We start from the raw sequence: 102,785 nt of genomic DNA on the forward strand, positions 1-102,785 counted from the left end.
GTTAAGATCCGTCCTTAGTCGCTACCGACTCGGTAGTTGTTTTGCTGTACCCCATAATCCCAATTGCATTTCGTCACCTTGACGCATAAGTACCTCATTGGCTATGCGCTGACATTTGAGTCAAGTGTTGATATTAGCTATTGGAAGATATGATTAAATTTCAATCAGAGTGAGTGACATGATACAAACCATGAAAAAAGAGTGGTTCTCCAACATACGCGGAGATCTGTTAGCCGGTATTGTGGTTGCACTGGCGTTAGTCCCTGAGGCGATTGCATTTTCTATTATTGCAGGCGTCGATCCTAAAGTCGGCCTGTATGCTTCATTCTGTATCGCAGTGGTCATCGCGTTTACAGGTGGCCGTCCTGGTATGATCTCTGCCGCAACGGGTGCTATGGCGTTGTTGATGGTGACCTTAGTGAAAGAACACGGCCTCGAGTATTTACTCGCGGCGACCCTATTAACTGGTGTGCTGCAAATTGCCGCGGGTTACTTAAAGCTAGGAAGCTTGATGCGTTTCGTCTCCCGTTCTGTGGTGACGGGCTTTGTGAATGCACTGGCGATTCTGATCTTTATGGCCCAGTTGCCCGAGCTGACTAATGTTACTTGGCATGTGTATGCGATGACGATTGCAGGCCTTGGTATTATCTATTTATTCCCACTTATCCCTGTGATCGGTAAATCTGTACCTTCGCCTCTCGTGTGTATTGTCGGATTAACGCTTTTTGCGGTTTATATGGGGTTAGATATTCGTACTGTCGGCGACATGGGACAACTGCCTGATACTTTACCTATTTTCCTCTGGCCTGAAGTGCCATTGACCCTTGAAACTCTGATGATCATCTTCCCATACTCGGCCGGCCTTGCCGTGGTGGGTTTGCTAGAATCTATGATGACCGCCACCATAGTCGATGATTTAACCGATACCCAAAGCGATAAAAACCGCGAGTGTAAGGGCCAAGGTATTGCCAATATTGGCGCGGGCTTAATGGGCGGTATGGCCGGTTGCGCTATGATTGGTCAGTCAATAATCAATGTTAAATCGGGTGGTCGCGGACGGTTATCGACCTTTTCAGCGGGGGTATTTCTACTCATATTGATTGTATTCCTCGGCGAATGGTTAAAGCTCATCCCTATGGCGGCACTGGTTGCCGTGATGATCATGGTGTCTATCGGTACTTTCTCTTGGGATTCAATTCGTAATCTTAAGCATCATCCAATATCAACCAACCTTGTGATGGTGGCGACCGTTGCTGTGGTGGTCGCTACCCATAACTTAGCTATGGGAGTATTTGTGGGGGTATTACTCGCGTCCCTGTTCTTTGCTAATAAAGTGGGCCGTTTTATGGTGGTTAAGAGTGTAACGGCTGCTGCCGACGCAGGTCGCCATTATCAAGTTATTGGGCAAGTCTTTTTTGCCTCGGCAGATAAGTTCAGTAATTCATTTGATTTTAGGGAAGTGGTTGATAAGGTAACTATCGACTTATCTCAAGCGCATTTTTGGGATATTACTGCGGTATCGGCCCTCGATAAGGTAGTGATTAAATTCCGCCGCGAGGGCGCTGAGGTTGAGTTGATTGGCCTTAACGCAGCCAGCGCGACCATAGTGGATAAATTTGGGGTACACGATAAGCCTGAATACGTTGAAAACATGATGTCTGGTCACTAAGCCCTTAGCAACACAGTAAAAGGAAAATAACGATGACAAATGTGATTGCCTGTATCGACGGTTCAAAAGTGACACTCGCCGTATGTGATGCCAGTAGCTGGGCCGCTCAGCAACTGGATGCCCCAGTAACCCTATTACATGTATTGGATAAGTCAGCCTATCCGATAGAGTCAGATCTGTCAGGAAATATTGGTCTAGGTACACGGGAGTACTTACTCAATGAAATGGTTGAGCTTGAAGCGCGTCGAGGCAAACTCGCACTTGAGCAGGGTAAGTATATGCTGCAAGACGCAAAAATCCGCGTTGTTGAGAAGCAGCCTAGCAGAATGGTTGCAACCTTGCAGCGTCACGGCGATTTAGTCGAAACTCTGTTAGAGCAAGAATCCCATGCCAGACTGGTGGTGATGGGCCGTCAAGGGGAGCAGCATCAAGACCAAGCGCAGGCCATTGGCAGCCATTTAGAAAATGTCATTCGCACGCTTAAGCAGCCTATTTTAGTGGTGATGGACGAGTTTACTGCACCGAAGCGATTTATGATCGCCTATGATGGCAGTGTGACCGCAAGAAAAGCTCTCGATCGAGTTGTAAGCAGTCCGCTACTTAAAGGGCTCGAATGTCATTTAGTGATGGTGTCTGATGATCAATCGCTGGCGACAGCTGAACTGGCGTTGGTGGCCGAATCTTTGATTGCGGCGGATTTCAATGTGGTTACCGCCTTTTGTCAGGGAGAAGTGCAAACGGCCCTTGAGATCTATCAACTTGAGCATCAAATCGATCTTATGGTGATGGGCGCCTATGGTCATTCGCGTATTCGGGAGTTTTTTGTGGGTAGTAATACCACAAGGATGATCAGTAAAAGCCATATCCCCTTGTTATTACTTCGCTAAGTTAAATATGCATTTCAACTTATTTCGCTCAATTCTAATGACTTGGTTTTAGTTAGAACATCTGAGTCAGAAGCTTGAGGTAATCATTTAAGAAAAAACGGCGAGCATTTAGGCTCGCCGTTTGATATCACAGCCGAATGGCTCGTCTTAGTTAGCTTTAGGCTCAAAGCTAAAGGCTTGACCCGCAAGAGCGGCTTCAAACATTAAGCCGCCTTTTGCTGCGGTAAATACTGCCATACCGTTGATATAAGAGCCGCTCGCCGAGCGATTACCACCCGATTGACCAGCACCTGCTGAGTTGCCTGTGGTTCCTGCTTGAGCGCTTGCTCCCATGTTGATTGCAACTGCCGACGCTTGGGCGTCAAACTCGAAACTGCCGCTCGTGAATGCTTCATAGGCTTTGGCATCTTTAAAGAAGATGATCTCGCTGTAGGCTTGTCCACCTAATTGAAAACCGATGGATAATTGAGTCAGACTCGAATCACCCATATAGGCACCGCCTTGGTAGACTCGGCCTTTGCCATAGGCTGCACCGATCCCAATTCCGCCTTTACCCACAGTTGGGAATAAAGCATAGCCATAGGCTGTGTCGAAAAATTTACTGGTTTCTTTCGCTTTTTGGAAATTGACTACTGCCTGATCGTAGCTTTCATCTGCATGTGCAGTTGGGGCAGCAAATAGGCTCACAATAAGGCATGTTGATGCCGCAATGGCTGTTAAAAATGATTTCATGGTAACGCCTCTTCAAGTCTTTAGTTGTTCCAGACTAGCCTTTATCGACACAAATGACAGCCAAAAGTGACATATGTGTCAGCTTAGGTTCAGTGTTCGACTTAATGGTTGGAGTGATATTGGTGGTGATGATTGGAGTGCGGTTTCGCCAATTAGTTCTTAGGTGGCGAAGAACCTTGGTTTTTTTCTGCATCGTCCTGCTGAACTTGATGCAAAAATTCATACTCCTCTGGGGTGAGAATATTTTCAATGACGAGTGGGCGTTGCTCTAACTCTGGTTCGGCCATGCGGCCTTTTAAGTAGGCAGAGCGGGTGATTTGCTTTAGCCCATATACCGCCAGCATATACATGCTCAGTAGTAAGGTCAGCCTTGGCAATGCGTGGGAAAGTAGCGATAGATTATCACCAAGATAGAAAGGCAAAATCACCACAAATACGCGGATTAACCAATTCAACGACATGGCCAAGGTCAAGCTTATCAGCCAACGAAACCGAATGGTGCCGAGCGCCTCTTGGGTTTGAGTGACATCTCTTTGATTGCGTTTATGTCGACGAAACAACATACACAGCGCGATAAAGTAAAAACAGGTTTGTACAGATAACAGCGCTGGGAGTAGAGCGCCCCATTGGCTGATACTCATTTCTTTAAGCATAAGAGCTATGGGTTGCCACTCGTTAATGGGATGCGCAGTTAATCTTAGGGCAATATCTAAAATGGCGAAAACTAATGTTAATGCAGATGGCCAGTAATGCTTTGAAAACCCTAGCGGTTTATTGGTTGGTGCTAAACTGCGTTTGCAATAGAGATAGAGCAAAGGCATGAGCAAAAAATAGATAGGGTTAATCAGATTGAATAGGATATGAATGGGAATTGGACTGTTATCGCGGTTCAACATACCCGTGAGGAAGTATAGAGCAATAAGACTTAAGAAAGCGGCGAGGAGTTTTTGGTTAGCGTCTGGGTGATAAAAATAGCGAATATAAATAGCTAACGCGAGGCAATGTACGCCTCCAAATAATGACAACCACCAGTAAGCTTGAGTGAAAAAACTATGAAACTCGTTCATATGCGATACCTCGAGCCCTGTTATATCAGGGAAATCGGCTCGGTAAAAGTATCGCCGTTAGTTTTTCTGTTGGCTTGCTATGCGCTGATGACGATTTGAAGCCGCTTCGGGCACAACGCTGGGAACAGGGATGCGTTCCGCGAGTAAGTGTTTGATTGCACGAACGGGATGCGGTAATAACATCCGTGGACCAGAAAAGATCATGATCTCTTTGACGATTTGTTTCTGCGCGGGTTTGTAGCAATGCACTGGGCATTTATTACAGGTGGGTTTGTTTTGTCCGTAGGGGCAGCGATCTAGCCGTGTTGCGGCATAATCCAATAACTCAATGCAATCTGCACATAGGCTCGTCGCGTCTTGGCCTTGGTGTTTCGCCTTGCAATAAATTGTCACCATTGCGGCAATGGTTTGGTGTTCGTACAGGAGTTTGCCCGTAAGCAGTGTGGCTGTGCCCATTGGAATACCTTAGCTTGTCACTCGGATATCCCATCATAGGCAGTGAAATTGGTGCTGACAAAACGAAAGCGCCAATTTATGAAGGTGCGCACAAAATGGGGCTTTAAATAATCCAACTATCCCCAATGTCACACCTAAAAATAAATCTTAGATATGCATCACTTTGTCGGCGGCCAGTGTCCAGCGAGTTAAATCTTGCAGTGTGCCTATGTGCGCACCTACGATAATCATTTCCGCAGTGACACCTCGCGCTTGAGCGCAGGTCTTGCAAAGTAGAATCGGAACTTGCTGTGCCGAGAGAATTTCAAACATCTGCTGCAGGTTGTAGCTTAAGTCAGGTGTGGTTTGATTTTTGAGTGCGCCAAACACGGCATCTGACATGAGAAAAAGTTTAAGATCGACCGCTTGCTCGTCCTGATCCTTCAGGGCTAATGCGATGCGTAAGCTATTAAATAGCTTTTCTGTTCCGTAGGGGCTGGCATGGGCCACGATAAGAATACTTTGCATCAGGTTTTCCTTATGTTTGTTATAAGCAGGTGGATGGGGGGATTAGGGAACTCGATTGTGCCAGTCTAGCGCAATTGGCTATAACTATTTGAGCGCAAGATCGTATAAAAAGGCATAAATACTTGATTTGCACCGACACAATGGACTTTAATAGCGGTTAATCTCTGCTCAATTTTTAGCTAGACTCGGTTGCCATGGACACTGTCCTGATGGACGTTGGCAAACCCATTGACACGGCTTCTGATGAGAAGCGGCCATCAAAGGTGAACAAGAATGAAGATCTTAGTCGTATTTATACTGATTGCTGTCGGGGTGTTTTTATTCCTTCGCGCGCAGCGATTGGCGAAAGAAGAACAAGAGGCGATGAAACCCAAGTCGACCTCGGTAAAACCTGTAGTTCCCACCGAAGAGGCACCTATTTTCTCCGCTGCTGAGCCCGAGCGTGTAGAACCTGAGCCAGTTAAAAGGGTTGAGGATACTGGCGTGGCTGAAGTAGAGCCCGTTATCGAAGTTGAAGCCGAATTAATGCCCCGTGAGACCGAAAGCCCTCCGAGCATTTCGGTGGCGCTAGACACAGATATCATCGAAGTTGATATACCTGCGGCCCATAATGAAGAGGCGGTGATCATTTTAGGCGCCACGCCTGCAGATGAACAAGATGATGTTAAGACTGAAGCAGAGCCAGTATCGAACACACGTTCTGAGGTAGCTGCGCCAGGGGCTTGGGCGAATGTGACTTTAGTTCGGGCCTTTGAGGAGTATCAAGGAGCGACGTCAGCCAGTGCTCGCTATACCGCGCTGCAAAATATGATAGCTGAATGCTACAAACAGCGTAAATCGGCGGATTACCTCAACTATGGTGCTCAATTAGCGGAAGAGTATATTGCACTGTTCCAAGCGGCTAGCGCCGAGCAAGGCAAAGATACTGAGCTTAAATCTTCCGGTTTCCTGCATTTAGCCACCTTGCTAAATGATACTCAAGCCTTCGATGCCGCCATTGTCATCTGTCGTAAAGCACTCGAGCTTGGGCTGAGCGATGGCACTGTCACTGGCTTTGAGGGCCGAATCAACCGGATTGAGAAAGCACAGACTAAAGCAACCACGGCTTGATATGTTGTAGGGAGCGCTTAGAGGGTAAACCCTTAGTCGAAAAGCGGTTATTTCCCTCGTCTAAGCAGTGTAGAATCCCTGCTAACTGAATGCGTAAAAGGCGAACTAAGGTTCGCTTTTTTTATGGGCTTAATAGGGGAAAAATGAAACTAAGCTATGCCTTACTGAATGTCTTATTCGGGCTTGGATTATTGCTACTCAGTGGCTGTACTAAAACCCCAGAATGGACCCTATTTTATTATCCCGATGTGAGTGCCATTCCGGTGACACCTTTGCAGGCCGAAGATATTAATGGTTACTACGATACTCTAGAGCAATGCCAGAGCAAGGCTCATGGTATGCAACGTCTAAGTCGTTCTGGCGTGAGTGGTTTTGGCCTTGGATCTTATCAATGTGGGCACCTATGCGAGTTCGATGATAAATCGGTGCTGGTTTGCAAGACCATGAGCCAATAGGTGGACAAGATGAAGTTTAAACAGGATTTTTTTACGCAGTTACCTGAGTTTTACTCGCAAGTATACCCGCAAGGGATAACTAAGCCTGAATGGCTGGCATGGAGTGATGACGCCGCCCAATTGATTGGCTTAAGCCAACCCACCGATGAGCTGTTATTGGGCTTATCCGGCAATGCCGCCGTTGATGGTGCGACTTACTATGCCCAAGTCTATAGTGGCCACCAATTTGGCGGTTACACGCCGCGCTTAGGGGATGGACGCTCGATCATTTTAGGCGAAGCGATTGGTCCAAATGGCGCATGGGATGTCGCCCTTAAAGGCGGCGGTCCGACGCCTTATTCGCGCCGTGGTGATGGCCGTGCTGTGATGCGCTCCGCGGTGCGTGAGTTTTTAGTCTCTGAGGCGCTGCATCATCTGCATGTGCCGACGACCCGCGCCTTAGCTGTGATTGGCTCTGACTTGCCCGTATGGCGTGAGAGTCAAGAAACCGCAGCCATTACCGTACGTTTAGCTCGCAGCCACATTCGTTTCGGTCATTTCGAGTTTTTCTGCCACAGTGAGCGCGGTCGTGCCGATAAGCTAACTCAATTACTCAACTTCACTATTACTCAGCATTATCCCCATTTGAGTTGTGATGCCGCAGGCTATAAAGCGTGGTTTTTACAGGTAGTGCAAGATACCGCTAAGATGATTGCCCATTGGCAGGCGGTCGGTTTTGCCCATGGCGTGATGAACACAGACAATATGTCGATTCTGGGTGACAGTTTTGACTTCGGTCCCTTTGCGTTCCTCGATACATTCCAAGAAGACTTTATCTGTAATCATTCTGATCCCGAAGGTCGCTATGCCTTTGGTCAGCAGCCGGGCGTCGGTTTGTGGAACTTGCAACGTTTAGCGCAGGCGCTCACACCTGTGATCCCATCCGATGACTTAATTGCCATTCTTAATCAATACCAAGAGGCGCTAGTGCAGCCTTATTTGCGCTTGATGCGGGCAAAACTAGGTCTATCTGCAGTTGATGTTTCGTCGGTGGAGCAGGACAAACAGGATCTCGAACTTATAGGTCGATTCACTGTGCTGATGGAGAAAAATCAACTCGATTACACTCAGACTTGGCGTCAATTAGGCAAGTTAGATCCAACCAGCAAACACAGTGCGCTGCGGGATGACTTTATCGATGTCAGTCAGTTTGATGCTTGGTATCAAGCCTATCAACAGCGATTGGGCGCGGTGGCTGATATCCCTGCGTGGCAAACTGAGCGCAATAGTGTGAATCCCAAATATATTTTGCGTAACTATTTAGCCCAAGAGGCGATAATCGCAGTAGAAGAGGGTAATCTTGCGCCGCTGCATTTGCTGCAAAAAATCTTAACTCAGCCCTTTGCCGAACACGCAGAGCATGAAGACTTAGCCAAGCGTCCACCGGACTGGGGCCAAGGTTTGATCATGTCATGTAGTAGTTGATTGGATAACAAGCATGAAATTACCAAGCACGCACCTAAAAGCCATTAGCTTAGATACCATTAGCTTAGATACCATTAGCTTAGATAAAAGTGCCTTAAGTTTAGCGGTCAGTGCGGATATCGATTTTGATCGTTTCGCCGACTTTGCCGAACCTTTAGCTGCGGCGCTCGATTGCACTGTGCGCGAGCGTCAGTGGGGCGCCGACAGGCATCAATGGTTATTAGAATTTGAAGGCAGCCAGTTATGGCTCAATTATGAGTTTTACGGCAACATTTGCTGGCTCTCGACCGAACGAGAAGCCGATTTTGAGGTGCTGGAATACTTAGCCACTTTGCTGCAACCTCACCTAAGAGTGAACTGAATATGAGTCAGAATATGACGCCACCGACTACGAGTTCCAGTGGTGCAGAGTTCCATTTTCAAGCCCTAACACCGGATTTGATCTTAGATGCGATTGAAAGTCTGGGCGTGTATCCGGAAACGGGCTTACTCGCGCTGAACAGTTACGAGAACCGCGTGTATCAGTTCCGTAGCGATGAAGGGCTGCGTTATGTGGTGAAGTTCTATCGCCCAGATCGTTGGAGCGATGCGCAGATCCAAGAGGAACATGATTATGCGCTCGCACTCGCGGCAGAAGATATCCCGATTGCCGTACCTGTAATTATCGAAGGCCATACGTTACACAAGTACCAAGGTTATCGATTTACCCTGTTTCCTTCCTTGGGTGGTCGCGCCTTCGAAGTCGATAATTTAGAGCAGCTGGAATTAGTGGGTCGGTTCATCGGTCGGATACACCAGTACGCGGCGCAAACGGTATTTGCTGAACGTGAACCGCTGAATCCGCAGATTTTAGGCGCCGAGCCGCTCGCGTGGTTAAAGCAATCTAATCTGGTGCCTAATAGCCTACGCTTGCCGTTCTTTACCGTAGTAGAGCAGGTGTTGGCAAAGGCGAATGCGATTTGGGATCGCCAAGATTTTGCGGCCATTCGTTTGCACGGCGATTTACACCCAGGCAATATTTTGTGGACGCCAGACGGTCCCGGATTCGTCGATTTAGACGATGCTCGCATGGGACCGGCGATTCAAGATTTATGGATGATGCTAACCGGGGATAGAGCGCAGCAACTGATGCAGCTTGAGATCTTACTCGAAGCCTATGAAGAATTTTGTGAGTTTGATACAAGACAGTTAGCCTTGATTGAACCGTTGCGAGCTCTGCGTATGGTGCATTACAACGCGTGGATTGGCCGTCGCTGGGACGATCCTGCTTTCCCGATGAACTTCCCTTGGTTTGGGGATGAAAAGTATTGGGAACAGCAGATTTTGGCGTTCAAAGAGCAATTATTTGCCCTTAGCGAACCACCACTGAGCCTAGTGCCGTATTAGCATTGAGCAAAATATGATTTCACAGACGTATCTTGTGACATTAGATTGAACTCTTAAGCTTGAGTTACACTCAAAAAATGGAATATGTTAGTCTCCAGCCAATTTATCAAAATGATTTAAGGAATTTTCATGAAAAAAGTATTACTCATGGCCGCGGCTCTGTTACTGGCGCCACTGGCAGTATCGGCTGTGGAATACCAAGAAGGTGTGCATTACACAGTGATTAACGATGGCCCAGCAACAGCGAAGCCTGAGATTACTGAGTTTTTCTCTTTCTATTGTCCGCATTGTTTTACTTTCTCTAAAACCGTAGTGCCAAAAATTCTCACCGATAAGCCAGAAGGCGTTGCGTTTAACCAAGCACACGTTGATTTTATCGGCAAAGAGATGGGGGCTGAAATGTCACGCGCATTTGCAGTCGCACATCAGTTAAACGTCGATGAGAAAATGGATGCGGCGTTATTCTCTGCTATTCATGAGAAGAAACAGCATTTTACTAATCGCGATGATGTTCGTGCTGTGTTTATTGCTAACGGTGTCGATGGTAAAACCTTCGATGCGGCTGCAGAGTCTTTCATGGTAAAGGCGCAAATGGCAAAGATGAAGCGTGATACTGAAAACGCTAAGCTGACGGGTGTACCTGCTCTGGTTGTTAACGGTAAGTACCGTGTTGAAACAGGGGCAATCAAATCCTACGACGAGCTGTTAGAAATTGCTTTCTACCTAGCAAAAAAATAGTTCGATAGGCGTTACCTGCACTGCTGTCATATGAGCGGATGATAATGCTGTATCGATTGCATGTTAAAGAGAGCCTAAGGGCTCTTTTTTATTGGGGCGGTTGGCAACAACAAGGCAAATAAAGCTTTGATAGGGAGTTTAACGTACTGAGTTGGGCCTCTGTAAGCTAGTCGTTTGAACTTATTGAATAAAGACGAGGCAAAAAATGGGCAAAAAAAACCGTACTTCTTGTAAAAGAAAGTACGGACTTGAGCCAGAGGACTCATTTTTACCCTGAGTAACGCTAATAATTTAGCAGAGTGTCAAAAAATTGGCAAGTGACATTATTATGGCGATCTTCTTTTTTACTCACAGGGTGACATATTCATAGTTTAACTAAATCAAACGATTAAGTATTTTTGGCGATAAAAGATGAAAAATACCACTCTAACAATGAAACTCAAGTGGCAAAGCTTCTGTCAAACAACTGTAATCAATAACAACAAGAATGCTTGTAGGTGGTCATATGAGAGTTTTTCCTGTCTACGCACCTAAGCTTATCGTTAAGCACGCGCGTATTTTTCTCACTGGTGTTATTTGGGTTAAAGATTTAGGACGATTGGAATTTGAGAAGGGACGGTTTTTACTGCCAAGAAAAAGCCTGCCAAAAGTGAAGCAGGCTATTTTAGAATTGAACGAACTGATCGAAGCGCAGCATCATCAAACTAATGCAGTTTAGATTTCGCTGTTTAACAAGCCAACAAGGCCAGTCACTTTTTCGTTCCAAGAAGTGAGTTCTTCTTGTAGTTGCTGGTTTTGCTCATTCAATTGTTGATTGTGCTCACTCAGCGTAGACGCTTTTTGCTTCTCTTCTTCAAGCTCCATTTTTAGAAGCTCGATAGTTTCGAGTGCAGCCTGGATTTTGGTTTCCAGTTTGGACAGTAATTCAAGGCTCATCTGGAGAGTCCTATGGTTTCTGGATGGGACTGTGATTCTAGCAGTGCCTAGAACTTAAGGAATAGCGATTCTTGCCGTTTGGTTAAAAAACACCCTATTACTGGGTTCTAAATTAAGTTTTTTTGCATTTGTTATTAACTCGTTAGTATTCTTGGTTTTATTTTTTATCGGAATGGTCCATGTCGCCTAGTTTGCTCGCCATACTCCCGCTACTGTTGACCTTAACCTTAGCCCTGTTTTTACGCCGCACGCTGGTGGCGTTAGGCGTTGGTATCGTCTCTGGCGCCCTATTGATCGCCCAATTTGACCCGCTGCAAACGGGGTTGTATTTGCTTGATATCGGTGTAAAACAATTTTATGCCCAAGGTGCTTGGCAAGCGTGGCATCTCAATGTGCTGTTCGCCATGTTACTGCTCGGTAGCATGACGCAATTGTTAGCACGTGGCGGTGCCGTGGGTCAGTTTGGTGATTGGCTGTATAGCCGTATTCGTACTGAACGTCAGGCGCGTCTTGGGGTCGTATTTCTTGGTTGGTTAGTGTTTATCGATGGGATTTTCAGTTGTCTTGCTGTCGGCCATGTGTGTCAGCCGCTCAGCCAGCGTTATGGTATTCGCCATGAGCAGCTCGCCTATTTAGTTGATTCCAATGCTTCGCCTTTATGCGCGCTATTGCCTTTCTCCAGTTGGGGCCCTTATGTGATGGCGCTTATCGCGGGGATCAGCTTTTTGCCCGTGTCGCCGCTGGAAGCCTTTATTGAGGTGGCCTTATTTAACTTTTACGCCATAGTGACCTTAGGCTTGTCCGTACTCGTCGCTTGGTATGGCGTAGGTTTTCACTCTTTTGTTGCTGTTACTGCTGTGGAATCCTCCAATACGGTCGAGGTTAAGGGAAATCCTTGGCTGCTCGCAATCCCTATGCTGACTCTGCTGTCTGCTTCAGTGGGATTAACTTTGTGGTCTGGGGCTCAGCAGGTCTCTTCTTGGGATGTGTCACTCTGGCTTGCTAAGGCTGATATTGGCGCTTCTATGCGCGATGCTTGTTTGTTGGCAACCTTGGTCACTCTTGCCATGTTAGGCTTGTCTGGGCGACGTTTAACGGCGTTAGTGGGGGATTTGAGCCACGGAGTTCGCATGATCTCCTTCGCCATTGCGATTTTACTCTGCACTTGGATGATTGGCGCTGTGATCCAAGATCTTGGCGTCGCTAAATTGTTGGCTGCTTGGGCTAAGACTTATCTTTCTCCGCACCTGCTGGTAGCGGGAATGTTTTTACTCTGTGCGATAATGGCTTTTGCGACGGGTTCAAGCTGGGGAACATTTGCAATTATGATCCCTATTGGCGCAGAGATTGCCCATAACTTAGATCCTCATTTGTTGTTACCTGTACTGAGCGCTGTGATGGCGGGGTCGGTATTTGGCGACCACTGCTCGCCCATTTCAGATACCAGCGTGCTCAGTGCGACCAGCTCTGGTTGCGCTCCCCATGACCATGTGGTGACTCAGTTGCCCTTTGCTTTGATCGCGGCATGCGCAGCCTTAGTCGGATTTCAATTAGTCAATTTAGCCGTGGCGACGCCGTTAGTGTGGCTGGCCGTGGTGAGCTGTAGCCTAGGATTATTTGCCTTGATGGCACGTTTTTATTCACCTTTGCCCAGATTCGTAGCGCAGACATAAAGCCAGTTTATCGCTAAAATGGCCGATTTGGTTCTTGCTGAGCCATTTATTTAAGTGCATCTGATTTAAGAGATTATCAATATGAGTATTACCCGTTTAGATGTAGGTACCCGCATGAGCAGTATAGTGATCCACCAAGGTACTGTGTATCTGTGTGGTCAAGTGGCGAAGGACAAGTATCAAGGTATCACCGAGCAAACTGTCACTATGCTTGAGGAGGTCGATACCTTGTTAGCGCAGGCGGGAAGTTCGCGTGAGCATTTACTGTCAGCGACTATTTATCTGAAAGATATGGGTGATTATGATGCGATGAATGCGGTATGGGATGCTTGGGTGCCTAAAGGTCATGCGCCAGCCCGTGCTTGTGTACAAGCCGCTATTGCCGAGCCAGAATATTTGGTTGAAGTATCTGTGATTGCGGCGGTTGCGGTTTAAGCGCTAAGCTATTTTTCGTCCCGTTTAGAAGCCTGTTTCGATCCCTATTTTGAATCCTGTCACCGAGTGTCATGACTCGGTGAAGCTTTTCCGCAATACACCTCGCTAACTAAACCTGTATTGTTCAGCACGTTCACTCTCTTCTAACAAAACCCTTTAGCTTTAACCTAATAAGTATTCCATTAGATGTGAAGGGACAAGTGGCGGATGATCCCCATATTGTTCTGAGAGTGCGGTGGCGATAGTCTCAATATCTTGTTGGGCTAAGCCTTGTTCGATAATGGCAAACGCCCAAGGAGCCTCGGTTTTGAGTTTGAGGAAATAAGGCGTTTCGACAAATTGTGCGAGTGAGTAAGCGGAGCCTCCTAAACCATGCCCCCAACCTTCGCTGACCTGAAAGGGTCTATCCAGATGTGCCATATCAAATTCAATGAGATGGGGGTATTGGCCGTTATGCCCACCGATCCAGTGACCGATTTCAACCGATAAAATCATAGTTGCCATGTTATATCCTTTGCTAGGGTTGCTTGGCTGCAATGAGTACTCGTCTAAATTCAGCATTAGGCTCGAGGGGTGTGATGGCGGCGATATGGTCGAGTCTAAGGGACTGTTTAGTTTGTTGCAGTTGGATGATAAGCCACTCAGTTTTGTCGGCTCTTGTCTGCGTGGTGATGGCTTTACCTTGGCACTGGGTGCCATCAATAAGCTCAATGTTGAGTTGATAACCACGCAGACAGGCGAGTTCGAGATAGTCGTAGTGGGCGCAGGGGATCATTTTATAATCTGACATTGGATCATCTCATTGGGAGTTCGACCCTATTGTGGCAAAAATACTTGCCATTGGCATTATGTGTGACCCAATGCGGATTGTTTTATCTAGTATCTAAGGCAGTGTAAAAGACTGAGCCAAGCATGTTAGCGAGTTTTTTATTTGCTTAGACCTTTAGATATGCGCGCCCCTCTTGACTTTATTCCTGTCGCTCCCTAGTCTGCTTGTTCAGTAATCAAGGTGGTATGCGATGGAAATAACCTACAATTTAAAACCTGCGTCCGAGCGCCGTACTGAGCAATTCAAGCCCGAGGGGAATGTGGGCTTTGGTAGCCTCAGAACCGATCATATGTTTTTGATGGATTATCATGATGGACAATGGTGCGATCCGCGCATCGTTCCTTATGGACCATTTGAAATGGCACCGGGTGCAATGGCGTTGCATTATGGCCAGTCGATCTTCGAAGGTGCTAAAGCCTTTATGCATGAAGACGGCGAGATTTATACTTTCCGTATTAATAAGAATGCCGAGCGGATGAATCGCTCCGCCGATATCGTCTGTATTCCCAATATCGATGAACAAATGCAGATGGATGCGATCAATGCGTTGATCGATGTCGATCGCCTGTGGTTCCCGATGCAAGAAGGCGCGTGTCTGTATATTCGTCCTTTTATTTTTGCGACCGAAGACCGCCTCTCTGTGAGCCCAAGTTCGCGTTATACCTTCTGTGTCGTGTTAAGCCCAAGTGGCGCTTATTATGCGGCTGGCGTGAACAAAGGCATACGCTTACTGATCAGCAAAACTTTCCATCGTGCTGTATCGGGTGGCACTGGCGCCTCAAAAGCCGCGGGTAACTATGCGGCTTCGTTGCGTGCGGGTAAAGCGGCGGCAGCCTTTGGTGCATCGCAAGTGTTATATCTCGATTCGACCAATCAACAGATTGAAGAAGCGGGCGCGATGAACCATTTCCACATTCTGAAAGATGGCACTGTGATTATTCCAACCTTCACAGATACTATTTTGAAATCGATCACCTCGCAATCCATTATGGAATTGGGTGAGATGCTCGGTTGTGAAGTGCGCCAAGAGACTGTCATGCTTGATAAATTTATCGCTGATATTGAATCTGGTGAAATTATTGAGGCGGGTGGTTTTGGGACGGCGGCCGTGGTTTCTGCTGTGGGCTCCTACATTTTTGAAGATGGCCATGTTGTCACTGTCGGTAATGGTGAAGTGGGCGAGCATGTTCAGCGTATCTATAAACTGTATACCGAAATCCAAAAGGGCAATATTAAAGGTCCTGAAGGCTGGGTTAAGCGTGTTGAACGTTTAGCAAAGTAAGGAATTTGTGGTGATGTTTAAAGGCTCCTAGGAGCCTTTTTTATTGGCTACTTTTGTCGATAATGCCTTAAATCAAAGTGGCTGTGGCTTAGATTGATTTTTGAGTAAGGTTAAACAATCTTCGGCATTTAAGGGTTTACTCAGTAAAAAACCTTGTACTTGATCGCAACCCTGCATCGCCAAGAAGTTGAGCTGTTCTTGGGTCTCTACGCCTTCGGCGACGACATTCAGTTCTAAGCTGTGAGCGAGGGCAATAATGGCGCTGGTGATGGCGGCATCGTCGGGATCGTTGGTGATGTCTCTGACAAATTCTCGATCGATTTTGAGTGTGTCTATCGGGAAGCGTTTGAGATAGCTTAGGCTCGAATAACCCGTACCAAAATCATCCACGGCTATGGTCAATCCTAGGGCCTTGAGTTTAGATAGGATGCTGACCGACTCTTGCGGATTGCCCATGATCATTGATTCAGTAAGCTCAAGCTCAAGAGATTGAGCTGGGAGACCTGATACGGCTAAAGCGACTTCGATGGTGGAGATAATGTCCGCCTTCAGTTGGCGGGCCGATAGGTTGACGGCAATAGTGATCCCGTTAAATCCTAAGCTATTCCATTCGGCTAATTGCTGGCAAGCATGATTGATCACCCAATGGCCAATTTGGGTGATGATGCCGGTTTCTTCCGCCAGCGGAATAAACTCGACGGGGGAAATGGGGCCAAGTTCAGTGTGATACCAACGTAAAAGTGCTTCCAGTCCTGTGAGTGAACCATCTCGTAAACAGAATTTAGGTTGATAAACCAAGCTTAGTTCTTTGCGTTGGATAGCTTCCTTTAAACCACTTTCGAGTTGTACATGACGGGTGGCGATTTCATTTAATTGGGTAAGCGGATTAAATGGTTGATCTTACCTTTGCATGAGAGTGAGACAGACCGGCATCTCATCGGATTATCTGGTTGATGCTTCACCTACTGCTGGTGCATGTTTCCTTCGCTAATTCCAGCAAGAACCCCACACGCCTCAACTTCCCGGTCATCGTTGCAACTCGCTCTCAGTGAAACGAGTTGTTTCTCAAGCGCTTGCAGAGCGGTTATCTGCGACCGCACATGAGAGATGTGATCATCGAGCAAGGCGTTGACGGCGGTACAAGGCTGATGAGGGTCGTCCTGATAGCTCTGTAGTTCGTGAATCTCAGCCAGTGACAGGCCCAGGATTCTGCAGCGACGGATGAAGGCCAGCCCCTCACCATGCTTCTCGGTATAGACACGGTAACCGTTGTCCTGCCGATCAGGCGGCGGCAACAAGCCCTGCTGTTCATAGAAGCGGATCGTCTGTGTTTCGACCCCTACCAACTGCGCCAACTGACCAATGCGCATCAGCCTCCTCCCCAACGGATTCTTTACTCTATTGACCTTATAGTAGCTTTATAGTTTAAAATGGTACCACAACATTGTTCAAGTGGAGTCGTATCATGAGCAAATCCTGTGGTGGCGCCTGTGGCGGTGATGCAACGTCCGCAGCGGATACCGATATACAGGCCTCCTCCGAGGCGCCAGGGAGATGGGTCAGTGTTTATGCCGTGCCGAAGATGGACTGTCCATCAGAAGAACGAATGATTCGCCTAGCCCTGAACGGCTTTGAGGAGATTCGGGCGCTGTCCTTCGACTTGTCGAACCGCCGGCTGAAGGTCGTGCATGACGGCGAGGTCGAGCCCGTCACCTCGAAACTGAAGACCTTGGGGCTAGGCGCCTCGCTTCAGGAAACCGTCGCTGCAAATCCGGAGACCATCAAGGCCGCCGAGTTTTCGGCAGCTTCTGCTAAGCAAGAATCCGGGACCCTGCGCTGGTTGCTCGGCATCAATGCACTTCTGTTCGTGGTGGAAATGACTGCCGGTCTGATCGCCCGGTCCACCGGCCTGATTGGAGAATCCCTGGACAATTTTGCCGATGCGGCGGTGTACGGGCTTGCCCTTTATGCGGTTGGACATAGCGTGAAAATGCAGGTACGTGCCGCGCATCTTGCTGGTGTACTGCAACTGATCTTGGCTGTGGGCGTGCTCGTAGAGGTGGTGAGACGCTTTGTATTCGGTAGTGAGCCTGAATCGCTGGTGATGATGGCTATCGCATTCGTCGCATTGATTGCCAATACCAGTTGTCTGCTGCTCATATCCAAACATCGGGAAGGCGGGGCGCACATGAAGGCAAGCTGGATATTCTCGGCCAACGACGTGGTGATCAACCTGGGGGTCATCACCGCCGGCGCCCTGGTCGCGTGGACCGGTTCCAATTATCCGGATCTGATTATCGGCACCATCGCGGGGGGCATTGTACTTAACGGTGCCAGACGCATTTTGGCGTTGAAGGGTTAAATAATGCTCATTATTGGCAAAAAGCTCTCGCCGTATGCCCTATTGTCCATATCGGGCCTGCTGGCAGCGTCTGATCAGGCTGTAAAGTGGCTGGTGCAGCAATCAATGGCCTATGGCGAGTATGTTTCGGTGACCCCGTTCTTTAACTGGGTGCACCTATGGAACACCGGTGCCGCATTCAGTCTTTTTGCGAATGGTGGAGGCTGGCAGCGCTACTTTTTTATCGGAATCGCGGTAGTGGTCTCGATTTTTCTGATCAAGCTGATCCTTGAAAATCGTCATAAAGGAGAAGCCATCGCTTACAGTCTTATCCTCGGTGGCGCAATGGGCAACCTGATTGACCGGGTCTTTCGCGGCTATGTTGTGGATTCCTTTGATTTCTATTGGCGAGACTGGCATTGGCCGGCCTTCAACCTGGCTGATATTGCAATTGTCCTCGGTGCCTTACTTTTCGTTTCCAGCAGCTTGTTGGGTAAAAAAGCAAACACCAATGCCGAGTCGGATGGATCTGACTGACACCTACGCCTATACAACACCATGACCGAACTTCCCGACAACATCCTTCACCTGCCGCAATACCAAGTACTGGGCTGCAAATCAACCGACGACGAAATGCACTTCCAGGTGGACGTGCCCGATCCCATCGCCTGCGAGGAATGCGGCGTGCAGGGTGAGTTCGTAAGGTTCGGCAAGCGTGACGTTCCCTATCGTGATCTGCCCATCCACGGCAAGCGGGTCACTCTCTGGGTGGTCCGCCGCCGATACACCTGCCGGGCCTGCAAGACAACATTCAGGCCCCAGCTACCGGAGATGGTGGACGGATTCCGTATGACACTGCGGCTGCATGAGTACGTGGAGAAGGAATCCTTCAACCACCCCTACACCTTTGTGGCGGCACAGACCGGCCTGGACGAGAAGACGGTGCGCGACATCTTCAACGCCCGCGCCGAGTTCCTGGGGCGCTGGCACCGCTTCGAGACGCCCCGCATCCTGGGCATTGACGAGCTATACCTGAACAAGCGCTACCGCTGCATTCTGACCAACATTGAGGAGCGAACCCTGCTCGACCTGCTGGCCACCCGCCGCCAGGACGTGGTGACCAACTACCTGATGAAGCTGAAAGACCGGCAGAAGGTCGAGATCGTCAGCATGGACATGTGGAACCCCTACCGGGCAGCGGTCAAGGCTGTGCTGCCCCAGGCCCGTATCGTGGTCGATAAGTTCCATGTGGTGCGCATGGCCAACGATGCCCTAGAGAGAGTGCGCAAGGGCCTCAGAAAGGAGCTGAAACCGTCCCAGAGCCGGACTCTCAAGGGAGACCGGAAAATCCTGCTGAAACGCGCTCACGAAGTCTCAGACCGGGAGCGCCTCATCATGGAGACCTGGACAGGCGCGTTCCCGCAACTGCTGGCCGCCTACGAGCACAAGGAGCGCTTCTACGGCATCTGGGACGCCACCACACGGCTCCAGGCAGAAGCCGCCCTGGACGAGTGGATAGCCACCATCCCGAAGGACCAAAAGGAAGTCTGGAGCGATCTGGTCAGGGCAGTGGGAAACTGGCGCGAAGAGACCATGACCTACTTCGAGACGGACATGCCCGTCACCAACGCTTACACGGAGTCCATCAACCGACTGGCCAAGGACAAGAACCGTGAAGGGCGCGGTTACTCCTTCGAGGTGATGCGGGCACGAATGCTCTACACCACGAAGCACAAGAAGAAGGCACCGACTGCGAAGGTCTCTCCTTTCTACAAGAAAACCATCGGTTACGGACTGCCGGACTTCGCAGAGGAACTCAACTACGGAGTCGATCTATCAACCATCTGAGGGTGGTATCAGATTGATGGGGTGAAGGTGCCCCATCAACCATTAAATCCGTATACCCATTTAATTTAGAGGTATAAAACTGAAAGTTATTTCGACCTGATGATTTTGCGTGGTACATGGCGGTATCGGCAAATTTAATCAGTGAGTCGGCATTGTCCGCATCGTTAGGGTATAAGCTGATACCTATTGAGGTCGAAATGGTCAGCGTTTTATCGTCCAATAGGAAGGGCGTTTGGAATGCTCTGAGCACTTTTTCTGAGATCAGGGTTGCGGCTTTTGTTTTCGCAACACCTTCTAAAATAATAGTAAATTCATCGCCACCTAAGCGTGCGACAGTATCGCCATCACGCACTGCATTTTGCAGTCGTCTTGCCACGGCTTTCAGTAACAAATCCCCGACATGATGCCCCATAGAGTCGTTGATATGTTTAAAGCGGTCGAGGTCTAAGAACAGCAAGGCAACGATATTATTCGCTCTGTGCGCTTGAGTAATCGCGTGATTGAGCCTGTCTTGAAATAAAGTTCGGTTCGGTAAGCCTGTTAATGTGTCAAAGCTGGCGAGGAAACGCAGATCTTCTTCGGCTTTTTTCCGCTCAGTGATGTCGGTAAATACTGCAACGAAGTGACTGGTTTCGCCTTTGATATCGATCACTTGGTTGATTTCAAGCCAGACTAAAATGGCCTGACGTTGTTTATTGCGGATCCAGAGTTCTCCGACCCAATGTTTGTGACGCAGTAGCTGTTGTTCAATTGTATTGAACAACTCTCGCTGTTGGCGACTAAAGGCTAAGTGAATGAAATGCCTGTCGGTTATTTGGCGTTCTGTGTACCCTGTAATGGCACAAAATGCTGGGTTGACCGAACGAATTCGATAATTTAATCCTCCCACTACAACGGCTTCGTTCATACTGTTGAGCACTTGTGATGACAGTACCAACTCGTTTTCAATCAGTTTGCGCGAGGTAATGTTACGGTTGGTCCCTGTCATGCGGATCGGATTATCTAAACTATCTTTTTCAACCACTTTGCCACGATCTAAAATCCATACCCAATTACCCGGTGAGCGTTCGACACGGTACTCTGCTTCGAAGAAAGGCGAACGACCTTGAAGGTGTTCGTTAAGCTCAAATTTGAATCTTTCTCTATCCTCTGAGTGCATGCTCTCATGGGCTATATTGCTGCTATTCCAATGGGGGACTGAAGAATCCATATTGGTACGATAGACGCGATTTTCTGGTATGTTCCAGTCCCACATGCCATCGCCAGAGGCCCAAAGTGCAAGTTTGAGTCGCTCCTCTGAGGCGCGGATACTGGTTTCAAATTCGCGCTGTTGCTGACGTTTTCTTTTACGCCAGATAATGATCCAAGCCAACAGCCATAGAGAGAGCAAGCTGTAGAGGGCGTAGGCGAACTGAGTTCGATAGAAGGGCGCTTTTACATGAAGATCGACAGAAAGGGCGTAGTCACCTTGAGTGTTGTATTGCAGCCCATGGCGAACATGCAGTTGGTAGTGACCAGGATTAATATTGGTGAAGGTGATTTCATTACCTGTGGGGAGCTCATGCCACTCGTTATCAAATCCCTCAAGAAAATAGCTGAAGCGGTTTTTACCCGTATAGCTGAAATCCAATGAGGTCACCTCAAAACTGATCAGCTGATCGCTATAGTCCATTACTATGCTAGGTGGATGACTTAAATCGAGAATAGTGTGCCCTTTACCCGCAATACTATAGCCAGTGAGTGCGACTTTAACATCGGGTCGTTGATCTGGAATTGACTTTGGATTGAAACGATTTATGCCATTAATGCCACCAAACCAGAGATCGCCATCGCTGTCTTCAAGTTTTACGCCACCGTTAAACTCCAGTGCTTGTAGCCCTTCTTGTTCGTTAAATATGATGACACGATTGGTTTTAGGGTTTAGTTTGCCTATGCCCGCATTACTACTAAACCAAATGTTGTGTTCTTGATCCTCGAGTAAGGCATAGATGGTATCACTTGGTAATCCCTGATTGCGGGTATAGTGGCTAAAACCTACATCAGTCTCTTGAGACGGTAACTTGCTGATCCCACCATGGGTGGCAAACCATACCTCGCCCGACTTTGTGACTAAAATATCGCGGACACGGTTGTTGATCAGGCTGTTTTTGTCTGAGGATTGATGGAAGTAGGATTTACCTGTACCTGTTTTCATATCCAGTTTAAGTAGGCCATCGAGAGTACCTATCCATAGCATGTCTTTGTGTGTTCTGAGGATTAAAAACTGGTTTTGTGCCGGATAGAAATTATCAATATGTGCCAATGAGATAAAAGTAAATTCATCGGTATCTATCGCCTTACGGTAGAGGGCATTGGTTGTTGCCACCCAGAGGCGACCTTGCTCATCAATATCTAAACTACGGATATAATTGGTTTCTGCGCCTTGATCAGTGCGTTCTGTCACCTTGAGTAACTGGAAGTGGCCATCTAGCGTCAGTCGACCTAGCCCATAGTTAGTGGCAAACCAAAGCACGCCATTTTTGTCTTGGTCTATATCTCGCAGGATAAGATTCAAGTTGCGTTGATGCATCCCTAAGGCGTTAGCAAAGAGCTCCGTGTAGTGTTCATATTTTCCATTGGCCAACATGCGTTTAAGCCCAGCACCTTCGGTGCCTATCCATAGCGCATTATCTTGGCTGCGGAACAAGGTGCGAATGTTGTTACTTTGTTGTGACAGGTTAGGGGTGGATTCGTAAATATGCTGAAAATACTGACGACGGGTATTAATTTTATCTAGACCAGAATAACTGGCACCTAACCATAAATTGCCAAAGGGATCTTGCAGTAAGCTCAGCATGTTATTTTCACTGATACTGTTGGTACGCTTAGGATCATACCTGTGGTAGGTCGCAGTAAATGCCTTATCGTTTCTCTCGAGTTGAATAAGACCCGCTTCAGGCCCGACGACCCAAAAATCACCCTGTTCAGTTTGGATAAAATCCTTGATATAAGGCACGTTATCGTCGGTCTGCCAAAGGATTTCGCCCTGTTGCGAGGCTAAGTTGTAGTGCCATAATTGCCCACCCAGAGCTAAGGTGATCGCATTAGCGGAATGTGCCCTAATTTGATGTGCAGTGAGATTCTGCGGGACATTTAAGCGAGTGATAGTATTGGCACTGACAGCAAAGGTGCCGCTATCTTGTGTTCCTGCCAGCAGGTAAGTGTCTTCAACATTGGCTAAGCTGGTGATGTGGGGTTGAACACTATTACCTAAGTTCACTTGGGTAATGCGTTTGGTTTTGGTCGATAGGGAAAATAGTCCTGCTTTAGTACCAATCCAGAGTGTATTGCCTACAACGCTGAGTTTGGTTGTGCGCGGATCGGTAAGCCCTTGTTCTTGGCCAAAGTGTTCAAAGGTCCCTGTGCTCAAATCGAGTCGATTTACCCCTTGGCTGAAAGTCGAAACCCAGATGTTACCTTCTGAGTCTTGAATAATGTCAGAGACATAGCTCTCAGAAATACTCCTCGGATCATTGGGTGAATGGGGGAAAATATTGAAGCTGTGACCGTTATAAGCATGCAAACCATCTTGAGTGCCAATCCATAACATACCTGCATTGTCCATAAACAGGCTAGTAATCGTATTTTGGGTAAGGCCATCTTCACTGCGAATATGTTCAAATTTGAGCTGTGTAGAAGCCGCGCTCAATGGTTGAGCTAATCCATTGCACGAGATCCCCCACAAACTTAGGATAAAAAGCGTACTAAACATTAGCTTGTGGATTAGTTGACTCAAATTTTCCCCTACCAAAAACGGACCCATCCTGATTAGGTTTCTATTTAGTTTAGTTCTTAGCCTAGACCTTACATGCCATTTTGCTGTAAAAATGCGACTTAAATTGCTGACTTGGTTTAAAAATAACCAAAATCGATGGGCGCGATTCTGTAATAGATCATGCAATATATTAACTGTACCGTTTTACTGCCAATATTCTTTTTATGACGAGTTTGTATTCTGGCGTTTTTGCTAAAGGATCTTAGCATTGTTTCAGGTATGTCAACATATCATGCTAAGACAAATACGGGCGAAGCAGATTAAAATGATGGGCGAGAATAGAAAAAAGACCTTGCCGGAAGGGGGAGAAGCAAGGTCTTTGGTTGAACTGTTTACTTAGATAAAATTACGCAGCGGGCACCCGCACAAAACCTTCCATCAGTACGCGAGCGCTGCGGCTCATAATGGCTTTAACAACTGTCCATTCGCCGTTGACCATTGACGCCTCTGCGCCGACGCGCAAGGTGCCAGAGGGATGACCAAAGCGTACCGCATCCATTTTGCCCTGAGTGTCGCCGCCTGCGGCTAAGTTGACTAAGGTGCCGGGAATGGCTGCTGCCGTGCCAATTGCCACTGCCGCCGTGCCCATCATGGCGTGGTGCAGTTTGCCCATAGACAGGGCGCGTACCAGTAGATCAATTTCATCTGCATTGACAGTTTTACCGCTCGAGGACACATAGGTCTGTGGTTTGGCGACAATGGCAATTTTAGGGGTGTGCTGGCGTGATGCGGCTTCGTCTATATGTGAAATTAAGCCCATACGCACAGCCCCATAGGCACGAATAGTCTCAAATTTGGCAAGGGCGGCGTTGTCGCTATTAATATCATCCTGCAACTCAGTGCCTGTGTAGCCTAAGTCTTCAGCATTGATAAAAATGGTGGGAATGCCTGCGTTGATCATAGTGGCGTTAAAGCTGCCAATGCCCGGCACTTCTAGCACATCGACAACATTACCCGTAGGGAACATGCAGCCCCCTTCACCGTCTTCATCGGCGGCGGGGCTCATAAACTCGATTTGCACTTCCGCGGCAGGAAAGGTCACACCATCGAGTTCAAAATCACCGGTTTCCTGCACTTCACCGTTAGTGATGGGCACATGGGCGATAATGGTTTTGCCAATATTGGCCTGCCAAATTCGCACAGTACAGACGCCATTTTGAGGAATGCGGTCGGCATCAATCAAGCCATTGCTGATGGCAAAGGCACCGACGGCGGCGGTTAGATTGCCACAGTTACCGCTCCAATCGACAAAGGGCTTATCGATGGCCACTTGACCAAAGAGGTAATCCACATCGTGATCGCCCTGAGTGCTTTTGGATAAAATCACGGTTTTACTGGTGCTTGAGGTGGCAGCGCCCATGCCATCAATTTGTTTACCGTAGGGATCTGGGCTGCCTATCACTCGCAGTAACAAGGCATCACGGGCGGCACCTGCAACTTGTGCGGCCTTAGGTAAATCCTGCAGACGGAAAAACACGCCCTTGCTGGTGCCGCCACGCATATAAGTCGCGGCGACTTTGATTTGTGGCGGGAAAAAATTCTTACTCATGCTATTAACTCCAAGGGGAATAGCGATACAGGTTAGCGTTGCTATCAAAGGTGGCGATTCACGTGTGGAGTCGCCACCTGTTGAAAGCGAGTTTTACTTCAGATTCGACTCTAAAAAGTCCTGAGCAAAACGCTGCAATACGCCGCCCGCCTCGTAGATAGACACTTCTTCGGCGGTATCGAGACGACACGTCACCGGCACTTCGATGCGCTCCCCGTTTTTACGGGTGATGACGACAGTCAAATCCGCTCTTGGCGCTGGCGTGCCGAGGACATCGAACACTTCTGTGCCATCTATTCCATAAGTTGCACGATTGTCGCCCGCTTTAAATTCCAGTGGCAACACGCCCATACCGACTAAGTTAGTGCGATGAATACGCTCGAAACCTTCGGCAACAATGGCCTCAACGCCCGCTAAACGCACGCCTTTGGCAGCCCAGTCGCGGGACGAACCTTGGCCGTAATCTGCGCCCGCGATGATGATCAGCGGTTGCTTACGTTCCATATAGGTTTCAATCGCTTCCCACATACGGGTCACTTGACCTTCTGGCTCGATACGCGTCAGTGAGCCTTGTTGCACTTTGCCGTCAACGATTGCCATTTCGTTTTTAAGCTTAGGATTGGCAAAGGTTGCGCGCTGGGCGGTTAAGTGATCCCCCCTGTGGGTGGCGTAGGAGTTAAAGTCTTCCTCCGGCAAGCCCATTTTGTGCAGATATTCGCCCGCGGCGCTGTCCATCATAATGGCGTTAGAAGGCGATAAATGGTCTGTGGTGATGTTGTCACCCAGCACCGCCAGTGGTCGCATACCCTTGAGTGCGCGTTCACCCGCCAATGCGCCTTCCCAGTAAGGTGGGCGACGAATATAAGTAGATTGCGGACGCCAATCGTACAGCGGGCTGATTTTTTCGCCATAATCGACGGCTAAATCGAACATGGGCTCGTACACTTTACGGAACTGCTCAGGTTTAACACTGGTCGCAATGACGGCATCGATTTCTTCATCCGATGGCCAAATGTCGATAAGTTTTACTGGCTTACCGTCTTTATCTAATCCCAGCACATCCTTTTCAATATCGAAACGTATGGTGCCTGCAATCGCGTAGGCGACGACCAATGGCGGCGATGCTAAGAAAGCTTGTTTAGCATAGGGATGAATACGGCCATCGAAGTTACGGTTACCCGATAACACAGCGGTGGCGTACAAGTCGCGGTCGATCACTTCTTTTTGAATCACAGGATCCAGCGCGCCGCTCATACCGTTACACGTCGTACAGGCAAACCCAACAATCCCAAAGCCGAGTTGTTCAAGCTCAGGTAATAGCTTGGCTTCTTCTAAATATAATTGCACCGCTTTAGAGCCGGGTGCCAGTGAGGTTTTGACCCAAGGTTTGCGGCTTAAGCCTTTAGCATTGGCGTTGCGGGCAATGAGACCTGCAGCAATCACGTTGCGTGGGTTACTGGTGTTAGTACAGCTGGTAATCGCCGCAATAATCACAGCCCCATCGGGCATTAAGCCGGGCTCGTTTTCGACTACGCCGCTAATTCCGCGCTCAGCCAATTCTGATGTTGGCACCCGTGCATGTGGGTTTGATGGCCCTGCAATGGTGCGCACCACCGAAGATAAATCAAAATGCAGTACGCGTGGATAGTGCACTTCGGTCAAGCTGTCGGCCCACAAACCGGCGGTTTTGGCATAGGTTTCAACCAGTTTAACTTGCTCGGCTTCGCGGCCCGTTAAGGTCAAATAATCAAGGGTTTGCTGGTCGATGTAGAACATGGCCGCAGTGGCGCCAAACTCAGGCGTCATGTTCGAAATCGTGGCGCGATCGCCTAATGTCAGCGCCGCTGCGCCTTCGCCGAAGAACTCTAAGTAAGAAGAGACAACTTTTTGTGCGCGTAGAAACTCGGTCAAGGCCAATACGATATCGGTAGCCGTAATGCCGGGCTGTGGTCTGCCCGTGAGCTCGACACCGATAATGTCCGGTAGACGCATATAGGATGCGCGCCCTAGCATGACGCTTTCGGCTTCTAAGCCGCCGACACCTATGGCGATAACGCCGAGCGCATCAACGTGCGGCGTGTGGCTATCGGTGCCGACTAAGGTATCGGGGAAGGCCACGCCATTGCGTGAATGCACCACAGGCGACATACGTTCTAAGTTAATTTGGTGCATGATGCCGTTACCCTGAGGGATAACATCAATGTTTTTAAAGGCTTTTTGCGTCCAATCAATAAAGTGGAATCTGTCTTCGTTGCGTCTGTCTTCGATGGCGCGGTTTTTGGCAAAGGCGTCTTTATCAAAACCACCAAATTCGACAGCGAGTGAGTGATCCACAATTAATTGTGTTGGTACAACAGGGTTCACTTTGGCGGGATCTCCACCCTTAGCGGCAATAGCGTCACGCAGACCTGCAAGGTCAACTAAAGCGGTTTGCCCCAAAATATCATGGCACACCACGCGGGCAGGAAACCAAGGGAAATCCAGTTCTTGCTTAGATTCGATAATCTGTTTTAGCGAGTCGGTCAAAACGGCCGGATCGCAGCGACGGACTAAGTTTTCAGCTAAAACGCGCGAGGTGTAAGGCAGCTTGGCATACGAGCCAGCTTGAATGGCTTCTACGGCTTCGCGGGTATCGAAGTAATCGAGTTGAGTGCCGGGTAAGGGCTTGCGATATTGGGTATTCATAGCAGTGCTCATAACATCATCCATTTCGGAAAATGAAGTTGGCGCGAGACTTACATTGAGTGAAATCTCGCGCCAAGTGTGGTCAATTTTGCTTAACGGTTGGCAATCGGTACCACTTTGCGCGGCGCAACGCCCACATAATCGGCACTCGGGCGGATGATGCGGTTGTTAGAGCGTTGCTCCATCACGTGCGCCGCCCAGCCTGTAACGCGTGAACACACGAAGATAGGCGTAAACAACTTAGTCGGAATATCCATGTAGTGGTACGCGCTGGCGTGGAAAAAATCTGCATTACAGAAGAGTTTTTTCTGTTCCCACATCAGGGCTTCACAGGCAACCGATACCCGGTATAGACGGTCGTCACCGTTGGCGGCAGCCAGTTTTTCTGACCATTCTTTGATGATGGCATTACGTGGATCGCTGTCGCGGTAAATTGCGTGGCCGAAGCCCATGATTTTATCTTTACGCTCGAGTTTGCCCATTAAGATGTCGCGCGCATCGGCTTCATCTTTCATATCTTGAATGAGTTCCATCGCCGCTTCGTTCGCGCCGCCATGCAGCGGGCCGCGCAGTGAACCAATCGCCCCAGTGACGCACGAATGCATGTCTGACAGGGTTGAAGCACATACGCGAGCGGTAAAGGTTGATGCGTTAAATTCATGTTCTGCATAAAGAATTAACGATACGTCCATCACTTTAGCATGCAGTGCCGACGGCGCTTTGCCATGTAATAAGTGGAGGAAGTGTGCGCCAATTTGATCGTCATCGGTTTCAGTATCGATACGCACGCCATCGTGGCTAAAGCGATACCAGTAACAGATGATCGATGGGAATGCGGCGAGTAAACGGTCGGTAATTTCACTCTGTTCGCTAAAGCTGTGCTCGGCTTCTAAGTTGCCTAGCATAGAGCAGCCAGTACGCATCACATCCATAGGATGAGTGTCGGCGGGAATGCGCTCCAATACTTCTTTTAATGCTTGCGGCAGACCGCGAAGGCCTTTGAGTTTGGTTTTGTAGGCATCAAGTTGGGCTTGAGTGGGCAGCTCGCCGTAAAGAATAAGGTAGGCGACTTCTTCGAAGGTGGCATTTTCACCGAGATCTTTCACATCATAACCGCGGTACGTTAGGCCCGAGCCTGACACGCCCACTGTGCTCAATGCGGTTTCGCCTGCGCTCTGGCCACGTAATCCTGCACCGCTTAGTTTTTTAGCTTCTGACATAATCCTTCCCTTCCGTTAACTCTGTTTGGTTATTGCTGGCGGATTTCAGTGCTCGTTTCAGAGCACTTATTCGCCGACATTTATTGGTTAAGGCTGCACTTTTTATTTAATTTGTTTAACGCTAAATCGGTTTTAACGCCAAACCCTGTAGGGTTGCAGCTTTTCGGTTATTTATCTTGGCTGAACAGTTGATCTAACTTGTCTTCAAAGGCGTGGTAGCCCAAGTATTTATACAAGTCTTTACGGGTCTGCATAGTGTCTAGCACGTTGCGTTGATGACCATCATTCATCAGCGCTTGCATGACGTTCAGTGCGGCTTGGTTGGCTGCACGGAAAGTACCGAGTGGATAGAGCACCATGTCGGCGCCCGCCTCGGCGAGTTCTTCTTTATTGAACAATTGGGTTTGACCAAATTCAGTCATGTTGGCCAAAATCGGCGCTTTAACTTGAGCCTTGAAGTGGCGATATTGGTCTAGCTCAGTTAAGGCTTCGGCGAAGATCATGTCGGCGCCGGCGGCGATATACGCTTGCGCGCGTTCGATACCTGCTTCTAAACCTTCCACGGCAACCGCATCGGTACGCGCCATGATCACAAAGTTAGGATCGGTACGGGCATCGACGGCCGCTTTAATGCGATCGACCATTTCTTCAATACTTACGACTGCTTTGTTGGGTCTATGGCCGCAACGCTTTTGCGACACTTGGTCTTCCATGTGCACAGCGGCGACGCCGACTTTTTCGAATTCTTTGATGGTACGAGCAATGTTGAATGCGCCGCCCCAGCCAGTATCGATATCGACTAGTAAAGGCACTTGCGTGGCGGAGGTGATGCGGCCGGCATCAATCAGCACATCGTTCATCGAGGTCATGCCCAAGTCAGGCAAACCGTAGGAAGCATTGGCAACGCCAGCGCCCGAAAGATACAAGGCTTGGAAGCCTGTTTGTTCTGCCATTAAGGCAAAATAGGCATTGGTGGTGCCAACGATTTGTAACGGTTTGGCCTTAGCAAGAGCTTGGCGAAAACGTAATCCTGCGCTTTGGGTCATGGTTTTATCCTTTTCCATTTTATGGGAAGTGGGCATATTGAGCCGTAAGAACTTAGCTAATGTTGGCTAAGGTTTCTTTTGCGGCTGCATTGGCTTGCAATTCAATTAAGCGTAATTCGGTATTTTTACGCCCTTGTTCGATATGGCGGCGCATCAGCAAACTGGCCAACTCACCATCGCGCTGGGCAATGGCTTCGACTATGCGTCTGTGTTCGGCAATCGCTTTCACTGGGCGATTTTTATTGGTGCACTGGTAGCGGTACATACGTAGCAGGTGATACAGGCCGCCGACTAAGGTTTCCTGCAGATGCTTGTTACCGCTGGCTTGAATAATTTGGTAGTGGAAGTCGACATCGCCTTCCTCTTGGAAGTAAGTATCGCCTTTGGCGAGCGCTGCTTCTTGCGTTGCGAGCAGATCTTCTAGCTTGGCTAATTGTTCTGGGGTAATACGGCTGGCGGCGAGTTCGCAGGCCATGCCTTCAAGTACGCTACGTAGTTGATATAAATCGTTAAGTTCACTCACCGTCAGTTGGGCGACGCGGGCACCAACATGGGGTGCGCGCACTACTAAGCGTTGTCTTTCTAAGGTTTGCAGGGCTTCGCGGGTTGGGCCGCGGCTGATACCGTATTTTTCGGCCAGCGCTTGCTCGTTAATTTTACTGCCCGCAGGCAGTTCGCCCTTGATGATGCTGGTTTGGATCTGCACCAAAATTTGATCGGCTAATGTGGTCGACGTCTTATCTGCCGAGGTCGATTTGACCTTGTGCAGATGGGGAACTTGAGTGTCATCAGAAACGAACGTCGTGTCTTGCTTCAACATAGAGCGCATCACTATTAATAGGATTGTCGACAATGGGTAAAAAATAGCCCTCCCTTGGTGGATTGTCAACAATGTGTTTACTTAGACGTAAGTCTATATTTCAATAGATTTCTATTTTTATTATTGATTTTTATCATTTTATTTTAATTATCTCGTTATTAATATTTTATGTTATGAATATTTAAATATTAAATTGTCAACAATGACGTGGTTTTAACCTTCCTGCCTCGTTGCGGATGTTGATGGTTTTGGGGGAAATCGTCCAAATGCATTTGGCATGTTTATCCTTCGCGTTATGCTATGGGCGGAATGAGACATTTGGGGATGACAGTGGAAAAAGTGTTAGTGAGCAGTTGTTTACTCGGACAAGCGGTGCGCTACGACGGTGGCCATAACTTGATGGAGAGCGAGCTGGTGCAAACGTGGCTCGAGCAAGGGCGGATTGTGGCGATTTGTCCCGAATGTGCAGGCGGTTTGCCAACACCTAGACCGCCAGCGGAGCGGGTTGGGCAGCGTATCTTAACCGCTCAGGGTGAGGATGTGACTCACGCTTTTAGTCTGGGAGCCGATCTCGCGCTTAAGCTGGCGCAGCAACACGGGATTAAAGTGGCGATTTTAAAAGCCCGCAGTCCATCCTGTGGTAATAGGCAGATTTACGATGGTCAATTTGTAAAACAGTTAATTGCGGGACGAGGATTAACAGCTGAAAAACTCAGTGCCGCAGGAATAACCGTATTCAATGAATTGGAGTTATCCGCTGCAGCGGCATGCGTTGCTGAACTAGAGCAAAGCTAGAGACGAGCTAGCTTGCTTGAGTGTGATTGGGGCTGGTGGCCTTATTGTTCACACTTTGATGTGTTTGGAGTAAAGCATGAATTTGTAGATCTTTTTCCGCCCACACTTGGTTTAACCAGCGTTGGAATTCGACGCGGTACTCAGATTCAGAGAAATAACGTGCCGCATCGACCTGGGGCACGGGCAGGGCGTTAATTCGCACAATAATCTTACTGACCTTACCATTCATCACCCCAAACAGAATATCTTCAGGCGCATCTGGGTAGACGATTGTCATATCCAGCAGGTTAGTAAATTGTTCGCCCATGGCTGATAAGGTAAAGGCGATACCACCCGCTTTAGGACGTAACAAATGTTGATAAGGCGAGTTTTGGCGCTGATGTTTATCTTGGGTAAAACGGCTGCCTTCAACATAGTTAATGATTGACGTGGGCATATTGCTAAACTTGGCACAGGCGCGGCGTGTGGTCGCTAAATCTTTACCCTTAAGCTTTGGATTCTTTTTGAGTTTTGCGGGGCTGGTTCTATTCATAAATGGCATATCCAGCGCCCAACATCCTAGGCCCATGATGGGCACATAGATGAGTTCTTTTTTGAGGAAGAACTTCAGCATAGGGATGTGGTTACGTAACACGTAAGTTTGCGCGGCGATATCGAATCCACTGAGGTGGTTGCTGATCAGCAAATACCAGCTGTTTTTATCGAGTCCTTCGAGCCCTTTGACATCCCACTCAATTTTAGCGATCAAATACAAGATGCCACCGTTGCAGCAGGCCCAAGCCCACATAAAACGGTTCATGACCGTAGTCACCGCATTGCGCGCACCTTGTGCTGGCATCACAAGTTTCACTAATCCGCCAATGCTGATAAGCGAGCCCCAAACGGCGGTATTAATGATCAGCAAGCTTAAGCTCAGCATAAACAACACTGAACCAGGCAGGAAATTCAACATAGTGGCGTTACCTTTATTCTTTATTCGCTTGGCTAGCGAGTTGGCTTAACACTTGATCCTTAGTGAGCCAGAGTTGATTCAGTTGTTCTTGGAAGCCAATTTTAAAATCGCGGTCATTCATATAATCACCGCGCATTGCAGGATCAATATCGGAGACCTTGATGTGTACTTTAACGCTTGGCAACTTGCCTGTCAGGTAGTCCCAATAGCTCGGTACTGCGTCTGGGTAGTAAATGGAGACATCGACTAGCTTGTGGATCTGTTCACCCATGGCTGATAGCGCGAAGGCCATGCCGCCCGCTTTAGGTTTTAGCAAATGTTGGAACTGTGAGTTTTGTTTTTGATGCTTAGCCTTGCTGAAGCGCGTGCCTTCGACAAAGTTCATCACACTCACAGGCTTAGCCTTAAACTTAGTACAGGCTTTACGTGTAATTTCAATGTCTTTGCCCTTTAACTTAGGATTCTTACGCAACTGTGCCGTGCTATAACGACGCATAAAAGGAAAATCGAGTGCCCACCAAGCTAGGCCTAATACAGGCACAAAAATCAGCTCTTGCTTGAGGAAAAACTTTAAGAAAGGGATTTTTCGGTTAAAAATCCGCTGCAGGATCAGGATATCGACCCAAGACTGGTGGTTGGCAATCACCATATACCACTCTTTAGTGGAAAAGTCGGTGTCACCACTCAGTTCTATTTTAACGGGATGCAAGCAACGCTCAATCACGCCATTGACGCTGATCCAAGCACTGGCACAAAAGTCGAGCACATGACTAGTCGCAGTCCTTAATGGACTGATAGGTATCAGTTTTATAAAACTTATTAACACGATTGGGATAGTCCAAAAGACGGTATTTATAACGTAACCTAAAAATGCAATACAGCCTTTTATCTGTGAAAACAGCATTCCCATCCGAGCCCCCTGACAAAAATTGGAGGCCTATGTTACTCGGTGTAGGCGTTTGGCTCAATCTTAGGCACTGCTGGTCGGTGCATTTGTTCATCTTCACTGTAAAGTGGCTGACTCAATATTGCTGGGATAGTCGTGCCAGCAACCTATCCATAGCACGATAACCCAGTGCTTGGGCAAGATGACGGCGTTCGGTGTTAGGTGCTTGTTCAAGATCGGCGATAGTGCGGGCGACTCTTTGTATACGATGAAAACTGCGAACCGAAAGGCCAAGCTTGACCACGCTTTGCTCCAAAAATACTAAATCAGCATCACTGAGCCCGCTGAAGCGTTTCAATTGTTTCCCTGTAAGTTCGCTATTGAGCACACCAGCACGGGCGAGTTGTAGCTCACGCGCCAGCTTCACTCGTTTGGCGATATCTTGGCTGGTTTCTGTCTGCGGCGCGGCTTGAGTCAAGGTGCCCGCGGGAAGTTTGGGCACTTCTATGGTCAAGTCGAAACGATCGAGAAACGGACCTGAAAGCCGCGAAAGGTAACGTTGGATTTGTTCTGGGCTGGATCTATGATGGCTATCCAAGTCGCCACTAGGGCTAGGATTCATCGCTGCGATTAATTGGAATCGACTTAAAAATGTCAGCTTAGCGGCGGCGCGGGAAATCACTACTTCGCCGGTTTCCATCGGTTCGCGCAGGCAATCTAAGACTTTACGCGGAAATTCAGCCACTTCATCCAAGAATAATACACCGCGATGGGCGAGGGAGATCTCCCCAGGTTTTGGGATACTGCCACCGCCCACGAGGGAAATTGAAGAACTCGTGTGGTGCGGTGCCCTAAATGGTCGCTGTAAAAAATGCTGCGGTTTAATGTCGAGTCCTGCAACGGAATGAATTGCCGCCACTTCTAACGCTTCCTCATAATTGAGCGCGGGCAATAGCGCCATCATGCGGCTGGCAAGCATGGTCTTGCCAGTACCCGGCGGGCCTAGCATCAAGAGGTTGTGGTTACCCGCAGCGGCAATTTCGAGTGCTTGCTTGGCCTGATATTGGCCAATCACATCGCTCAGGCAAGTATGGGACTCGGGTGTCTCTTGGCTTACCCATTCTAACTGTGGCGCCAGTGTTGGCAGTTGGTTTTGCCCTTGTAAATACGCGGCTAGACTTTGCAGATGCGAACCAAATAACACATTGGGATAGCCGACTAGCTCGGCATCGTGGCGGTTATCTAGCGGTAAGACCAAGGTATGGTCTTGGCGCTTTGCAGCGATAATCGCGGGCAATAACCCTTGGCAATAACGTATGTGTCCAGACAGTGCCAACTCACCGACAAACTCGATATTTTTTAAACTGTTAATGGGAATCTGTTCCGAAGCGGCCAATATGCCCACGGCGATGGGTAAGTCGTAGCGGCCACCTTGTTTAGGTAAATCAGCTGGCGCGAGATTGACGGTTATCCGCCGCATTGGAAACTCGAATCCCGCATTGATCAAGGCACTGCGTACTCGCTCACGGGCTTCTTTTACCGAAGCTTCGGGTAAGCCTACAAGATTAAATGCAGGTAAGCCGTTGCTGAGATGCACTTCAACTGTGACTTGTGGAGCTTCGACCCCACAACTGGCTCGGGTATTGACACAGGCAATCGCCATAAACAAATCCTTTTGTTGATCTTTTTCGCTGAATTTGAGTGTAGCAGTAATTAATGGGAGGGGTTTCCTATCGCCTAGGTCGTTGCCCTTCTCATTAGCAAGCCGTTGACTCCGGCTTTGCTAATCGTGTGATAGGCTTGGCAATTTACCTTATTTGAAGATGGCAAATAGTTGATAGAAATGATAAAAAACAAACATTGGAGTCGTGAGGTAAATATGGATATATTTTTAGCAGAAAATTCCCCCATTCGTCGGCAGTTGTTAGAGCAAAAGCTGGCGCAGTTTAAAGACCCACATCTTGCCCATACGCTTTCGGCGTTTATTCGCAGTAGTGTCGATCTCTATCCCTGTGCAATCGAAGACTATGCCCAGTTAGGTAACAGCCGGCTGGGTGGATTGCCGGATTTGCCTGTCGGCATGGATTATCCGGTGACTTTGGTTGGACGGGAGGAGATGCTGGATGCTTACGCTGAGGAATTCGACCACACTCGCGAGTATATCGAGGAACATTATTGTTGGTCGCAAGATTCGGATTGGGACGAGGCGGCGCAAGCCTTCCGTGTGCCCATGCAATTTATCGCACAGCTCAACTGCAGCGACCTGAAGGCGTTTCAATCTTATTTGCCTCGAGAAGGGCGATTGTTGTTCTTTTTGGAGCGCTGGCGATTCTCGGAAATGCTTCGCGGCCATGTCTATTATGTCGCTGAGGATCAACAACTGAACTCTGGAAAAGCGATTGCCGAACCTAAGTTCGACGATGCGGTATGTGCAAACTATGAGTATGAAGAGGCTTATCAACTTCAGGGAATTGCCAGCATTAAGATGATAGCCCCTGACATGATTAATAGTGACAACCCGCATTTAGTAAAGTTAGCCAAGGCACGTTTACAAGCGCTACCAGAACCGCAACAAGCTATGGTGCTGGAGGCCCTAGCGGTTGTGGATGACGAATTGGCATCTGAGTGGCAAGATCAGCTCTACTTCTTTGACCTGATGAAAATGAATAAGCAGGGGTTAATTCCCGGGCAGATTTTCACTCAAGCGCAGTGGGCGGCACTACCTGAATGGCAGTCATCCAACTTGCAGGTATTGCTGGTCCCCGAGCAGCCGCTGCCGTATTACAATGGTATCGCCAGCATTAATGGCCATGGTGATAGCCGCTATAAAGCACCCGAACTCCGCGCCGCAGCTGAGTTAGGCGGCAATGCCGAAGATTATCTGGTGCTGTTCAAAGTCGTCTATAGTGAGCACTCGATGCAGTTGAATTTTATTATCCATCGAGACGATCTCGCGTCGGGTCAATTTGAACGCATTTACTGCATTTATGATTATTAGTTCATTGAAAGGTTGGCTACAGCCAACCTTTTTGTTTGGCGATGCGGGCTACACAGCACTTGGAGTATATCGAGACGATTGAAGATGTATGTTGCGACCGATTAAAAGAAGAGTCGCAAGCACAATTTAGTGCCTTTGAATGAATATGAGTTATAAAGGATTGATTCTGGGAGAAATGATTACCACTGAATAGATTGAGTGCTTGATAGTTATATTTAATTATTTCAATCAGTTAATGGAGATTAGTCAACCTATGCCATTATATGAGGGCATCGTTGCACAGTCTCAGTTGGTTGACCCTCCACTGAAAATCATGGTTCCCCTCCCACGACCTTGATTCAACTTGACCGCTAGGCTGCATTAACGTCTGAGTTCTAACTTGTATTCCTTTTAAGTTCCCGTCATTTTCTCCGTGGTTAGATCGCAAGACTGACCATAAGGCCGCCACTTACATCCCCATAAACATTCTGCTACTGAGCCACTCGAACTCCTTATACAGACAGGGTGTCGGAATAAATAGTCAGCATATAAAGTATACTTTGTATCATTTTGTGGTTTAATCGAAACATCTGCTGCCGATTTTAGCAACATTTTGGGCGGCGATGCGGTAACAAGGTTGTGAATCGATAATAATAAAGTGACCTCTTGTGAAGGATGACATTTGAGCGAACATGGTCGAGGAGAACTCGCCTATGCGTTCGTGGATGTTAGCGTGTGTGTTTATCTGTACTGCGGGTTTTGGTGGGGCAGCATGGGCAAAACTCGATGTGGTTTTCTTTAATCCTGGGGCTGTCGATGACAGTTTTTGGGGAGATGTCGACCAATTGATGTTGGCGGCATCGACGACACTCGATATTAAACTCGATATCATTCATTCCGATCGCAATCACTTCAAGATGATCACCCAACTCGATGAGTTGTTAGCTTCTGCAAAGGCGTTACCTAATTACGTTATTCTGGTTAATGAAAAACAATCCGCGATAAAAATGTTGCAGGCGCTTTATCCTCACCCTGTCTATGTGCAATTGATTTTAAATGATATTTCCCCTGGCGAGCGTGATGCCCTGCTGCAAGATCCCCATTGGCAAGAATATCTGTTACCCGCCATTATTCCCGATAATTACGCTATTGGTTCGGCGACCGCTAAGGCCTTAATGGACGACTTAGAGGGAAAGGCGGCTAAAGTTCTGTTGATTTCGGGCGATAAATCGACACCTGCTTCAGTGTTACGTACCCAAGGCGCCAGCGACTATTTCTTTATGCAGTCCAATGCCACTCTGACTCAAACGGTTTATGGCCAATGGAGTGAGGCTGTGGCTTATGGGCAAGCGTTAACCCTGCTGAATCGTTATCCTGATCTGAATGTGATTTGGACCGCCAGTGATCGTATGGCGATTGGGGTGCTTAAGGCATTGAAGGAAAAAGGTTTGGTGTCTGGTAAAGATGTATTTGTCGGTACGATCAATACTTCACCTGAGATTTTACAGCTTTGTCGCCAGCACTCTGTGAGTGTTATTGGTGGCGGGCATTTTTTGGTTGGCGCTTTAGGTTTGGTCGAATTGCAATATTATCAGCAGCATAAAAAATATCTCCCCTATGACAATGTTGCCTTGTTCGGTGTTTTGCAACCAGATTCGGCATTTTATCAAATGTTAGTTGCTCGAGATTGGCCACAGATTTTCCAGTCTCAGATTTTGAATAAGTTGCCCCTCAAGGCGTAATAACAGGTGTACATGAAGCATCGTAATCATTCTATTAGCCACAAGATGACGCTGATTATTATTGGGGTGAGCTCGTTTTTTGCTGTGTTAACTATGCTGGTACAGTTGATTTGGAACTATCAGGATAGTATTGATAATGCGACTTCGGATATCCGCGAGTATTCAGAATCTATTTTGCCAAGCGTGGCGAAGTCACTGTGGGACGTCGACCGTAGCTTGTTATCGGATTTGCTCTCTGGACTGGGGATGATGCCATTAGTGTCGAGTGTACATTTAGACAGTATCGATGGCGTCACTATGCATCTGGGTAAACCTTTGTTAACCGATGATGAGTCGCAAACTCTATTTCACTATCCTGTGACCTATCAAGAGCAGTCGATAGCGACTTTGACCGTAGGGTTAGATACCAATCGGCTTTACTACGAGCTGTGGCGGCAGTTGATTTTTATCGTGCTCGGTAATGGGTTAAAGACCCTATTGATGATTTATTTGATTTTGACCTTAGTGCGACTCATGGTGACAGATAGATTGTCGGCATTGGAGGATTTCACTAATAAAATCAATCTTAACTCGTTAAAAAAGTTATCTGTGCCTGAGACGGTAACCGCAAGACCCGATGAAATAGCCCATGTTGCATTGTCACTTAAGGATATGTATCAAAGGATACGTAATGATTTAGCCATCAATAAACGTCAGCAACGTGCACTGCAACAACAGCAGCATTTATTGTCTGACTTAGTCAAAGAACGAACTAAAGAATTAGATTGGCAGTCGCAGTCGAATCAATTGTTGGCAGAGATTTCGTTGCAATTTTTGAGTATAGATACCTGCAATGTGGATAAAACCTTAACTGAGGTATGCCACAAAATAGGTCAGTTATTTGATGTTGAAAGGGTGAGTCTTCTCGAATTCAATCAGCAGCATGCCTATTACCGCAGCTTTTGGACCAGTGACTTACAAGCAAATAAGGTCCAAGTGATTTCGGTAGATAATATTGCTCAACTGGCTAAAAAATTCGAGACGGAATCGACCTTAGTGATTGAGGATCTTGAGGCGTTAAAGGCTTTTTCACCACAGGAATATGAGGTAATGAAATCCGTGGGGATATGTTCGATTGCCGCCTTTGCGATTAAAAATGCTGGGGAGTTATTGGGATTGCTCTCGCTGTCGACTGTGTCGCGGCCATTAAATTGGAACGCCCAGAAAAAGAATATGCTGACCCAATTCGCCTCCGCATTGAACGAGTTACTGCTACGCGAACAGAAAGAGCGTCAGATGACAGTGCTACAACAAGCGCTGGTTGCCGCGAATAGCCAATTAAAGGTGATGGCTGAAACCGATGAGTTAACTGGCTTAGCTAATAGACGACCCTTTACCGAAAGATTAGCTACTGTGCTACAAGCTAACACTCCAGCGGGATTGTTAATGTTAGATATCGATTATTTCAAATCCTACAACGACACTTATGGTCATCTTGAAGGCGATACTGTGCTTAAACGGGTGGCTAATGCCTTAGCACAGTGCGATATCCTGCCGCACAATGCTCTATTGGCTCGCATTGGTGGTGAAGAGTTTGCTTTGGTCGTCGAGCAGGTCACGCCAGCACAGTTAACGGCTATTGCTACGCAACTGTGTTATCTCGTTGAGCAACTCAATATTCCCCATCAAGTATCTCCCTTGGCTGTGGTGACGATCAGTATTGGCAGCGTGTTTTTGCCATTAGATAAGATCTCTGGGTTTAAGATGGCCGACGTATTACGCCGCGCCGATGTTTGCCTCTATCGCGCTAAGGATAAAGGTCGCAATAGAGTCGAGGTTGAAGTGATTTAATGGGAGCCGGTTGAAGGTGATGTTACTCTTTCACCAAGATATCTCAACACGTTGCTGGATTGGCTACTGCGCTTCAAGAGTCTAGGCGCTATGCTGCAAAATTGGAGACATATTCGGTTAGCATCACCACGCCACAGACGTCCTCAATCATGCTAACTAATTGATAACATTTATGTGAAACACAGCTGTAGATAAGTCGCTAAGATAAAAATTACTCAAGGTGAGGTAATATTAGGCGGCAGATGAGATATAATCTGTCGCCTATTGTCGATTTAGCGATGCACTCTGAGTGACATCCATGCTGCCATTCTGGACGTATTTTACGTAACGCAATTAAGCAAAGCCACTACTGCATAGTCAATTCTGTTGGTTTAAATGTACGTTCTAGCAGCTCAATATCAAAGCCACCGCGCTCGGATGTCTAATGCCATCGAGTCGAGTAAAATAATTAAATGCTGTATATTCAGTCGTTTCGACATAAAAAATTACTTAAATGATGCAAGTGCATTAGCGCTATGCGTGGGCTGCGAGAGCGGAGTCTCGCATAACTCGTGAATTTGCAGATATACTGAGTGCACCCTAAGGATTGTCATCTAAGCGCTCATTTATCTTTGGGGTGAAAGTGGTCAATACAATCTTGTTGTGCAGCGACCAGACAAAGCAAACTTTGCTCAAATACAATGAATTCAACTGACTTGCGAGCAATAAAGCGCGAGTTGGTCCTAGTTAGTCCAGTGTTAAATGAAAGGTGTTACATGAGTCTCTTTGATAACGTGATGATTATATTGTGTCTAATCGGCGCGAGTTGTTTTTTCTCTATGTCAGAAATTGCACTTGCCGCTTCACGTAAAATTCGTTTACGTCAGTTAGCCGATGAGGGCGATGCACGAGCAGAAAAAGTGCTGCAGTTACAAGCCGTTCCCGGTAGCTTTTTTACGGTAGTACAAATTGGTCTTAATGCCGTTGCCATCATGGGCGGTATTGTGGGTGAGTCGGCATTTCGGCCTTACTTCTATCAGTTGCTTTCCCCTTTAGTTGCCGAGCCTTGGCTGAGCCAATTGAGCTTTGTTTTATCCTTCATAACGGTAACCAGCGCCTTTATTTTAGTCGCCGATTTAATGCCAAAACGCATTGCCATGGCGATGCCTGAGCCTGTCGCTTTAGCTGTTGTCGGGCCTATGTCTTTCTGTATTGTGCTATTACGCCCATTAGTGTGGTTTTTCAATGGCATGGCGAGTGGTATCTTTAAACTGCTGCAGATCCCAACCGTGCGTAACGATGCCATCACCTCCGACGATATTTATGCCGTCATGAATGCGGGCGCCGAAGCTGGGGTGCTAGATCGCGGTGAGCAACAGATGATGGAAAATGTGTTTGAAATGCAAACCGTTTCTGTGACTTCGGCCATGACGGCCCGTGAAAGCTTAGTGTACTTTTTACTGCAAGACAGTGAAGAAGATATCAAGCGTAAAATTTCTGAAGATCCCCATACTAAGTTCCTCGTCTGCGATGGTCAGTTGGATATGATCAAAGGCTTCGTGGATGCGAAAGAATTGCTGATCCGTGTGATCAACGGTGAGAATATCATCTTAAAAGGCAGTAACTTAATCCATACTTCGCTGATCATTCCCGATACGCTGAGCCTGTCAGAAGCGATGGAATACTTTAAAAATAGTCGCGCCGATTTTGCCGTGGTCATGAACGAATACGCCTTAGTGGTGGGGATTGTGACTACTAACGATCTACAGCGCGCCGTAATGGGGGCTTGGTCATTGCACGAGAGCGAAGAGCAGATCATCGCCCGTGATAGCAACTCTTGGTTAGTCGACGGTGTGACGCCTATTACCGACGTAATGCGCGCCTTTGGTATTGAGGAGTTTCCGCATAATCAGAACTACGAAACCATTGCTGGTTTTATGATGTATATGCTGCGTAAAATCCCTAAGCGTACGGATTTCGTGAACTATGCAGGCTATAAATTTGAGGTGGTCGATATCGATTCGTACAAGGTCGATCAGCTATTGGTGACTCGTATCGATCCTATTGATAAGCTCAACTCGCCGGATGTGTAATCCTGTCATCTTGTGTTGATTGCCTTGCGATAGAAATCCTGTGGCAATAGTTAGCACCAGTTTGATAGCAACTGTTCGATAGTGAAGCGGTTCTCTTTAGCTAAGTTTTTAGCTTTTTGAGAGCCGTTTCGGTTTCTATCTCGTTGAAACTCTCACTCGCACTTTTATTTTGTATTACTTTCCCCGTTTAAATCACATCCAAAAACGCATTAACGATGGGATCATCAAGTCGTTTCACTTTGCAGCAGCAACCTAACTCGAACGGTGGAATCGCAACCGGCGACGAGAGCAGCTGAATGCGATCACGCACTGGGCTATTATTGATCACCACTTCGGGGCTCATGCTCACGCCACAACCTAACGCTACCATAGAGGCGATCGCTTCCTGTCCCGAGACTTGGGCGTAAATATTAGGGCTGATGCCCATTTGTTTGAACCAGTTATCGGCGCGGCGCCGTCCTGGGCCGTGATCTGGGATGATAAAGGGCACGCTCGACCAATCTATAGGCGTTTGACTCACTTGTTGCTGTACTGCACAGCGGATCGTCGGTGCGATAATCGACAGCGGCACATCGTCGATTTTGGCAAAGTGTAAGCTGCTGGGAAACGGATCGGGCAGGGCGGCGATGGCGATATCGGCGCGATTCTGCTGCACTTCTGCTAGCGCGTTGGCTGCATCTCCCGTGGTTAAAGCAATCTCGACGAAGGGATGCTCTTGGCGGAATAGATCCAATAAACCCGGTAAATGACTGTAGGCGGCAGTGACCGAGCAATACAGATTTAACCGACCGCGCAGCACGTCCTGCTTGAGATCGATACTGTGCTTGAGTGTGCTCCAATGGTTCAAAGTCTGCTCGGCGAATCGCTTAAACTCGTGTCCCGCGTGGGTTAAGGTCACGCTGCGATTATCTCGCTCTAACAGCTTAGCGTTCACTTCTTCTTCTAATCTTTGCAGGGCTCGGCTTAAGGTCGATGGGCTCACATGCATCTGCTCCGCGGTCTTGGCGAAGTGCAAACTGCCACATAAGTGCAGGTACAATTTGAGGGTACGAATATCCATAACTTATCCTGTTTAGCCTGAGCTTGATTGCTGCATATTGCCGCCGATGTTACTGAGCGTTATTGCGGCTGACGTTGCGTATAATGCAATATGAAGTTTCGAATATATCATTTTAAGCAATGATAAGCATGGGTTATAGTGATTTCAATCACAACCAAGTCGTAACATTATGTTAGTTTGGTTGCGTCCAAAATTTCTGACTTATAGGTGGTATATCAGATGGCTAACTATTTTAACTCTCTGAATTTACGTCAACAATTAGCACAGCTTGGCCAATGTCGTTTCATGGATCGTTCTGAGTTTAGCGACGGCTGTAACTACATCAAAGATTGGAATATTGTTATTTTAGGTTGTGGTGCTCAAGGTCTTAACCAAGGCTTGAACATGCGTGATTCGGGTCTGAATATCTCTTTTGCCCTGCGTCCTGAAGCGATTGAACAGAAACGTGCCTCATGGCAAAAAGCAACTGATAACGGTTTCCGTGTCGGTACCTTTGAAGAATTAATCCCTGCGGCGGATCTGGTCCTTAACCTGACGCCGGACAAACAGCATTCAAACGTGGTTAACGCGGTTATGCCACTGATGAAGCAAGGCTCTACCTTGTCTTACTCACACGGCTTCAACATAGTTGAAGAGGGTATGCAAGTTCGTTCCGATATCACTGTGGTGATGGTTGCGCCTAAGTGCCCTGGCACTGAAGTGCGTGAAGAATACAAACGTGGTTTTGGTGTGCCTACCCTTATCGCGGTTCATCCAGAAAACGATCCAAACGGTGACGGTTTAGAGATTGCTAAAGCCTATGCTAGCGCAACGGGTGGAGACAGAGCCGGTGTTTTACTGTCGTCTTTCATCGCAGAAGTGAAGTCGGATCTGATGGGCGAGCAAACCATTCTGTGCGGTATGTTGCAGACGGGTGCCATCTTAGGTTACGAGAAAATGATCGCCGATGGCGTTGAGCCAGGCTATGCGGCCAAGCTTATCCAGCAAGGTTGGGAAACGGTCACTGAAGCGCTGAAACACGGCGGCATCACTAACATGATGGACCGTTTGTCTAATCCAGCCAAGATTAAAGCATTTGAAATTGCAGAAGATTTAAAAGAAATTCTGCAACCATTATTTGAAAAGCACATGGATGACATCATCAGCGGCGAATTCTCACGCACTATGATGGAAGACTGGGCAAACGATGATGCGAACTTACTGCGTTGGAGAGCGGAAACTGGCGAAACAGGTTTCGAAAATGCGCCCGTATCGAGTGAGCATATCGACGAACAAACCTATTTCGACAAAGGTATTTTCCTTGTTGCTATGATCAAAGCGGGTGTGGAACTGGCGTTCGATACCATGGTGTCTGCTGGTATTGTGGAAGAGTCGGCCTATTACGAGTCACTGCACGAAACCCCACTGATCGCTAACACGATTGCTCGTAAGCGTTTGTACGAAATGAACGTAGTGATTTCAGACACAGCCGAATACGGTTGCTACCTGTTCAATCACGCCGCCGTACCTATGCTGCGCGACTACGTTAATGCCATGTCATCTGAGTATTTAGGTGCTGGCCTGAAAGACAGCGCAACCGGTGTCGACAACCTAACGCTCATCGCTGTTAACGAAGCGATTCGTGAAACGGCAGTGGAATATGTTGGCGCTGAGCTTCGCGGTTACATGACTGATATGAAGAGCATTGTTGAGGCTTAATTGATAGTTAGTTAAGCCCAGCATTGGGAGAGAGGGTTGATACTCAAAGGACTTGGGTCTCAGCTCAGTTCCCAAGCAAGCTCAAGATAGTGAAACGCGCATCTTGAGCTTGCTTAGTGATAAATCAGTTAGTGAGAAACAAATTTTTTCCTGTTCAGTGGGTTGTCGAGCGGGCAAAAACGACACAGTTAGTGAGTCTATCGTTCAGTAGGTGAATCGCGCCGACTGAGGCTCAACAGTTAACGTTTTACTTTGTTGTTTTGCATTGTCTCGGCAGGGAAGCTGAATTTTTTTTGACAAAAGATATTTTTTATTGTGTTTGGCTGTCGCTTTATGGTAAAGCTAATAGCTCGCGCTAGGGCAAAGTCCAAAGCGAAACTAACTTTCATGCAATATCCCAATTTTAGAAACACCGATTAGGAATCCATATTGATGTTTAACCAAGCTGCCAAGCTCATTCTCGTGATTATTACCGTCGTGATTATTAAATCACAGCGGGGGCGGCGCATGGCAAACTGATAGACCTAAAAGGTTAAAAGTTTCGAAAGAACCCCCCGCTCCGAAAGGACCGGGGGGTTCTTCGTTTCAGGGCCTAGAGCTAGGTTCTAAGCTTCGAAAGAGTAAAAAATTAGCGTCGATTTTCGGCAATTCAGGACTAACGTAGCGAGAGAGAATATGGAACCAGGGCAGATGATCAGAGGCGCAGACGCGGTAATCAAAGTGTTAGCAGCACATGGAGTCACCACAGTGTTTGGTTACCCAGGTGGTGCCATTATGCCAATATACGATGCCCTCTATGGAAGCCCTGTTGAACATCTCTTAAGCCGTCACGAACAAGGCGCCGCCTTTGCTGCCGTAGGATACGCAAGAGCCAGCGGTAAAACTGGCGTGTGCTTTGCGACATCAGGCCCTGGCGCGACTAACCTTATCACCTCACTTGCCGATGCGTTGCTAGATTCAGTGCCTATCGTGGCTATCACAGGCCAAGTCTCCACCGCCGTTATCGGCACTGATGCGTTTCAAGAAATCGATGTACTGGGCATGTCACTGAGCTGCACTAAGCACAGCTTTATGGTGACAGACGTCAACGACCTGATCCCAACCTTGTATCAAGCTTTTGAGATCGCCGCATCCGGCCGCCCTGGCCCTGTGTTGGTCGATATCCCGAAGGATATCCAACTTGCTCACCTTGAATACCGTACGCCTTTGCTGGCCGTCATGAACGAACCACAAGCCGAGATGAGTGATATCGAGGCCGCCCGTGCGCTGTTGGCTGAGGCTAAACAGCCTATGTTGTATGTCGGCGGTGGTGTAGGCATGGCGGGCGCGGTCGATCAACTGCGTGAGTTTATCAAAATAACGGGTATACCTTCGGTCGCGACCTTGAAAGGGCTTGGCAGTATCGCCCACGGCACGCCCGGTTACTTAGGCATGTTAGGCATGCATGGTGGCAAGGCGGCTAACTTAGCGGTACAGGATTGTGATTTGCTGATCGTGGTGGGCGCCCGTTTCGACGACAGAGTCACCGGCCGTTTAGCGAGCTTTGCCGACAAGGCCAAAGTGATCCATTTAGACATAGACGCCGCTGAGCTGGGCAAGTTACGTATGCCAGAGGTGGCAATCGCCGGTGACTTACGCCAAATCCTCCCCGCCGTAGCCATGTCGATGAACATTACGCCTTGGCAGGCTGAGGTGGAGCATTTATCCCGTAAGCATCAATGGGATTATCAACACCCCGGCAGTTTGATCTATGCGCCTGCGCTGCTGCGCCGTTTAGCCAATAAATTACCCGAAGACAATGTTGTTTGTTGCGATGTGGGCCAGCACCAAATGTGGGTGGCCCAGCATATGTGGTTCCGCCGTCCAGAAGATCACCTGTCCAGCGCTGGCTTAGGCACTATGGGCTTTGGCTTACCCGCCGCCATTGGTGCGCAAGTGGCGCGTCCCGATGCGACTGTGGTGACTGTCTCTGGTGATGGTTCTTTTATGATGAATGTGCAGGAGCTGACCACCATCAAACGCCGTAAGTTGCCGGTGAAGATAGTGCTGATCGACAATCAAAAACTCGGCATGGTGAAGCAGTGGCAACAGCTATTCTTTGAAGAGCGTTACAGCGAAACGGATTTATCTGATAACCCAGATTTTGTGTTATTGGCCTCCGCCTTTGATATCCCCGGCCGGACGATTTTTTCTTCCGACGAAGTGGAAGAAGCCTTAACCGAAATGTTAGCGGCTAAGGGCCCGTATTTGTTACACGTTGCAATCGACGATGCTTTTAACGTTTGGCCACTGGTGCCCCCCGGCGCATCAAACAGCGATATGATGGACGAAATGGAGAAACAAACATGATCCACTCTCTGGAATTAACGGTTCAACAACGCCCCGAAGTGCTTGAGCGTGTTTTGCGCGTGACTCGCCATCGAGGCTTTACGATTACCCAAATGCAGATGCGTATGAATGACGATGCGAGCCTGTCGCTGGATATGGAGGTCGATAGCGAACGTGCCATCGAACTGTTAAGTAATCAGTTGAATAAACTGATTGATGTGACCCAGTGTAAGGTATTGTTACCGCTGAGCTTGCAACAAACGGCGAATGCTTAAGCATTCGCCATGTGAATTAAGAATACGATTTTCGATTTGAGATAAAGGATACAGTCAATGCCAAAGTTACGATCAGCTACCAGTACCGAAGGCCGCAATATGGCGGGTGCCCGTGCGCTATGGCGCGCCACAGGGGTGAAAGACAATGATTTTGGTAAGCCAATTATCGCCATTGCTAACTCCTTTACTCAGTTTGTACCGGGTCATGTGCACTTAAAAGACATGGGCTCACTGGTGGCGAGCGCCATCGAAGAAGCGGGCGGTATCGCCAAAGAATTCAATACGATCGCCGTCGATGACGGTATCGCCATGGGCCACGGCGGTATGCTCTATAGTCTGCCATCACGTGAGCTTATCGCCGACAGTGTGGAATACATGGTTAACGCCCACTGCGCCGATGCTTTAGTCTGTATCTCCAACTGCGACAAGATCACCCCCGGCATGTTGATGGCGGCGCTGCGCCTCAATATTCCTGTGGTATTCGTGTCTGGCGGACCGATGGAAGCGGGCAAGACTAAGTTGTCGGATAAGCTCATCAAACTCGATTTAGTCGATGCTATGGTAGCCGGCGCCGACTCGAACGTGAGCGATGAAGACAGTGCCAAAATCGAGCGTAGCGCGTGCCCAACCTGTGGCTCTTGCTCTGGCATGTTTACCGCGAACTCAATGAACTGTTTAACCGAAGCTTTAGGATTATCGCTGCCGGGTAACGGCTCTATGTTGGCAACCCACGCCGATCGCCGCGAGCTGTTTTTAGAAGCGGGTCGCAGCGTGATGGCGCTGGCAAAACGTTATTATCATCAAGATGATGAATCAGCATTGCCACGTAATATCGCCAACTTTAAAGCCTTCGAAAATGCTATGACCTTAGATATCGCCATGGGCGGTTCATCTAACACTGTATTGCATTTATTGGCCGCCGCACAGGAAGCCGATGTTGATTTTACCATGGCGGATATCGACCGTATGTCGCGCCTTGTGCCGCACCTTTGTAAGGTTGCGCCATCGACGCCTAAATACCATATGGAAGACGTGCACCGTGCGGGCGGCGTGATGGGGATTTTAGGTGAGCTAGACAGAGCCGGATTACTGCATACCGATGTGTTCCATGTGGCGGCCGATGAAGGTGGCAATTTGAAGTCTGTATTGGCGAAATACGATGTGATGCAGACGCAAGATGAAAAAGTAAAACACTTCTTTATGGCGGGGCCTGCGGGGATTCCGACCACTAAAGCCTTTAGCCAAGATTGTCGCTGGCCGTCACTGGATAATGACAGACAAGAAGGTTGTATCCGCAGCCGCGAGTTTGCCTTCAGCCAAGAGGGCGGTCTTGCCGTATTGTCGGGTAATGTGGCCGAAAACGGCTGTATCGTTAAAACGGCGGGCGTAGATGAATCTAATCTGACCTTCATCGGCTCGGCGCGCGTTTATGAAAGCCAAGATGATGCAGTGGCGGGCATTTTAGGCGGTGAAGTGGTGGCGGGCGACGTGGTTGTTATCCGTTACGAAGGCCCGAAAGGTGGCCCAGGTATGCAAGAAATGTTGTATCCAACCAGTTACTTAAAATCACGTGGTTTAGGTAAGGCCTGCGCGCTGATAACCGACGGTCGTTTCTCTGGTGGCACTTCAGGTTTATCTATCGGCCACGTCTCACCAGAAGCGGCCGCTGGCGGCACTATCGCCTTGATTGAAAATGGCGATCGAATCGAAATTGATATACCCAAGCGCAGCATCAAGCTGGCAGTAAGCGATGCTGAACTCAATGCTCGCCGCGAAAAAATGCACAGTCTTGGCCCAATGGCGTGGAAACCTATTGGTCGCCAGCGTTATGTGTCACTCGCGCTTAAGGCCTACGCCATGCTCGCCACCAGTGCCGACAAGGGCGCGGTGCGCGATCGCAGTAAACTGGAGGACTAATTATGTTTACTGCATCTATGTTGCCACTCTCATCGCAAACTCAGGCGGATTTAACTCATTTTCAGTTGGCACAAAGCTATCTGCAAAAAATCCTGTTGTCATCTGTGTATGACATAGCGAAAGTGACGCCGCTTTCCAGCATGAACAAGTTATCGGCGCGTTTGGGTTGTCAGGTATTTTTGAAGCGCGAAGATATGCAGCCAGTGCATTCCTTCAAGTTACGCGGTGCCTATAACCGTATCGCCCAGCTGACGAAAGAAGAATGCCAGCGCGGCGTGGTGTGCGCTTCGGCAGGCAATCATGCCCAAGGTGTGGCGATGTCGGCGGCGAGTCGCGGTGTGGATGCTGTGATTGTGATGCCCGAGACGACGCCCGATATTAAAGTCGATGCGGTGCGCCGTTTAGGTGGCAACGTGGTATTGCACGGCCAAGCCTTCGATCAAGCCAATGGTTTTGCGATGGCGATGGCCAAAGAAGAGGGCCGAGTCTATATCGCGCCCTTCGATGATGAAGCTGTGATCGCAGGCCAAGGCACTATCGCCCAAGAGATGTTGCAGCAGCAGCGCGATCTCGAAGTGGTATTTGTACCCGTGGGCGGCGGCGGTTTAATAGCGGGTATCGCAGCCTATTACAAGGCGGTAATGCCGCAGGTGAAAATTGTCGGCGTCGAGCCAGAAGACGCCGCCTGTTTAAAGGCAGCGATGGAAGCGGGCGAACCTGTGACACTGGCGCAAGTCGGTTTATTTGCCGATGGCGTGGCGGTTAAACGTATAGGCACTGAGCCGTTTAGAGTCGCGAAACTTTATGTCGATGAAGTAGTGACTGTCACCTCAGATGAAATCTGCGCTGCGGTGAAAGATATCTTCGAAGACACCCGTGCGATCGCCGAACCCGCAGGGGCCTTGTCCTTAGCTGGGCTTAAAAAATATGTCAGCGCTAATGCCAATGGTGATTGCGGCAATGGTGAAAAGGTCGCAGCGATTTTAAGTGGCGCGAATGTGAATTTTCACAGTCTGCGTTATGTGTCGGAACGTTGTGAGCTTGGCGAGCAAAAAGAAGCGGTACTGGCGGTGAAAGTCCCTGAGCGTCCGGGAAGTTTCTTAACATTCTGTGAGTTGCTCGATAAGCGGGTGATGACAGAGTTTAACTATCGTTTCAGTAGTCGTGATCTTGCCGTGGTGTTTGCCGGCATTCGCTTAAGCCGAGGCCAAGGTGAGCTAGAACAAATCATTGCCACCTTAGAGGCTAATGGTTTTGAAGTTCAGGATTTATCCGGGGATGAAACCGCGAAATTGCATGTGCGTTATATGGTCGGTGGTCATCCACCAGAGCCTTTAGAGGAGCGTTTATTTAGCTTTGAGTTTCCTGAACATCCCGGTGCGCTGCTGAAGTTTTTAACGACCTTGCAGAGCAAATGGAATATCAGTCTGTTCCATTATCGTAACCACGGCGCGGCCTTTGGCCGAGTGCTGGCGGGATTTGAAGTACCCGCGAGTGATGCCTTGCCGTTCCAACAGTTTTTAACTGAGTTGGGTTTCGTCTATCAAGAGGAAACCCAAAGTCCTGCCTATCAGCTGTTTTTAAATGCGGGTAACGGCAACAAAGTCTTATAGCGTTCGCTGTGATGCACATAGCTTAGATCGACGCGATGACATGTTAGGCAAAGTTAGGCTAAAGGAGGGGCGCACATGCGCCCTTTTTTGTGGTAGTTTTGTAGACTTAATACTCTAGCCGCCGATTAATACGTCACAGTTAAGTTACTGACTTAACCCGTTAACGATTAACTGGCAGTTTCTTAAAACAGAACGGCTAACGAATAACAACGAGACCTCGACCTGCACGCATTAAGGAGACATGATGTTACCAGCACCGCGTTTTACCGCTTTTAATCCTCCTCGCCGTATTTTAATGGGCCCAGGCCCGTCGGATGTTTATCCCGAAGTGCTTGCGGCGCAGTCCAGACCTACGGTTGGCCACTTAGATCCGCTGTTTGTGGGCATGATGGATGAGCTTAAGAGCCTGATCCAATACGCCTTCCAAACTAAAAACGAAATGACCATGGCGGTATCAGCGCCGGGCAGTGCGGGCATGGAAACCTGTTTCGTTAATTTAGTCGAGCCGGGTGAGAAGGTGATTGTCTGCCGTAACGGTGTGTTTGGTGAGCGTATGCGCCAAAACGTCGAGCGTATGGGCGCGATTGCCGTGCTGGTGGATAACGAATGGGGCACTCCTGTCGATCCAGCCGCAGTTGAAGCAGCGCTGAAAGCCAATCCCGATGCCAAATTTTTAGCCTTTGTGCACGCCGAAACTTCTACTGGCGCCTTGTCCGATGCCAAAACCTTGTGCGCATTAGCCAAAACCTATGGTTGCTTGAGCATAGTTGATGCGGTCACTTCCCTTGGCGGCGTCGAATTAAGAGTCGATGAATGGGGCATAGATGCCATTTATTCCGGTAGCCAAAAGTGCCTTTCCTGTGTACCGGGTTTATCACCTGTGTCTTTCTCGCCTGCTGCCGTCGAAAAACTCAAGAATCGCAAGACCCCAGTACAAAGTTGGTTCCTCGATCAAAGCTTAGTGATGGCCTATTGGACCAGCGCGGGCGGCAAACGTAGTTACCATCACACTGCGCCCGTTAATGCACTTTATGCACTACATGAATCCCTGCGTATGTTAGCGGCCGAAGGTTTAGAAAATGCGTGGCAACGCCATCATGACATGCACTTAGTGCTGCGTGCTGGGCTGGAAAAGTTAGGGCTAAATTTTGTGGTGGCTGAAGATTCGCGTCTGCCACAACTTAACGCAGTTTACATCCCTGCTGGTGTCGATGATGCCGCGGTGCGGGCTCGTTTGCTCAAAGATTACAATCTCGAAATCGGCGCAGGCCTTGGCGCCCTTGCGAGTAAAGCATGGCGCATCGGCCTTATGGGCTTCGGTGCTCGCCGTGAAAATGTCGCCTTATGCCTCAAGGCATTAGAAGAGGTCTTGAGCTAAGCGACTGAACCATCATCCCGGCAGTGTTTTTGAGCGGGGATCCAGTTTTTTTGATAACTGAAGTTTGATTAAGCATCGTCATCCCCGCACAGCATTTGAGCGGGGATCCAGCTTTTTGGCAATCTAAGTTTGTGCTAATGCTTTCTCAGGGACATTAAAATTTTAACCTATTACAGGGTAGTTATTATGAGTATAAATCCACAGGCATTTTTTATTGTGCAATCAGATCCTGATGGTAAGGGAATACCGTATTTTATGGATAAAAATTGGACTCCTGAGTTACCTGACTATGAGATTTATGACTCACCACCGTGTGAGGGTGATTTTTTAACAGCTTATTCTCTTAAAGCAAAAGCATATCAACTGAATGGTGATTATTTGGTTGATGAAAATTTAGTTTCTAATGAAATGTTATGCTTGTGTGAAAAATTAAATGTTAAGTGTATTCGTATTCCTGTCGATATTAACCTGTATCGAGGAGTTAGGCCGCAGAAAAAGTATTTTTTATTTTTCCCATTAAGTTATTTATCTATCTTGGATAAGGATGAGTCCATTTATACTATCTCGATTGATTTAGATTCTGGAAAATTGAACACGCAAGAGGAACGTGGGTTAAAGAAGACATATTATGAGTCTATCGATAAATTTAAAATAAAGAATAATATTTGTGAACATTTATTCTTTTGTAACGAGATAGCGGCTTCTGTATGTTCTATTCAGTTTAAAAATGAGTACGAAGCTCTTGGTTTAACGGGTGTGAGTTTTAAGGAGATAAATGAATATTATCATTATTCTGCATGGGACTGAGTGCCTCATAAAATGAAAATATTGAAGCTAAGTGCAAGGAGTTATTAATGGACTGGATTGAGTTAGAAGAAAAATGCTTTGAAACTACATACGATACAATCAAGATGTTATTGTTAGAAAACAAAGATGAGACATTCTATGCGGTATCTCTTTACACTGACAGTAGTGCTATGTCGGTATCATTAAGTGCTAGCTCTGAGGAGAAGCTTAAAAGTATTCTCGCTGATGAAGAAGAGCAGAGCATAGAGTGTGAAAATTACTATAGATGGGCAGTATCTGAGTGGTTTTATGACGGATATAATGCGGGAGCATTCTCCAAAATAAGTAAGATGCTTCGAGAGGACTCATCTCGAGAAATAAACTTTGCAAAGTTTAAAAATAAACTAATTCAGACATTATCAAACGTACTGGTCAGAATAAAAAGAGAACTGCCTATTGAGCTAAATTCGACAGTGTGTTTTGTTTCAATGACTGACGACGATGAGTCTGAGGAAATAGAAAACTCTTCTGCAAAATTAATAAACGATGCACCACTTTCAATGGCATTTATTTTAAGGTTTGACTAATTAATCGTACAGATTTATCTATAAAAATAGAAACATAATCATCTTTTTTAAAAAGATGAAAAAATAGGACAAACGCATATTTTCTTCATGGCGATTATTCTAAATCTTGATTCAAAAGATATGACTGCTGAGATGGTTACCCCTATCTGGGGATTGGACTTCGGTTTGGGTCGTTCTGGCTATCAGAATGTACGGTAGTTTATGGGATTAAGCACTGGCATGTAAGTGACCGTTGGCGGCATGGTCGCTCATTCACATTCATGTGATCGCGACATTCGTATGTCCATATACAGCAGATGCAGCCGTCGAGCCCTCAGGGATGACTTATTTTTAAACCAAAGTTGGCGCGTGACTGGAATGACAGTGCTTAATCACTTCTCACGTCACAGAGTCTAATTGTCATATCTTTTGACGCATTCTTAGTTGAGCCATGTTGAACAATCAGAAGACATAAATCAGACCACCCAAGATAAACTGCAACATAGTTAAAAAGACAGGATGATAGTGGCATAGTAGATACATGAATAGTGTTTGAAGCAAAACATAAATCGAATTATGTTATTGCTTTATATGGAGTATTACTCCGCTGAATTTATCACTAAGGATTTTTTGATGATTAGAATATTGTGTTTAATTTATTTGATTTTAGTGTCATATAGTTCAATTGCATCATCACCTATAGTGGAGGAAATAGTGACTTCTGAATTGGCGAAGGAGTTAGGCTTTATTATAAAAATTGAACCTCAAGGTGATATCGGTCAGTCAATCGAAGTTGTTGGGCCTTTAGTTATTAATTCTGATTGCCGTCCTTTTAGAACTGGCAGTTTTTTTGCTGAAAAAAATGACAACCAGATTGCTGCATTTTTGACTACATTACCACTTTCCGATGAAGCTCCTAAAGTTTTAGGATTTACTCCGAATGATAGCTTTTATACCGTTAAGATGGTTATTGATTACACCTGTCCATCCCCTTACGAATCTGCAAGTCGAAGGTACGTGTTGCCAGTAAAGATAGAGTGAACAGGATAGGGGAAAAGACAGGGAAAGGTTAACTGTTTCATCCATGCTAATGAATTCACATTGATATGGAAGTGACCGTTGACGGCATGGATGCCGTCGTCGAGCCTATAGGGATATATTTACGGCGTGTCACTGGAGTAGCGATGTGAATTGAGTTGTGCAGTCATTTTAAGCTAGCTGGATTAAACGTTTTGATGCAAGAAGGAAGTCCTCGCTCCGCAGCCTCCGATTTTTGCTAATTGACATATAATGTCATCCCGCTATTATGGCAGCACCTCAGATTACACGAACAAGATCCTATAAATGAAAAAGTTATTTATTATGCTGGCGATGATTTTTGCGGTTAGCTTAGTTACTAGCCCAGTCGTTGAAGCGAAAAAATTCGGCGGTAGTAAATCTATCGGCAAAAGCCATCAAACGGCTCCGGCTCAACCAGCGGCGACCAACACACCGACTACGGCGCCAGCGGGAGCACCGGGCAAAAAAGGTATGATGGGCGGCATGTTAGGCGGTTTATTAGCAGGTGGCTTATTGGCTGCGCTGTTTATGGGCGGTGGTTTTGAAAATATTCAAATCATGGATATTTTGATTATCGGTTTGCTGGCATTCGTGCTATTCAAAATCGTCCGTACTGTGATGGCCTCAAAAGCGGGTGCGCAGCCAAGACCGGCCTATGCAGGGGCGAGTCAGCCAAGTCCTAATCTACAGCGCCAACAGACTGAACAAACAGGTTTTGCCACCAATGCAAACAGCGGCAGCAATGGTTTTGGCCAGGCGACAAGTGATGTGCCCTTTAATTTACCTGCGGGTTTTGATTTACCCGGCTTTTTGGAAGGCGCTCGCAGTCACTACAAAACTCTACAATTGGCTTGGAATGAAAATGATCTAAGCAAAATCCAAGAGTATGTTTCTATTGATCTTTACAATGAACTAAGCAACCAACGTCGCGAGTTAGTTGGCGATCAGCACACAGAAGTGATGTTTTTGGATGCAGAACTTGTCCGTGCCACACACAATGCAAATCTTGCGGAAGTGAGTGTTAAATTTAGCGGCCGCTACCGCGATACCGTTGAAGGCGTAGAAGAGGACATTAAGGAAATCTGGCATTTAGAGCGTAACGTAACGCAAGCCAACTCACCTTGGTTAATTGTGGGTATCGAACAGTAATCAGCTCAGTGTTTAAAGCAGCCTTAATCTCTTAAGGCTGCTGTTTACATCCCCTTTCGTTTCAATCCAGCCTTCCCTAACAGTTCAACGTCATCGATAGATTGAAAAAATCCGGCTGTCATCGCATTCACTATTGGCGGCAGCAAGACTTTGCTGATTATTTTAAAGTAGTTAATTAGTGCATCAATTGCTAAATAAAAAATCCCCGCACTTAGCGGGGATTTTGTTATTTGTTCAAAGGGTTATACAAATTGTCTGATGGCTATGGCGATAATCAGCACTGGGCAAACATACTTTACATACCTTGGCCAAATGCGCCAAAAAAGTCCTGTGCTATCGACACCTTTTTGCCCACTAATTGCCTTGAGCAGCTGGGTTTGGCGCCAAATCCAACCTAAGTAAACCGCAATACCGAGGGCGACCAGCGGCTGGGCGATTTGGGTGGTCAGCATTATAGTGAAACTAAATAGCGTCTCAAAAAATACCGCCAGTAATAAGGATAATGAGGTCAACAATAGGCCGATGATCAAGGTGGCGCGTTGACGGCTGAGTCCGAACTTTTGCATCACATAACTCGTCGGCACTTCGGCGATGGATATGGCCGAGGTTAAACCGGCGATGATCAGCAGAATAAAGAAAATCACGCTGATGATGAGGTTGGCCGTATCGCCTAAGGTCGAAAATAACGCGGGTAAGACAGTAAACACCAATGCATCCGAATCGAGTAATTTACCCTCAGCATTAAAAATCTCCACGCCATTGTGCTGGGCCACATACATGGCTGGGATAATCAAGAAGGCGGCGAGAAAGGCGATGCCGCTGTCGGTAAAGGCAACCCAGACGGTCAGTTTGGCGATATTCTCTTTTTGGCTCAGATAACTGCCGTACACCATCATGGCACCTGTGCCTATGGTAAGGGAGAAGAAGGTTTGTCCGAGCGCGCTGATCAAGGTATCTGGCGCCAGTGCCTTGGTAAAGTTAGGCGTTAGTAGCGCGCTTATCCCTTCGCTCGCGCCATTAAGGGTGAAGATATACGCCACGCCCGCGATCAGCATGATCAGTAATAACGGCATTAAGCGTTTCGACCATTTTTCTATGCCTTCTTGCACGCCTTGCAGTAATACCAGAAACACCAGCGTGCTGAAGATCAGTGTAAACACCAGATTACGTGACAGCGAAAAATCCACTAGCCAAGCGGCGGTATCATTCGAGCCAAAGGCAGTGGCGATAGGCGCGATGGCAAAGCTGACAAACCAGCCGGAGAGAATACTGTAGAAGGTATAAATCAATCCCGCTGTCACTATGGAAAGCAAACCTATGGTCTTGCCTAAACTGCGGGTGAGCGAGTTGAAGCCGAGTTTGCCCATGGCATCGGCGGGGTTGGTTTGCCCGTGGCGACCTATCATGAGTTCAGCCATCAGCATGGGAATGCCTAGGATGAAAATCAGCACTAGGTACACAAGTAGAAAGGCGCCGCCGCCATGGGTGGCCGCTTGGGTGGGGAATCCCCAAATATTGCCGACGCCAACGGCGCTACCTGCGGCCGCCATGATAAAACCTAAGCGTGAGCTGAAGTGGTTAGTTGAACTTGTATTGGCCGATTGCATTGTGCCTCCCGTAAAAAGAAGGCGTATCTTAGGCGGATAAATGAGGATTTCAACGCAATTTTAGTGCGTTAATTTGGTGTTAATCTGCAATAATTTATCGGTTTTTGGCTATAGGTTAATGTTGTGTGCCGCCTATCTGTTTTTTGCGAGATTTTATTGCTATCAGGTGCGGCGGATGGTCGAGATTTGGCGAATCATTGCGATGATAAAAATTCATTGAATTGTGATCTTATGGTCAAAAAATACCGTATGGCAGATGTCTAACCGCTATTTTGTGCTATGACTGTTACTTGTGCCGCTGTCTTGTTTGCGGTGTTTGCTGTGACTGTTGGCTTATGCTTGAATGTTGACGTGCCCTAAGGGAATGGCCGTGTGGTCCTTAACCTTTTTGAGGACAAAGCTGGAATGCACCCCTGCGATATGCACGTTGGTCGTGAGTTTATCTAACAGGAAAGTGCGAAAGTGCGCCATATCTTGTACTAGCACTTTAAGTTGATAGTCGGCCTCTGAGCCCGTGATCAGCGCGCATTCTTGGACTTCTTCGTAGGCGAGTGCATTGGTTTCAAATTGATTGAGAATCGCCGGCGTATGTTTCTCCATTCGAACATGGATATACGCGGTCAAATGCAGGTTGAACTTATCCGCCGACAGACGCGTTGCATAATCGGCAATATAACCCGCTTCTTCTAAGGCTTTAACACGGCGCGAGCAAGGAGATGGCGATAGTCCGACTTTATTGGCCAGTTCGAGATTTGATAATCTGCCGTGGGTTTGCAGTAAGCGCAGAATTGTTAAATCGAGTTGATCGAGTTTGTAGGGGTGAGTGTCTGTCATTGAAAGCTTAGGTTTAACTGAGTCAGCCTCTAGTTTGCCAGTCTTAGCCGACTTTGCCAAAAATCTTGATCAAATGAGACATTTTAAGGTTGTGACAGTGATAACGGATAGAGATTTTGGGAGTCGTGCTGTTTGGAACTCCCGTTATTTACCGCTATTGTTATGATACTAATAAGAGTGAGACACTGTATGCGCTTGAGTTTGTTGCTAATCTTCTTATTCATATTACCGACTTATGCATTTTCTGCATCGTTAACCATTGGTAGCGCTCTAAATCGACCGCCTTATATTATCGAAGATGCTGAATCAGGGCTTGAGATCGATATTATTAAGGCCGCGTTTAAGGAAATGGGGCAGCCAGTCAACTTTAAATTCTACTCTCGTAAACGCCAAGTTTTATATTTCAATAAAGATCGATTAGATGCTGTGATGACGATGAACCCTGCAAATGGCGTTGATGGTTATTGGTCCAATGATTATGTTGAATATACCAATGTGGCGATCAGTTTGTCCGAACAACGCCTTGAAATAACACGTATTGTGGATCTTAAAAAGTACAGTGTCGCCGCTTTTGAAAATGCTCGCTTCTTACTTGGCCCTGAGTTTAATGCCGTAGCGCAACAGACTATTTATCGTGAAGTCGATAGCCAATTAAGCCAGAACCGTATGTTGTACTTAGGTCGCATTAATACTGTGATTGCCGATCGTTATATATTCGCTCAACTGAATAAGTTCGTTGAGGATGATGTTGATACCCAGCAAGCATTAAGCTACCACTTTATTTTCCCCCCAACATCCTATCGAATGGTGTTCCACAACTCAGTGGCGCGGGATACTTTCAATCAAGGGCTCACTAGAATTAAGGCCAATGGGATTTATCAGGCCCTAGTGGCAAAATACTTAGGCAGTGCTTAGCAATGCCTAAGTATTTAACTTCATAGTGTTTGAAGCTGTCGTATTCGAGTCGACAGCCAAATCGAGACGCTGAATTCACAGTGTTAGCGCTCAGATCCTTTAGCAAACGCATGGGAGAGTGGACGCAACTTACTGACAAAGAACACGCTACATCCGCTGATGATGGCGGCTAAAAAGGTTGAAAACAGCACATCCTGCGGCCAATGCATGCCAAGCAGCATACGGCTTAATCCCATCAAAAATCCCCAGCTCCATAACGCCATGACTAAGCTAGGTAATCCAGCAAGTAGCAAATAGTAGCTGGCGGTAAGCACTAGCGTTACAGCAAAAATGGTATGTCCCGAAGGAAAAGAATAGCCGATTTCATCTTCCCAATGCTGATGGATCCGTGAGTCGAGTTTCAAGGCAGGTTCTGCAGCGATCAAGCCATCGAGTGCATTGGCAATTGTCTTTGAACGTGACTGTTTATCCAATTGATAAAAGGCATCGAGTGAAAGCGGTTCATGCTTAGGCAGTGCTTGTTCTGCTAGAAAAACGAGATTAGGTCTGGGTTCTTTAAAATAGGATTTGAGGGTGTGGCTTAAGCCTAAACTGATAACTTGGCTGAGGCTGATGGCAAAGAATAAACTTATAAAGAGTGGTTTAGGCATATGACGATAGGCGATCGCCAATACAAACAAGACTGTTGCGACGCCATAGGGCGCAGTGCCAGTCATGGTAATCCAATATAAGGTTTTGGCTAAGGTAGAGTGCAGATCGATCAGTGGAAACAGCTGATTCTGTGTCAGTAATAGTAAGCCCGGAATGGTTGCCAACAGTATCCAAGCTAAACCTAAACGGCGTAAAAGATAGACGCTATGGGTCAAAATATAAGCCTCTTCATAAAACGCCATAGGCTACAACGCGGCAATGGTTTTGCCAATAAAAAAATCCCGACAGCAAAAGATGGCGCTGTCGGGGGTCTTCAAGGGTGGATCGGTAGGGCGCTATTGCGCCGTGTTCTTAGGGTGATGCCTAGTCACGAACATCAAAATCAACAGTACGACTAACAGTAAACCTGAACCCATCAATAGGGCGTAATCTTCCAGTTGCAGTATCGAGTACAGCACGGCATATAAACTCACCAGCATAATGCCCACTAGTGCACCGCGCTTAATACTTGCTGTGGCACTCCCTACATAAGCCGATACCGACAGCACGGGAATACAGGCGGCAATTAAATAGGCATGCAAGAAGGCAAGATGTTCAGATAGCGAGAGTAGTAGCAAATAGAACAAGGCCATGGCGCTGCCGACTAACACATATTGAATCGTGCTGAGGCTGGTTTTTTGTCCGATTTCGAAGATAAACAACATGATAAAAGTCAGCACGATAAACAGTAGGCCGTATTTTACCGAGCGATCAATCTTGCCGTAGTGAGTCACTGGTTCGAATAAAATCGCATTGGCCGACACTTCAGTGAGAGTCGATTGATTACTCTTAATAAACTCTTGTGGATAGTTACGGGTTAAGTGGCTGATATTCCAACTTGCAGTAAAGCCTTGCGCGTTGATGTCCCGTTCAGCGGGTAATAATCCCTTAAAGCTTGGATGCGGCCAGTCGGCGCGAATATTGATTAGCGTTTGCTCGCCTAGTGGCAATGCGCTGATAGACTGAGAGCCGCGTAGTGTCATGGCAAAATCCACACTAAAATCACTCGCTTCGCTGACTTGGATCTTTTGATTAAAGCCTTTTTCTAAACCGCCAGTGGTTAACCCCGTGCCCGACATCAGTGATCCAGAGAGTAATGTCGATTCACCGGTGATTTCAATTTTTTCTACTTTATCAATTGCTTGATTCGATGACACCCCAAAGACTAACCGGGCATTTTTGTTATCGAAGGCGATAAGGTTAGGAATATCATAACGCTTAAGGCTGAAGTCGGCCTGACCTTGTAGAGCTGCGTTATACACCAGCGATTGATAAATGCCACGGGTGCGAAAATCATGTTTTAGGTCTAAGTCGAGGGTGAGCTTTTTCGGTAGGATCACTAGCTCATCTTGATAGGTACGCTTCACTTCATGGCGAGTTTTACCGTCGTTACTGACTTCTTCTTGCAACACAAAATAGCTGTAAGGGATCACCAGCGCAGGACCTGAGAGGGTTTGCTGCTCACCCCATGAACGGCCGATTTCATCGACAACGCTGTGGTAAAGGGTTTGGCGATCAGAAGTCATATCCATAATGATCCCCAGCGGGATCAACGCGAGGATTGACAGTATGCCAATGGTTAAGGCTTTTAATAAGGTGGTGTTTTTTAATGCCGTTCCCTTTGCGGTGGCTACTGCCCACGGTTCTTGTGCTGACATATCGATTCCTTGACTTCGATTAAATTTTTTGAGGAGTGCGCGCACCACTAAATAGGCTGCGCTACCAAATAAGGCCAAACTAAGTAGGGTGAGTACCCAGAAAATAATGCTGAACATTGAATTTCATTCCCTATGAAATACGACCGAGACTTATCCGCTAAGATTGTGCAGAGTTAACTCGGTATCACGGCGGGTATTAAAACAGATTTTTTTACAAAAGTTGCGGGCAAGTTGCTGATCAATAGTGGCAAAATTATGGCGATTGCCGCTAAATCCATACTCATTATTCAAGTTTATGAATCTGATAGTGGGATGTCTTTGCCAAATTTTGGGTGTTTTTTCTCGTAGTCATTTTCTTTTTTAATATGCTTTAGCAGTGCTTCGAAGCTTTGTTTAAAGACGTCAAGTTCTGCGGAATAGACTACGGCATGGTGAGAAAACCAGTGGTGTTTTTCTCGATCACGGTTACTGTAATCAGGCCAAATACGTAGCTCATACTCATCACCCATGACGACAATGACATAGGCAATGGCGCCATTGCTAAAGATGATACATTGGGGCAGGTACACCAGCTCTTCGCCTTTAAATAACTCATACTCTATCGCTTCGGTGCGCCAACTCACTATCGGTAGCGGCGCCTCGATAGAGCAACCAATCGACTGATGCTGATTAAACAGTACGGCGTTAATGTCATCCATTGAAAAGGGCTGGTGATCGCCATTTTTAGCAGCAAGTGAATACAAGATATTCATCAAAAATGGCAGCTTAGTGCCATTACCCGTTTTGCGGCCGCAGAGTTGTGTTTGGCGATAGTAGATATTCATCATCAATCCTTAATGAAGAGCCTATGCCAGATAGGCTCTATTTCGAGTCGTGAAACTAACGGGCAGGTAAACCGATAGCCGTTAAGGTATAAATGGCTTATGTTATCCGAAGATACAGCCTAGTGAGTAGACTTGTGCGTACATTTCACAAACCTACTCGTTGAATAGTGTGCTAAATACTTTTATTTTCAGTTTGTTATGTTTTTTCTCTGGTTTGGTATTTGCTTGTCGTTGAATTTGGAGAATTGATGTCTAATCCCTTTTCACCCCGCGAGTGGCTGCAATTAAATATGCAGCAGCAAGGATTATTGCAACCATATACCTCAGTCGCCGAGGCCATTTCACGTCTCAGTTATGTACAAATTGACTCTATCAACGTGGTTGAGCGAGCGCATCATCATGTGCTGCATAGTCGTATGCCAGAATATCAGCCAAAGATGCTCGATATGGCTTTAGCCAAAGGAGAGATTTTCGAATATTGGTCCCATGCGGCAGCTTATTTACCTATTGCCGATTACCGTTTTAGTTTGCAGCGTAAACAGCAGCTGCAAAATGGCGGTAAGCATTGGTTTGACCCCGACGATAAAATAATGCAGGAAGTGCGGGCGCGAATCCTTGCAGAAGGGCCACTCAAGGCCAGTGATTTTGAACATAGTGAAGCTAAAAACGGTGCCTGGTGGGATTGGAAACCCGCGAAAAAAGCCCTAGAGCAGCTTTTTATGCGTGGTGAGCTGATGGTGGTGCGGCGGGAAAAATTCCAGAAGGTTTACGATCTCACTGCGCGGGTACTATCAAAAGATGTTGATGCTCAAGCACCGACAGATAGCGAGTTTACGAGCTATTTGATTGATCGTTATCTCGATGCCCACGCCTTCGGTACTGCGGCGCAAATGGCTTATTTACGCAAAGGTATGAAATCAGCAGTAGCCCAAGAATTGGCAGAGTTGTTAGCTCACGGGTTATTAGCGTGTTTTAAGGCTGCGGGCCAAAGCTACTTTTATCGCCCTTCATTACAGCTAAATGCACTATTACCTAATAAAGTGTGGCTGCTTAATCCCTTCGATAATTTATTGATCCAACGGCAAAGATTAAAGCAATGGTTTGATTTTGATTATCAAATTGAAGTCTATGTCCCAGCCGAAAAGCGTCAGTATGGTTATTATTCTTTAGCAATTCTGTGGCGCGACACTTTTGTTGGCCGCGTGGATGTTAAAGCCGATCGCCAAGCTAACCTATTGCTATTACAGCAATTGATTTTAGAAGAGGGCGTGATGGTGAATGGCTTAGATGAGGATTTCTGTGCGGCCTTTGATATCGCAGTCAGTGAATATGCTCGTTTCAATGGTTGTGACCGCTGGAAGTTAGTTAAGGCTAACCATAAAGGCCTTAAGCAAAAGTATGCTCGCCAACAAAAGCTTTAATTATTTGTCTCTTTAGTTGGAGCATCCATAAAGCGAAAGCAGCCATACAGTAAGATTAGATACAGCAGTGGCAACGCAGCAATGACTAAAGATGAAGAAGTCGCAGTGCTATCGCTCGTAATGCGATAACAGGGAATATACACGGCGGGATAAACTAGGCTTCCCCATAGAAAACACTGATTCATCAATCGATAGATAAAAGCGGGTTTAATGCTTGATTGACTGGCCAGTCCCATCAAACTGGCGAGAAGCACACCGGGATAAGTGAGTAGCGGCAGGCCACCAAGCAACAATAATCCCCAAAGAAGATAGTCCTGATAGTGTGTGCTGATTGTGACATCCATTGTAGCTTCATTCCTTGATTGTTCGACGCTAAAGCATTAAGTCTGTTTATGCTCTGGTTGCAGCGGTGGCTTTACTGCCAGCCCTTGCTGCATCTTAAGCCAAAAGCTTTGCTGACATAGATTGCTAAAGGATTTTTGCTGCGGCGAAATCGCAATATGAGCTGTTACAACCCGATAGCTGAGCCAATAATCTTCACAAACCATGTCTGACGCATAAGCTTGTTTATCTTGCTCGCTTAGCTTGCTAATCACAACCCCGTTATCGAAGTGATAAAGCGTTATGGACTCACAAATCTCCACATTATCATCGTGATAGGTTTGCTGCTCGTTTGATTGGCTTACCACGTAGACAGGGCTTGGATAGCCTTCAATAGCAAGGATATAGCTGGCGAGTTGTTGCATTATTTCCCCAAGTGACTCAATGCTTGAAGTGTTAAAAACAAAAAAGCACAGCTGCGCTATTGCTAACTGTGCTCTTTCAAACATGCATGATAAGTTAGCCCGCCGCGTTGAGCTTTTTTTCTAACTCATTGACTTGAGCTTGTAGGGCTTCTAATTTTTCGCGGGTTTTCAGTAGTACATGTTGCTGCACATCAAATTCTTCACGGGAAACCATATCCAACTTGAGCAATTGATTTTGCAGTACTTGCTTACTGCGCTCTTCAAATTCACCGGCAAATTGCTTTAGACCGCTGGGCAAACTTTCGCTCAATTGTTTCGCCATTTCTTCGATTTTCTTTGGATTGATCATAATCTTGTCCGCCTCTTTACTGAATAGCTCGATTGTAACTCAGTACGTTAGCTTTCAAAAGTAAAGCAGACGCGTGAACACTTTAGTTGGCTGTTGTTGGGGTTTATATCACGGAGAGGCTTATCTACAGAGTTGAGTTCTGCTCAACCTAAGCGGGGATTTGTTAGCCTTAAAACTGTCGATTCTGCTATGATCCCATCCCTTTCTGTCGACTTGTTTGGATATTGCGCAAAGATGAAACTCAATCCCGCCCAAAACGATGCTGTTCATTATGTTTCAGGCCCTTGCCTAGTCTTGGCAGGTGCGGGTAGTGGTAAAACGCGCGTAATTATCAATAAAATCGCTTACTTGGTCGAAAAATGTGGCTATAAGGCGCGTAATATCGCGGCGGTGACCTTTACCAATAAGGCTGCCCGTGAGATGAAAGAGCGGGTCGCTCAGTCGATGGGCCGCAAGGAAGCCAGAGGTCTGTGGATTTCAACCTTCCACACTTTAGGGCTTGAGATCATTAAACGCGAGCATAAGGTTTTAGGCTTAAAGCCAGGCTTTTCACTGTTTGATGATCAAGATACCTTGGCACTGCTCAAAGAGTTAACCCAAGACGAGTTGGATGAAGATAAAGATTTACTCAAAGCGCTCGCCAGTACAATTTCAAACTGGAAGGGTGGCTTAATTATTCCCGAGCATGCACGCAAAATCGCTAAAGATGAGCAACAGCACTTATTTGCTATGTTGTATCAGCGTTATGCTCAACATATGAAAGCCTATAACGCTTTAGATTTTGACGATTTGATTCTGATGCCAACCTTATTGTTACGCCACCATGAAGAAGTGCGTACCCGCTGGCAAACCAAGATCCAATATTTGCTGGTGGACGAATATCAAGATACTAATACCAGCCAATATGAAATGGTCAAGCTGTTAGTGGGTGAGCGGGCGCGCTTTACTGTGGTGGGGGACGACGATCAGTCTATCTATTCATGGCGCGGTGCTAAGCCACAAAACCTCGTGTTATTGGGTAAAGATTTTCCGCAGCTTAAGCTGATTAAACTGGAGCAGAACTACCGTTCTAGCCAGCGTATCCTACGGGCTGCGAACATTCTTATCGCGAATAATCCCCATGTTTATGATAAAGCCCTGTTTAGCGAGCTTGCCTATGGTGAGCCGTTGCGGGTGCTGTTTGCCGCCAATGAGGAGCAAGAGGCTGAACGTGTTGTTGCCGAAATTGTGCGGCACAAGTTTGTCGGCCGTACTCAGTTTGGCGACTATGCGATTCTGTATCGGGGCAACCATCAATCACGGTTACTCGAGCGCGCGCTGATGACGAACCGCATTCCTTACAAATTGAGTGGTGGCACGTCATTCTTCGCCCGTGCTGAAATTAAAGACATCATGGGCTATCTAAAGCTGGTGGTGAATCCCGATGACGATAATGCTTTCCTGCGCATCGTGAATTTGCCTAAACGTGGCATAGGCCCATCGACCTTAGAGCGCTTAGGTAATTTTGCCAACGAGAAGCATATTTCTATGTTTGCGGCGATTTTTGAGCCTGAACTGAATCATCATTTACCGCCTGCGGCTATGTCATCTTTGTATCAGTTTGGTCGTTTTATCGTGGAGACTGGGGATCATGCCGAACGTGGTGAACCCGTCGAGGCGGTGAAGCATTTGATCCGTAAGATCAATTATGAAGATTATTTATACGAAACCAGCACCAGTGCCAAGGCCGCTGAAATGCGGATGAAGAATATCTCAGAGCTTTACCGTTGGGTGACTGAGATGCTCGCGGGTGATGAGTTAGATGAGCCTATGACTCTACCAGAGGTGGTGACTCGATTGACGCTCAGGGACATGATGGAGCGCAATAGTGAGGATGAAGGCGGCGATCAGGTGCAGTTGATGACCTTGCATGCCTCTAAGGGCCTAGAGTTCCCGTTTGTGTTTATGGTAGGGGTAGAAGAACGTATCTTGCCCCATCAGACCAGCATAGACGAAGACAATGTCGATGAGGAGCGTCGGTTGGCGTATGTGGGTATTACTCGAGCTCAACGAGAGCTTTGGTTCACCCTCTGCCGCGAAAGGCGCCAATTTGGTGAAACCATGCGTTGTGAGCCAAGCCGTTTCTTACTTGAGTTACCTCAAGATGATGTGGTGTGGGAAAACCGTAAGCCACAACAAACGGAGCAGGAGCGGATGCAAACGGGGCGGACAAATATTTCTAGCTTAAGAGACATGTTTAAAAAATAGCGAGCGGTTTCGCTTACTATTCTTTTAAATCAGCTACTTATTTTTTACTAGGCATATTCGAGCTGAGCACAGATCTGTGGTTGGGTTTCACATAAGGTAAAAGTGTCGGCTAAAGCAGCCCCCTGACCCAGCTGATAACCCAGTTCATTGAAGATACGTTTTTGTTCAGGACTATCAATGCCATCGACAAAGGTTTGCAGTTCTAAGGTTGATGCCGTTTTTTGATAGGCTGACATTAACTTAAGCTGTTGCTCGCCTTGTATTTGTTTGGTGAGGTTGGCATCGAGTTTTAAGCCTTTTATCGGCAGAAACAATAAGCTATTTAATGCACTATAGCCGCTACCGTATTGGCTGATGCCGAGTTTTACCCCGAGTTTCTGCAACAATTCAAAGCCATTGATATGATTTTCAGTTTCTTGCACTAGGGCTTTTTCATTGAAGAATAACCACAAATGGCTCAGGTTTAACTGGGTTTGCTTGAGAGTGTTTTTCAAACTGCGCAGTACATGCTTATGCTTGAGATGTTGGCTCGAAAGCATGACATGTAATTCAACAGATTCATCATATTGCTTGAGGAGTTGGGGATAGCTGCTATCTATGATGCTGATCGTATATTTATCGAGTTCAACGGTAAGGTGTGACTGTTCAGCAAGCGTGCTAAGTTGTTCCTGCTGTAAGAGCCCACGCTGCGGATGTTGCCAGAACAGGCGGCTTTCTAATGCATGCACTTGACCTGTTTTAAAATTGACTACTGGTAAGTAACTAAGCTGGATTTCAGCATGGTGTAATGCATGTCTAAATTCAGTTTCTAACTCGACATCCTGCATGGCCTGATGTTGGGCGTTATCATCAAAAATAACATAGCAGCCTTTACCATTGGCTTTCGCCTGATACATGGCAGTATCTGCATTACGTAACATAGATTCACTGGTATCGATTCTGTGTTTGCCACTGATGGTGATACCGATGCTGGCTCCAGAACTAAATTCCATTGTGCCAAGTCGATAGGGCTGGGATATTTTTTGGATCACTCTTTCTGATATATCTTTCGCGTCGTTGATGTTGTTAATGCTATCGAGCAGTATCACAAACTCATCGCCACCGAGTCGGGCTAAGGTGTCGTTATCACGAATGCAGGACTTGAGTCGGCTTGCCGTCTCAATTAAGAATTTATCACCCTCTAGGTGTCCCATAGTGTCGTTAATCTGTTTGAAGCGGTCGAGGTCGATAAACAATAGGGCAAACTGTTCTAAGCTATGGCGACGAACATGCTTGATCGCTTGAGATAGACGCTCCATAAACATAGCGCGATTAGGCAGGCCTGTAAGTGCGTCATGTTTGGCATCGTGAACTAGCTTGGCTTCCATACTACGACGTTGTTGAATTTCTTTCTCAAGGTTTTGATTGAGTTCGGCTAACGCTTTAGTGCGATCGATGACTTTTTCTTCTAGCTCTTCATAGCTGCGTTGTAAGGACTCTGCGGACAGCTTTTTCTCGATAGCAGAGCCTATATGCTGTGATACAAATGTCAGTAATTCTAAGTCTTTAACTTGGTAATTCTGTGTCATGCTAAAACTGTAAATCGTTAACGCACCACGAACTTGATCATGGATAAAAAGCGGGATTCCAATCCACTGATGCATGGTTTGAGTATGATTTAATGCTGGCGCTTGGTAATACAGCTCACCAGAGGCAATTAATGCATTGATACTGCTTTGATCTAGCAATAGTGGGCGCTTATGTTTGAGCACATATTCAGTTAAGCCGTCTTGTAGCGGCCGAGTGCCTGGGTGCTTATTGGCTAATTGCGATACATAAAAAGGAAAAGTGAGGTGGGTTTCTGTGTCGTCTAATAGGGCGATATAGCAGTTATTGGCCGGAATTAAATGTCGAATAACATTATGCAATTGGGCATAAAAGTCTGGGTTGTCTGCACTGGAACTTGCTAGCTCGGCGATTTCGAACAGTGATTTTTGTAAGCGTTCAGCTCTACGCCGTTCATAGACTTCTAGTTTTAACTTATCGTAGGCTTGGCTGAGTTCTTTTGTCCTTTGCTGGATAGCTTGTTCTAATTGTTCTTGATGTTTTAGCCGTTCCATTACCCCAGCAATATGGTGACAAATGAACGTCATTAACTCGAGTTCGATTTCACCATAACTGATGTTTGTGTCATAGGTTTGCACCACTAACACACCCGTTACTATGTCATCTTGTTTGATGGGCACGCCCAGCCACAGATGACAGGGAGAACCTAAATTAACAATTTCTCCTGCAGCAATCAGTTCATTGACTTTGTCATTGTTACACAACAAAGCTTTCCCAGTTCTGAGTACGTAACCTGTTAATCCTTGCTGTAATAATGTAGATAGTGATTGTTCAGGATAAAGCTCCGCTGGATGGGCATCTTTCTCATCAGCGAAAAAGGGGATGGCGAGTTCACCTGTGTGAGTATCTAGGGTTGAAATAAAAAAATTATCAGCAGGAATGAGCTGTTTTAGATGGCTATGTACGCCGACATAGAATTCTTCGAGTGAAGAAGCATGGGTCGCAATATTGGATATTTCGAGTAATGCGTTTTGAATGATCTCAGCATGCTTATATTTATGCGCTAATTGTTTTAAGCGAATAATTTTTTTGCGTAAGCGTTCAATTTCACTCACACGTGGCTGGCCAGTTTCATCTTCATCCTTAAACATGATACTCACTAGTTAAATATATGTTTGCTTTTACCAAAGTCTATAATTAGCATGAAATACTGTAACATCCAAGTCATATTTTGGCTGCATTCCGCTTTAAAAGTCAGCTAATGTGATAAAACTTGAGCAGTCAGTAAAAAAAGTGCAAAACAGCTATAGACTCAAAGGGGATTTGACCCTAGTATATGCGGCGCTAACCAAGGCGAGCGCCCATAGCTCAGCTGGATAGAGCGCACCCCTCCGGAGGGTGAGGCCGAAGGTTCGAATCCTTTTGGGCGCACCACTTCCGAATAGAGTTGTGAGCTTTAAGGTTAGTAAAGTAAGTGAAAATCAGTGGTGATTGTAGCTCAGTTGGTAGAGTCCCGGATTGTGATTCCGGTTGTCGTGGGTTCGAGCCCCATCAGTCACCCCATTCATTTACTTTGATATAAAGATTTTCATTCTCGGTGATTAGCGCAGTCCGGTAGCGCATCTGGTTTGGGACCAGAGGGTCAGAGGTTCGAATCCTCTATCACCGACCAAATTCTTCGCGTGACTAGCGAGCTTAATATAAGTTAAGTAAATAGTTAATGTTTACGGTGATTAGCGCAGTCCAATAACGCATCCTGATTTTTTGGATGAAAGTGGACGAGAGGGGGAACCCTCTAAGCGTATGTAAACAATAGTACAAAATTTACGGTGATTAGCGCAGTCCGGTAGCGCATCTGGTTTGGGACCAGAGGGTCAGAGGTTCGAATCCTCTATCACCGACCAAATAAGTAGAAAAGCCTCAGCATTCATTAATGAATACACTGAGGCTTTTTTGCATTGGCGAAATGGAACTTACTCACTTGCATTATCATGTTTGTTGTCGCTTGATAGCGCATCCTTAATGAGTATAGAAGTTGACTACAGTTCTTATTTACACCTGGCAGATTTGCTGAACTGTATCGGCATAGTCACTCAACCGTAGAAAAAAAAGCTCCTTACGGAGCTTTTTGTTTGCAAAATCACTTCTTAATAATACGGCTTAGTCAAGATTCACTGGCGGGGCGATAAAGCCTTGATAGGCATCTGTTCTAAGCTCGTTAAAACGTTCTAGCTGAGCTTTTTCTTGAATACCCGTCACTATGACTTGAATGTCCAATCCTTTTGCTACGTTGATTAGGGCGCGGCACAATTCGCTATTGTGGTGTGTCTCATCATAGTAGGCGAAGGATTGATCCAGTTTCACATAGCTAGGTCTTAATTCCTGTAGATAAGACATAGAGCCAAACTGACGACCAAAGTGGTCAATACCAAACTTAGCACCGTTATCGCGAATGATGTTACATAAGTGCTGACATGACTTAAGATCACTATAAACACCAGCCTCAGGGATTTCGAAGCAGATACGCTCAATAAATGTGGCATTTCGCAAAAATTGATTTAGCCATTCATGGAACTGAGGATCGTTAATACTTTGGTGGGTTAAGTTAATTGCGAGCGGTTCATAGCTCCGCTCGAGCAGTTTTTGCTCGTAGACAGTTTCAATTAAGCATTTATCGAGTAAGGCACCAAGTGATAATAACTCGATATAAGGCATAAATTGCCCTGCATGGGCGAGTTGATCGCCAAGCTCTAATTGGCAATACAATTCCCGTTGCGCTATGCCATCACCATCGCAAAATTGTATGGGTTGCCATCTAAACTTAAACTTCTTATTGCTGATGGCATGGCTGAGGTTATCGCGCCATTGCTCGCGGGTGAATAATTGCTGCTCTGTGGTTTCAAACCAGTGGAAGGTTTTATTTTCTTGTAATGCTTTTTGAAGGGCATTGTCGGCTTGGGCCAAAATATCCGACACATTCATTTGCCCAATACGTTCAGCAATACCGATAGCAAAGTCTTCGTTGGGCTTACAGCCTGCTTTTGACATTTCTTGATTGATGGTACGGATAAGTGTTTGTAAATATTTGCTGATCTGATCGTGTTCAACATCGGTCACTAAAAATGCAAATTCATAGGCGGCAATACGCCCTATGACCGAAGGCGTTATTTCGTTTAATTGCTGTTGAAACTTTTCTGCGAGGATCCGTATGGTTTCATCTCGAACTTGATAGCCATATTTACTGTGCACTTCTTCGAGCCAGTCGAGCTTGGCGAGGAATAAAGCGCCGCTGCTAGGTTCACTTAACCAACCATTTAAACGACTTACTACATATTGGCGGTTAGGCAGGCCTGACGCCGGATCGACAAGATTCTTCTTACGTAACGCGCCAACCTCTTCGTCAAGAGAATGGAACACTTGTTTCAATTGAGCTGACATGCTGTTAAATGCAGTCACTAAGTCTTTTAATTCGGTGGTTTTGGGTAGTGCCATGTCTGGACCAAATTGGCGTGCTGCGATACTTTTCGCGTGTTCAGACAGGGTGTGGAGAGGTTTCAATATCCATGTTAAGCCTACTCTTGCTGTAAAAATAGCAACGAGAAAAAGTAGTGAGAAGGCTATGATGGTATTGGACATGATTCGCCATAGTTCATGATAACCAAAACCAGGATGAGCAGTGATTTCAAGCTGTGCTAGCTGCAGCCAACCTGAGGTGATAGTGCTTTGTTTTTTGATGGTTTTAAACAGATCTAGATTGATAAACCATTGAGGGACATCTTCAATTTTTAAAGGATTATTCCACTCTTGTTGCTTACCATCGACCATCCAAGTCAATTTTACATTTTGATAGTAACCACCTTCAAAAATAACATTCACTAAGGTTTCTGCAGCTGCGGTATCGCCGGCTTCGAGTGCTGGGGTAAGCATTAGACCGAGTGAAGTGCTGGCATTGTTTAGATCGGACTCCATTTGCTTTGTTAAAAAGCTTTGAGTCTCAGTGAATTGCACATAGCCAAGGCTTGCAACTACAAGCAAGAACAGGCTAAAAAGCAGCGAATAAATCTGTCTAAACAGTGTCATTTTTGGTGCTACTCCAGTTTTAATTTTGGTTGCCTAAGACGGTCAACACCTAATCTATGGTTAAGATCGTTCCATTTTTCTAATCGTTTTGAGGACCCTGCCAGTACGCCTCGACCTTGCTCTTTATTGAGCCATAACTGTTTACCGTTAAAGCTATAAACAGGCAGTAGATCTTTTCTTTTTGTGGCGGGTTTTATTTCATGGTCAAGATTATCGAGCACTAAAGGAATTGATGATGGTGTTTCATAGTAAGCCAATACCATATGGTATTGATTAACCGTAGTGGCTTTAACCATAGTGATCCGCATCTTGTCCTCTTGAACACCAAGTTGGAGTAGGGTGAAGTATTTTGCGATCGAAAAGTCTTCGCAATCACCGCCATTCACACCAATAAACTCCATCGGCGTTGCCCAATAATTCGAGTCTCCCCATAATTTACTGTCATCCACAAAACGGAATAAATTAAAAAAGTTATTCACCTTCAATAACTTTTCTTTTTCATCTAGCGTACTCGCTTCCGATAACACTTTGAACCAAGCCCTTGCTCGCATTCCAGCACGTTCGCCGTAATGTTTTTCTAGGGTTGAAGTTATCTTCACTTCATCAAGGTTTTGTGTGGGGGCCGCATATAGGCAACATATGCCTAGGGCTGACGCTATTAGGCTAAAGCGGCAGACTCGCAATAATGAATCTTTATAATCAAGTCTGCCGTTCATAACCTAATGTGTTAGTCCTTTATTTTGAGTTGTCATCGACCGAGTAAATTGTCCATTTCATGTCTGCTGCCGTATCATCACCAGTGACTTCTGCAACAACACGACGGTTACGAATTTCTGCTTCCGGCGTCTGTTCTAAAACAATTGGGCGGCTAGAACCATATCCAATAGCAGTTAATCGACTTCTATCAATACTAAAGCGTTCAGCCAGTACAGCGGTGACAGCATTTGCACGTTCTTGAGATAATACTGTATTTCGTTCATCGGTTCCTGTGCGACTCGTGTGACCTTCGATAGTCACTTTGGTCGTTGGATACTGACGTAGAAAAATAGCCACCTCTTCAATTTGAGGATAGTACTCAGGCGCAATATAAGCAGAGTCATTCGGGAATAAAATATTTATTTCCTTTCGCTCGTTAATCGCTTTTATTTTGCCACAGCCATAGTTATCAATACCTGCCCCTTGGGCTGTGTCGTTGCAGCGTTCACGGGCTTCAATGACACCATCGCTATCTTTATCAGATAGATCATAGGTTTGAGTTGTGACCATTTCGTCAATATTAACCGTATCGCGCATCGAACAACCAGCTAAAAGAGTGACACTTAGAAAAAATGTGAGAGTTTTCATTTGTTAGCTCCTCCTTCATAATTGCGCTCTCCGCGCCACGCATCAGGTCTAGTGACTTTAAGTGAGTCTAATAATCGTCCTGTAGAATTGAGCACGCGATACTTAGCAATAACTTCATCATATTCAGCTTGTAAGTAGTCTTTACGCGCCTCGAAGAGTTCATTTTCGGTATCTAATAAGTCGAGTAAACTGCGTTGGCCTAAGTTGAACTGCTGTGCATAGGCTGTTTGAGTATCCTTTGCGGCCACGACATGATCGCGAATATATTGTTTTTGCGGCGCTAGCATTTCAAATGCGTTCCAAGCTAGGTTTACCCCTTCAACAACTTCACGTTGGGCGCGTTGGCGGATTTCTTTCGCTTCACCCAACTTGTAAGCAGTTTCTTTTTCACGGGCAAGATCTTTACCCCCCGCAAATAAGTTGTATCTCACCCTCACCATGGCGACGAGATCGTTACTATGGCCACCCACATCACTGCGGAAAGCTCCAGCACCTGATATTCCATCTTCGCCGCTAATATCGTTATTCCAGTTACCATTCAGTTCTAAAGAAACCTGAGGGTAGTAATTGGATTGTACTGAAGAGCGTTCATTTTCAGCGGCACTAATATCGTTTGCTGCAGATTTGAGTATGGGGTGATTCTCTTGCGCAACAATAATGCCAGAGCTAAGATCCTTTGGCAGCATGTCTGCATCTGGCACTGGTAATATTAAGTCTGCTGGTGCCGCCGCTACAATTTTGACGTACTGTGCTTTTGCATCAAGTAAATTGTTGCGAGCAGAAATAACGTTAGCATTAGCACGCGCCAAACGTCCCGAGATTTGGGAGAGATCTGCGATTGAGCCTAAACCTGAGTCAGTACGTTGTTTAATCTGGTCATAAATTTCTTTATGGCTGTTAAGGTTTTTCTCGGCTAATTTTAACACTTCATCGGTGCGTAAATAGTTGAGATAGACTTTACTGACATCGAGTGCCATATCTTCAGCTGCAGCAAGCAGTGCCCATTGGTCTGCGCTAGCTTCAAAGCTATAACGATCAACTTCACTGCTGGTGTAGAAACCATCGAAAAGCATTTGTTTTATGCTAACACCAAACTCTCCGGGATTTAATTCAGCCACCCCTTTGCTATCGACTTCGCCGATATTGGGTCGTCTACGTGTCGATACGCTGTCGGTTTGTTCGTAACCGTAGCCACCATTGACATCAATAGTTGGCATATAGCCTGCTATCGCTTGATTAACTTGTTCTTCTCGCGCCTTAAAGCGGTTGAAGGCCACTCGTAAATCTGGGTTTGTATCTAGCGTATGTGCAACGGCTTGTTCTAACGTCTGACTTTGAGCCGATAAAGGTAACAGGATTAATGACAGCACTATGGCTATCTTTGAACATTGAAATTGTCGTATTGCTGAAGTCTTCATGACCAACCTCCCGGTTTATAAAAAAAAGGCTTAGTGCTCTCTGAGCGCTGTGTCCTTAGCCCTTAAAATTGGATTTAAAATGTACTCAAGTATGGATCTTTGCCCCGTGATAACGTCAACTGAAGTTAACATTCCCGGAATAATTGGCATCTGTGTGCCATCGTTTTTGGTTAAACTAGATTCTGCAGTTCTAACTCTGATGAGATAGTAGCTATTGCCTTCTTCATCTTGAGAAGTGTCGGCACTAATATGTTCGACAGTTCCTTTAAGGCCGCCATAGCGGGTAAAATCATAGGCGGTAATTTTTACTACGGCGGGTAATCCTGGATGTAAGAAAGCGATATCTTTAGGCAAGATTTTAGTTTCTATCAGCAGTTGATCTTCCGACGGAACTATCTCGATAATATCGATCCCAGGTTGCACTACACCACCCAGTGTATTGATATGCGTGGTTTTAATGGTGCCATTAACAGGGGAGGTGATAATCGCCTTACTGACTTTATCTTGCGCGCCAACTTGTGCTTCATTCATGCGAGAGAGGCGGGTTTGAGTTTCATTGAGCTGCGCGCGTAGCTCTGCAGCGTAAACAAATACGGCTTCACGGCGTTTTAAGATAGCCTCATCTAATGCAGCTTTTACTTTAGGGCGGAGTAAACGCATTGAATTCAATTCACCTTGCAAGTCGTTTACCGTGCGTTCGAGTTTGAGTAACTCAACTTCAGGAACAATACCTTTTTTGGCTAAAGGTCGAGTGAGTTCAAGCTCGCGGGAGATTAGCTGCATGCTCGTCGTTAATGTCGTTGTTTTAGAGGCGAGATCATCAATTTCTTGCTGTCTTTGTTGAATTTGACGTACGAGGATCTCAAGTTGGTTACTTAAGTTATCTAAGCGTCCGTTGTATTCCTCTTGTTGTCTTTTCACTAAGGCGGGTTCCGCAGCAATGATAGCTTCAGGGAATATCAATGCTTCTTTAGTAATTAGCACTTGTTCACGCCAATCAGAGGTCATGTCTGATATTAGAATGCTGTCGAGTTCGGCGCGCATGCGGATAGCATTGGTTTTTAAGCCATAAACTTCTTGCTCTTGTTGAGCAAAGTCGGAGCGAAAGCGGGTATCATCAATACGCACTAAAGGCTGCCCTTTTGTGACTATCTCACCTTCTTGAACGTAGAGTTCTTGCATTATGCCGCCATCTAGACTTTGGATCACTTGAACTTGCGATGAAGGAATCACTTTTCCCGTTCCAGTAGTAACCTTATCTAATTGAGCAAACCCCGCCCACAGTAAAAAACACACTACCATAGCAGCAAGTGCCCATATGATTAATCTGTGTCCGCTGGGAGCGTCTGTCATCATGGCGCCATAGACATCATCAACCATATCTAAGTCGTTTGTTGTTAAATGTTTACTCATCTTTTAGCCTCTCCGTTCATTAGGCCAAAATTGAGTTTTTCTAGCACTTCTGCTTTAGGTCCATCGGCAACCACATGGCCGCGTTCAAGTACAATAATGCGGTCGACGAGTTGCAATAAATGCATCTTGTGGGTAATAAGAATTAACGTTCTATCTTTGCTGACATTTTGCATTGAACGAATAAATTGTTGTTCAGCGCGAGCATCTAAACTCGCCGTAGGTTCATCCATCAGTAACACTGGGGGATCATTCAGTGTGGCGCGAGCAAGGGCGACAGTTTGTCTTTGCCCGCGACTGAGTGACATGCCGCCTTCGCCGACCTGTTGGTCTAGGCCTTCTGCTTCTAGGTTGGTGAATTGACTCACACCAGAAAGCTGTACCGCGCGGATGAGTTGATGTTCAGTGACTTGACGTGTACCAAATAAAATATTGTCGCGAATAGAACCATGGAATAGGGTGACATCTTGGGGTAAGTAGCCAAAATTACGACGTAAATCACTCGGATGAATCTGTGCTGAGTCTAAACCGTCGTAGCGCAAGCTTCCTGCCGTGGGTTGAAATAGCCCGACCAGTAGCTTAGCGAGCGTACTTTTACCTGAACCATTTCGACCGATAATGGCAATGCGTTCGCCAGGATTAATCGTCAGCGACATCGGATGCAACACAGGCTTTTCAGAACCTGGATAACTAAAACCGACATGATCAGCATTGATCTTGCCTATGAGTCTTTGTTTGCTAACTAAATGCCCTTTATTTTCAAACTCATCTTCTTGAGTCATGATTTCATTCAGTTGGCGTAGTGCACTGGCTGTGTGGTTTGCTCTCGTCATCAGGCCTGCAAGTTGTGCCATCGGTGAAATGGCACGGCTCGATAGCATGACCGCAGCAATAATTCCGCCCATAGATATCGCATTATCAGCCACACGATAAACGCCCAAAATCACCACGCAGACAACGGTAAATTGCACCGTAAAGTTCGCTACGTTCGATACAGAGTTGGAGAGCTTTTTTGACCTTAATTGCCAGTTTGCACTGTGGCCTATCATCTGTTGCCAGCTTTTTTGCACAATTCCTTCAGCACCATTAGCTTTAATTGACTCTAGCGCTGATAAGCTCTCAATTAAATGCCCATGTTTTAAGCTTGAAAATTTATTGCCTTCTTCGATTGCCGCTTTGAGTTTAGGTTGAATATAAAGCGTGAAGCCAATAATAATGATGCCGCCAATGACTGGAACTATAGCGAGATCACCAGCGACAATAAAAATAATAATTAAGAAAAATATCGCGAAGGGGAGATCGACTAAAGTAGTGATCGTTGCCGAAGTTAAAATTTCACGAATGTTATCGAATTCACCTAACTGTTTCGCCATGCCGCCGATACTAGGAGAACGTTTTTCTAGGGGAATACCTATCGCTTTAGCAAAAAGTCGCGAAGACACAATAATATCTACTTTTTTTCCTGCAACATCGATGAGGTAACTTCTAAGTTGCCGCATGATAAGATCGAACATATAAGCAATCGCCGCACCAATCGCTAAAACCCAAAGGGATTCAAAGGCGAGGTTTGGGACGACTTTGTCATACACATTCATAATAAATAACGGTGAAACTAAGGCGAATAAATTCACCAATACAGAAGCGATTAATGCATCACGATAAATGGGTGCTGAATCTTTGAGGGTTTGGACTAACCAGTGGGTTTTATTATCGTGTAGATAAACATCGAAGCCCATGTCGCCACGGTATTCTTGTTTGACTAAGAATAAATACCCCACATATAAGGCTTCGAGCGACTCAATTGTCAGTGTCTCTTCACCGCCCGTCTCGGGTAATTGAATAATTGCTTTATCTGATGCAACATCAAGTTCTCGCAATATACAGGCTTTTTTGTCTTTTAATAATAAAATACAGGGGAGCAATATAGGTGATACTTCGTTTAATCCTTTTCGAGATAGCTTAGCCGCTAGACCCGCTCTTGAAGCCGCCTGAGGTAATAAGTCAGGTGATAATACGGTACCTGACAAGGGTAAACCTGCCGCAAGCGAATCGCTCGAGCACGGATTGCCAAAATGCTCAGTGAGTAACACTAAACAATCCAGCAAAGGATCCACTAACACTCTTTGTGAGGCTGAAATGGTCCATTGATCAATTTTTTCAGAAGCTGCAGCAGACACCTAATTACTTATCCTTTGGATTTTTATATGGTTATGGCAAGTATCGGTCATGATGGCCTATATTTCTATAGGCCATCTGAACTGATTTTATTTAAGGGATCACATTGCCATTGGTATTAGGATCATCAGTAAATCTAGTTAATCCCTGCGGTGTTTCTGGATTTACAGGCTGGGTATCGATAATTAATGGACCATTACCATTGGTACCCAGTAGACCATTAATCACTCCGGCATCATTTGTTGCGCTATAAGTGGTGAATAAATTCACGCCATCAAGAATGATGTGCTGTTCATATACACCATCAAGATTGGCATCAATATCGATGACGGTAGAGCCAGTGTTGTCTAAGCTAAAGTTTAAGTAACTGTCCAAATTATTTGCCGATTCGCCTTGGAGTAAGTCACTCAGGTCTAACTTATCTTCTGTGACTTTAAAGTCCATAATGTGGTCAGTGCCAAACTCCGCATATCGCCAGACGAAGGTATCAGCGCCGCTATCACCACGAAGGACATCATCACCAAGGCCACCGATGAGAGTATCGTTGCCCTCTCCACCACGGAGTGCATCGTTGTGGCTACCACCATCAATATAATCATTACCTGTATGACCATAGAGAATGTCAGAGCCAGATTGACCATAAATTCGGTCATCACCGCTGCCACCATTTACAATATCCGCTTTATGCGAAGCGACATCATTAGCCAATAATAGGCCGTTACTATCAACCATTCTGTTAGCGCCAGTTAATTCACCTGTCATAATATGGTGATTTAGGAGCGTATTGACTGATAACTCAAGTGCATCATCTGAACCATATCCAGTCGAGCCTGTTCTACCCGCATAGATAACATCGTTGCCTTTGCCTGTTTCAATATGATCATTACCATCGCCGCCATTAACGAATTGAGCATCCGTAGTGCTATAGCTCTTATTGTTAGCTCCTGAAGCAACAACCTCTTTTTCGTTACTGTTTGTGATGATACCGCTTTGGCCCCCCCCAAAACTGACGTTCAATATTTTTTGATTTGGGTTATTAGCACTTTCTCCACCATCAACAATCATACTATCATTCAGGCTAGAGCCTTGAGTGGTAATAAGGTTGGCGTCCGCAATATTAATACCATCGCTATTGACGGGATTAACGTTGATTTTCAAGGTTGCACTGGATACATCACCATCACTATCTCGAATGGTATAAGTGAAGGTTTCTAACGCTCCTGCTGCTGGTAATTGGCTTGCATTTGCTGTGAGTTGGTACTTATAGGTACCATCTGCATTTAGTACCAGAGTGCCATATAAGCCCGTTATGGTTGAACCTACTTGCCCAGATACACCGCCTGTATTGGTAAGATCGCCCTTGGCCACCCCAATAATGGTCAATGGACCATCAGCTCCAACTACATCGTTTGTCAACACATTACCGTCAGTGTTTGGTAAGGTATACCCATTACCGGCAACCATACGTACAACCAGTTGGTAACTTGTCGCAGCATCTTCATTCGTGTAGATAGATGTGACAATGTTGCCATTAGTGTCTTTAAATCCAATAACTTGCATTGTGTATACTTGACCTTCATAGTTGAAGGTCACACTAGTTTGCCCTACAGTGACAATATCGCGTGAAGCAATTGGGTCGTTCGTATTAGGTGTTTCGTTATGATTGAAGTTAAGTGTTAAGGTTACAGGTGTGGTTACTCCGTATGCATCTGTGACGTTAAAGGTCACTTGCATTGTGGCTGCAGTAATAGATGTACCTGATGTAATTGAATAATTGTAGTGGGTAAATGTACCCAAAACGATATCCTGGTTGAGCGATAGCGAGCCCTGTAAAGCTGCATCGTTATCCAAAAAGCCATAGCCTGATTGGCTTCCATACCAACTAGATGGGTCACCCCAACGAATCTGATCTAGGCCTGTATCGTTATCTGGACCATCATATTTAGTGATATTTGTACCACCAGTAGTACCTTGCCAATTAGCAACAACTCCAGAAAACTTAAATGAGTCAACAACAACATCCAGTTGGTCTGTATCATTTTTTGCAATATCCACATCATCAGCAACATTAACAGTGACAGTGGAATGTGCTGTATTACCCGCACCATCGATAGCAACAACTTTAATTCCATTTACCGTAAGATTATCCACATTTACGCTGTGGGGTAAATTAGTGAGTAATTCTGCGGTAACTGTGACATCTCCCTGTTCTCCTGCATTAATACGATCCCAATCTAAAGTTAAGCGAAGTGCTTCGCGTCCATAAACGGTACCGATTAATTGACCTGCAGCATTTATCACCCAATGAATTTGAGCATTAATACCAGTTACGGAAATACTACTAAAATCACCAAATTGGAAGCTACCAATGGAGTTGCTACCGGACTTAAAGCTGAGTGTTTGTACGCTCATATCAGGGGCGCCAGCCTGCAAGTCTGCTTCGTTAAGGCTTGCAATAGCGTTAGTGGTTAGAGCAACAGGTGCGATTGGGGTTGTATTGGGTGCTTCAAGATGGACGTTAAATCTGCCAGTATTAGTATCACCATCACTATCTGTGACTGTTACATCAAAATGTAAATCGACATTTTGAGTGGAGCTCACAATTGTCTGTGCAGTTGTGCCAGTAAATTGGAAGTTTGTCCCTGCTAAAGCTGATAATTCAATATAACCAATCGAACCTAAGTTCTGGATGACTTGGCCGCTGGTAATATTTCCTTCACCTAGCAGATTACCTTGTTCATCATAGGCTTTAAAATGAATTGATGTCGCGCCTGTAAAATTAAAACTCGCAGTCGCAGCATCTTCAGAGTAATTAACAATTAAAACTTCGTTACCACTAACACTTGGATTGTCAACTCCAAAGCCGTTGTTGGTGCCATTGACACGGCCAAGATCACCATTTTGATCTCGGGCGGTCAGTGTGAATGCAATATTCTCCCCTGATGGGATTTTAGAAATATCGTTATAGACACCATAGCCACTCGCTGAGTTATTGCTCGTGACGTAGACAGCATCACCGATACCGCCCTGTCCACCAACTAAGCCTGCGATTTGGATAGTCGAAAGTTCATCAATGCTTTGATTGATATCGAAAGTGTACTCATTGCTATTAGAATTAGTCGTTAATGTAAATATTAACGTTTGGTTGGCTGCTCCTGTATAGGCAGAGGCTGTACCATTGGTATCTGTATATGCAATAAGCACATTTGGATTAGCTGGATCAACGTAGTAAAAGACAGTTAATCCATCGGCCGTAATACCGGAGTTAGCGAATGTAACCGTTGTTCCATTCCATCCCGTAATATTCGTTGTAAGGCTTATGCTGTAATTATCATCAAGGGTATGATCATTACCATCGGCTCCAATAATATTGAGGGCGCCTACTATGTTGTCAGCAGTAGAGCTATTTACTCCAGAGGTACTTACAGGGTCGATGGAGATTAGATCGTCATTAATAACTATGCTTAAATTACCAGTCAAAACGCTACCATCGGCGCTAACAGCTTCAATAATAATACCATTGATCAGTGAATTTAGATTTGTGCCATCGAGAGCATTCAAGTGTTTTATGTTATCGAGAAGTTCAACATTAATTGTGACATCACCCGCTGTACCAGCAGCAATTGAGCCGCCGCTGAGGGTTAATTGAATCACGTCAATACTATCTATCGAACCTATTAGCGCGCCATTTGCGGCAATGGCCCACACTATGCTTACACCAGCAGCAAGGTTGGTCGCAGCGTTAATGGTGGACTCATTAAAACGGAACTGTGTCAGTGCTTGGTTTCCTGCGGTAAAACTAATTGTACTTGAGACAACATTAGGAATATTGTCACGAAGATCACTTTCATTAACAACGATTTGGCGATTATCAGGCAGATAAACAGCTGCACTGTCAGAGCCGGAAGGAGAAGTATTTCCGGCAAAGTTTGTTTGGGTGGCGGTTACTGTAATGTTTTGGCCTGCCGCAGGTGTGCTTTCGGTCCAACTGATGACACCATTACTATAACTAAAACCTGTTGCTGGAGAACCATTTGCAAGTTGCAGTTCACCGTTGACCAGTTTGAGTTCGACATTGGTTGTTACACCACTGTTTGTAATAGTGAGTTTGACATAGCCTCCAGCAGCAAAATCCGCAGCATCAATTTCGACTTGTATTTGAACGTCGTCATTTCCTACTTCAGTAGGACTTAAATACGAGTCATTATTAGTGTCATCGATAATGGTCACTTCTGGTGCAGAAGGTGGCGCTATGTATAACTGCGGAATAACCGAGAAAGAACCGTCGGTGTAGTCACCATCACGATCTGTTGCTCTTACTGTGAAATCAATATCGCCATCAGAAGGTTGGAGCATTTCTTGGTATTGGAAAAACTCCCAAGTGCCTGTTCCAGGTGTAAATTCTAATCTAAATACTAATTCACCATTTTCATCTATACCAGTAAGCGTATTTGCATTTTGAGTAATGGTAATTGTGCTGCCTGATGCTGTAAGCAAATTGTTTTCTGTACTGCCAGTCAACGTTAATGAGCCTTTACCATCAGCCCCCCACTCTGGGCTGATTACTCCCGTAGCAAAAGCGATTGCTGGAGGGGTTGGTGAACCAGTAAATTCAATTGCCGTTATTGTAAAATCACTATTATCGTTGCTGTGAGGCCCTTGACCATTATCTAGCGCCTTGATAACCATGGTATCAAATCCGCCTTGTAAGACTTGGAAATTAGCAGCATAGTCACCACTATTAGCGTCAGAGCTAAATGTTTGAGTGGCAATAAGCTGACCATCACGCCAGAACTCAACAATTCCTACTTCTAGCTCGCCGCCAAACATATGGGAAAACTGGATATTCACGCCGTAGGCAACAGTACCTGGATCGAGAGTAATGATGATTTCTTCAGATGCAGAACTTCCATCTGCAAATTTACGGAAATCGACTTCGTTCGCGAGATTATGATAAGGAGCCCCTACACTGCTAACTCCTATCCCGTTACCACTTCCATAAATTGCGGCATCAATTAAATTAGAGTTTGTTGAAGAGGTAAATCCTCTGGCTGTGATCGTAAAACCATCAAAATCAAGAAGATTGTTGTTGCCACTATAGCCAGTTAGAGAGAATAGACCGACTAAAGTATCAGGAATATCTATATTCGTTACTTCGACAGGGCTAATAGATGCGATTTCAGGTGCGTCATCTTCAACCGTAACACTAAAGCTACCTGTAGAGGTGCCACCATGATTATCATTAACAGTAATACCTATATCGAATGTAATAGTATCTTCAGATGTAGTGTCTGAATGATCAAGTGGTGCCTTTAAAGTCACATCATAGGTCCAATTGGAATCATCAGAAGTTGGAGCGGTTAGAACTACAGCCATAACTTCAACATAGGAAGAGCCGCCAATAACACCTGTGTAGCCTATTAGTGTTTGTGTATTCGCATCCCAGAGCCAATTTACAGCTTGTCCGCCTGACATTAATTCTGTTGGGCCAGAAAGTGAAACGCTTAAAGAGTCACCATCAACATCATTAATATTTATTGTGCCTCTAGCAGAAACATCATCTGTAGTATCAGAATTACCAATAACATCAATTATACCGTTAAGTAGCCCCTCTTCAGATACCGTAGCATTTGATACGGAATTTATTACTGGATAGTCGTTCGCGCCGACAATGGTGATGGTCACGGTGTGGCTGGCGGTGCCATCGGCACTGGTGACCGTGATGTCACGGGTCAGGGTTTCACCCGCCTTGAGTGACTGCACGTCGCTGTGGCTGTTGTTTAAGGTGTAGGTCCAGTTACCGTCGGCATCAATGCTGAAGAAACCGTAGTTGCCATCGGCAACATTGGTTTGCACTTGAAATATCGCTTCGCCGTTGTCGACGTCGGTGACGGTTAAGGTGCCGGCCACCGTTTGTACTGTGCCTGGCAGGGTGTCGGAATCGCCGTCTTCGGTGACGGTGCCRGCATCGCTGTCGCCGTTACCGACCGTGATGTCAGCGGGATCGTCGACAGGATTAACATTAATGGTTAATGTGGCGGTTGAGCCTGTGTTAGTGGTGTAGGTAATGACAGGTACTTGGCCATTCCAGTTTTCATTTGGTGTGAAAGTGTAAGAGCCATCGGTATTGATGACTAAGCTGCCGCCTTCTAGGGAAACGGTGGTGCCGGCGGTAACTGTATCGCCGTTCACGGTGAAGCTAACGACTGATAAAGTGTTATCCACATCGCTGTCATTGGTGATCACGTTACCGGTGGCAACGGTATCTTCATCAATGGTATTGGTGTCGTTGGCTAACACAGACGCATCATCAACCGGGGTCACATTAATGGTTAATGTGGCTGTTGAGCCCGTGTTAGTGGTGTAGGTGATGACTGGTACTTGGCCATTCCAGTTTGCATTCGGCGTGAAGGTGTAAGAACCATCGGCATTAATGACTAAGCTGCCGCCTTCTAAGGCGACCGTGGTGCCGGCGGTAACTGTATCGCCGTTCACGGTGAAGCTAACGACTGATAAAGTGTTATCCACATCGCTGTCATTGGTGAGCACGTTACCAGTGGCAACGGTATCTTCATCAACGGTATTAGTATCGTTGGCTAACGCAGAGGCATCATCAACAGGGGTAACATTAATGGTTAATGTGGCCGTTGAACCCGTGTTAGTGGTGTAGGTGATGACTGGTACTTGGCCATTCCAGTTTTCATTCGGCGTGAAGGTGTAAGAACCATCGATATTTAAAATTAAAACACCACCTTCGAGAGTCACTTCTGTGCCTGCTGCGTAGGTGGTACCGCTGATTTCGAAGCTCACAACACTTAGAGTGGAATCCACATCAGTGTCGTTATCGAGCACATTGCCAGTCGCTACAGTATCTTCATTGGAAGTGTTGCTGTCATTAGCAAGTGCTGAAGGTGAGTCTGCTGCAATGGTGAATTGTGGAATATTAACCGTCGTTCCAGTCAGTGCTTGGCCGCTTGTTGAGTAGCCTGAAGCTGCAATGGTTTCTGTGCCGCTACGGGCTAGAGTGACATAGCCCGAGTTACCATCACTGCCTGGTGTGTTGCCTGCTGCGGTTTCTGGTAGGTTCTGAGTTGGGTCTTCACCGGATGCAATAAGATCTTGTAATGCTTGAATTTCATCTAGGGCTGCTTCGTTAGCCGTGCCAGAGGCTGCTGCAGTAGTTTCGCTGGGCGCGACTTCATTTGATAGCTTAGTGCCATCATCGAAGGTAATTTCATAGGTTGCGTTTTCGCCAATATGGAGCACAGCACCTTTAGGGAGTTGTTCGCCATCCTTAGCGGGTTGATTTGAACCATCAACTTCGACATTGATTTGCCCTTTTACTAACTTAAGCAAACCTTTCTTTGATGTAATTACCGATCCCATAGTAAGCTCCCAACAGCCAAAGTGTGTTAATCCATAGACGCACAAGTCCAACAAATATGTCGCACTGTGATACAAGTGGTGGAATTTTAGCTAACGAAACGACTTAAGTCAACTTTTTGACGCGCTTGTGTTGCCTGCTCTTATGCGGTTTTACGGATCTTAATGCGCAAAAGTGACAATTTTTAGACCTATAACTAGATGTAGTAGCTATATCTATAAAAAGGGCCGTATTTAGTACTTTTTAACTCTAAGATTAAGCATAGTTATAAGAAATTAATCTGGATTGGGAGAGTGGTTTTTACGGAAAAGAAGCGACACGATCTAGTTTTTAACATTTTTGGCAAGTTAAGTGGGTTTTAATATGCCAGCATTGGCAAGTGCCGTGATCTTTCGTTACTCAAATCACGGCGACTAGGTTGCAGGCATTGTAGAACTACAGATTAACCGCCTGACGATAACTTTGATTTGCGTTACCTTGTTCACCTAACTGTTCTTGAATCCGTGCAAGCGCCAACCAAGAGGCTTTTGTGGGTTCGAGTCGGCAAACATTTTGCCAGCAGGTTCTGGCTTCTTTCATATCCCGTGTTTGCTGATAAAGTTTAGCTAAGCACATCTGGTAGTCGGCATTATTCTCATGGGTGATTTCATGCTTGAGTAACTGCTTACGGATTTCTGTATCTTGGGCTGTCGTTATTTCTGGAATGACTTCTAAAAGTGCAGATTCAGGAGCAGTGCGTAATTTTTTCGAGAGTAGCTTCAGCGCTTGCTCTTTGCGATTAAAGCGGCATAAACCCACAGCATAAATCGCCAAAAACTCAGACTGATTGCGCTCACTGCGAGATAACCACTGCCAGCATTGTTCTAAGGCTTCTTCGCCTTTAATGGTTGCGGCTTTGAGTAAAGCGCAGTGAGTGATTACATTGAGTTCATTTAGCTGGGGGTCATCTAGGATCTGGCGCTTCTTCAAAATAGGTAACAATAGCTTGAGCGCATCCCAATCCTCTTGTGCTCGATATAACTCGAGGGCGAGTTTGAGTACCGGTGCTTTGCTCTTACTTGTGGGGGCTAATTTATCGAGCTCGGCGCGGGCTAAAGCTAACTCTCCTTGTTTTAACAGATATCGAGTACGCGTGGTTGCGACGGCATTCGCGGCCAGCGGTTGTGTTGCAGCACGGTCAAGATATTGATCACGCTCTGCTATTTTCTGTTGATATTGGGCAGCACGAGCTGCTGCAAGTAAATTAAGTGCAGGGAGTTCGCCATTATCGGCGCCTTTTATCATAGCGCGTTCCGCTGCTGGCCAATCTTCTTCTGCCAGAGCCAGTGCACCCATTAAGGTATGCTTTTTCGCGGAGCGACGGCGCCAGTGGCGAGGAATAAAGCGGCTACGCAGCATGAGATTAATAGCGCTAATCACCAACCATTCTAGTACTTGGAACATGGCATAAAATACAATTAAGGCAATGATCCCAAAGACTAAACTGGTCTCAATCTGGTAGTCACCTGCCGCAATGTATACATAACCTGTGTTGCCCACCAACCAAGGGCTAATGCAGAGCCCTATTAGTATTATCCCTAAGAAAATTAATATCTTGATCATAATGGCACATCCTCTGATGAGGTCAGCTCACCATAGCTTGTCAGCTGTAATAGCAGAGGTTTTGCGGCAAAGGATTTCAGAGTAATAGGATCAAGTTCTAATGTCGCCAATTTATCGATTTTGGCGATGGCTTCAGCAGTGCTGTGATCTTGAGTATCAAAATAGGTTTGAATCCACTTACGCACCATCATTAATGATTGGTGATAAGCGGCTCTGTCGTAGCGGTATAACGCAAGTTGAGATTGCAGCAGTTTATGACGAATGTTTTCAACCAGATACCACTGTTGCTCAGGAGCAAGTAAAGCGGGTGCATCGGCGGTTCTATGGCGTATGGTGATAAAGTCTTGGGTTAACGCTTTCCACGTCTTCCCTAAGTTGCTCTGCCAGTCATTTAAATCGCCAGTAATGTTTGTATCTTCAGGGGCATCGGTTTCTGCATCAGTGCGATTAAGTGGTAGTTTATCGAGTTGCTCAATTAAGGCATCGAGGGCTAATACACTACCATCAATATCTGTGGTTTTAATACTTGCAGTCGCGGCGATATCTTTTGCCAGAGCCTTACGAATAGGTAGCAAAGCGGGATTGTTCATGGCGGCGATGGTTTCATCCGCCGACTTTAATAGATCGGTGGCGGTGCGGGGATCTTTTTCTAACCAAAGTTTACGGCCCGCCATGTTTACTAGATATTCGGCTTCTGACGCCATCCAATGCGTTGGGCTGCGTTGGGCAAGTTTATTGATCCTGTCCTGCAGTTGATTTTGGTCTTCTGCCAATTTTGTTAATTCTTGATAGGTCTTAGCATCATTCAGTTGTTGCTGTTCAAGCTGGCCAATACGTTGGTTGGGTTGTAGCAGGGCTTGCTGTAATTGGTCCTGCAGGGCGATATTTTTCGCATCCTGCGCCAGCAGTTGCTGTTGCATCTGTTGGTACAGCATAAAACCACCGCCAAGGGTGCAAGCGGTTAAACCCAGCGCTAATAACACCCCAAAGCGAATCGCCCACGAGCTTCTATTGGATGCTGGCGTTTGACTCGGCGTGCTTGAAGGTGTGGCTTTGGCTGTTTGGGATTCAGAAGATGGCGCTGAAGTTACGGGCGTGTCATCAGTCGTTATTGATGGTTCAATAATAGAGGTAGCCTGTAATTCAGGGCTCTTTGCGTCGTGCTTGTTGTTATCCATTTAACAGTCCTTGAAAACATGCTACTGCCGAAATTCGAGTTAAATCGGGCTAAATAGCGCTTAGAGTTTAAGGGCGTTTAGCACGGCTTTGCTGTTGGCGGCATTGGCATTGGTGACTTGGGTTATACCAAAGGCGTGAGCTTGAGCTTCTACTCGGTTACTTGGGACTATGATATGACATGAGCGCAGCCATGCAAATAACTCTTTTGGCACTAGATTAATCAGGTTATCCAGTACTTCACCGCTGGTGACGACAATAGTGTCGATGCCAAACTCTTGCCATTGTTGTGCGATCTGTTGTCCATTGAGTGGTGGACAAGCCCGTTGATATACTTCCCAATAGCGCACTGTTGCCCCGCGCTCAGCCAGTCGTTCAGCTAAGGCTTCACGGCCACCAACGCCACGTATGATCGTAATCTGCTTACCTTTAATATCTTGCAAAGGCGCGAGCGTGAGTAGACCTTCGGTCTGCTGACAATCATCTGGGGCTTCGAGGGCTTCAATGCCGAGCTGATTTAATGCTTCCCAAGTCGCATGACCTACGGCGAAATATTGAGCTTGAGGCCAGCCTTTTATTCGAGAATGAGCGGTTGTTAAGGCATAGTCGGCAAAGCTGACTGCATTAGCGCTGATACAGATAATCATATCGGCGTGTGCCAGTGGGTGCGAGTTATTCGTTGTGATGGGCGGCGTTGCTTCGACACACAGCAGAGGTGTAACCCAATGGCTAATGCCTTGTTGATTCAAGGCATCGATCATGGACTGATTGCGCCCTTCTGGGCGCGTCAGTAAGACTTTCATTGACTTAGGCTTTAGCGTAAACAGCGTCGAGTATGCTTTTTGCGCCTTTGCTCAATAGCTCTTCTGCAAGGGCAACCCCTAATTGCGTGGCGTCGGTTTTTGGACCTGTGATCACGCCTTCGATGATTTCACTACCATCAGGGTTACCGACTAGGCCGCGTAATGTCATCTCATCACCATTGATTTCGGCAAATGCGCCAATCGGCACTTGGCATCCACCTTCTAGGCGCGTGTTCATCGCGCGCTCGGCAATCACACGGTAGCGCGTTTCTAAATGTTCTAATGGTGCCAGTAGGGCCTTAACGCGTGCGTCGTTGGTGCGACATTCGATACCCACAGCGCCTTGGCCGTTGGCGGGCAAGGATTCTTCGGCAGAGATAAAGCTAGCAATCCGCTCAGATAATTTCAGGCGAATTAAGCCAGCAGCGGCAAGAATAATGGCATCGTATTCGCCGTTATCAAGTTTAGCTAAACGAGTGCCTACGTTACCGCGTAAATCTTTGATAATAAGGTCAGGGCGTGATGCGCGCAGTTGGCATTGACGACGTAGGCTCGAGGTGCCCACAGTTGCGCCTAATGGTAATTCACTGATCGTTTTATATAAATTTGATACAAAGGCATCGCGGGGATCTTCACGCTCGCAAATAACTTCAAGGCCTAAGCCTTCTGGGAAGTCGACTGGCACGTCTTTCATTGAGTGCACCGCGATATCGGCAAGATCGTCTAACATGGCGACTTCAAGCTCTTTGACGAACAAACCTTTACCGCCCACTTTGGCTAGCGGCGTATCTAAGATAACGTCGCCCTTAGTGCTCATTGGCAGCAATTCCACCACAATACCGGGGTGAATGCGTTCTAATTCGGCTTTAACAAATTCAGCTTGCCACATGGCCAGCGGACTCTTGCGGGTTGCGATACGTATGCGGTTCTCAGACATGCCTAGTTTCCATCAAAGATCTTAGTTGCGCCAATGCTAACATTGGCAAATCGTTTATGTAAGGAAGCCGTATCGATTCTTTGAAGTTGGCGATGTTCTAGATACCGTGAAAGCGTGACGGGCTTCACGTTTAGTTGCTCGAGTTTGTAAAAGTGTTAACATGAGCACATTTCCCATAAGTGCTTAAGTGTTGTGTTTTTGAATGGATCGGCAAATACAGTTTCCTGATATAGCAGAAAGACTTAATAAGGTACGTATTGCACGCGCCTTAGCTTTGCTATCGCCGCTACAAAAACACTTATTCCATTTGATCCCTTTTTTAATTCACCAGAACGGTGTTCAGTATCCTGGCTATCATGCCGCCAATACGCCCTGTGGAATCAACGAGTATCAGGTTGGTGAGACTGAGTCCCAGGCCTGCGATGTGTTCTCTCTGCCTTTTACTACTCAAGAAGCGGATATCAATGCCTTTGAAGGCGTTTATGCGATGGGGAGTACTGGCAGTTTTGGCCAAAATGCCAAGAGCGATGTCGATGTTTGGTTAGTACATAGGGCTGATCTGTGTTCTGAGGATTTGGCGCTAATCAAGATTAAAGCGACTCGATTGACTGCTTGGTTTGCCGAGTATCAGTTTGAGGTGAATTTTTACTTAGTTCATCCGCAGCAGTTTTGTGGCGGTAAAGCCGTTCGCGGATGTCAATCCGCAATGGCCCATGAGCATAGCGGTAGTATGCAGCATTGGCTATTACTTGAAGAGTTTTATCGCAGCCAAATTCGTTTGGCGGGTAAAACAATTGCATGGTGGCCAGACGCTAAACTCAATCCTGCGCTCTTGTCCTTAGGCGATGTACATGAATTACCTGCGAGTGAGTACTTTGGTGCTTCGTTATGGCAGCTCTACAAGGGCTTAGAAAAGCCCCATAAGGCGCTGATTAAAGTATTGCTACTCGAGGCTTATGCCAGTGATTATCCCCATTCAACTCTGCTTTGTGATCACTTATGGCAGAAAACGCTCGCCGGTGATTTTTCGACGTCGAATGATGCCTATTACTCTATCTATGAGATTATCGAAACCTATTTACTTAAGCAGAATGATACTCGCCGACTAGAGATAGTGCGGCGCTGCTTCTATTTAAAATGTGGTGTGCACTTGAGTCGAACCCAAGAGGGCAAAGATTGGCGTTATCCTAAATTGCAAAAGCTGGTGCAGGATTGGCAATGGCCAGATAGTCTGATTAGCACTTTAGACAATTGTGAACATTGGCATAGTGGCCAGCTCAATTGGTTTAACGAGCAACTGAATGAATTGTTATTAGCGAGCTACCAAACCTTATTACGCTTCGCATCGACACATGAGTTAAATGAAGGTTTGCGGATCGAAGATTTGGGAATGCTGACTCGCAAGTTGCATACCTATTTTAGTCAAGATGAAGACCAAATCGCTAAGCTGAATTTACTGTGGAGTGCTTCAGTCGCTGAGTCCGAAGTGACTATGGTCTCAAGCTCCCGCGAGCGCCAATATTATCTGTATCGACAAGGGCCTCAGCCACAAAATTTGTTAGGCGAGTCGGCAATATGTAAGGGAAAAACCCCTTCAGCTTTAATTATTTGGGCATGTTTAAATGGGATCTCGACGCCGAGTACTCAATGGCATGAATATGGTCAGAGTAAGGCAAAGTCGAAACGGCTTACCGAAGCTTCTAAGCGGTTACTGAATTTTATCGACCACGATTGGCGTGTATCTAAACGTGACTTATGTCAGCCATGGCATTTTCGTAAGCTGATTTTCGTGCTCAATCTGGATTGCGATCCCACCATTGAATGGCAAGGACAGGAAATGATGGTCGATGTGATGAATGCGAACGTGTTCTCACTCGGGCGTAAAAAAGCCAATATGCTTGGTGCGTTAGATGCGATTTGCTTGAATAGTTGGGGTGAATGGCAGTGTCATCGCTTCGAAGGCGATACCGCGGTATTGCAAGCTTTAGCCTTTGTGACGCCGGGGCTAAGACGGGCCAGTTTACCTGTGGATATGGATGTGATCAGCTGTTCACAGAAGTTACGCCCACAGCTTAAATTAGCAGTGAAAAATCTACTAAAACAAACTATGCGTTTGTGCCAACAAGTGCAGCAATCCAGCACCTTAGTGCAGCCACTGCAGATAAGTCGTACTCGCTATGGGATCTTTTTTAATCCTTTAGGTATGGCTTATCAGGACTTGAGCGATGCCAAGTCATTTTATCAACAGTTATCCCGCAGTCATCTTGTACTATTGCCGCGGCCTGAATTAGGTGACGATCCCTTTTCGAGTATGCCGAAAGTGGTGCAAAACTATGTGGCTAAAGGCGCGATTCAGTATTTTCTACGCCAACGGGTCGATAACTTGGATGTATTTATCCTCGATGAGGAAAATCAACTAAGCCATTACGTGCAGGCGGGATCAAACATGGCCGAGTTGGTAAATAAAGTGAGCCATCACTATGTGTTCGATGAGCATTATGCTTCACGGGCCCGGTTTAATATTCCGCAATTTTTCCATTTAGTGCGGGTAGCCGGAGAGTTAACGGTAGCGCCTTTCGGTATCGATGTTAGCGATCAAGACACTGAGTTTTAGCTGGTTTTTAACATAAATAATGGGAGCTAAGGCTCCCATTATTGTTTTGCACTATTACGGCTTTGCACTACGGCAGGCTTAGATTAGAAGCTAAGCTTAATGCCGCCTTGGCGCTCGATAGACTCTTGCACGAATGGCATAAATTCGCCGCCATTTCGTCCGTCCATCCATTTACCTTCAACAAAACCAAAGTGATATCCACCAAAGCGTGTGGCGACCCAAATCTCATGCAAAGGTTCTTGCTTGTTGATCACTATCTTAGAGCCATCAACAAATTCTAATTGCAATACGTTGCCACTGGCATCGATATCAAGATCGGCATCTTGCTCATCAATCGCAGTTTCAATCGCATTTTCTATGGCTTGGAACATGTCATCGGCGAGCTGGTGAAATTCTGTATCTGTCATGGCCATGCATTTCTGTCCTTTGCTTTCGTCAAGATGGGTGCGATTATAAGGCCATTAGTCACCAGATGCACAGATGTTGAGAAAAATGAGACTGTTTTTATTGTTATTGCTTGGTAGCCTATTCATTACTGCATGCGGCCAGAAGGGCCCCCTCTATCGATCTCCGGCCACAGAGGTGAATCAGCCTAAAAAGGTTGAGGCGTCTAAACCTGAGCCTGAAGTAGAAGAGATTAAAACCGAAATTCGAGCCATCGAAGTACAAAAAACACAACAATAATAGCAGCTATAACTATCATCACTATCGCAGCGATAAAGCGCAGTAAGGAATCAGACATTGGATCACTTTCTCTACCAACAAAATGCCCTGCACGCCGAAGGCTGTCAGGTCGCCGACTTAGCTCAAACCTATGGTACGCCGCTGTATATCTATTCCCGCGCCACGCTAGAGCGCCATTGGCATGCCTTTAATAACGCCGTGGCAGATCATCCACATTTGATTTGTTATGCGGTTAAAGCTAATTCGAACTTGGCCGTACTGAATGTGTTGGCACGTTTAGGTAGTGGTTTTGATATCGTTTCGGGTGGTGAGTTAGCAAGAGTGATTGAAGCGGGTGGCGATCCCGCTAAAGTGGTGTTCTCTGGCGTGGGTAAAACTGCGGCCGAAATGGAACAGGCACTTAATCTGGGCATTTATTGCTTTAACGTCGAGTCGAGCGCCGAGCTTGAGCTGTTAAATTTGGTCGCAGGTCGTTTAGGTAAAGTGGCGCCAGTTTCCTTGCGAGTCAATCCCGATGTGGATGCGGGTACTCACCCCTATATTTCGACTGGCCTTAAAGAAAATAAATTTGGTATCGCTATGGATGAGGCCGAAACCGTCTTCGCCCGTGCCCATGCTTTGCCACATTTAAAAGTGAAAGGTGTCGATTGTCATATCGGTTCGCAATTGACAGAAATTCAACCTTTCCTCGATGCAATGGATCGTATGCTAGCGTTGATCGATCGTCTGGCTGAACAAGGTATCGTCATTGAGCATTTTGATGTGGGTGGCGGTTTAGGTGTGACCTATGATGCTGAAACTCCGCCGCATCCTGATGTGTATGCCGCCGCCATATTGGCGCGTATGGGCGACCGTCAACTGAAGCTAATCTTCGAACCGGGCCGTGCGATTGCCGCTAATGCGGGGATTTTTGTTACTCAGGTGCTGTATCTGAAAGAAAACAGCGACAAGCGTTTTGCGATTGTCGATGGCGCGATGAATGACTTAATTCGCCCTGCACTTTACAGCGCATGGCAAAATATTATCCCAGTCGTGCCAAGGGACTCTGAGGCCTATGAGTTTGATATTGTTGGTCCAGTGTGCGAAACCGGTGACTTTTTAGGTAAAGATCGCAAGCTGGCTTTAGTGGCTGGGGATTTACTTGCTGTGCGTTCGAGTGGTGCCTATGGTTTTGCGATGGCCTCTAACTACAACACGCGTCCTCGTGCGGCCGAAGTCATGGTCGATGGTGAGCACGCTTTCTTAGTGCGTGAGCGAGAAAAATTGTCTCAGCTCTGGCAAGGTGAGCAACTCCTGCCGTAAACTAGAAAAATTATATTGATTCAGGCGCTTGGTTTCATACTTAATGAGCGGCGCCTCGGCTTAAAGGATAAGTATCTTGATCCAATTCACTAAGATGCACGGACTGGGTAACGATTTTATGGTGGTCGATGGGGTCACGCAGAACGTGTTCTTTTCGCCTGAGCAGATCCGCCGTTTAGCCGACCGTAACTTTGGCATAGGTTTCGACCAATTACTGTTGGTTGAGCCGCCCTATGATCCCGATTTAGATTTTCATTATCGCATCTTCAATGCCGATGGCACTGAAGTCGAACAATGCGGTAATGGCGCCCGTTGTTTCGCCCGTTTTGTGCGTAATAAAGGCCTGACTAACAAGAGTAAAATCCGTGTCAGTACTTCGTCTGGCAAGATGACTCTGCGCTTAGAGCGAGACGGTACAGTTACCGTGAATATGGGCGTGCCGATCCTCGAACCGAGCCAGATACCCTTTAAAGCTAAGAAAGCTGAGAAAACCTATTTACTGCAAACACCGCTGCAAACCTTTTTATGTGGCGCGGCTTCTATGGGTAATCCCCATTGCGTGCTCGACGTTGAAGATGTGGCGAGCGCCTCCGTTGCTGAAATTGGTGCCATGCTCACTAAGCATGAGCGTTTTCCCCGTGGTGTGAATGTGGGATTTATGCAGGTCGTGGACTCTGGTCACATTAAGCTGCGGGTGTATGAGCGCGGCGCGGCCGAAACCTTGGCCTGTGGTACAGGCGCATGTGCAGCTGTAGTTGTGGGTCAAGTGCAAGGAAAGCTCGGCCAGCAAGTGCGGGTGGATTTACCCGGCGGTACTTTAACCATTAACTGGGAAGGCGAGGGGAAACCTTTGTGGATGACGGGCCCAGCGCAACACGTTTATGATGGACAAATTCAGTTATGACAGAGCCCTTGATGCCGCAGACGAATGTGCCCTTTGATGAGTTGATTATTCGCGAGTATCTGCTGGATAATCCTGATTTTTTCAATCGCTATCCCGAACTATTGCTGGCAATGCGTCTGCCCCACCTGGAGCGCGGCGCTATCTCTTTAGTGGAACGTCGTCAAGAAATGCTGCGCCAGCGAGTCAGCCAGTTGGAAGAAGAGATCACCAGTCTGTTAACGATGGCGGCGCGCAACGAGAAAATTTACCAATTCAATACTGAGTTATCCTTCCAGCTACTGAATTGTGCCGATCTAGTGTCACTCAAAGAAATCTTAGCCGACAGTTTAAAATTACAGTTTAATTTCAGTCATGTGCGTTTGATCAGCGTTCTCGATGCCGATATGAAGGCAATATGGGATCAAAGGCTGCATAAAGGTCACTATTTTGGTCGGCTAACGCAGCAAGAAGCCAAACGGTTATTTGGTAGCGAAGTGGGTTCGGTGGCACTGACTAAATTGTCGGAAGACAACCCGGTGATTTTTGCCATTGCTAGCCAAGATGTCACCCATTTTCATCCTGATATGGATAACATGCTGCTGGAACAGTTGCGGCGTTTACTGGCGCATATGCTTGCCAAGCTGTAACGGCCGTTGAGCTATAGTGCTCACCCAAGGCTTGGCAAAACCCATGAGGAAACCGATATGAGTACGCAAACAGGCGAAGTGTCGGCATTAAATACTCAATGGTTACAAACCTTTGAACGTTATCTGAGTACCGAGCGACAGTTGTCTGCCCATACAGTACGTAATTACCTTTATGAGCTTAATCGCGGTAGCGATCTCTTGCCCGAAGGCGTGCATTTACTCAATGTGAGCCGTGAGCATTGGCAGCAAGTATTAGCCAAATTGCACCGCAAAGGTTTAAGCCCGCGATCGCTTTCTCTGTGTTTATCGGCGGTAAAACAATGGGGTGAATTTTTGCTGCGCGAAGGCGTGATTGAGCTTAATCCCGCCAAAGGCTTAAGTGCCCCCAAACAAACCAAACCTCTGCCGAAGAATATCGATGTCGATGCTATCAGTCACTTGCTCGACATTGAAGGTACAGATCCGCTGAGTCTGCGGGATAAAGCCATGATGGAGTTGTTTTATTCCAGTGGCTTACGTTTAGCAGAACTCGCCGCGCTCAATTTATCCAGTGTGCAATACGATTTGAAAGAAGTGCGAGTCTTAGGTAAAGGCAATAAGGAGCGTATCGTCCCAGTCGGTCGTTTAGCGATTACTGCGCTGCAGAATTGGCTCAATTGCCGAAAGCAGATCCCCTGTGAAGATAACGCCTTATTTGTGACTGAAAAAGGCAAGCGACTCTCCCATCGCAGTATTCAGGCGCGCATGGCTAAATGGGGTCAAGAGCAGGCATTATCGGTGCGAGTACATCCCCATAAGCTGCGTCATTCCTTTGCCACTCACATGTTAGAAGCGAGCGCCGACTTGCGGGCGGTACAAGAATTATTGGGTCATGCGAACCTAGCGACCACACAAATTTATACCAGTTTGGATTTCCAACACTTAGCTAAGGTGTATGATAACGCCCATCCTAGAGCGAAAAAAACACAGGATAAATAATGCGTTGCTATCTTAGGCCTCAACATATTCAAGCGATCAGTTTCGATCTCGACGATACCTTGTACGACAATCTGCCGCATATTTTAAATGCCGAGGCTGAGCTGGCGACGTTTCTGTTGCAGACTTATCCATTATCGCAGGCGTGGCAACCCCATGATTGGCGCAGGCTAAAACTGCAACTTTTGCAACAAAATCGTGAGCTCGCCCACGACACCAGCGCAGCACGTTTAGCTACGCTTCGCCAAGGTCTAATACAATTAGGGTATTCGTCGACTGAAGCCGAACGCGGCGCCGAGCAAGGATTAGCATGCTTTTATTTTTATCGCAGCCATTTTCAAGTGTCTGACGAAGTGCTCTTATTACTCAAGCGCTTATCGCAGCATTTTAGATTAGTCGGGATCACCAATGGCAATGTGGATGCCGAGCGGATTGGTTTAGGTGATGCCTTCGAGTTTGTGTTGCATCCAGGTAATGGCGTGCATATGAAACCCGCTAAAGACATGTTCGAATTGGCCTGCTCGCGATTAAACATTGCACCGCAACATTTACTGCATGTTGGCGACAGTATGAATGCCGACGTTCGTGGTGCTCGATTGGCGGGGTGTCAGTCTGTGTGGCTAAATCCCAGTTTTGGTCGAGTCGATTCCTTACCGATAGCCGCCTTGTTGCCCCATTTAGAAATAGCCTCCCTCGACGCTTTGACAAAAGTATTGGCTATCGACGTAAACTAACTTAGCGTGCATTTTTAATCTGTATCTTTGGGTGATTGAGATCAAGGTTTGCCAGCCAAATTTGCACTAAAGTTAAGTTTTATATCACTAAAGTCACTGACTAAGGCTATTTTATGGCGCGTATCGGGTTGTTATTACTGCTCACTTTATGTTGGATCGCGCCGGTATCGGCCCATGAGATCCATTCAGGTGGCGGTTTCATGTCGGGTTTTAATCATCCCGTATTGGGCTTCGATCACTTGCTGGCTATGTTGAGTGTGGGCATGTTGAGCACCCAGCTCGGTGGCCGCGCGATTTGGACTGTACCCTTAGCATTTGTCACCTTTATGTTAGTGGGCGGGATTTTAGGTTTATATGCGATTGCCGTTCCCTTTGTCGAAATAGGTATTGCCCTCTCAGTGTTGTTGCTCGGTCTTGCTATCGCCTTCGATCGTCAAATTCCGCTGTTATTCGCCATGGCCTTTGTGGGCGTATTCGCGATTTTCCACGGGCATGCCCACGGCGCTGAAATGCCGGAATTGGCTAGCCCAGTCCTGTATGCCCTAGGGTTTTTATTTGGTACAGCAGTCATCCATTTAGGCGGCGTAATGATAGGCCTTGGAATGCAGCGGATGACAGGGCAACGCAATTTAATGCGCGTTACTGGCGTGGCGATTGCGGCCATGGGCGGCTATCTATTAGCAGGTTTTTAACGTAATAACAGGATGTTAGATTTACTGGATTAACGCGCCTTGAGTTGCTTCATGCAAAGATGGGCGCGGCGCAGCAGTAGATTGACCTGCCGACGGCTCGCATGCATGTCGGCATCTCCCACCCTAAAATAACTCCCAGTGTAAGGATCGCTGCCGACGTAGATAGGTTTTAGCTGCTCAGGCGCCAGCGGTACGCGGATACGAATGAGTTTTTTGTTCATAATTTCAATAATCTGTACATCTGAAATCGCTAAAAGATTGTGACTCGTGCGACTCGGGTCATCGAGGATTTCCCAAAATTCTTGTAAAACAGGAAGCGGATTGGGAATGCCTTCAATGCTGAAATGGCCACGCTCTTCTCGCACACCTAGGATGATTTCACCACCCAAAGTGTTGGCAAAAGAGCTATAAGTCGCCCAAATGTCTTCGGGTAATTGACCTTGGCCATCGCGGCCACCTGCGAGTTTAAATTCTACTTGGGCCGATTCGTGCAAATTGGCAATATCATCGAGTGCAAATGATTGAAATGTCATGGCAGCTTATCCGTCAGCGACACATGACTTGTTGTAGCACGTCAACAATTGAAAGGCCAGACTTAGGTCTGGCCTCAAGGTTAAGCGGAAAATCTGTAATTTGGAGCCGCTACGGGATAAACATTTAATCAATTATTGAGTCAGACCCAATGCCTTAGGAAAAAGAATATTGTTTTCTAAGTGAATATGCTGATGTAAGTCCGCCTCAAATTCCGCCAGAGTGGCATAACAAACACGCCATGTAGTGCACGCATATTCAGGTGGTGTGAAGTCGTTAGTGAGCTCGTGTAATTTTTGCAAAATCAAACCGACTTCTTCATGCTCATGTTGCATCGCATTGATGGGGTTGCCAATATGGCCAAAGCAAGCCTCAACCTGCTCTCCATGACTCATGGCGCGGATCGCCGGAAACAGTATTTTTTCTTCCTTCATTAAATGTGGCATTAAGTCTTCAACTAAGGCTCGTACCCAACCCGCAAAGGGAACGATTTCGGCATAGTGCTCACCGTGAGCGCGAATCATTTTCTCGGAATATTCGACCAATAAAGGGGCTTTTTCGCGCACGTATTGATGGTGCGTTGATTCTATATATTCGATAAGTTGATCTAAGGGTAATTGATTTAATTCATCTTCTTTGCCACCGGTAAGTGTTGCGGCATTCAGCGCAGCAACCACTTTTGCGGGATCTACATCTGCACGCTCACAGGCGACCGCCAGTGATTTACCCCCGCCACAACAAAAATCGATACCAAATTGACTAAACACATGTGCGCGGCGAAAGTCTTCTGCCACTAGTTCACCTATTTTTCGTTCTAGCCAATGATTGTGTTGAGAATTAAACCCATGGGGTGGGAGTTGTGCATCTTTTGAGACAGAAGTAGCAGACATGAGTAGCTCCAGAGCAGCAATAAATTTACATTCATATTATTTGCAGCTTTAGCTTGTGGCAACTAATCCCGACTAAAATAGTCAGGTTTTGCCGATGATGTCACAGTTAGTTGAGCGAAATATCTCTTAAGGAGTAGGTCACCCAACTTATTTGTAGCTGGCAAATTGGCTCTCGAAACGTTGAGATACTGAGTGACGATCACGCCAAAGCGTTTCATTTTTTATCACTTAATTCGGAAGCGACAACTTGGCCTTGTTTAGAATATTCATGCAGCTGGGTAGGTTTTGCCCGCGGTAATTGCGACAAGCCCAAAAGGGGCCGAATCGACCATCTTTTAATAGCATATCGCCACCACAGAGGCTACAAAGTGGTGCTATATGACCACAGTTCTCATTCAAACATACCTTAAAGCCAGCAAAGCGTGTGCGGGTCATTGGGCTAGCACAGAGCTCACAACCTTCTTCCTTGTGATCGCAAAGGGGAAAATGTGAGCAGGAATAAAACGATTTAAATTTTCCCGTTCTAGGCTTAAGCGTTCCCGTGCTACAACGCACGCATTTTATGTCTTCAAATAACCTTTGTACTAAAGAGGTGCTGAACTCATCTTGTTCAATTGCGTAGCCTTTTGTAAGCAGTTCGGTGACGAATGGGCTCACGTCTGTCATATCGGCAATCACATAGGCGCGGTGTTTTGCCCGCGTTAACGCGACATAAAACAGTCGACGTTCTTCTGCAAATTCAAACGCTTCCGTTTTTGGTAAAAATGCATCTAGTATCGGAGGAGTGACTTTCATTGAAGGGAAGCCATGCATTCCCGTCTTCATCCCCATGATCACCACATAATCGGCTTCTTTCCCTTTCGAAGCATGAAAAGATTGGCACTCGATTTTCAAGTTAGGGTACTTAGCCTCGAGTTGGTTTACTTGGGTTTTATCGGGTAGCTGAAACCAAAAACGTGCCAGTAAATAGACGCTTGCCACGCTGTTAAGTTTGTCACTTCTAGCGCTTATCCTTGCACTAATGGCCATTAATGATTGTTCCAGTGCATTTGGGCTTGGTTCATTTAGGTTTGACTGCTCGTTTTCTCCGCGGCGTAATATTGAGACTGCAGGGTAGGCGACCTGCATGAGGGAGCGAATGTCCTTCCTCAATTGCGTGGGATTCTGGGTGACAAACTGAGTGGCAACTTGCCCAATACTACTGTTAAACCTAAAAGTCAGATCCAAGTAGCTTTGGGCTGTTGGGCCAAAATATTGGCTAAATTGCGTGGTTAAACTTACATCTGCACCGCTAAAACGATAAATTGCCTGCCAGTCATCCCCGACACAAAATAAAGACGTCAACGCTTTAGAATGGGGTGCACAGGAATCCCTCAAGGCACGTACTAAGCGCTGAAGGATCCCCTCATAAATCAGCCATAGCATAGCCATATTTGAGCAACTGATTGGCGAATAATACCCAGGCCGCCAGCAATTCTTTCTCCGTGATTTGATAATCAGGCCGCCTGAGTACCTCCAATCCCAAGCGAATCGTTGAGAGTACCGTTCGATGCCCAATGGTATTGGCCTGAAAATGCTTATCCCAGCCCTGTTGCTGTGCGTGTAAACCAACTAGCCACAACAGGCATTGAACCAT

Annotated in this window: 81 protein-coding genes, 4 tRNA genes and 4 pseudogenes; 45 read left to right on the plus strand and 44 right to left on the minus strand. The window is 46.5% G+C overall.

What is annotated here, in order from left to right; all coding sequences use genetic code 11:
• Positions 1–178: 178 nt before the first annotated feature.
• Positions 179–1,669 carry a SulP family inorganic anion transporter gene (locus tag L5M10_RS05570; RefSeq protein WP_263254993.1) on the plus strand — a complete coding sequence of 497 codons (1,491 nt, stop codon included), beginning with the start codon at positions 179–181 and terminating at the stop codon, positions 1,667–1,669.
• A gap of 32 nt (positions 1,670–1,701) precedes the next feature.
• Entirely contained in the window at positions 1,702–2,556 is an 855-nt protein-coding gene (locus tag L5M10_RS05575) for a universal stress protein (protein ID WP_263147594.1), read from the plus strand.
• A gap of 147 nt (positions 2,557–2,703) precedes the next feature.
• Here the strand turns inward: L5M10_RS05575 and L5M10_RS05580 are convergent, their stop codons facing one another.
• The 4 genes from L5M10_RS05580 to L5M10_RS05595 form a co-directional block, all read right to left on the minus strand.
• Positions 2,704–3,288, minus strand: coding sequence for a YSC84-related protein (locus L5M10_RS05580; RefSeq protein ID WP_219251787.1), 585 nt, complete (start codon positions 3,286–3,288; stop codon positions 2,704–2,706).
• Between the two features lie 152 nt (positions 3,289–3,440).
• Positions 3,441–4,355, minus strand: coding sequence for a hypothetical protein (locus L5M10_RS05585; RefSeq protein ID WP_263147589.1), 915 nt, complete (start codon positions 4,353–4,355; stop codon positions 3,441–3,443).
• 57 nt (positions 4,356–4,412) lie between these two features.
• Entirely contained in the window at positions 4,413–4,811 is a 399-nt protein-coding gene (locus L5M10_RS05590; RefSeq protein WP_071940633.1) for a nitrous oxide-stimulated promoter family protein, read from the minus strand.
• Positions 4,812–4,958: 147 nt separating this feature from the next.
• Positions 4,959–5,318, minus strand: coding sequence for a DsrE/DsrF/TusD sulfur relay family protein (locus L5M10_RS05595; RefSeq protein WP_263254994.1), 360 nt, complete (start codon positions 5,316–5,318; stop codon positions 4,959–4,961).
• Between the two features lie 273 nt (positions 5,319–5,591).
• Between L5M10_RS05595 and L5M10_RS05600 the strand changes: the two genes are divergently transcribed.
• The 7 genes from L5M10_RS05600 (at position 5,592) to L5M10_RS05630 (ending at position 11,189) form a co-directional block, all read left to right on the plus strand.
• Positions 5,592–6,428, plus strand: a complete 837-nt coding sequence (locus L5M10_RS05600; protein WP_113941606.1) for a hypothetical protein — start codon at positions 5,592–5,594, stop codon at positions 6,426–6,428.
• Between the two features lie 143 nt (positions 6,429–6,571).
• Positions 6,572–6,883: a hypothetical protein gene (locus L5M10_RS05605; protein ID WP_263147583.1), complete on the plus strand. Its 312-nt coding sequence runs from the start codon at positions 6,572–6,574 to the stop codon at positions 6,881–6,883.
• Between the two features lie 9 nt (positions 6,884–6,892).
• Positions 6,893–8,347: a protein adenylyltransferase SelO gene (locus L5M10_RS05610; protein WP_263147580.1), complete on the plus strand. Its 1,455-nt coding sequence runs from the start codon at positions 6,893–6,895 to the stop codon at positions 8,345–8,347.
• A 13-nt stretch (positions 8,348–8,360) separates the two neighbouring features.
• Positions 8,361–8,708 (plus strand): DUF3630 family protein, encoded by a 348-nt coding sequence (locus L5M10_RS05615; protein ID WP_263147578.1) that lies wholly within the window; start codon positions 8,361–8,363, stop codon positions 8,706–8,708.
• 2 nt (positions 8,709–8,710) lie between these two features.
• A complete protein-coding gene (locus L5M10_RS05620; protein ID WP_263147576.1) occupies positions 8,711–9,733 on the plus strand; it encodes a serine/threonine protein kinase in 1,023 nt (340 codons plus the stop codon).
• Positions 9,734–9,862: 129 nt separating this feature from the next.
• Positions 9,863–10,471, plus strand: a complete 609-nt coding sequence (locus L5M10_RS05625) for a thiol:disulfide interchange protein DsbA/DsbL (RefSeq protein WP_263147574.1) — start codon at positions 9,863–9,865, stop codon at positions 10,469–10,471.
• Positions 10,472–10,976: 505 nt separating this feature from the next.
• Positions 10,977–11,189, plus strand: coding sequence for a DUF1107 domain-containing protein (locus L5M10_RS05630; RefSeq protein WP_006083486.1), 213 nt, complete (start codon positions 10,977–10,979; stop codon positions 11,187–11,189).
• Here the strand turns inward: L5M10_RS05630 and L5M10_RS05635 are convergent.
• Positions 11,186–11,407 carry a cell division protein ZapB gene (locus tag L5M10_RS05635; protein ID WP_131524947.1) on the minus strand — a complete coding sequence of 74 codons (222 nt, stop codon included), beginning with the start codon at positions 11,405–11,407 and terminating at the stop codon, positions 11,186–11,188. The genes L5M10_RS05630 and L5M10_RS05635 overlap by 4 nt on opposite strands.
• Before the next feature lie 179 nt (positions 11,408–11,586).
• Here L5M10_RS05635 and L5M10_RS05640 point away from each other — a divergent pair, with 179 nt between their 5' ends.
• Positions 11,587–13,080 (plus strand): Na+/H+ antiporter NhaC family protein, encoded by a 1,494-nt coding sequence (locus tag L5M10_RS05640; protein WP_263254995.1) that lies wholly within the window; start codon positions 11,587–11,589, stop codon positions 13,078–13,080.
• 81 nt (positions 13,081–13,161) lie between these two features.
• Positions 13,162–13,515, plus strand: a complete 354-nt coding sequence (locus L5M10_RS05645; RefSeq protein ID WP_173248029.1) for a RidA family protein — start codon at positions 13,162–13,164, stop codon at positions 13,513–13,515.
• A gap of 162 nt (positions 13,516–13,677) precedes the next feature.
• On the opposite strand, the gene L5M10_RS05650 is transcribed toward L5M10_RS05645, so the two are convergent.
• Together L5M10_RS05650 and L5M10_RS05655 are read right to left on the minus strand one after the other, a co-directional pair.
• Complete coding sequence (locus L5M10_RS05650) at positions 13,678–14,019, minus strand: hypothetical protein (protein WP_263254996.1); 342 nt, start codon at positions 14,017–14,019, stop codon at positions 13,678–13,680.
• 13 nt (positions 14,020–14,032) lie between these two features.
• Positions 14,033–14,305, minus strand: coding sequence for a Rho-binding antiterminator (locus L5M10_RS05655; RefSeq protein ID WP_263254997.1), 273 nt, complete (start codon positions 14,303–14,305; stop codon positions 14,033–14,035).
• 229 nt (positions 14,306–14,534) lie between these two features.
• On the opposite strand from L5M10_RS05655, the gene L5M10_RS05660 reads away from it, so the two are divergent.
• Complete coding sequence (locus L5M10_RS05660) at positions 14,535–15,626, plus strand: branched-chain amino acid aminotransferase (RefSeq protein ID WP_263254998.1); 1,092 nt, start codon at positions 14,535–14,537, stop codon at positions 15,624–15,626.
• A 72-nt stretch (positions 15,627–15,698) separates the two neighbouring features.
• Here the strand turns inward: L5M10_RS05660 and L5M10_RS05665 are convergent.
• A pseudogene (locus L5M10_RS05665) lies at positions 15,699–16,505 on the minus strand (putative bifunctional diguanylate cyclase/phosphodiesterase); the annotation flags it as partial.
• 83 nt (positions 16,506–16,588) lie between these two features.
• Positions 16,589–16,996, minus strand: coding sequence for a Cd(II)/Pb(II)-responsive transcriptional regulator (gene cadR / locus L5M10_RS05670; protein ID WP_004364961.1), 408 nt, complete (start codon positions 16,994–16,996; stop codon positions 16,589–16,591).
• 95 nt (positions 16,997–17,091) lie between these two features.
• On the opposite strand from cadR, the gene L5M10_RS05675 reads away from it, so the two are divergent.
• The 3 genes from L5M10_RS05675 to L5M10_RS05685 are packed head-to-tail and all read left to right on the plus strand — an operon-like array spanning position 17,092 to position 19,815.
• Positions 17,092–17,988, plus strand: coding sequence for a cation transporter (locus tag L5M10_RS05675; RefSeq protein WP_004364974.1), 897 nt, complete (start codon positions 17,092–17,094; stop codon positions 17,986–17,988).
• A 3-nt stretch (positions 17,989–17,991) separates the two neighbouring features.
• Positions 17,992–18,504, plus strand: coding sequence for a signal peptidase II (lspA, locus tag L5M10_RS05680; protein WP_003821921.1), 513 nt, complete (start codon positions 17,992–17,994; stop codon positions 18,502–18,504).
• Between the two features lie 21 nt (positions 18,505–18,525).
• On the plus strand, positions 18,526–19,815 hold the full coding sequence (locus L5M10_RS05685; RefSeq protein ID WP_263195756.1) for an ISL3-like element ISPpu12 family transposase: 1,290 nt from the start codon (positions 18,526–18,528) through the stop codon (positions 19,813–19,815).
• A gap of 58 nt (positions 19,816–19,873) precedes the next feature.
• Here L5M10_RS05685 and L5M10_RS05690 read toward each other — a convergent pair.
• The 6 genes and pseudogenes from L5M10_RS05690 to L5M10_RS05715 all read right to left on the minus strand — a co-directional run.
• A pseudogene (locus L5M10_RS05690) lies at positions 19,874–23,605 on the minus strand (diguanylate cyclase domain-containing protein); the annotation flags it as partial.
• A 370-nt stretch (positions 23,606–23,975) separates the two neighbouring features.
• Positions 23,976–25,178 carry a 2-methylaconitate cis-trans isomerase PrpF gene (gene prpF / locus L5M10_RS05695; protein ID WP_263147567.1) on the minus strand — a complete coding sequence of 401 codons (1,203 nt, stop codon included), beginning with the start codon at positions 25,176–25,178 and terminating at the stop codon, positions 23,976–23,978.
• A gap of 93 nt (positions 25,179–25,271) precedes the next feature.
• Positions 25,272–27,875 (minus strand): Fe/S-dependent 2-methylisocitrate dehydratase AcnD, encoded by a 2,604-nt coding sequence (gene acnD / locus L5M10_RS05700; RefSeq protein ID WP_263254999.1) that lies wholly within the window; start codon positions 27,873–27,875, stop codon positions 25,272–25,274.
• Positions 27,876–27,955: 80 nt separating this feature from the next.
• A complete protein-coding gene (gene prpC, locus L5M10_RS05705; protein ID WP_014611487.1) occupies positions 27,956–29,083 on the minus strand; it encodes a 2-methylcitrate synthase in 1,128 nt (375 codons plus the stop codon).
• A gap of 167 nt (positions 29,084–29,250) precedes the next feature.
• Positions 29,251–30,129: a methylisocitrate lyase gene (gene prpB / locus L5M10_RS05710; protein WP_071940617.1), complete on the minus strand. Its 879-nt coding sequence runs from the start codon at positions 30,127–30,129 to the stop codon at positions 29,251–29,253.
• 52 nt (positions 30,130–30,181) lie between these two features.
• Positions 30,182–30,949, minus strand: a complete 768-nt coding sequence (locus L5M10_RS05715) for a GntR family transcriptional regulator (RefSeq protein WP_006084449.1) — start codon at positions 30,947–30,949, stop codon at positions 30,182–30,184.
• 300 nt (positions 30,950–31,249) lie between these two features.
• Between L5M10_RS05715 and L5M10_RS05720 the strand changes: the two genes are divergently transcribed.
• Complete coding sequence (locus L5M10_RS05720) at positions 31,250–31,744, plus strand: DUF523 domain-containing protein (RefSeq protein WP_263141148.1); 495 nt, start codon at positions 31,250–31,252, stop codon at positions 31,742–31,744.
• Between the two features lie 7 nt (positions 31,745–31,751).
• Here the strand turns inward: L5M10_RS05720 and L5M10_RS05725 are convergent, their stop codons facing one another.
• The 3 genes from L5M10_RS05725 to L5M10_RS05735 form a co-directional block, all read right to left on the minus strand.
• Positions 31,752–32,696, minus strand: coding sequence for an acyltransferase (locus tag L5M10_RS05725; protein ID WP_263141150.1), 945 nt, complete (start codon positions 32,694–32,696; stop codon positions 31,752–31,754).
• A gap of 13 nt (positions 32,697–32,709) precedes the next feature.
• Positions 32,710–33,606, minus strand: a complete 897-nt coding sequence (locus L5M10_RS05730; protein ID WP_212600634.1) for an acyltransferase — start codon at positions 33,604–33,606, stop codon at positions 32,710–32,712.
• 112 nt (positions 33,607–33,718) lie between these two features.
• On the minus strand, positions 33,719–35,245 hold the full coding sequence (locus tag L5M10_RS05735) for a YifB family Mg chelatase-like AAA ATPase (RefSeq protein WP_105250475.1): 1,527 nt from the start codon (positions 35,243–35,245) through the stop codon (positions 33,719–33,721).
• 216 nt (positions 35,246–35,461) lie between these two features.
• Here L5M10_RS05735 and L5M10_RS05740 point away from each other — a divergent pair, with 216 nt between their 5' ends.
• The 4 genes from L5M10_RS05740 (at position 35,462) to L5M10_RS05755 (ending at position 42,203) form a co-directional block, all read left to right on the plus strand.
• Entirely contained in the window at positions 35,462–36,580 is a 1,119-nt protein-coding gene (locus L5M10_RS05740) for a YwqG family protein (RefSeq protein WP_263255000.1), read from the plus strand.
• A 692-nt stretch (positions 36,581–37,272) separates the two neighbouring features.
• Positions 37,273–38,301, plus strand: a complete 1,029-nt coding sequence (locus L5M10_RS05745; protein WP_173248009.1) for an ABC transporter substrate-binding protein — start codon at positions 37,273–37,275, stop codon at positions 38,299–38,301.
• Positions 38,302–38,346: 45 nt separating this feature from the next.
• Positions 38,347–40,131 (plus strand): GGDEF domain-containing protein, encoded by a 1,785-nt coding sequence (locus L5M10_RS05750; RefSeq protein WP_263255020.1) that lies wholly within the window; start codon positions 38,347–38,349, stop codon positions 40,129–40,131.
• Between the two features lie 755 nt (positions 40,132–40,886).
• Complete coding sequence (locus L5M10_RS05755) at positions 40,887–42,203, plus strand: hemolysin family protein (RefSeq protein ID WP_105250472.1); 1,317 nt, start codon at positions 40,887–40,889, stop codon at positions 42,201–42,203.
• A gap of 187 nt (positions 42,204–42,390) precedes the next feature.
• On the opposite strand, the gene ilvY is transcribed toward L5M10_RS05755, so the two are convergent.
• The gene (gene ilvY / locus L5M10_RS05760) at positions 42,391–43,263 is read right to left on the minus strand and encodes an HTH-type transcriptional activator IlvY (protein ID WP_263255001.1); all 873 of its coding nucleotides are present in this window, start codon (positions 43,261–43,263) and stop codon (positions 42,391–42,393) included.
• A 219-nt stretch (positions 43,264–43,482) separates the two neighbouring features.
• Here ilvY and ilvC point away from each other — a divergent pair, with 219 nt between their 5' ends.
• The 10 genes from ilvC to L5M10_RS05810 all read left to right on the plus strand — a co-directional run bounded on the left by ilvC (position 43,483) and on the right by L5M10_RS05810 (position 56,032).
• Positions 43,483–44,961 carry a ketol-acid reductoisomerase gene (gene ilvC / locus L5M10_RS05765; RefSeq protein WP_131524931.1) on the plus strand — a complete coding sequence of 493 codons (1,479 nt, stop codon included), beginning with the start codon at positions 43,483–43,485 and terminating at the stop codon, positions 44,959–44,961.
• Between the two features lie 675 nt (positions 44,962–45,636).
• On the plus strand, positions 45,637–47,310 hold the full coding sequence (gene ilvG, locus L5M10_RS05770) for an acetolactate synthase 2 catalytic subunit (protein WP_263255002.1): 1,674 nt from the start codon (positions 45,637–45,639) through the stop codon (positions 47,308–47,310).
• Complete coding sequence (ilvM, locus tag L5M10_RS05775; RefSeq protein ID WP_006083459.1) at positions 47,307–47,564, plus strand: acetolactate synthase 2 small subunit; 258 nt, start codon at positions 47,307–47,309, stop codon at positions 47,562–47,564. The genes ilvG and ilvM overlap by 4 nt, the downstream gene beginning before the upstream one ends.
• A 57-nt stretch (positions 47,565–47,621) precedes the next feature.
• Positions 47,622–49,481, plus strand: coding sequence for a dihydroxy-acid dehydratase (ilvD, locus tag L5M10_RS05780; RefSeq protein WP_263255003.1), 1,860 nt, complete (start codon positions 47,622–47,624; stop codon positions 49,479–49,481).
• A gap of 17 nt (positions 49,482–49,498) precedes the next feature.
• Positions 49,499–51,094 (plus strand): threonine ammonia-lyase, biosynthetic, encoded by a 1,596-nt coding sequence (ilvA, locus tag L5M10_RS05785; RefSeq protein WP_263255021.1) that lies wholly within the window; start codon positions 49,499–49,501, stop codon positions 51,092–51,094.
• Between the two features lie 244 nt (positions 51,095–51,338).
• Complete coding sequence (locus tag L5M10_RS05790; RefSeq protein ID WP_263255004.1) at positions 51,339–52,472, plus strand: pyridoxal-phosphate-dependent aminotransferase family protein; 1,134 nt, start codon at positions 51,339–51,341, stop codon at positions 52,470–52,472.
• 186 nt (positions 52,473–52,658) lie between these two features.
• Complete coding sequence (locus L5M10_RS05795; protein ID WP_263255005.1) at positions 52,659–53,279, plus strand: hypothetical protein; 621 nt, start codon at positions 52,659–52,661, stop codon at positions 53,277–53,279.
• A gap of 47 nt (positions 53,280–53,326) precedes the next feature.
• Complete coding sequence (locus L5M10_RS05800; protein ID WP_263255006.1) at positions 53,327–53,845, plus strand: DUF4303 domain-containing protein; 519 nt, start codon at positions 53,327–53,329, stop codon at positions 53,843–53,845.
• Between the two features lie 693 nt (positions 53,846–54,538).
• A complete protein-coding gene (locus tag L5M10_RS05805) occupies positions 54,539–54,865 on the plus strand; it encodes a hypothetical protein (RefSeq protein ID WP_147250511.1) in 327 nt (108 codons plus the stop codon).
• 303 nt (positions 54,866–55,168) lie between these two features.
• Positions 55,169–56,032 (plus strand): Tim44 domain-containing protein, encoded by an 864-nt coding sequence (locus L5M10_RS05810; RefSeq protein ID WP_263182387.1) that lies wholly within the window; start codon positions 55,169–55,171, stop codon positions 56,030–56,032.
• Between the two features lie 242 nt (positions 56,033–56,274).
• Here L5M10_RS05810 and L5M10_RS05815 read toward each other — a convergent pair whose 3' ends face one another.
• Both L5M10_RS05815 and L5M10_RS05820 read right to left on the minus strand, forming a co-directional pair.
• Positions 56,275–57,639 (minus strand): sodium-dependent transporter, encoded by a 1,365-nt coding sequence (locus tag L5M10_RS05815; RefSeq protein WP_263255007.1) that lies wholly within the window; start codon positions 57,637–57,639, stop codon positions 56,275–56,277.
• 333 nt (positions 57,640–57,972) lie between these two features.
• Complete coding sequence (locus tag L5M10_RS05820) at positions 57,973–58,473, minus strand: Lrp/AsnC family transcriptional regulator (RefSeq protein ID WP_105253008.1); 501 nt, start codon at positions 58,471–58,473, stop codon at positions 57,973–57,975.
• Between the two features lie 189 nt (positions 58,474–58,662).
• Between L5M10_RS05820 and L5M10_RS05825 the strand changes: the two genes are divergently transcribed.
• On the plus strand, positions 58,663–59,388 hold the full coding sequence (locus L5M10_RS05825; protein ID WP_263255008.1) for a substrate-binding periplasmic protein: 726 nt from the start codon (positions 58,663–58,665) through the stop codon (positions 59,386–59,388).
• Positions 59,389–59,471: 83 nt separating this feature from the next.
• Here L5M10_RS05825 and L5M10_RS05830 read toward each other — a convergent pair whose 3' ends face one another.
• From L5M10_RS05830 to L5M10_RS05840, 3 genes are all read right to left on the minus strand, one after another.
• Entirely contained in the window at positions 59,472–60,281 is an 810-nt protein-coding gene (locus tag L5M10_RS05830) for a phosphatase PAP2 family protein (protein ID WP_173913158.1), read from the minus strand.
• 93 nt (positions 60,282–60,374) lie between these two features.
• Positions 60,375–61,853: a cell envelope integrity protein CreD gene (creD, locus tag L5M10_RS05835; RefSeq protein ID WP_263255009.1), complete on the minus strand. Its 1,479-nt coding sequence runs from the start codon at positions 61,851–61,853 to the stop codon at positions 60,375–60,377.
• A gap of 176 nt (positions 61,854–62,029) precedes the next feature.
• Positions 62,030–62,560 carry a hypothetical protein gene (locus L5M10_RS05840; RefSeq protein WP_263255010.1) on the minus strand — a complete coding sequence of 177 codons (531 nt, stop codon included), beginning with the start codon at positions 62,558–62,560 and terminating at the stop codon, positions 62,030–62,032.
• A gap of 248 nt (positions 62,561–62,808) precedes the next feature.
• On the opposite strand from L5M10_RS05840, the gene L5M10_RS05845 reads away from it, so the two are divergent.
• Entirely contained in the window at positions 62,809–63,981 is a 1,173-nt protein-coding gene (locus tag L5M10_RS05845) for a winged helix-turn-helix domain-containing protein (protein WP_263141185.1), read from the plus strand.
• Here L5M10_RS05845 and L5M10_RS05850 read toward each other — a convergent pair.
• The 3 genes from L5M10_RS05850 to ubiK form a co-directional block, all read right to left on the minus strand.
• Positions 63,978–64,325 (minus strand): hypothetical protein, encoded by a 348-nt coding sequence (locus L5M10_RS05850; protein WP_263141187.1) that lies wholly within the window; start codon positions 64,323–64,325, stop codon positions 63,978–63,980. The two genes, L5M10_RS05845 and L5M10_RS05850, sit on opposite strands and share 4 nt — an antisense overlap.
• 36 nt (positions 64,326–64,361) lie before the next feature.
• Positions 64,362–64,727, minus strand: a complete 366-nt coding sequence (locus L5M10_RS05855) for a hypothetical protein (RefSeq protein ID WP_263255011.1) — start codon at positions 64,725–64,727, stop codon at positions 64,362–64,364.
• Positions 64,728–64,821: 94 nt separating this feature from the next.
• Complete coding sequence (gene ubiK / locus L5M10_RS05860; protein WP_006083441.1) at positions 64,822–65,076, minus strand: ubiquinone biosynthesis accessory factor UbiK; 255 nt, start codon at positions 65,074–65,076, stop codon at positions 64,822–64,824.
• Positions 65,077–65,310: 234 nt separating this feature from the next.
• Between ubiK and rep the strand changes: the two genes are divergently transcribed.
• The gene (gene rep, locus L5M10_RS05865) at positions 65,311–67,323 is read left to right on the plus strand and encodes a DNA helicase Rep (protein ID WP_263255012.1); all 2,013 of its coding nucleotides are present in this window, start codon (positions 65,311–65,313) and stop codon (positions 67,321–67,323) included.
• Positions 67,324–67,370: 47 nt separating this feature from the next.
• Here the strand turns inward: rep and L5M10_RS05870 are convergent, their stop codons facing one another.
• On the minus strand, positions 67,371–70,019 hold the full coding sequence (locus tag L5M10_RS05870) for a diguanylate cyclase domain-containing protein (RefSeq protein ID WP_263255013.1): 2,649 nt from the start codon (positions 70,017–70,019) through the stop codon (positions 67,371–67,373).
• A gap of 206 nt (positions 70,020–70,225) precedes the next feature.
• Here L5M10_RS05870 and L5M10_RS05875 point away from each other — a divergent pair.
• The 4 genes from L5M10_RS05875 (at position 70,226) to L5M10_RS05890 (ending at position 70,772) form a co-directional block, all read left to right on the plus strand.
• Positions 70,226–70,302 (plus strand) — tRNA-Arg (locus L5M10_RS05875).
• Between the two features lie 53 nt (positions 70,303–70,355).
• A tRNA-His gene (locus L5M10_RS05880) sits at positions 70,356–70,431 on the plus strand.
• A 32-nt stretch (positions 70,432–70,463) separates the two neighbouring features.
• A tRNA-Pro gene (locus tag L5M10_RS05885) sits at positions 70,464–70,540 on the plus strand.
• Between the two features lie 155 nt (positions 70,541–70,695).
• Positions 70,696–70,772 (plus strand) — tRNA-Pro (locus L5M10_RS05890).
• A 256-nt stretch (positions 70,773–71,028) separates the two neighbouring features.
• Here the strand turns inward: L5M10_RS05890 and L5M10_RS05895 are convergent.
• The 11 genes from L5M10_RS05895 to hemC all read right to left on the minus strand — a co-directional run bounded on the left by L5M10_RS05895 (position 71,029) and on the right by hemC (position 91,197).
• On the minus strand, positions 71,029–72,948 hold the full coding sequence (locus L5M10_RS05895) for an EAL domain-containing protein (RefSeq protein ID WP_105250451.1): 1,920 nt from the start codon (positions 72,946–72,948) through the stop codon (positions 71,029–71,031).
• Between the two features lie 8 nt (positions 72,949–72,956).
• Positions 72,957–73,664 carry a transglutaminase-like cysteine peptidase gene (locus L5M10_RS05900; RefSeq protein ID WP_105250450.1) on the minus strand — a complete coding sequence of 236 codons (708 nt, stop codon included), beginning with the start codon at positions 73,662–73,664 and terminating at the stop codon, positions 72,957–72,959.
• A gap of 19 nt (positions 73,665–73,683) precedes the next feature.
• Positions 73,684–74,292, minus strand: a complete 609-nt coding sequence (locus L5M10_RS05905; protein ID WP_105250449.1) for an OmpA family protein — start codon at positions 74,290–74,292, stop codon at positions 73,684–73,686.
• The gene (locus L5M10_RS05910) at positions 74,289–75,710 is read right to left on the minus strand and encodes a TolC family outer membrane protein (RefSeq protein WP_105250448.1); all 1,422 of its coding nucleotides are present in this window, start codon (positions 75,708–75,710) and stop codon (positions 74,289–74,291) included. The genes L5M10_RS05905 and L5M10_RS05910 overlap by 4 nt, the downstream gene beginning before the upstream one ends.
• 30 nt (positions 75,711–75,740) lie before the next feature.
• On the minus strand, positions 75,741–77,123 hold the full coding sequence (locus tag L5M10_RS05915) for an HlyD family type I secretion periplasmic adaptor subunit (protein ID WP_168825932.1): 1,383 nt from the start codon (positions 77,121–77,123) through the stop codon (positions 75,741–75,743).
• A complete protein-coding gene (locus tag L5M10_RS05920; protein WP_263255014.1) occupies positions 77,120–79,297 on the minus strand; it encodes a type I secretion system permease/ATPase in 2,178 nt (725 codons plus the stop codon). Before L5M10_RS05920 ends, L5M10_RS05915 begins: the two co-directional genes overlap by 4 nt.
• Before the next feature lie 91 nt (positions 79,298–79,388).
• Positions 79,389–86,681, minus strand: coding sequence for a retention module-containing protein (locus L5M10_RS05925; RefSeq protein WP_263255015.1), 7,293 nt, complete (start codon positions 86,679–86,681; stop codon positions 79,389–79,391).
• A gap of 433 nt (positions 86,682–87,114) precedes the next feature.
• A complete protein-coding gene (locus L5M10_RS05930) occupies positions 87,115–88,281 on the minus strand; it encodes a heme biosynthesis HemY N-terminal domain-containing protein (RefSeq protein WP_263255016.1) in 1,167 nt (388 codons plus the stop codon).
• Positions 88,278–89,459 (minus strand): uroporphyrinogen-III C-methyltransferase, encoded by a 1,182-nt coding sequence (locus tag L5M10_RS05935; protein WP_263177360.1) that lies wholly within the window; start codon positions 89,457–89,459, stop codon positions 88,278–88,280. Before L5M10_RS05935 ends, L5M10_RS05930 begins: the two co-directional genes overlap by 4 nt.
• Before the next feature lie 60 nt (positions 89,460–89,519).
• A complete protein-coding gene (locus L5M10_RS05940) occupies positions 89,520–90,260 on the minus strand; it encodes a uroporphyrinogen-III synthase (RefSeq protein WP_263142975.1) in 741 nt (246 codons plus the stop codon).
• A gap of 4 nt (positions 90,261–90,264) precedes the next feature.
• A complete protein-coding gene (gene hemC / locus L5M10_RS05945; RefSeq protein ID WP_113940849.1) occupies positions 90,265–91,197 on the minus strand; it encodes a hydroxymethylbilane synthase in 933 nt (310 codons plus the stop codon).
• A 202-nt stretch (positions 91,198–91,399) separates the two neighbouring features.
• On the opposite strand from hemC, the gene L5M10_RS05950 reads away from it, so the two are divergent.
• Positions 91,400–93,811 carry a class I adenylate cyclase gene (locus tag L5M10_RS05950; RefSeq protein ID WP_263255017.1) on the plus strand — a complete coding sequence of 804 codons (2,412 nt, stop codon included), beginning with the start codon at positions 91,400–91,402 and terminating at the stop codon, positions 93,809–93,811.
• Positions 93,812–93,894: 83 nt separating this feature from the next.
• On the opposite strand, the gene cyaY is transcribed toward L5M10_RS05950, so the two are convergent.
• A complete protein-coding gene (gene cyaY, locus L5M10_RS05955; protein ID WP_105250439.1) occupies positions 93,895–94,224 on the minus strand; it encodes an iron donor protein CyaY in 330 nt (109 codons plus the stop codon).
• A gap of 79 nt (positions 94,225–94,303) precedes the next feature.
• Here cyaY and lptM point away from each other — a divergent pair, with 79 nt between their 5' ends.
• The 7 genes from lptM (at position 94,304) to L5M10_RS05990 (ending at position 99,728) form a co-directional block, all read left to right on the plus strand.
• Positions 94,304–94,495 carry an LPS translocon maturation chaperone LptM gene (gene lptM, locus L5M10_RS05960; RefSeq protein WP_168825920.1) on the plus strand — a complete coding sequence of 64 codons (192 nt, stop codon included), beginning with the start codon at positions 94,304–94,306 and terminating at the stop codon, positions 94,493–94,495.
• Positions 94,496–94,552: 57 nt separating this feature from the next.
• On the plus strand, positions 94,553–95,797 hold the full coding sequence (lysA, locus tag L5M10_RS05965) for a diaminopimelate decarboxylase (protein WP_263212892.1): 1,245 nt from the start codon (positions 94,553–94,555) through the stop codon (positions 95,795–95,797).
• A gap of 76 nt (positions 95,798–95,873) precedes the next feature.
• Complete coding sequence (dapF, locus tag L5M10_RS05970) at positions 95,874–96,701, plus strand: diaminopimelate epimerase (RefSeq protein ID WP_263207596.1); 828 nt, start codon at positions 95,874–95,876, stop codon at positions 96,699–96,701.
• On the plus strand, positions 96,698–97,327 hold the full coding sequence (locus tag L5M10_RS05975) for a DUF484 family protein (protein WP_173496192.1): 630 nt from the start codon (positions 96,698–96,700) through the stop codon (positions 97,325–97,327). Before dapF ends, L5M10_RS05975 begins: the two co-directional genes overlap by 4 nt.
• Positions 97,328–97,384: 57 nt before the next feature.
• Positions 97,385–98,305, plus strand: coding sequence for a tyrosine recombinase XerC (xerC, locus tag L5M10_RS05980; RefSeq protein WP_131523372.1), 921 nt, complete (start codon positions 97,385–97,387; stop codon positions 98,303–98,305).
• On the plus strand, positions 98,305–99,036 hold the full coding sequence (locus L5M10_RS05985) for an HAD-IA family hydrolase (protein WP_168825913.1): 732 nt from the start codon (positions 98,305–98,307) through the stop codon (positions 99,034–99,036). The genes xerC and L5M10_RS05985 overlap by 1 nt, the downstream gene beginning before the upstream one ends.
• A gap of 113 nt (positions 99,037–99,149) precedes the next feature.
• On the plus strand, positions 99,150–99,728 hold the full coding sequence (locus L5M10_RS05990; protein ID WP_105250432.1) for a HupE/UreJ family protein: 579 nt from the start codon (positions 99,150–99,152) through the stop codon (positions 99,726–99,728).
• 29 nt (positions 99,729–99,757) lie between these two features.
• On the opposite strand, the gene L5M10_RS05995 is transcribed toward L5M10_RS05990, so the two are convergent.
• The 4 genes and pseudogenes from L5M10_RS05995 to L5M10_RS06010 all read right to left on the minus strand — a co-directional run.
• Positions 99,758–100,261, minus strand: coding sequence for a helix-turn-helix domain-containing protein (locus tag L5M10_RS05995; RefSeq protein WP_105250431.1), 504 nt, complete (start codon positions 100,259–100,261; stop codon positions 99,758–99,760).
• Positions 100,262–100,393: 132 nt separating this feature from the next.
• Positions 100,394–101,149 carry an iron-sulfur cluster repair di-iron protein gene (gene ric, locus L5M10_RS06000; RefSeq protein ID WP_198573128.1) on the minus strand — a complete coding sequence of 252 codons (756 nt, stop codon included), beginning with the start codon at positions 101,147–101,149 and terminating at the stop codon, positions 100,394–100,396.
• Between the two features lie 228 nt (positions 101,150–101,377).
• A pseudogene (locus L5M10_RS06005) lies at positions 101,378–102,541 on the minus strand (3'-5' exonuclease); the annotation flags it as partial.
• A gap of 13 nt (positions 102,542–102,554) precedes the next feature.
• A pseudogene (locus L5M10_RS06010) lies at positions 102,555–102,785 on the minus strand (IS4 family transposase); the annotation flags it as partial.

The organism is Shewanella sp. SM32, from assembly GCF_025654235.1.
Classification (GTDB): Bacteria; Pseudomonadota; Gammaproteobacteria; order Enterobacterales; family Shewanellaceae; genus Shewanella; species Shewanella oncorhynchi.

Excerpts from the sequence above, each read along its gene's own strand:
- L5M10_RS05815 (WP_263255007.1), bottom strand. The coding sequence starts at position 57,639 with ATGCAATCGGCCAATACAAGTTCAACTAACCACTTCAGCTCACGCTTA.
- L5M10_RS05905 (WP_105250449.1), bottom strand. The coding sequence starts at position 74,292 with ATGAAAACTCTCACATTTTTTCTAAGTGTCACTCTTTTAGCTGGTTGT.
- L5M10_RS05745 (WP_173248009.1), top strand. The coding sequence starts at position 37,273 with ATGCGTTCGTGGATGTTAGCGTGTGTGTTTATCTGTACTGCGGGTTTT.
- L5M10_RS05930 (WP_263255016.1), bottom strand. The coding sequence starts at position 88,281 with ATGATCAAGATATTAATTTTCTTAGGGATAATACTAATAGGGCTCTGC.
- L5M10_RS05820 (WP_105253008.1), bottom strand. The coding sequence starts at position 58,473 with ATGACAGACACTCACCCCTACAAACTCGATCAACTCGATTTAACAATT.
- ilvG (WP_263255002.1), top strand. The coding sequence starts at position 45,637 with ATGGAACCAGGGCAGATGATCAGAGGCGCAGACGCGGTAATCAAAGTG.
- L5M10_RS05575 (WP_263147594.1), top strand. The coding sequence starts at position 1,702 with ATGACAAATGTGATTGCCTGTATCGACGGTTCAAAAGTGACACTCGCC.
- acnD (WP_263254999.1), bottom strand. The coding sequence starts at position 27,875 with ATGAGCACTGCTATGAATACCCAATATCGCAAGCCCTTACCCGGCACT.
- L5M10_RS05985 (WP_168825913.1), top strand. The coding sequence starts at position 98,305 with ATGCGTTGCTATCTTAGGCCTCAACATATTCAAGCGATCAGTTTCGAT.
- L5M10_RS05605 (WP_263147583.1), top strand. The coding sequence starts at position 6,572 with ATGAAACTAAGCTATGCCTTACTGAATGTCTTATTCGGGCTTGGATTA.
- L5M10_RS05645 (WP_173248029.1), top strand. The coding sequence starts at position 13,162 with ATGAGTATTACCCGTTTAGATGTAGGTACCCGCATGAGCAGTATAGTG.
- cyaY (WP_105250439.1), bottom strand. The coding sequence starts at position 94,224 with ATGGCCATGACAGATACAGAATTTCACCAGCTCGCCGATGACATGTTC.
- L5M10_RS05585 (WP_263147589.1), bottom strand. The coding sequence starts at position 4,355 with ATGAACGAGTTTCATAGTTTTTTCACTCAAGCTTACTGGTGGTTGTCA.
- L5M10_RS05660 (WP_263254998.1), top strand. The coding sequence starts at position 14,535 with ATGGAAATAACCTACAATTTAAAACCTGCGTCCGAGCGCCGTACTGAG.
- L5M10_RS05600 (WP_113941606.1), top strand. The coding sequence starts at position 5,592 with ATGAAGATCTTAGTCGTATTTATACTGATTGCTGTCGGGGTGTTTTTA.
- L5M10_RS05850 (WP_263141187.1), bottom strand. The coding sequence starts at position 64,325 with ATGGATGTCACAATCAGCACACACTATCAGGACTATCTTCTTTGGGGA.
- L5M10_RS05845 (WP_263141185.1), top strand. The coding sequence starts at position 62,809 with ATGTCTAATCCCTTTTCACCCCGCGAGTGGCTGCAATTAAATATGCAG.
- lspA (WP_003821921.1), top strand. The coding sequence starts at position 17,992 with ATGCTCATTATTGGCAAAAAGCTCTCGCCGTATGCCCTATTGTCCATA.
- L5M10_RS05625 (WP_263147574.1), top strand. The coding sequence starts at position 9,863 with ATGAAAAAAGTATTACTCATGGCCGCGGCTCTGTTACTGGCGCCACTG.
- hemC (WP_113940849.1), bottom strand. The coding sequence starts at position 91,197 with ATGTCTGAGAACCGCATACGTATCGCAACCCGCAAGAGTCCGCTGGCC.
- L5M10_RS05730 (WP_212600634.1), bottom strand. The coding sequence starts at position 33,606 with ATGGGAATGCTGTTTTCACAGATAAAAGGCTGTATTGCATTTTTAGGT.
- L5M10_RS05590 (WP_071940633.1), bottom strand. The coding sequence starts at position 4,811 with ATGGGCACAGCCACACTGCTTACGGGCAAACTCCTGTACGAACACCAA.
- L5M10_RS05635 (WP_131524947.1), bottom strand. The coding sequence starts at position 11,407 with ATGAGCCTTGAATTACTGTCCAAACTGGAAACCAAAATCCAGGCTGCA.
- ilvY (WP_263255001.1), bottom strand. The coding sequence starts at position 43,263 with ATGGATATTCGTACCCTCAAATTGTACCTGCACTTATGTGGCAGTTTG.
- L5M10_RS05975 (WP_173496192.1), top strand. The coding sequence starts at position 96,698 with ATGACAGAGCCCTTGATGCCGCAGACGAATGTGCCCTTTGATGAGTTG.
- L5M10_RS05735 (WP_105250475.1), bottom strand. The coding sequence starts at position 35,245 with ATGGCGATTGCCTGTGTCAATACCCGAGCCAGTTGTGGGGTCGAAGCT.
- prpB (WP_071940617.1), bottom strand. The coding sequence starts at position 30,129 with ATGACCCAAAGCGCAGGATTACGTTTTCGCCAAGCTCTTGCTAAGGCC.
- L5M10_RS05910 (WP_105250448.1), bottom strand. The coding sequence starts at position 75,710 with ATGAAGACTTCAGCAATACGACAATTTCAATGTTCAAAGATAGCCATA.
- prpF (WP_263147567.1), bottom strand. The coding sequence starts at position 25,178 with ATGAGTAAGAATTTTTTCCCGCCACAAATCAAAGTCGCCGCGACTTAT.
- L5M10_RS05840 (WP_263255010.1), bottom strand. The coding sequence starts at position 62,560 with ATGAATATCTACTATCGCCAAACACAACTCTGCGGCCGCAAAACGGGT.
- xerC (WP_131523372.1), top strand. The coding sequence starts at position 97,385 with ATGAGTACGCAAACAGGCGAAGTGTCGGCATTAAATACTCAATGGTTA.
- L5M10_RS05640 (WP_263254995.1), top strand. The coding sequence starts at position 11,587 with ATGTCGCCTAGTTTGCTCGCCATACTCCCGCTACTGTTGACCTTAACC.
- L5M10_RS05900 (WP_105250450.1), bottom strand. The coding sequence starts at position 73,664 with ATGAACGGCAGACTTGATTATAAAGATTCATTATTGCGAGTCTGCCGC.
- L5M10_RS05830 (WP_173913158.1), bottom strand. The coding sequence starts at position 60,281 with ATGGCGTTTTATGAAGAGGCTTATATTTTGACCCATAGCGTCTATCTT.
- L5M10_RS05725 (WP_263141150.1), bottom strand. The coding sequence starts at position 32,696 with ATGTTGAATTTCCTGCCTGGTTCAGTGTTGTTTATGCTGAGCTTAAGC.
- rep (WP_263255012.1), top strand. The coding sequence starts at position 65,311 with ATGAAACTCAATCCCGCCCAAAACGATGCTGTTCATTATGTTTCAGGC.
- L5M10_RS05795 (WP_263255005.1), top strand. The coding sequence starts at position 52,659 with ATGAGTATAAATCCACAGGCATTTTTTATTGTGCAATCAGATCCTGAT.
- ilvC (WP_131524931.1), top strand. The coding sequence starts at position 43,483 with ATGGCTAACTATTTTAACTCTCTGAATTTACGTCAACAATTAGCACAG.
- L5M10_RS05715 (WP_006084449.1), bottom strand. The coding sequence starts at position 30,949 with ATGTTGAAGCAAGACACGACGTTCGTTTCTGATGACACTCAAGTTCCC.
- L5M10_RS05995 (WP_105250431.1), bottom strand. The coding sequence starts at position 100,261 with ATGACATTTCAATCATTTGCACTCGATGATATTGCCAATTTGCACGAA.
- L5M10_RS05740 (WP_263255000.1), top strand. The coding sequence starts at position 35,462 with ATGGATATATTTTTAGCAGAAAATTCCCCCATTCGTCGGCAGTTGTTA.
- L5M10_RS05790 (WP_263255004.1), top strand. The coding sequence starts at position 51,339 with ATGTTACCAGCACCGCGTTTTACCGCTTTTAATCCTCCTCGCCGTATT.
- ilvA (WP_263255021.1), top strand. The coding sequence starts at position 49,499 with ATGTTGCCACTCTCATCGCAAACTCAGGCGGATTTAACTCATTTTCAG.
- L5M10_RS05990 (WP_105250432.1), top strand. The coding sequence starts at position 99,150 with ATGGCGCGTATCGGGTTGTTATTACTGCTCACTTTATGTTGGATCGCG.
- L5M10_RS05655 (WP_263254997.1), bottom strand. The coding sequence starts at position 14,305 with ATGTCAGATTATAAAATGATCCCCTGCGCCCACTACGACTATCTCGAA.
- L5M10_RS05620 (WP_263147576.1), top strand. The coding sequence starts at position 8,711 with ATGAGTCAGAATATGACGCCACCGACTACGAGTTCCAGTGGTGCAGAG.
- L5M10_RS05675 (WP_004364974.1), top strand. The coding sequence starts at position 17,092 with ATGAGCAAATCCTGTGGTGGCGCCTGTGGCGGTGATGCAACGTCCGCA.
- L5M10_RS05755 (WP_105250472.1), top strand. The coding sequence starts at position 40,887 with ATGAGTCTCTTTGATAACGTGATGATTATATTGTGTCTAATCGGCGCG.
- L5M10_RS05800 (WP_263255006.1), top strand. The coding sequence starts at position 53,327 with ATGGACTGGATTGAGTTAGAAGAAAAATGCTTTGAAACTACATACGAT.
- L5M10_RS05915 (WP_168825932.1), bottom strand. The coding sequence starts at position 77,123 with ATGAGTAAACATTTAACAACAAACGACTTAGATATGGTTGATGATGTC.
- L5M10_RS05750 (WP_263255020.1), top strand. The coding sequence starts at position 38,347 with ATGACGCTGATTATTATTGGGGTGAGCTCGTTTTTTGCTGTGTTAACT.
- lptM (WP_168825920.1), top strand. The coding sequence starts at position 94,304 with ATGAGACTGTTTTTATTGTTATTGCTTGGTAGCCTATTCATTACTGCA.
- L5M10_RS05580 (WP_219251787.1), bottom strand. The coding sequence starts at position 3,288 with ATGAAATCATTTTTAACAGCCATTGCGGCATCAACATGCCTTATTGTG.
- L5M10_RS05810 (WP_263182387.1), top strand. The coding sequence starts at position 55,169 with ATGAAAAAGTTATTTATTATGCTGGCGATGATTTTTGCGGTTAGCTTA.
- L5M10_RS05570 (WP_263254993.1), top strand. The coding sequence starts at position 179 with ATGATACAAACCATGAAAAAAGAGTGGTTCTCCAACATACGCGGAGAT.
- L5M10_RS05940 (WP_263142975.1), bottom strand. The coding sequence starts at position 90,260 with ATGAAAGTCTTACTGACGCGCCCAGAAGGGCGCAATCAGTCCATGATC.
- L5M10_RS05895 (WP_105250451.1), bottom strand. The coding sequence starts at position 72,948 with ATGACACTGTTTAGACAGATTTATTCGCTGCTTTTTAGCCTGTTCTTG.
- creD (WP_263255009.1), bottom strand. The coding sequence starts at position 61,853 with ATGTTCAGCATTATTTTCTGGGTACTCACCCTACTTAGTTTGGCCTTA.
- L5M10_RS05825 (WP_263255008.1), top strand. The coding sequence starts at position 58,663 with ATGCGCTTGAGTTTGTTGCTAATCTTCTTATTCATATTACCGACTTAT.
- L5M10_RS05615 (WP_263147578.1), top strand. The coding sequence starts at position 8,361 with ATGAAATTACCAAGCACGCACCTAAAAGCCATTAGCTTAGATACCATT.
- prpC (WP_014611487.1), bottom strand. The coding sequence starts at position 29,083 with ATGTCAGAAGCTAAAAAACTAAGCGGTGCAGGATTACGTGGCCAGAGC.
- ric (WP_198573128.1), bottom strand. The coding sequence starts at position 101,149 with ATGTCTGCTACTTCTGTCTCAAAAGATGCACAACTCCCACCCCATGGG.
- cadR (WP_004364961.1), bottom strand. The coding sequence starts at position 16,996 with ATGCGCATTGGTCAGTTGGCGCAGTTGGTAGGGGTCGAAACACAGACG.
- L5M10_RS05630 (WP_006083486.1), top strand. The coding sequence starts at position 10,977 with ATGAGAGTTTTTCCTGTCTACGCACCTAAGCTTATCGTTAAGCACGCG.
- L5M10_RS05935 (WP_263177360.1), bottom strand. The coding sequence starts at position 89,459 with ATGGATAACAACAAGCACGACGCAAAGAGCCCTGAATTACAGGCTACC.
- L5M10_RS05685 (WP_263195756.1), top strand. The coding sequence starts at position 18,526 with ATGACCGAACTTCCCGACAACATCCTTCACCTGCCGCAATACCAAGTA.
- ubiK (WP_006083441.1), bottom strand. The coding sequence starts at position 65,076 with ATGATCAATCCAAAGAAAATCGAAGAAATGGCGAAACAATTGAGCGAA.
- ilvD (WP_263255003.1), top strand. The coding sequence starts at position 47,622 with ATGCCAAAGTTACGATCAGCTACCAGTACCGAAGGCCGCAATATGGCG.
- L5M10_RS05855 (WP_263255011.1), bottom strand. The coding sequence starts at position 64,727 with ATGCAACAACTCGCCAGCTATATCCTTGCTATTGAAGGCTATCCAAGC.
- L5M10_RS05595 (WP_263254994.1), bottom strand. The coding sequence starts at position 5,318 with ATGCAAAGTATTCTTATCGTGGCCCATGCCAGCCCCTACGGAACAGAA.
- L5M10_RS05870 (WP_263255013.1), bottom strand. The coding sequence starts at position 70,019 with ATGTTTAAGGATGAAGATGAAACTGGCCAGCCACGTGTGAGTGAAATT.
- L5M10_RS05610 (WP_263147580.1), top strand. The coding sequence starts at position 6,893 with ATGAAGTTTAAACAGGATTTTTTTACGCAGTTACCTGAGTTTTACTCG.
- ilvM (WP_006083459.1), top strand. The coding sequence starts at position 47,307 with ATGATCCACTCTCTGGAATTAACGGTTCAACAACGCCCCGAAGTGCTT.
- L5M10_RS05950 (WP_263255017.1), top strand. The coding sequence starts at position 91,400 with ATGGATCGGCAAATACAGTTTCCTGATATAGCAGAAAGACTTAATAAG.
- L5M10_RS05720 (WP_263141148.1), top strand. The coding sequence starts at position 31,250 with ATGGGCGGAATGAGACATTTGGGGATGACAGTGGAAAAAGTGTTAGTG.
- L5M10_RS05650 (WP_263254996.1), bottom strand. The coding sequence starts at position 14,019 with ATGGCAACTATGATTTTATCGGTTGAAATCGGTCACTGGATCGGTGGG.